The 115,343-nt window shown below is 50.5% G+C and carries 88 protein-coding genes and 1 pseudogene (1 of these 89 running past the window's edge); 62 read left to right on the forward strand and 27 right to left on the reverse strand.

What is annotated here, in order from left to right:
• Positions 1-9 precede the first annotated feature (9 nt).
• A complete protein-coding gene (tal, locus tag AC27IB_RS11435; protein WP_296045485.1) occupies positions 10-963 on the reverse strand; it encodes a transaldolase in 954 nt (317 codons plus the stop codon).
• A gap of 231 nt (positions 964-1,194) precedes the next feature.
• Here tal and AC27IB_RS11440 point away from each other — a divergent pair, with 231 nt between their 5' ends.
• The 9 genes from AC27IB_RS11440 to AC27IB_RS11480 all read left to right on the forward strand — a co-directional run bounded on the left by AC27IB_RS11440 (position 1,195) and on the right by AC27IB_RS11480 (position 13,021).
• Positions 1,195-2,853: a ribulokinase gene (locus AC27IB_RS11440; RefSeq protein WP_487120987.1), complete on the forward strand. Its 1,659-nt coding sequence runs from the start codon at positions 1,195-1,197 to the stop codon at positions 2,851-2,853.
• Positions 2,850-3,542, forward strand: coding sequence for an L-ribulose-5-phosphate 4-epimerase (locus tag AC27IB_RS11445; RefSeq protein ID WP_296045478.1), 693 nt, complete (start codon positions 2,850-2,852; stop codon positions 3,540-3,542). The genes AC27IB_RS11440 and AC27IB_RS11445 overlap by 4 nt, the downstream gene beginning before the upstream one ends.
• Before the next feature lie 38 nt (positions 3,543-3,580).
• Complete coding sequence (gene araA / locus AC27IB_RS11450) at positions 3,581-5,080, forward strand: L-arabinose isomerase (RefSeq protein ID WP_296045475.1); 1,500 nt, start codon at positions 3,581-3,583, stop codon at positions 5,078-5,080.
• Positions 5,081-5,210: 130 nt separating this feature from the next.
• Positions 5,211-5,795 carry an HAD family hydrolase gene (locus AC27IB_RS11455; RefSeq protein WP_487120990.1) on the forward strand — a complete coding sequence of 195 codons (585 nt, stop codon included), beginning with the start codon at positions 5,211-5,213 and terminating at the stop codon, positions 5,793-5,795.
• Positions 5,796-5,860: 65 nt separating this feature from the next.
• On the forward strand, positions 5,861-7,066 hold the full coding sequence (locus AC27IB_RS11460) for an aldose epimerase family protein (RefSeq protein WP_487120992.1): 1,206 nt from the start codon (positions 5,861-5,863) through the stop codon (positions 7,064-7,066).
• A 72-nt stretch (positions 7,067-7,138) separates the two neighbouring features.
• Complete coding sequence (locus AC27IB_RS11465) at positions 7,139-9,037, forward strand: family 43 glycosylhydrolase (RefSeq protein WP_296045468.1); 1,899 nt, start codon at positions 7,139-7,141, stop codon at positions 9,035-9,037.
• Positions 9,038-9,194: 157 nt separating this feature from the next.
• Positions 9,195-10,052: an alpha/beta hydrolase gene (locus AC27IB_RS11470; protein WP_296045466.1), complete on the forward strand. Its 858-nt coding sequence runs from the start codon at positions 9,195-9,197 to the stop codon at positions 10,050-10,052.
• 167 nt (positions 10,053-10,219) lie between these two features.
• The gene (locus tag AC27IB_RS11475; RefSeq protein ID WP_487120994.1) at positions 10,220-12,205 is read left to right on the forward strand and encodes a hypothetical protein; all 1,986 of its coding nucleotides are present in this window, start codon (positions 10,220-10,222) and stop codon (positions 12,203-12,205) included.
• A gap of 117 nt (positions 12,206-12,322) precedes the next feature.
• Complete coding sequence (locus AC27IB_RS11480; RefSeq protein WP_487120996.1) at positions 12,323-13,021, forward strand: tRNA-uridine aminocarboxypropyltransferase; 699 nt, start codon at positions 12,323-12,325, stop codon at positions 13,019-13,021.
• Positions 13,022-13,070: 49 nt separating this feature from the next.
• On the opposite strand, the gene AC27IB_RS11485 is transcribed toward AC27IB_RS11480, so the two are convergent.
• The 3 genes from AC27IB_RS11485 to AC27IB_RS11495 all read right to left on the reverse strand — a co-directional run bounded on the left by AC27IB_RS11485 (position 13,071) and on the right by AC27IB_RS11495 (position 19,030).
• Complete coding sequence (locus AC27IB_RS11485; protein WP_487120998.1) at positions 13,071-14,606, reverse strand: alpha-N-arabinofuranosidase; 1,536 nt, start codon at positions 14,604-14,606, stop codon at positions 13,071-13,073.
• A 12-nt stretch (positions 14,607-14,618) separates the two neighbouring features.
• On the reverse strand, positions 14,619-15,575 hold the full coding sequence (locus AC27IB_RS11490) for a glycoside hydrolase family 43 protein (protein ID WP_296045455.1): 957 nt from the start codon (positions 15,573-15,575) through the stop codon (positions 14,619-14,621).
• A gap of 86 nt (positions 15,576-15,661) precedes the next feature.
• A complete protein-coding gene (locus AC27IB_RS11495; protein WP_487121000.1) occupies positions 15,662-19,030 on the reverse strand; it encodes a LamG-like jellyroll fold domain-containing protein in 3,369 nt (1,122 codons plus the stop codon).
• Positions 19,031-19,402: 372 nt separating this feature from the next.
• Between AC27IB_RS11495 and AC27IB_RS11500 the strand changes: the two genes are divergently transcribed.
• From AC27IB_RS11500 to AC27IB_RS11520, 5 genes are all read left to right on the forward strand, one after another.
• Positions 19,403-22,204: a TonB-dependent receptor gene (locus tag AC27IB_RS11500; RefSeq protein WP_296045449.1), complete on the forward strand. Its 2,802-nt coding sequence runs from the start codon at positions 19,403-19,405 to the stop codon at positions 22,202-22,204.
• 268 nt (positions 22,205-22,472) lie between these two features.
• Entirely contained in the window at positions 22,473-23,894 is a 1,422-nt protein-coding gene (locus AC27IB_RS11505; protein ID WP_296045445.1) for an MFS transporter, read from the forward strand.
• 11 nt (positions 23,895-23,905) lie between these two features.
• Positions 23,906-24,052 (forward strand): hypothetical protein, encoded by a 147-nt coding sequence (locus AC27IB_RS11510; RefSeq protein ID WP_296045442.1) that lies wholly within the window; start codon positions 23,906-23,908, stop codon positions 24,050-24,052.
• Positions 24,033-26,495 carry a glycoside hydrolase family 127 protein gene (locus AC27IB_RS11515; protein WP_296045439.1) on the forward strand — a complete coding sequence of 821 codons (2,463 nt, stop codon included), beginning with the start codon at positions 24,033-24,035 and terminating at the stop codon, positions 26,493-26,495. The genes AC27IB_RS11510 and AC27IB_RS11515 overlap by 20 nt, the downstream gene beginning before the upstream one ends.
• Before the next feature lie 323 nt (positions 26,496-26,818).
• Complete coding sequence (locus AC27IB_RS11520; protein WP_296045438.1) at positions 26,819-27,241, forward strand: FKBP-type peptidyl-prolyl cis-trans isomerase; 423 nt, start codon at positions 26,819-26,821, stop codon at positions 27,239-27,241.
• Positions 27,242-27,285: 44 nt separating this feature from the next.
• On the opposite strand, the pseudogene AC27IB_RS11525 reads toward AC27IB_RS11520, so the two are convergent.
• Positions 27,286-28,316: pseudogene (locus AC27IB_RS11525) on the reverse strand (aldo/keto reductase).
• Positions 28,317-28,714: 398 nt separating this feature from the next.
• On the opposite strand from AC27IB_RS11525, the gene AC27IB_RS11530 reads away from it, so the two are divergent.
• The 3 genes from AC27IB_RS11530 to AC27IB_RS11540 all read left to right on the forward strand — a co-directional run bounded on the left by AC27IB_RS11530 (position 28,715) and on the right by AC27IB_RS11540 (position 39,462).
• Entirely contained in the window at positions 28,715-29,974 is a 1,260-nt protein-coding gene (locus AC27IB_RS11530) for a pectate lyase family protein (protein WP_487121003.1), read from the forward strand.
• A 244-nt stretch (positions 29,975-30,218) separates the two neighbouring features.
• Positions 30,219-33,185, forward strand: coding sequence for a TonB-dependent receptor (locus tag AC27IB_RS11535; protein ID WP_296048501.1), 2,967 nt, complete (start codon positions 30,219-30,221; stop codon positions 33,183-33,185).
• Between the two features lie 118 nt (positions 33,186-33,303).
• The gene (locus AC27IB_RS11540) at positions 33,304-39,462 is read left to right on the forward strand and encodes a pectinesterase family protein (RefSeq protein WP_487121006.1); all 6,159 of its coding nucleotides are present in this window, start codon (positions 33,304-33,306) and stop codon (positions 39,460-39,462) included.
• A gap of 521 nt (positions 39,463-39,983) precedes the next feature.
• Here AC27IB_RS11540 and AC27IB_RS11545 read toward each other — a convergent pair.
• The 5 genes from AC27IB_RS11545 to AC27IB_RS11565 all read right to left on the reverse strand — a co-directional run bounded on the left by AC27IB_RS11545 (position 39,984) and on the right by AC27IB_RS11565 (position 46,637).
• A complete protein-coding gene (locus AC27IB_RS11545; protein ID WP_296048496.1) occupies positions 39,984-41,108 on the reverse strand; it encodes a ThuA domain-containing protein in 1,125 nt (374 codons plus the stop codon).
• 6 nt (positions 41,109-41,114) lie between these two features.
• Positions 41,115-41,738 carry a gluconate 2-dehydrogenase subunit 3 family protein gene (locus AC27IB_RS11550; RefSeq protein WP_296048494.1) on the reverse strand — a complete coding sequence of 208 codons (624 nt, stop codon included), beginning with the start codon at positions 41,736-41,738 and terminating at the stop codon, positions 41,115-41,117.
• The gene (locus AC27IB_RS11555; protein WP_296048490.1) at positions 41,738-43,429 is read right to left on the reverse strand and encodes a GMC oxidoreductase; all 1,692 of its coding nucleotides are present in this window, start codon (positions 43,427-43,429) and stop codon (positions 41,738-41,740) included. The genes AC27IB_RS11550 and AC27IB_RS11555 overlap by 1 nt, the downstream gene beginning before the upstream one ends.
• A gap of 222 nt (positions 43,430-43,651) precedes the next feature.
• Entirely contained in the window at positions 43,652-45,490 is a 1,839-nt protein-coding gene (locus tag AC27IB_RS11560) for an SLC13 family permease (RefSeq protein WP_296048488.1), read from the reverse strand.
• Positions 45,491-45,665: 175 nt separating this feature from the next.
• Positions 45,666-46,637, reverse strand: coding sequence for an arabinan endo-1,5-alpha-L-arabinosidase (locus AC27IB_RS11565; RefSeq protein WP_296048503.1), 972 nt, complete (start codon positions 46,635-46,637; stop codon positions 45,666-45,668).
• Between the two features lie 219 nt (positions 46,638-46,856).
• On the opposite strand from AC27IB_RS11565, the gene AC27IB_RS11570 reads away from it, so the two are divergent.
• A complete protein-coding gene (locus AC27IB_RS11570; RefSeq protein ID WP_296048486.1) occupies positions 46,857-47,891 on the forward strand; it encodes a glycoside hydrolase family 43 protein in 1,035 nt (344 codons plus the stop codon).
• Here the strand turns inward: AC27IB_RS11570 and AC27IB_RS11575 are convergent.
• Positions 47,888-48,790, reverse strand: coding sequence for an AEC family transporter (locus AC27IB_RS11575; RefSeq protein WP_296048484.1), 903 nt, complete (start codon positions 48,788-48,790; stop codon positions 47,888-47,890). The genes AC27IB_RS11570 and AC27IB_RS11575 overlap by 4 nt on opposite strands.
• Positions 48,791-49,193: 403 nt before the next feature.
• On the opposite strand from AC27IB_RS11575, the gene AC27IB_RS11580 reads away from it, so the two are divergent.
• Positions 49,194-50,534 (forward strand): cytochrome-c peroxidase, encoded by a 1,341-nt coding sequence (locus AC27IB_RS11580; protein WP_487121010.1) that lies wholly within the window; start codon positions 49,194-49,196, stop codon positions 50,532-50,534.
• 23 nt (positions 50,535-50,557) lie between these two features.
• On the opposite strand, the gene AC27IB_RS11585 is transcribed toward AC27IB_RS11580, so the two are convergent.
• Together AC27IB_RS11585 and AC27IB_RS11590 are read right to left on the reverse strand one after the other, a co-directional pair.
• Positions 50,558-51,469: a sialate O-acetylesterase gene (locus AC27IB_RS11585; protein ID WP_487121012.1), complete on the reverse strand. Its 912-nt coding sequence runs from the start codon at positions 51,467-51,469 to the stop codon at positions 50,558-50,560.
• A gap of 78 nt (positions 51,470-51,547) precedes the next feature.
• A complete protein-coding gene (locus tag AC27IB_RS11590; protein ID WP_296048477.1) occupies positions 51,548-53,176 on the reverse strand; it encodes a sodium:solute symporter in 1,629 nt (542 codons plus the stop codon).
• Between the two features lie 272 nt (positions 53,177-53,448).
• On the opposite strand from AC27IB_RS11590, the gene AC27IB_RS11595 reads away from it, so the two are divergent.
• The 11 genes from AC27IB_RS11595 to AC27IB_RS11645 all read left to right on the forward strand — a co-directional run bounded on the left by AC27IB_RS11595 (position 53,449) and on the right by AC27IB_RS11645 (position 62,984).
• Complete coding sequence (locus AC27IB_RS11595) at positions 53,449-54,168, forward strand: FadR/GntR family transcriptional regulator (RefSeq protein ID WP_296048476.1); 720 nt, start codon at positions 53,449-53,451, stop codon at positions 54,166-54,168.
• A gap of 62 nt (positions 54,169-54,230) precedes the next feature.
• Complete coding sequence (locus tag AC27IB_RS11600; RefSeq protein WP_487121014.1) at positions 54,231-55,010, forward strand: SDR family NAD(P)-dependent oxidoreductase; 780 nt, start codon at positions 54,231-54,233, stop codon at positions 55,008-55,010.
• A 228-nt stretch (positions 55,011-55,238) separates the two neighbouring features.
• Positions 55,239-55,943 (forward strand): sulfite exporter TauE/SafE family protein, encoded by a 705-nt coding sequence (locus AC27IB_RS11605; protein WP_296048471.1) that lies wholly within the window; start codon positions 55,239-55,241, stop codon positions 55,941-55,943.
• 206 nt (positions 55,944-56,149) lie between these two features.
• Positions 56,150-56,362, forward strand: coding sequence for a hypothetical protein (locus tag AC27IB_RS11610; protein ID WP_279320742.1), 213 nt, complete (start codon positions 56,150-56,152; stop codon positions 56,360-56,362).
• A gap of 10 nt (positions 56,363-56,372) precedes the next feature.
• Positions 56,373-56,621 carry a Blp family class II bacteriocin gene (locus AC27IB_RS11615; protein ID WP_296048463.1) on the forward strand — a complete coding sequence of 83 codons (249 nt, stop codon included), beginning with the start codon at positions 56,373-56,375 and terminating at the stop codon, positions 56,619-56,621.
• A 68-nt stretch (positions 56,622-56,689) separates the two neighbouring features.
• Positions 56,690-57,094, forward strand: coding sequence for a hypothetical protein (locus AC27IB_RS11620; RefSeq protein WP_296048460.1), 405 nt, complete (start codon positions 56,690-56,692; stop codon positions 57,092-57,094).
• A gap of 60 nt (positions 57,095-57,154) precedes the next feature.
• Complete coding sequence (locus AC27IB_RS11625; RefSeq protein WP_487121017.1) at positions 57,155-58,039, forward strand: SMP-30/gluconolactonase/LRE family protein; 885 nt, start codon at positions 57,155-57,157, stop codon at positions 58,037-58,039.
• Between the two features lie 203 nt (positions 58,040-58,242).
• A complete protein-coding gene (locus tag AC27IB_RS11630) occupies positions 58,243-59,289 on the forward strand; it encodes a UDP-glucose--hexose-1-phosphate uridylyltransferase (RefSeq protein WP_487121019.1) in 1,047 nt (348 codons plus the stop codon).
• The gene (gene galK / locus AC27IB_RS11635; protein ID WP_296048453.1) at positions 59,286-60,434 is read left to right on the forward strand and encodes a galactokinase; all 1,149 of its coding nucleotides are present in this window, start codon (positions 59,286-59,288) and stop codon (positions 60,432-60,434) included. Before AC27IB_RS11630 ends, galK begins: the two co-directional genes overlap by 4 nt.
• Before the next feature lie 47 nt (positions 60,435-60,481).
• Positions 60,482-62,044, forward strand: coding sequence for a sodium/sugar symporter (locus tag AC27IB_RS11640; RefSeq protein WP_296048450.1), 1,563 nt, complete (start codon positions 60,482-60,484; stop codon positions 62,042-62,044).
• A gap of 367 nt (positions 62,045-62,411) precedes the next feature.
• Positions 62,412-62,984 carry a single-stranded DNA-binding protein gene (locus tag AC27IB_RS11645; protein ID WP_296046877.1) on the forward strand — a complete coding sequence of 191 codons (573 nt, stop codon included), beginning with the start codon at positions 62,412-62,414 and terminating at the stop codon, positions 62,982-62,984.
• Between the two features lie 332 nt (positions 62,985-63,316).
• Here AC27IB_RS11645 and AC27IB_RS11650 read toward each other — a convergent pair whose 3' ends face one another.
• Positions 63,317-64,198, reverse strand: a complete 882-nt coding sequence (locus tag AC27IB_RS11650; RefSeq protein WP_296046879.1) for a LysR family transcriptional regulator — start codon at positions 64,196-64,198, stop codon at positions 63,317-63,319.
• Here AC27IB_RS11650 and AC27IB_RS11655 point away from each other — a divergent pair.
• Together AC27IB_RS11655 and AC27IB_RS11660 are read left to right on the forward strand one after the other, a co-directional pair.
• Complete coding sequence (locus AC27IB_RS11655; protein WP_296046881.1) at positions 64,198-64,980, forward strand: carboxymuconolactone decarboxylase family protein; 783 nt, start codon at positions 64,198-64,200, stop codon at positions 64,978-64,980. The two genes, AC27IB_RS11650 and AC27IB_RS11655, sit on opposite strands and share 1 nt — an antisense overlap.
• A gap of 117 nt (positions 64,981-65,097) precedes the next feature.
• A complete protein-coding gene (locus AC27IB_RS11660; protein WP_296046883.1) occupies positions 65,098-65,463 on the forward strand; it encodes a zf-TFIIB domain-containing protein in 366 nt (121 codons plus the stop codon).
• A gap of 3 nt (positions 65,464-65,466) precedes the next feature.
• Here AC27IB_RS11660 and AC27IB_RS11665 read toward each other — a convergent pair whose 3' ends face one another.
• Together AC27IB_RS11665 and AC27IB_RS11670 are read right to left on the reverse strand one after the other, a co-directional pair.
• Positions 65,467-66,564, reverse strand: a complete 1,098-nt coding sequence (locus AC27IB_RS11665) for an acetate/propionate family kinase (protein WP_296046885.1) — start codon at positions 66,562-66,564, stop codon at positions 65,467-65,469.
• Positions 66,561-67,955 carry a bifunctional enoyl-CoA hydratase/phosphate acetyltransferase gene (locus tag AC27IB_RS11670; protein WP_296046887.1) on the reverse strand — a complete coding sequence of 465 codons (1,395 nt, stop codon included), beginning with the start codon at positions 67,953-67,955 and terminating at the stop codon, positions 66,561-66,563. The genes AC27IB_RS11665 and AC27IB_RS11670 overlap by 4 nt, the downstream gene beginning before the upstream one ends.
• 168 nt (positions 67,956-68,123) lie before the next feature.
• Here AC27IB_RS11670 and AC27IB_RS11675 point away from each other — a divergent pair, with 168 nt between their 5' ends.
• Positions 68,124-69,860 (forward strand): PHA/PHB synthase family protein, encoded by a 1,737-nt coding sequence (locus AC27IB_RS11675; RefSeq protein ID WP_487121023.1) that lies wholly within the window; start codon positions 68,124-68,126, stop codon positions 69,858-69,860.
• A gap of 10 nt (positions 69,861-69,870) precedes the next feature.
• Here AC27IB_RS11675 and AC27IB_RS11680 read toward each other — a convergent pair whose 3' ends face one another.
• Genes AC27IB_RS11680 through AC27IB_RS11690 form a run of 3 tightly spaced genes read right to left on the reverse strand, consistent with a single transcriptional unit; the run spans position 69,871 to position 72,751 of the window.
• A complete protein-coding gene (locus AC27IB_RS11680) occupies positions 69,871-70,383 on the reverse strand; it encodes an Lcl C-terminal domain-containing protein (protein ID WP_487121025.1) in 513 nt (170 codons plus the stop codon).
• A 2-nt stretch (positions 70,384-70,385) separates the two neighbouring features.
• Positions 70,386-72,101: an Lcl C-terminal domain-containing protein gene (locus tag AC27IB_RS11685; protein ID WP_487121027.1), complete on the reverse strand. Its 1,716-nt coding sequence runs from the start codon at positions 72,099-72,101 to the stop codon at positions 70,386-70,388.
• A gap of 59 nt (positions 72,102-72,160) precedes the next feature.
• Positions 72,161-72,751, reverse strand: a complete 591-nt coding sequence (locus tag AC27IB_RS11690; RefSeq protein WP_296046895.1) for a sugar O-acetyltransferase — start codon at positions 72,749-72,751, stop codon at positions 72,161-72,163.
• A 153-nt stretch (positions 72,752-72,904) separates the two neighbouring features.
• On the opposite strand from AC27IB_RS11690, the gene AC27IB_RS11695 reads away from it, so the two are divergent.
• From AC27IB_RS11695 to tldD, 25 genes are all read left to right on the forward strand, one after another.
• Positions 72,905-73,855: a type IV pilus biogenesis protein PilM gene (locus tag AC27IB_RS11695; RefSeq protein WP_487121029.1), complete on the forward strand. Its 951-nt coding sequence runs from the start codon at positions 72,905-72,907 to the stop codon at positions 73,853-73,855.
• Complete coding sequence (locus tag AC27IB_RS11700) at positions 73,852-74,463, forward strand: hypothetical protein (protein ID WP_296046899.1); 612 nt, start codon at positions 73,852-73,854, stop codon at positions 74,461-74,463. The genes AC27IB_RS11695 and AC27IB_RS11700 overlap by 4 nt, the downstream gene beginning before the upstream one ends.
• Entirely contained in the window at positions 74,460-75,107 is a 648-nt protein-coding gene (locus AC27IB_RS11705) for a hypothetical protein (RefSeq protein ID WP_296046901.1), read from the forward strand. The genes AC27IB_RS11700 and AC27IB_RS11705 overlap by 4 nt, the downstream gene beginning before the upstream one ends.
• A complete protein-coding gene (locus tag AC27IB_RS11710) occupies positions 75,097-75,453 on the forward strand; it encodes a hypothetical protein (RefSeq protein WP_296046903.1) in 357 nt (118 codons plus the stop codon). Before AC27IB_RS11705 ends, AC27IB_RS11710 begins: the two co-directional genes overlap by 11 nt.
• Positions 75,434-77,137: a pilus (MSHA type) biogenesis protein MshL gene (gene mshL / locus AC27IB_RS11715; RefSeq protein WP_296046905.1), complete on the forward strand. Its 1,704-nt coding sequence runs from the start codon at positions 75,434-75,436 to the stop codon at positions 77,135-77,137. The genes AC27IB_RS11710 and mshL overlap by 20 nt, the downstream gene beginning before the upstream one ends.
• 2 nt (positions 77,138-77,139) lie before the next feature.
• Complete coding sequence (locus tag AC27IB_RS11720) at positions 77,140-78,063, forward strand: ExeA family protein (RefSeq protein WP_296046906.1); 924 nt, start codon at positions 77,140-77,142, stop codon at positions 78,061-78,063.
• Positions 78,060-79,166, forward strand: coding sequence for a tetratricopeptide repeat protein (locus AC27IB_RS11725; RefSeq protein ID WP_487121032.1), 1,107 nt, complete (start codon positions 78,060-78,062; stop codon positions 79,164-79,166). The genes AC27IB_RS11720 and AC27IB_RS11725 overlap by 4 nt, the downstream gene beginning before the upstream one ends.
• The gene (locus AC27IB_RS11730) at positions 79,163-80,959 is read left to right on the forward strand and encodes a GspE/PulE family protein (protein ID WP_296046910.1); all 1,797 of its coding nucleotides are present in this window, start codon (positions 79,163-79,165) and stop codon (positions 80,957-80,959) included. Before AC27IB_RS11725 ends, AC27IB_RS11730 begins: the two co-directional genes overlap by 4 nt.
• Entirely contained in the window at positions 80,952-82,175 is a 1,224-nt protein-coding gene (locus AC27IB_RS11735; RefSeq protein WP_296046912.1) for a type II secretion system F family protein, read from the forward strand. Before AC27IB_RS11730 ends, AC27IB_RS11735 begins: the two co-directional genes overlap by 8 nt.
• Positions 82,176-82,177: 2 nt before the next feature.
• A complete protein-coding gene (locus AC27IB_RS11740; RefSeq protein WP_296046914.1) occupies positions 82,178-82,693 on the forward strand; it encodes a hypothetical protein in 516 nt (171 codons plus the stop codon).
• Between the two features lie 33 nt (positions 82,694-82,726).
• Positions 82,727-83,371: a pilus assembly FimT family protein gene (locus tag AC27IB_RS11745; protein WP_296046916.1), complete on the forward strand. Its 645-nt coding sequence runs from the start codon at positions 82,727-82,729 to the stop codon at positions 83,369-83,371.
• A 68-nt stretch (positions 83,372-83,439) separates the two neighbouring features.
• Positions 83,440-83,964 (forward strand): prepilin-type N-terminal cleavage/methylation domain-containing protein, encoded by a 525-nt coding sequence (locus AC27IB_RS11750; protein WP_487121035.1) that lies wholly within the window; start codon positions 83,440-83,442, stop codon positions 83,962-83,964.
• A gap of 20 nt (positions 83,965-83,984) precedes the next feature.
• The gene (locus AC27IB_RS11755) at positions 83,985-84,530 is read left to right on the forward strand and encodes a prepilin-type N-terminal cleavage/methylation domain-containing protein (protein ID WP_487121037.1); all 546 of its coding nucleotides are present in this window, start codon (positions 83,985-83,987) and stop codon (positions 84,528-84,530) included.
• Positions 84,520-85,086, forward strand: a complete 567-nt coding sequence (locus AC27IB_RS11760) for a type IV pilus modification PilV family protein (protein ID WP_487121039.1) — start codon at positions 84,520-84,522, stop codon at positions 85,084-85,086. Before AC27IB_RS11755 ends, AC27IB_RS11760 begins: the two co-directional genes overlap by 11 nt.
• Positions 85,083-85,943, forward strand: coding sequence for a PulJ/GspJ family protein (locus AC27IB_RS11765; protein WP_487121041.1), 861 nt, complete (start codon positions 85,083-85,085; stop codon positions 85,941-85,943). Before AC27IB_RS11760 ends, AC27IB_RS11765 begins: the two co-directional genes overlap by 4 nt.
• Positions 85,927-86,358 (forward strand): type II secretory pathway component, encoded by a 432-nt coding sequence (locus AC27IB_RS11770; RefSeq protein ID WP_487121043.1) that lies wholly within the window; start codon positions 85,927-85,929, stop codon positions 86,356-86,358. Before AC27IB_RS11765 ends, AC27IB_RS11770 begins: the two co-directional genes overlap by 17 nt.
• Before the next feature lie 13 nt (positions 86,359-86,371).
• The gene (locus tag AC27IB_RS11775; protein ID WP_487121045.1) at positions 86,372-91,435 is read left to right on the forward strand and encodes a DUF6701 domain-containing protein; all 5,064 of its coding nucleotides are present in this window, start codon (positions 86,372-86,374) and stop codon (positions 91,433-91,435) included.
• A gap of 271 nt (positions 91,436-91,706) precedes the next feature.
• Positions 91,707-92,750, forward strand: a complete 1,044-nt coding sequence (locus AC27IB_RS11780) for a rod shape-determining protein (RefSeq protein WP_073316955.1) — start codon at positions 91,707-91,709, stop codon at positions 92,748-92,750.
• Positions 92,751-92,788: 38 nt separating this feature from the next.
• Positions 92,789-93,652: a rod shape-determining protein MreC gene (gene mreC, locus AC27IB_RS11785; protein ID WP_296046931.1), complete on the forward strand. Its 864-nt coding sequence runs from the start codon at positions 92,789-92,791 to the stop codon at positions 93,650-93,652.
• Positions 93,645-94,124, forward strand: coding sequence for a rod shape-determining protein MreD (mreD, locus tag AC27IB_RS11790; RefSeq protein WP_377907574.1), 480 nt, complete (start codon positions 93,645-93,647; stop codon positions 94,122-94,124). Before mreC ends, mreD begins: the two co-directional genes overlap by 8 nt.
• On the forward strand, positions 94,121-94,705 hold the full coding sequence (locus AC27IB_RS11795; protein WP_487121048.1) for a Maf family protein: 585 nt from the start codon (positions 94,121-94,123) through the stop codon (positions 94,703-94,705). The genes mreD and AC27IB_RS11795 overlap by 4 nt, the downstream gene beginning before the upstream one ends.
• On the forward strand, positions 94,702-96,168 hold the full coding sequence (gene rng, locus AC27IB_RS11800; protein ID WP_487121050.1) for a ribonuclease G: 1,467 nt from the start codon (positions 94,702-94,704) through the stop codon (positions 96,166-96,168). The genes AC27IB_RS11795 and rng overlap by 4 nt, the downstream gene beginning before the upstream one ends.
• Positions 96,165-100,052: a YhdP family protein gene (locus tag AC27IB_RS11805; protein WP_487121052.1), complete on the forward strand. Its 3,888-nt coding sequence runs from the start codon at positions 96,165-96,167 to the stop codon at positions 100,050-100,052. The genes rng and AC27IB_RS11805 overlap by 4 nt, the downstream gene beginning before the upstream one ends.
• Positions 100,039-100,872: a carbon-nitrogen hydrolase family protein gene (locus AC27IB_RS11810; RefSeq protein WP_487121054.1), complete on the forward strand. Its 834-nt coding sequence runs from the start codon at positions 100,039-100,041 to the stop codon at positions 100,870-100,872. The genes AC27IB_RS11805 and AC27IB_RS11810 overlap by 14 nt, the downstream gene beginning before the upstream one ends.
• Complete coding sequence (tldD, locus tag AC27IB_RS11815; RefSeq protein WP_487121056.1) at positions 100,856-102,298, forward strand: metalloprotease TldD; 1,443 nt, start codon at positions 100,856-100,858, stop codon at positions 102,296-102,298. The genes AC27IB_RS11810 and tldD overlap by 17 nt, the downstream gene beginning before the upstream one ends.
• Here tldD and yjgA read toward each other — a convergent pair.
• Entirely contained in the window at positions 102,295-102,846 is a 552-nt protein-coding gene (yjgA, locus tag AC27IB_RS11820; protein ID WP_487121058.1) for a ribosome biogenesis factor YjgA, read from the reverse strand. The genes tldD and yjgA overlap by 4 nt on opposite strands.
• Before the next feature lie 70 nt (positions 102,847-102,916).
• On the opposite strand from yjgA, the gene pmbA reads away from it, so the two are divergent.
• The 3 genes from pmbA (at position 102,917) to AC27IB_RS11835 (ending at position 108,222) form a co-directional block, all read left to right on the forward strand.
• Entirely contained in the window at positions 102,917-104,248 is a 1,332-nt protein-coding gene (gene pmbA / locus AC27IB_RS11825) for a metalloprotease PmbA (RefSeq protein WP_487121060.1), read from the forward strand.
• 151 nt (positions 104,249-104,399) lie between these two features.
• The gene (locus tag AC27IB_RS11830; protein WP_487121062.1) at positions 104,400-105,335 is read left to right on the forward strand and encodes a choice-of-anchor A family protein; all 936 of its coding nucleotides are present in this window, start codon (positions 104,400-104,402) and stop codon (positions 105,333-105,335) included.
• 73 nt (positions 105,336-105,408) lie between these two features.
• Positions 105,409-108,222, forward strand: a complete 2,814-nt coding sequence (locus tag AC27IB_RS11835) for a tetratricopeptide repeat protein (RefSeq protein ID WP_487121064.1) — start codon at positions 105,409-105,411, stop codon at positions 108,220-108,222.
• A gap of 123 nt (positions 108,223-108,345) precedes the next feature.
• Here AC27IB_RS11835 and arcA read toward each other — a convergent pair whose 3' ends face one another.
• From arcA to trmB, 6 genes are all read right to left on the reverse strand, one after another.
• A complete protein-coding gene (arcA, locus tag AC27IB_RS11840; protein ID WP_487121066.1) occupies positions 108,346-109,053 on the reverse strand; it encodes a two-component system response regulator ArcA in 708 nt (235 codons plus the stop codon).
• A 153-nt stretch (positions 109,054-109,206) separates the two neighbouring features.
• A complete protein-coding gene (locus AC27IB_RS11845; protein WP_487121068.1) occupies positions 109,207-110,790 on the reverse strand; it encodes a sensor histidine kinase in 1,584 nt (527 codons plus the stop codon).
• Positions 110,791-110,995: 205 nt separating this feature from the next.
• The gene (locus AC27IB_RS11850) at positions 110,996-111,322 is read right to left on the reverse strand and encodes a hypothetical protein (protein ID WP_296053333.1); all 327 of its coding nucleotides are present in this window, start codon (positions 111,320-111,322) and stop codon (positions 110,996-110,998) included.
• Entirely contained in the window at positions 111,322-112,746 is a 1,425-nt protein-coding gene (gene glgA, locus AC27IB_RS11855; RefSeq protein ID WP_487121070.1) for a glycogen synthase GlgA, read from the reverse strand. Before glgA ends, AC27IB_RS11850 begins: the two co-directional genes overlap by 1 nt.
• 64 nt (positions 112,747-112,810) lie before the next feature.
• The gene (locus tag AC27IB_RS11860; RefSeq protein ID WP_487121072.1) at positions 112,811-113,899 is read right to left on the reverse strand and encodes a methyltransferase; all 1,089 of its coding nucleotides are present in this window, start codon (positions 113,897-113,899) and stop codon (positions 112,811-112,813) included.
• Positions 113,896-114,615 carry a tRNA (guanosine(46)-N7)-methyltransferase TrmB gene (trmB, locus tag AC27IB_RS11865; protein ID WP_296053440.1) on the reverse strand — a complete coding sequence of 240 codons (720 nt, stop codon included), beginning with the start codon at positions 114,613-114,615 and terminating at the stop codon, positions 113,896-113,898. Before trmB ends, AC27IB_RS11860 begins: the two co-directional genes overlap by 4 nt.
• Positions 114,616-114,760: 145 nt before the next feature.
• Between trmB and AC27IB_RS11870 the strand changes: the two genes are divergently transcribed.
• Positions 114,761-115,288, forward strand: coding sequence for an NUDIX hydrolase (locus AC27IB_RS11870; RefSeq protein WP_296053438.1), 528 nt, complete (start codon positions 114,761-114,763; stop codon positions 115,286-115,288).
• On the opposite strand, the gene AC27IB_RS11875 is transcribed toward AC27IB_RS11870, so the two are convergent.
• Positions 115,277-115,343, reverse strand: the final stretch of a protein-coding gene (locus AC27IB_RS11875; protein WP_296053435.1) for an alpha/beta fold hydrolase. The gene runs 617 nt beyond the window's last position; only the last 67 of its 684 coding nucleotides appear in the window; its start codon lies off the right edge, out of view; its stop codon occupies positions 115,277-115,279. The two genes, AC27IB_RS11870 and AC27IB_RS11875, sit on opposite strands and share 12 nt — an antisense overlap.

Raw genomic sequence — 115,343 nt, forward strand, 5'->3', positions numbered from 1 at the left:
GTGAACGGTTTATTTTGCCAGCTCGGTTAGCATGGTTTCCAGCGTTACCTGATCTTTAGCGAACTGACGAATACCCTGCGACAGTTTATCTGTAGCCATGGCTTCTTCGTTCATATCCCAGCGGAAGGTTTGCTCGGTTAAGGCCGCTGCGGCCGCCTTAGGTGCATCGACTGGCGCAAGCTTACGCGGCAGTGGAGCATCGTTATTGGCCAGCTCATCAAGCAGTCCCGGGCTGATAGTCAGGCGGTCACAGCCAGCCAGTTCCTGAATCTCACTGATGTTGCGGAAGCTCGCGCCCATCACAATAGTGTTATAACCGTGTTCTTTGAAGTAGTTATAGATACGGGTAACCGACTGCACGCCCGGATCGTTAGCGCCGTTAAAGTCAGCGTCTGGCTGGTCGGCTTTATACCAGTCAAGAATACGACCAACGAAAGGAGAGATAAGGAAAGCGCCAGCCTCGGCCGATGCCCGGGCCTGAGCAAAAGAAAACACCAGGGTCACGTTTGTTTTTATGCCCTGCTCTTCGAGAATGCGGGCCGCCTGAATGCCTTCCCAGGTAGCTGCGATTTTAATCAGCACCCGGCTGGTGTCGATACCCTGATCGCGGTACAAAGCCAATAAATGATTAGCTTTTTCAACCGTGGCTAAGGTGTCGAATGATAAGCGTGCATCGACCTCGGTAGACACATAACCTGGCACCTGCTCCATGAGTTTGGCACCAATTAATACCGCCAGTTTGTCTGCAGCAACGGTTGCAACATCATCGGTAGCACCCTGTCCTTTCGCCCAATTTACGGCTTCGATTGCCAGTGGACGGTACTTTTCAATTTGTACGGCTTTTAACAATAGCGACGGGTTAGTGGTCGCATCTTGTGGTTGATACAAAGCAATTGCTTCGAAGTCACCGGTATCGGCAACCACGGTTGTCATAGATTTGAGCTGTTCTAACTGGGTAGTCATAGTTCTTTCCACTCTCAATAAATTCAAAGGGTTACTAAGTTTTTCAGGCCTTGTCAGTGGCATTTAACAGCATTATGGAAACGCGTTTAACAACTTCTGTGCTGGCGATTTATTCACCGGCTATACTGTTAATATTAATTTTATATTACCTTTACATTTGCCTATTATTGATATTATCATACAATTAAAATTTATTGGCTAATTTTGTTAGCAGTGAGTGGAATAAAAAATATGTCTCGTTATACATTAGGGCTGGATTATGGTTCTGATTCAGTCAGAGCCCTTTTGGTAGATGTTACTACCGGCGAAGAGCTGGCCAGCCATATGGTGAATTATCCCCGCTGGGCGCAGGGCCGTTATTGCGAGCCGGCGAAAGACCAGTACCGCCAGCACCCTCAGGACTATGTGGATAGCCTGATCGAAGTGGTGAATGCGCTGTGGTCGAAAGTACCCGCTGGCACGGCAGATAAAGTTGTGGGGATGAGCTTTGATACAACCGGTTCTACCCCGGTAGCTATTAATGCCGAAGGTCTGCCTCTGGCATTAACTGAAGAATTCAGTGAAAACCCCAATGCGATGTTTGTGTTGTGGAAAGATCACACCTCGCTAAAAGAAGCAGGTGAAATTACCAAGGCTGCCAACAACAACGATGTGAATTACCTGTCTTATATGGGCGGTATTTACTCGTCGGAGTGGTACTGGGCTAAAGCCTTGCACATTTTCCGTCAGGATCCGGCAGTTAAAGCGGCTACCTACAGTTGGGTAGAGCACTGTGACTGGATGACGGCACTAATGTGTGGCACCACGCATCCTTCGCAGTTACAGATGGGCCGCTGTGCTACCGGGCATAAATTAATGTGGAACGAAGCGTGGAACGGCTTCCCGCCGAATGATTTCTTCGTCTCGGTAGATCCGCTGTTAGATGGCCTGGTAGATACCCTGAATCCCGCTACCCAAACCAGCGATCAGGTTGCCGGTGAATTAACCGCGGAATGGTCAGACAAACTGGGCTTACCGGCTGGCATTAAAGTGGGTTATGGCGCTTTCGATTGTCATATGGGGGCAGTTGCCGCTAACGTGCGTGAAGGTGTTCTGACCAAAGTAATGGGAACGTCTACCTGCGATATTACCGTGACCTCTTATGAAACCATTGGTGATACCTGTGTACGCGGTATTTGCGGACAGGTTGATGGTTCAGTTATTCCGGGTCTGGTTGGCCTGGAAGCTGGTCAGTCTGCATTTGGCGATCTGTATGCCTGGTTTAAAAACCTGGTGCTGTGGCCAACCAACAATTTACTACATGAGCTGGTGGAGTCGGGCGCCGATGAGCTGGTTGATAAAATTGAGTCACTTACCTTGCAGCGTTTGTCTGCGGCAGCAGCCAACCTGCCGGTAAGCGCGAAAGATATTACCGCGCTGGACTGGGTCAATGGCCGTCGCACACCGGACGCTGATCAAACCGTTTCCATGGCATTAACCGGTATTAAGATGGGCGCCGATGCGCCGCAGTTATTTAAAGCACTGGTTGAAGCCACTGCATTTGGCGCTCGGGCAATCACTGAGCGCTTCCGTGAGGAAGGTGTACCCATTAATTCAGTCGTGGTGATTGGCGGCATTTCAAAAAAATCCGATTACGTAATGCAAACCTGCGCTGATGTTTGGAATTGTCCGATTGATGTGCTGGAAAGTGAGCAGAGTTGTGCCCTGGGTGCCGCCATTATGGCTGCTGTAGCGGCTGGCGAATTCCCAACCGTCGCCGAAGCTCAGCAGGTAATGGCGTCACCTGTTTGCAAACAGTACTTACCGGATGCATCGAAAGTGGGTATTTACGATGAGTTATACCAAAACTATCAGGCCCTGGGCGATTACGTGAGCGGAGGTAAAGCATGAGCTACACCGAATTAAAACGAGAAGTGTTTGAAGCCAATATGGAGCTTCAGCGCCGTAACCTGGTGATTTACACCTTTGGTAACGTGTCGCAGGTTGATCGGGATAAGGGCGTGGTGGCTATAAAGCCTAGCGGCGTCTCTTACGATCAGATGAAGCCCGAAGACATTGTTATTGTGGATATGGAAAATAACATCGTGGAAGGCACCATGCGTCCTTCTTCTGATACCAAAACCCATACCCATCTTTACCGTGCATTTGACTCGATTGGCGGTGTAACACACACCCACTCAACGTATGCCACAGCGTGGGCGCAGGCGCGCCAGAGCATTCCTTGCCTGGGCACCACGCATGCCGATTACGTACACGGTGAAATTACCTGTACCCGCGACCTGACCGATGAACAGGTAAACGGTGACTACGAAGAAGAAACCGGGGTTCAGATTACTGATGCCTATGTGGATCGCGACCCGGCTGCAGCACCGATGGTAATCGTTGCCGGCCATGCGCCATTCACCTGGGGTAAGGATGCAGCACAATCGGTATATCACGCTGCGCTGCTCGAAGAGATTGCCAAAATGGCTTATCTCACAAGGACTTTAGACCCCAATGCCGCTGTGCTTAAGCAAGCCGTATTGGACAAACATTATTTACGCAAGCACGGTAAAAACGCCTACTACGGCCAAGAGTAACTCTACCTGCAAGCCCTTTATTAATAGAGGACAGAATTATGACTACAGTACAAAAAGAAGTTTGGTTTATCACCGGCTCTCAGCACCTTTACGGCCCTCGCGTACTTGAAGAAGTCGCAGGTAACAGTCAGGCACTGGCTGCCGGCCTGAACGAAAACAACCTGCCGGTTAAAGTGGTTTACAAAGACACCGTAAAATCTGCAGCTGAAATCCATCAGGTTTGCCAGGCGGCCAACAGCGATGCCAACTGTGTTGGTTTGATCCTGTGGATGCACACCTTCTCGCCAGCCAAAATGTGGATCGCCGGCCTGAACGAGCTGCAAAAGCCATGGTTACACCTGCATACTCAGTTTAATGCCGGTCTGCCGTGGAGCAGCATCGACATGAATTACATGAATACGCACCAAAGTGCTCACGGTGACCGTGAATTTGGTTTCATTGGCAGCCGCATGCGCAAAGAGCGTAAGGTTGTAGTGGGTCACTGGCAGAATCCAAAAACTGTGGCGCAAATCGACGGCTGGTGCCGTGCAGCATTAGGCTGGGCAGAGAGCAAGTCACTCAAAGTGGCACGTTTCGGTGACAACATGCGTAACGTAGCGGTAACCGAAGGCGACAAAGTTGCTGCGCAGATTACCTTTGGCTATGAAGTGCATGCTTATGGTTTGCAAGACTTAGCTGACGTAGTTAACAGCGTTAGCGACGGTGACGTAGCCGCTCAACTGGATGCTTACTATCAGGAATACGACGTTAGCAAAGAACTGCTGACCGATGATTATCAGCGCGATCGCCTGATGAAAGAAGCCCGCCTGGAACTGGGTATGGAGAAATTCTTCGTCGACGGTGGTTTCGGTGCATTCACCAACTGTTTCGAAAACCTGGCAGGGTTAACTGGTTTGCCTGGTCTGGCAACTCAGCGCTTAATGGCTAAAGGCTATGGTTACGGCGGTGAAGGTGACTGGAAAACAGCCGCTATGGTTCGCACTATGAAAGTGATGGCACAGGGCCTTGAGGGCGGCTGTTCCTTTATGGAAGATTACACCTATAACTTCACAGATTCAGTGGATCAGGTACTGGGTGCCCACATGCTGGAAATCTGTCCGTCTATTGCCGGCAAGAAGCCGCGTCTGGAGCTGCACCGCCACACCATTGGTGTGAAGTGTGATGTACCTCGTCTGCTGTTTGCTGCCAAAGCGGGTCCTTCCATTAACGTATCGCCAATTGATATGGGTAACCGCTTCCGTATTCTGGTTAACGAAGTTGAAACCGTGGACCAGCCAGAATCTGCACCACATCTGCCCGTTGCCTCTGCACTATGGGAACCTAAGCCAAATCTGGAAGTGGCTGCGGCCGCCTGGATCCACGCTGGTGGTGCTCACCATGCCGCATATAGTCAGGCACTGACATCAGAAGTGATTGAGGATTTTGCCGATATGGCCGGTGTTGAGACAGTGGTTATCGACAGCGATACCAACCTGCGTAACTTCAAGTCTGAATTACGCTACAACGCTGCCTATTACCAGCTGAAGCAAGGTCTCTAATCGACCTGTTGGCTCATCTGAAAGGTGAGCCAACGTCATTGTCATACCAGTCATAGTAATATAATCGCAGGTAGCTCGTGTTACATTGCGATTTTATTTTATGACTTGTACAGATTGATTAGGAGTATTCATGGTCGACTTAAGCGCTTATCAGGGGATCGTCTTTGATATGGACGGAACGCTGGTGGATTCAATGCCAGCGCACATGGAAGCATGGCGGGTTACGTGTGAACACTACGGTTATCCGTTTGACCTTGATTATATGAACTCGCTGGGCGGAGTACCCACACGGCAAACCGTTGTGGTGTTAAACGAAAAATTTGGCATGGCTAACGATCCCAGTGAAGTGGCGAAATTTAAGCGGGAAAGCTGGGAAGCCATGAACCTCGAACCGGTTGTTATAGCATCGACGATGGCGGTGTTTGATCATTACCGTCCGCACATGGCGATTGGTATTGGTACTGGTGCAGAGCGAACACATGCTGAACATTTACTCTCTGCACATGGCTTGCTCGAGCGAATTGATTCACTGGTTACCGCTACCGACGTTACCCATGGCAAGCCCCACCCCGAAACGTTTCTGACCGTCGCCAGACAAATGGGCATCGAACCCTCCAAATGCGTTGTGTTTGAAGATACTGAGATTGGTCGCCAGGCTGCTCAGGATGCGGGAATGGATTGTATTATGGTTAACGACGGCGAAATTCAGGTCTGATAAACTTGCATTTCCTATGCTAATTGTAATATAAAAGTATAAAAATTATTATAGGAATGTAAATCATGCCGTTGTTATCTTTTCCCGGGGCTCGCCCGGCGTTTTTCTCCCGCTCCGGCAAACAGGCCAAGTGGTTACTGGCCGGAGTATTAACACTGACATTTGGCTGTGCCAATCAGGTGATGGCCAATAAGCAAGGACAATCTATGACTACCACACCCAGCGCCACTATCAGCGCTTTTGGTTCGCTGAGCGATGCCACACCGGTTGAAAAAGTCACCTTAAAAAACAGCAATAATATTGAAGTTGAAGTGATCAGCTACGGCGGCATTATTACCCGTATTGTGACACCGGATGCCAAAGGCCAACCTGGTAACATCGTTTATGGAATGGAAACCATTGAAGAGTATGAAAAGGGGAATCCTTATTTCGGCGCTCTGATCGGTCGTTACGGCAATCGTATTAAAGACGGTAAGTTTACGTTAAACGGCACTGAGTATCAGCTCGCCACCAATGATGGTGATAATCACCTGCACGGTGGGGTACAGGGCTTCGATAAGAAAGTCTGGAAAATGGAACCTTTCGCGACGGCAAACAGTGCCGGGGTTACCCTGACGCTGGTTAGTCCGGATGGCGACCAGGGGTACCCGGGCGAACTGACTACCGAGGTCACTTACAGGCTGACCAACAACAATACGCTGGATATGCAGTTTATTGCGACTACCGATAAACCGACCGTAGTGAATCTGACCCAGCACTCGTATTTTAATCTGGCTGGCAAAGGCACTATTTTAGATCACGAGTTACAAATCAACGGTAAATATATCACGCCGGTGGACGGTGGCCTGATCCCCACGGGTGAATTAGCGCCTGTGGCCGGTACGCCTTTTGACTTCACTTCTGCCAAAGCCATTGGTCGCGACATCGAGGCTGACGATGAACAACTCGCGCTAGGTAAAGGTTATGACCACAACTACGTGTTAAAAGAACAGGTAGATAGTGAACTGATTGAAGCGGCTACCGTTTATGAGCCAACTTCAGGCCGTGTGCTGCGCGTGCTGACAGAAGAGCCAGCGGTGCAATTCTATTCAGGCAATTTCCTGGAAGGGGCGACCAAAGGGTTTGGGCAGCAGCATATTTTCCGTGGTGCGTTGTGTTTAGAACCGCAGCATTCTCCTGACTCACCTAATCAGGCTGACTTCCCCAGCACTACTTTGTTGCCCGGTGAAGTTTACTCAACCCGTATCGTATACGCCTTTGAAACAAAATAAGCCTTTGCTGAGTGCTTAATCGAAACACCCGCTTCGCTGCGGCTGTTCTGTAACCAGATAGAGAGAGAAATCATGATGACAAAGTCGCTGAAACGACTGGGTATTAGTCTGTTGGTAATGACTTCCCTTGCCGGGTGTAACAGCACTGACAATAAAGCCGTCAGTGAAACCAAAGCCAGTGTTGCGACTGAAGCATCGGGCATTTTTACCAATCCTTTGTTTCCTAATGGCGCGGATCCATGGCTGGAATACTGGGACGGTAACTATTACCTGACCACCACCACCTGGACGTCGCAATTAGTGATGCGTAAGTCACCGACACTGGCCGGTCTGGCTGATGCCACGCCCGTCAATGTCTGGTCGTCAACCGACCCGGAGCGGTGCTGTAATTTTTGGGCGTTCGAGTTTCACCGCCTGAAGGGGCCAAACGGCTATCGCTGGTACATGATGTACACCGCCGGGCAGGACGGTACGCTGGATTACCAGCACCTCAATGTGTTGGAAAGTGTTGGCGACGATCCCATGGGACCATACCAGTACAAAGGCGCATTAATGCCTGAAGTGTGGAACATTGATGGCAACTATCTGGAATACAACGGCAAGCTCTATGTGATTTATTCCCAATGGCGTGGCGACACACAGCTCAATATCATTGCGGAAATGGAAAACCCCTGGACGCTGAAAGATCAGGAGCACACGGTACTGACTACGCCGGAGCTGGATTGGGAAATCAGCGGTCGCAAGGTAACCGAAGGCGCAGAAATTCTGCAGCATAACGGTCGTACCTTCATGACTTATTCAGCCAGTTTCTGTAATACGCCGGATTATAAGCTCGGGTTATTGGAGTTAACCGGTAACGATCCAATGAATCCGGACCACTGGACCAAATCACCGGAGCCTGTTTTCAGTCGTACCGAAACGGTATTCGGCCCGGGTCATAATGGCTTCTTTACCTCACCGGATGGCAGTGAAGACTGGTTGGTGTATCACGGCAATGACTCTGTTGAGCATGGCTGTAGTGCTACCCGTTCACTGCGGGCGCAGAAATTTACCTGGTCTGAGAGTGGCGAGCCGCAATTTGGTGAACCAATAACACCGGGCGTGGAAGTAGCGCCACCATCCGGTGAAAACGGCCCGCTGGTGACTCGCGTGCAGGGACAGCGTTATCAACTGGTTAACGCAACCAGTGAGCTTTGTCTGGATATCTCGCCGGACCCTGAAGACAACCGTGCAGTACAGCGCCAGTGCGCAGGTACTAATGGCCAGTGGGTACTGGATTCAACCACCGATGGCTTTATCAGACTGGCGAACCGGGAAGACAGCAAGTTCCTTGAGGTCGCAGCCTGTGCCACGGCCGATAACGCCCGTGTGCAGTCAGCGGCATGGCGCAACAACTATTGCCAGCAGTGGAAAGTAGCCGCCGGGATTGACGGCAATGTCACCCTCACTAACCGTTATTCGGGCAAACCACTGGCAGTCGCTGGTTGTTCCGCCTCGGCTAACCAGGCGGTATTACAACACAATACCGACAGCGCCTGTAACCAGTGGCAACTACGCCCGGTGGGTGAAGTGGCCCTGATGAACCAGCAAAGTGGTAAGGCCCTGGCAGTCAACGGTGACAATAATATTGAACAGCAGGCTTTTGATTATCAGGCTGAGCAAAGCTGGTTATTTGTACCCACCGATACGGGCTATTTGTCGCTGAAACAACAAGCCGACAGCGAACTCTGCGTCGGTGTGGATGCAAACCAGGTAGTGCCTGGTGCCAATGTCAGTATGGTCAGTTGCGATGAGAAAACGGCGCAATGGCGTTTAACACCGAAAGACGGTGGCGGCATGATGTTGTTTAACCGCTATACGCGTTTGCCGCTGGGCTTAACCGATTGCGGCCTGGCTGAAGGCACTAATATTGCGCAGCAGCCTGATTTGGCAACACGCTGTCAGATTTTCCATCTGCGTGAGCCACAGTAAGTAATAACGATTATAGAAAAGCGTTGTACAAAGGGGGAGTACCGAGTAGGGCGGTGCTCTCCCTTCTTTCTTTGTAAGAGTAAATGTATGACCCTGCATGATTTTCTGCCGTTTTACTGATACGCTTAAAGAAGTTAAGGGTTATCCAGGGAAAGGCATGCGCCGTTTTATTAAAGCCTCCGTTATTACTGTCATCGCTGTCATCATTACCGGCTGTGTGATTAATGTCACGCCGGGCAATCTTATTTATCAGTCGGCCAAAACCGAAAAGCTCAACCTTACCCGTTTCAAGGAACAGGCTTTTAAGGATGATATGTCGGTTGCACTTAAAGCGGTAAGCCTGACCAGCGAGCAGGGACATACCCTGCGTGGTATTCAGGCACTTTATCATGGCGCCAAAAGTAATATTTTGTTGTTTGGTGGCAACGGCATGACGATAAATGAGTCGGCCAATATTGTGCATCGGTTCGGTGCGATACCGGCCAATGTTATTTGGTTTGATTACCCGGGGGCGGGGATCAGTGACAAACCCGTTAAACTCGACCCTGAAGCGATGATGACTGACGCGCTGGCCATTTATGATTTTGCTGCCGAGAAGCTACGCAATGATAAGCCTTTTATTGTTCATGGCATCGAATTAGGCAGTGCCGTGGCGGCCAACATTGCTTTGCAGCGTAACCCGGATGGGCTGGTACTTGAAAAGCCCATTGTTAACCTTTCACAACTTATCAACGATAACTCACCGGGATGGTCCGGCTGGTTTACGCGGATAAAACTATCGCCAAAACTGGCTGCCGTCGACAACGCTTATCAGGTAGGCAGTTACAGAGGCCCACTGTTAATCCTGGTAGGAGAGAAAGATTTAACCACGCCACCTAAATACAGCCAGGTACTGTATCGCGTTTCGCCCGCCGAGAATAAAAACCTCGTGGTGGTGGAAGGCGTTGGTCATGACAAGCTGATGAAGAGCCCCATCGCTGTGGATGCCTATAAAACTTTTGTGGCCGGACTGTAAGCACTTAGCTGGTTCAACTGCAGGTGTAAAAATCTGTCAGAGGAACACGGCACACGCCGAATAGTGGTCGCACCGCCCTACATTAGCTGATAATCTAACCGCCAGGTAAGCAATCGCCCCTTGTCGCTTAAGACAGGTGGATTTACGTTGGAATATGGAAATAACACATGGCATTTAACGGCAAAGTCGAAGTGACGCCATCACAATTTGTCGCAGGTAACGCAGAAACGCGTTCAGAGGAAGAAGCCAAAAAGCTGCAGAAGCAAAAGTGGTTAGTTTTAAGCGTCACTTTTGTGGTTGTTTTTGCCGCCGCTTTAGCCTGGATTTGGTCTCGCTCAGAGATTTATCAGAGTCAGGCTATCGTTCATTTTAGCTATGCCCAGCAACATAACACCGATCAAAGCACCGTCCCGGTTGAGCAAATCACGCTGAATAATCAGCGTCTCACCAGTAACCGCGTGTTTAACGGTCTGAGTGCAAGATTATTAGCCTACGATTCATTATCGCTTAGCCCGGAACAACTGGCCGCTATGTTAAGCACAGAGGCCAATACCAGCAGTCGTATCATCAGTTTGTTTGCTACCGGTGAAGACCAAACGGTATTAAAACCGGTACTCGAACAATGGCTAAGCCTTTATCTGCAGCAGCTTTCCGCAGAGACCATCGCGAATACTGAAGAAACCATCAGCGCAGAGCAGGAAAAGATGCTCGCGCTGGAAGACAAAATAACCGCCCAACGGGCAGTCGTGCAGGCCTTTGGTGAAGAAAATAATATTGTTTCACTGGAGCGTGACGAAAACCGCGTTCTGGCGAAAATTAAAAGTAAAGGGGCTGCACTGGATGAAGCGGAGTCCATGCAGGCCGAGGCTGAGGCCGAACTGGCTACGGTCCGTCAGAGTATTGCCAATGGTGAAATGGTTTTTCACCCTACCGATAAAGCACGCATGGATGGCCTTTATGCCGTTATCGCTGAAATCCAGTCGGAGCTGGCAGAGCTGGCGGAAAACTTCACGCCTACTTACATGGATATGGATCCGGACATCGTTGGGAAAAAGCGCAAGCTTGAGGAACTAAGGAACAACTACGATAAAACGGTGGCGGAAAGCCAGCAGCGCTACCTGGAAGAGCTCAAACGAACAGTGACTTCTTCCCAGCAGAAGCAACAGCAGTTGGAAAACGAACTTAAACAACTGTCGCTTGATGCCCAGGCTTTTAATCAGAAACTCGAGGAATACGCCCGTCTCGACGGTGCTCTGGAGCAGTTACAACTACAATCGCAGACGCTGCGGGATCAACTGGTACAAGCAGAGGTGCAAAAGCCTATGCAGCCCACCATTAATATTCTGGAGCAACCCTTTGAACCGGACTTCCCCATAGCGCCACATTACTGGCGGGACTCTGCCATAGCGCTGGCGGTAGCGATTATTCTTGGTTTGCTGGCATTGCAGCTGTTCAGCTCGATTCATCGCCAGCAAGCTCCTGCGCCGACCTTTACCAGTTATAATGTGGTGCCTAACCAGGGGCTGACACTGGAGCAGCAAATGGCCGCTCATCAGGCGCTTGAACAACAAAAGGTCTCTCAGCTGGGTCATCAGCAGGCACCCATGCAATTAGGCCATGAATCACCGGTAAGCAATGCCCGGCTGCTTAGCGAAAAAGATTGTCATGGGCTTTACCGGGCCGCTAACCGGGACGGTAAAGTCGTTATTGCCTTGTTGCTTAGCGGGGTGGCACCAGAGGAATTACCTGAAGTGCGTTACCAGGACGTGCTGGTAGAAAAGGGCGCACTTAAGGTCTACGGTGATTTTGCCCGGACCCTGGACCTGACCAATGAGTGCATAGGCTTATTGTGCGAGTCAGAAAGCGACCCTGAAGCAACGGTATTGAGTAGCCGTCTGGACGCCAGTCAGTTAGACCAGATGATCATTAACGTTGCACACGACGCCGGACTGCCATACCCGGATCAGTTCTCAGTGGCTGCGTTACGCCATACCTACCTGACATTTTTAGTCGCGCAGGGCGCGCGTCTCAATGACATTGAACAGACGGCAGGTTTTGTCTCGCCGGCAGAGCTCGGCTTGTACCGGCAGGTCAATCGCAATGGTAATGTGGTGGACATCGACAGCCTGGAAACCCGCTACCCGCTGGCCTAACCAGTAAACTATGCTTACTGCTGGCAGCCGCTGGTAAAATACCCACTAAGCATTGCTGGTAGTGTCGGGCAGGGCTCATATACAATGTAGTCCTGTTCGTTTTATTCCGGCAATGCTTTGCATAATTCTGTTTTAGCCCTGCGCCAGCGAGAGCTGGTTCATTCAACCCGCCCGTTTCTGGCCCGCGGTGGCAAGGTCGTACGCTGTGACGACTGTTTGCTTCCAACCGCCAATTGTATTTGTGAGTATGTGCCAGAGCCGCAGGCAAACAGTGCGTTTGTGTTTTTGATGTACAAAGGCGAATGTTACAAACCAACCAATACGGGGCGACTGATTGCCGATGTGGCAAAGGTGAACTACGCCTTTACCTGGCATCGCACCGAACCATCCGCTGAGATTTTGGCGTTGCTAAACAACCCGGTCTATCAGCCGTTTATTATTTTTCCTCACGAATACGCGGAGCCTGCACGGCGGGTCCACGCAGTGCCGGCTAATAATAAAGTACCTTTGTTTATAATGCTCGACGGCACCTGGCGCGAGGCGCGCAAAATGTTTCGCAAAAGTGAGTATTTGCAGCAGATTCCGGTACTGGGTATTCAGCCTCAAATGCAATCAGAGTATAAGTTGAGGGAAGCGGCTCATGCGCATCAGTTATGCACCGCAGAAGTTGGCGTGGAAGTATTAAAACTAGTTGGCGAAGAGCAGGCGGCTCAGACCCTGGCCCATTATTTTAATGTCTTCAGGCACTTTTATGTTAAAGGTAAACCGCACCTGACTGACCATCTGAGTGCCGGTGAGTTGGGCTTGAGCGAATAAAAAAAGCGCGACCAGTCACTGACCGCGCTTTTATCCGCAACGAACCTGCTTATTTCAGCTCTGCAACCAGAACCGACTTAGCTGGCAACACGAGTTCGTCAAGGTCACTGCTGAATGATGCGGGTTTCACTACTTCCTTGGCGGCAAACGTATTTTTAGCCGTTATCGCATCAGCCGTCAGAATTTGACCGACCAGTGAAGAAAAATCACCGTTGTTTAACGTCAGTGCCACCTCAGCTTCATTGGCTGGATCTAAATTAACCAGAGCAATATACACCTTGCCATCCTGGCCTTTCGCAATAGAGGCGGTGACGGCCGGTAACGATTGGTCGCCCTGTTCATACTCGCCACTGTTAATGGTGAATGGGATTGACGTGGCATCCTGAAACACCTTGTACATACCATAAACATGATAGGTCGGTGTTAGCAGCATATCTTCACCAGCGGTCAGAATCATGGCCTGCAGTACATTGACCATTTGCGCGATATTGGTCATGTGCACCCGATCGGCATAGTGATGAAACAGGTTAAAGTTTACCGCGGTTAATACCGCATCACGCAGGGTGTTTTGTTGATATAAAAAGCCGGGTTCTCGGTCTGGTTCGGGGTCATACCAGGTACCCCATTCGTCCACATAAAAGGCCAGTTTGCCGTCAGGGTCGTTGGCATCGAGTTTCGCGATATTATCGCTGAGGTATTTATCCATTCGATAAGTACGCTCCATGGTTTTAAACCAGTCCGTTTCGGTAAACTCAGTGGCATGCCCTTTATTCGACCAGTCGCTGTTAGGCAATGTGTAAAAGTGATAACTGATGCCGTCCATATTGCGTTCAATACTGGCGCTTAATACATCTGTCCACTTCGTATCTTCGGTATGCCCCCCGCTGGCCACCAGTTTAGGCTTTTTACCCGGTGGGGTTTTGATAAAGGTGGCGAACTGGTTATACAGGTCAACGTAATACTCCGGCGACATGTGGCCACCACAGCCCCAGCTTTCGTTTCCAATACCAAAATAGGCGATGTCCCAAGGTTCTTCGCGACCATTGGCCCGGCGTTGATTGGCCAGTGTGGAGTTTTTGTCTGAGGTCATGTATTCGACCCACTCAGCCATCTCACGCACGGTGCCACTACCCAGGTTGCCATTGATGTAAGCATCCGCTCCAAGCAGTTCAACAAAGTCGAAAAACTCATGGGTGCCCACGGCATTGTCTTCCTCTACCCCCCCCCAGTGAGTATTTACCTTTACCGGGCGTTCCGCCGGGTCGCCGATACCATCACGCCAGTGATATTCGTCGGCAAAACAACCGCCCGGCCAGCGCACCAGAGGAACCTGAATGTCGCGCAAGGCATTAAGAACGTCATTGCGGAAGCCTTTGGTATTGGGAATATCTGAGTCATGGCCGACCCAGATACCTTCGTAAATACCCCGTCCAAGATGCTCGGCAAACTGACCGTAGATATCCTTATTAATGGTGGCTCCTTCCTTACTGAGGTCGGCAGTGATACTTACATCATGTTGTTTGGAAACACAGCCAAACGACAGGCCAACCCCGAGCAGGGCACAGGCAACTAGTTTTAACTTCATCATTACTCCTTGTTATTTCTGCACGCCTTCAGTGGTCATAATGACGCGTTTCAGGGTGCCGTCTTGGTTGTAATATAAAGGCTCAACGGCCACCGAACGACGAAAACGACCGCCGCTTGCCTTGCCGTCTTTAGGCGGCAGTGCACCGGTGTGATAAATAAAATAGCTCTTGCCCTGGTACTCAATGATGGACTGATGATTGGTCTCAGAATTACCGGCTACTTCGTTAAGGATGCCCTTATATTCCCACGGGCCATGAATGCTTTTACTCATGGCATAGCAGATCTTCTCCGGGAACTCACAGGCATAGCTGAAGTAATAATTATCGCCCTTTTTGTGCACCCAGGACGCTTCGGTGTAATTGGGCACGTCGATGGTCTTTATCTCGCCATCAAGTTCCAGCATGTTGTCTTTGAGTTTGACGTACTTAGGCATCAGGTTGCCAAAGAACATGTAGGCATCGCCGTTTTCTTCAATAAAGATTGCCGGGTCGATATCGTCCCAGTCATTTGGCGTATGGGTTGTCATATCATCAGTAATGAGCGCTTTGCCGATAGCGTCTTTAAACGGTCCGGTAGGCGAGTCTGAGGTGGCCACACCGATAGCGAAACCGGGTTTGGTTTCATCGTGGCGGACAGTGGTGTAAAAATAAAACGTCCCGTCTTTTTCTACCATATGGGAGGCCCAGGCAAAGCCCGGTACTGCCCATTCAAAATCAACGCCTTTCATGATTGGCCCGTGGGCTTTCCAGTTCACCATGTCGGTGGAGCTATAGGCCAGCCAGTCATGCATTTCGAAAAATTTATCGTTATTAGGCGCTTCGTCATGGCCGGTGTACAGGTACACGGTGTCGTTATACACCATCGCAGCCGGATCGGCGGTAAATACATCAGTAACAATCGGGTTGTCAGCACTGGCCATAGAGGCAAACAAACAGGCGAAGGCGGTGCTTAGAAGTCGTTTTCTCATGATGATCCTTAAAGATTACGAGTGTCGAAGAAACGAAAAAACCGCTACCTGAGAACAGGTAGCGGTGTATAGCTTAAGTGCAAGCCTTACTCAGGACGTTGCGAGTTGTAGATTTGCGTAACATCAGTTGCCGTCAGGGCATCATCAAAGATGTACAGCTCATCGATTTGACCGTTGAAAGCTGCATCCCAGAAGTTTGCGCCAATCGTAAAGGACGTAACCGGAGCCGGTGTAAACACATCCGGGAAGTTCTGACCTGCAAAGCCTTCTTCACCATTGATGTAGATACTCATAGCACCCTGATTATTAACCATTACCATGTGGTACCAGGTGCCGGTTTCCAGGGCCTGGTCGGTAAAGGCGTCGTACCAGGCAGTACCAGACCATACCATGGCATTGGTAGAGGCATGGTGACCACCTGGGATCATGCTGATCCAGCTATCGCTATTGGCATAGCCAAATACCACTGGGGTATAGTTGGCGAGCGAAGCGGCGTTAAACCAAACCGAGATAGCGTAGGAGTTATCTTTAATCAGGTCAGCAGCCAGCTGCACGCCATAGCTACCATCCATATCCAGCGCTCTGCCTACAATTCCGTCAGTAAAGGCTGCTTCACCGCCTGCCTGTTCGATAGTGGCACCGGTTGGTGTACCGGAACTTTGCTGGCCGGTTGCATCAGACAGGTCATCGTTATCAAAACTATAGTGAACTACCGGATCCGGCAGACCCAGTGCACGTACATTGACTTCGAAAGTTTTGCTGACACTTTCGCCTTCTAAGGTGATGGTGGCGGTTAGCACCACCAGGGCATCGTCTTCACCATTAGCGGGACGGGTCACTTCACCTTTAGTGCTAATCACATCCGGGTTCGAAGAGCTCCAGCTTATGGCTGACGCGTATGGGCCTGAGGGGCGCATTGGCAGATCAGCAATAACCGCGGTAGTGTCGCCCAGATCGAGTAATTCAGCGGCCGATGCCAGCAGTTCAGCTGTCGACAGTGGCGTAACGTCGAGGTTTTTGATTTCACCTGCGGTTAATGCCGTGTCATACAGTTTCACTTCATCAATCATACCGTTGAAAGGTACATCAAATGGGTTTACGCCCAGGGTGAACACGCCTTCGTAATCGGTAAACATATCCGGCAGACCATTGGCCTCACCGGCCAGTTCGCCATCAATATAAATACGTACAAAGCCATTGCTAACGGAGAACGCTACGTGGGTCCAGGTATCCAGTTGCATAGGCACACCAGAGATACCGTCAAACCAGGGGTTACTGCCTTTCAGTACAGAGTTACTCCACAACATAATGTTGCTGTCCCAGCTTTGCGGTACCAGACTCATCCAGCCGTTTTCACCAACATCCCCAAAGAATGCCGGGGTGAACAAGTTCAGCGACTGTGCATTGAGCCACATCGATACCGTGTAGTTATAGGAGTTAATAAAGCTGTCTGGCAGACGCACCCCATTGCTGCCATCAAACATGGCAGCCTGACCCATCTGGCCTTCAACGAAGTTGACAGTACCTTCGGTATCGGGACGCATGCCGGTTGCAGTAGCTGCCGCATAGGTGCCAGTTTCGTCAGCCAGGTTGCCGTCGAATGAGTAGTGGGCAATACGGTTAAAGGGCACCTGAGCCGGGATCACAATGGTGTAAGTCTGAGTTTGCGACATACCGTTGAGGGTAGCGGTGGCGGTTAAGGTCACCTCGGTATCGCCAGAGCCAACATTAGGACGGGTTACCACGCCAGTGTAGCTGGCATTCGGCAGTTCAGGCTCACCTTTGACTTCAATATAATCCGGGTGACTGCTGGTCCAGGTGATGTCGGCACCTTTTGCACCAATTGCTGGCAGGGTTACGTCTACGGTGGTTTCTGCAGGGAATGAGATGGCAGCCAGTGCATTAGTCAATGCTGTGGCATCATCGTTTTCCAACAGTTTACTCCCCCAGATTGCCACACCTTCTTCATTTACTGCAGTAAAGGTTGGTACAAACTGGCCGTGGTTTTCGTTGTACTGCCATGAGGATACCCCTTTAAAGGTGCCTCGACCGTCGAGATACAAACGCACTGTGTTATCCGCTTCGTAGTACCATTTACCGGTTACGTCGCCGCTAACAATATTGTAGTCTTCCAGGGTAATGTAGGTAGAAACCTTTGCCTCACGGTCGATATCGGAGCCGTGGTTAATCAGTTTGAAGGTACCAAACAAATCGGTTTCATCAGCAATATTATCGCCTTGAACCGGCACATAACGGTGCGGTGCTACGACCAGCCAGCCATCTTCATTAACGAACATTTCATGAACGCGCACGTTATGAAATTCACCAGAACCCGGGAAGCGGGTATGGAAGATAACAAAGTATTTACCGGTTTCTTCATCATAATAGGCTGAGTTATGTCCTGGTGCCATGTAGCCGTTATCGCTACCGGCTTCACCCGGGTTCACATCAAACAGGAATCCGCCCATGACCTTATTGCCATACTGCTCTATGGAAGACCAGCCGCCCGATGCGCCAATCATGTCCTGACCCAGGCTGTCTACAAATGGGCCGTCAGGATTGCGTGAACGGGCAATACGCATATTGTAGCCATCAGCGTTGTTATACCCACCAAAAGAGGTGAACAGATAGTAGTAATCACTTTCAGGGCTGTAAATCATATATGGCCCTTCAATGGCGCTATAGAAGCCACCCATGAGTTTGGTGCCGTAGCCCTGGTCTGGCAGTGCCATACCGGTTTGTGGATCCATTTCCATGATCCAGATACCACCGGAATAAGACCCGTAAACCATCCATAAGCGGCCTTCTTTGTCGAAAAAGACATCCGGGTCGATGGCATTCGGATGCACATTACCGTCGTAGTCTTCGCCATTGATGCCTGGGTTTTCTGCACCCACATGACCAGTGGTCAGGATCAGACCTAAGTCTTCATAAGGACCGTCAATATTGTCTGATACGGCTACACCCAGATAGGAACGGGATACACAGTTACCGGTATCGGGCAGCGCACAGTGATTGTAATAAAAGTAGTAACGGCCGTCGCCTAGCTGGATAACGTCCGAAGCCCAGGAACCAATATTGCCGCCTACCCAGTCAATGCCCTCAGACACTTCAGATGGATAAGTATTAAATAGTGGCGTATTAGCCGCGGCATCTTCGTTATTGGCGGCACCGGGATTTAACTGAGTCCAGTTAACTAAATCGGTTGAGCTGGCATAGGCCATATGAGAACCGAAGATATAGAAAGTGCCGTCGTCCAGACGAATAACAGAAGGATCGTGAACGCCCACTTCACTAAACGTAACACCAGTTGGAAAAGTCGGATCTGTAACACTCACAGGGGGTTCATTTTGAGGGGCCTCAACAACACCTTCAACTTTTTGTTGTGTTCCGTCTCCGCATCCACCGAGTACGGCAGAAATACTCACGGCTAACAACACTTTGTTCCATCTCATGGTTAAACCTCATCAAAGTAATATTGTATGACTAATTTAATATATCAAACAGTGTATACTATGTAAATCTGTTGTTAATAGTTAAATTTCGTAAATCAATCTAATTGATCGTAATTAATTGATTATTATATGTAAATTTTTGACTATTCAGCACTTGACTGTTAATTAAACAGTCTTGTCAATCCGGTTTGTTAAGAAATGTTAATAGATTTAACAGACTTTGTTGACACCGATTAAATCATACAATAATATCTATCGTAATCTAATCGTCCTGTTACGAAAATTAATATTTTTTTACTTTGCAGTTAACACAACTTATACAAAGGTTACTGTCAGGAGCTTGCTCGGCTCCCAGTAATGGAGGTTTACCGTATGTTTAAAAGAAAGCAACTAGCAACAGCAGTCATATTTGCGTTGGGCAGCACTCTTCTCCACGCACAAGAAGCTGATAATGCACAGGAAGAAACACCAGAAGATGTAGAGGTTATTGAAGTCTCCGGTATCCGCGCTAGTTTGAATAAAGCCATCAACATTAAGCGCCAGAATTTACAAATAGTAGACGCGATTGTGGCTGAGGACATTGGTAAATTTCCTGATAATAACGTGGTTGAAGCGCTGCAAAGGGTAACCGGGGTTCAGGTTACCGACAGGGCGTCGGGTGAAGTAAATACGGTTACCATTCGAGGTCTCTCTGATGTAACGACAACGGTAAACGGAAGAAATATTTTTACCTCCACAGGACGCTCAATAGCGTTAGCTGATATTCCTGCCGCCTTGCTGCAAAGCGCCAGTGTTTACAAAACACGCTCTGCTTCCCAACTCGGTAGCGGCCTGGCCGGGCAAATTGATGTACAAACCCAACGACCTTTCGACTTCGACGGTTCCAAAGTGGTTTTAGCAGCAAGAGCCATTGAGCAGGAACAGGCAGACTATTACGATCCAAATGTCAGTTTATTGATGAGTGATCGTTGGGAAACGGATTTTGGTGAAGTAGGTGCACTGATCAACGTCGCCTACGCCCGCACGCGGTTCCGCGATCAAAGTATCACGGCGGGTGCCATGTTGCCGTACTTCACTAAAAACGCGCCTGAGCCTTATGACATGCTAACCCGCATTCCGTCGACATTCTGGACGCCAGGTATGGAAGAAGGCCTGCCTTTTGCGGCGGGCTCAACGCTGGATGTTAACGGTGTTGACTCGGAATACTACTTGTCGCGGGATGCAATCTTCGGCGTTGATTCCTATGGTGATCGCGAACGACCTGCGGTAAGTGTGTCATTCCAGTGGGCACCAAATGATTGGTCTGAGTATTTGTTCGAGGCCTTTTACAATGGGTTCAGAACCGATAATCAAACCACGATGTTCTTTAAAAACGTAGAGCACACGTATTTATTGGATCCCACTACACCGCTAAATTTGTATGAAGGGACCAATATTGTTAAGTCCGGCTCAGCATTGGATTCACAAAACATCGGTAATAATTTTACCAGTGGTGACTTTTTCACAGGTAAAACCGATGGCTTTTTATACGCCCTTGGCGGTAACTGGTATCTCAGTGACGACTTCCAGGTTAAGTCTGAAGTTATCTATCAGACCAGCGAATACACCAATATGTTCTTTGCTATGCGTGGCGTGCCGCAATACCTGACTGGCACACTGAACTTTGATTTTAACGCCGGTGGCGGTATTCCAGGATTAGAAATTGTCGATAATCCTGATACGGCCATTGATGAGTCAGACGTGACTAACCGCGCTCTGTGGCAGACTGATGGTCTGTTTGACAACTCATACCGTGGCGAAGGCGACGCCCTAACCTTTAAGGTAGATGCTGAGCAATTTGTCTCCTTTGGTCCCATCGAGAAGATCAAATATGGTCTGCGCTACGATAAGCGTACGGCTGAAGATTACGATTATTTAGGCCCCGGTGGTAATGAAGGTCTGTCATTGGCCGACTTACCAGACGGTTTCACCTATATTAACAGTGATTTCTTTGACGGCAGAGCCAATTTCCCGAACAGCTGGGCGGCGGTAGATGCTAAATATCTGATGGCTAACCGCCAGGACATTCGCGCTTTGCATGGTTATGACGATGTCACCGACCAAACGCCTACCATCAACTTCGATATTGAAGAGGTTTCAACAGAAGCCTACATCGAAGCCGACTTTATGACAGAGCTCGGTGGTAAAACACTGGATGGTCAGATAGGGGTACGGGTAGAGCGTGCCGAGCGTGATATGGCGTTCTTTGATGCAGAAGGCAACCTTACCGGCAGTGGTGAAGGTTCAAGTACTTCGGTACTCCCGAGCTTTGTTGTGCGCTATCATCTTGCCGACGACCTGTTAGCGCGTTTCGCTTATACAGAAACCGTCAGACGCCCGGATTTTGCAGCACTTAACCCTACCATTAATTATGGATCTAACCTGACTGGCCTGGAATTAAAAACATCAACACAGGGTAACCCCGACCTGGGGCCGGTAGAGTCTGTCAACCTGGATCTGTCTCTGGAATGGTATTTCTCACCACAAAGCTCTGTTTATGCAGCCTGGTTCCAGCGTGACATCGAAGGGTTTGTATTTGACTCTAAGAGAAAAGTAACACTGCAGGGGCCTGAAGATGAACAGCCTACCGAATACGTACTGACTCAGCCCGGTAATGCTTCTGATGGTTCTTTATCCGGCCTTGAGTTAGGGCTGGTATATTTCCCGGATAATCTGCCTGAAGCTCTGGATGGCTTAGGTGTTCAGGCGAGTTACACAATGCTTGATTCGGAGCAGGATATCCCGGAATTTGAGGTTGATGAAAACGGCGAAATCTACATTTCCCGGATACTGTCCCGCAGCATGTTTGCAGTGTCGGATAAATCCTACAGCGTAGTGGCTATTTACGAGAAAGATGATTTCGACATGCGCTTATCTTATGTATGGCGTGAAGATTTTCTGAATAACTACGAAGCGGCGATTTTTGCTAATCCATTAGGCGTTTACCGTCGTCCGGAACAGAGCTTAAACTTCCAGATGAGTTATGATGTCAGTGAAAATCTGATGCTGACCTTCGACGCTACCAATCTGACGGATGAAATTTACCAAAGCTATTATCAGTATCCAACAACCAATAACTTTGGCAGCGCTATTATCAGCCGAACTTTCGCGGTGGGAATGCGTTACAGCATGTAACAACTTGCATACCTGACGTTATGAAAGCCCGATATATTATCGGGCTTTTTTGTTAATAGTATGTACATGATTAATGTTAATAGTTTCAGTCGCTAACAAATTCCATAACCGGAATATCATAATACGGCTTGTTTAAATTGTATGATGATAGTATATTTGCTATTAACATTTGGTTTGCAAATGCCGCAAATCGAGGGCTAAATTAACGGCCCTTTATCTATTTCAAACAGCCTGAATCGGTAAGGCTGCAAGTCGGAAGCGTAGTGGTATGGTTTCACAAAAGTTAACCCGGTTAGAGAAGATAGGCTTCGGCGCCGGTGATATGGCGGTAAACGTCGTAATTTCTTCGATGATGTTGATCATCACATTTTTCTACACTGACGTGTTTGGCTTAAAACCCTCAGATATGGCATTGATGTTTCTGCTGGTGCGTATTCTGGATGCGGTAAGTGACCCCCTGATGGGCATGGTTACCGACCGTTACACCAGTCGCTGGGGGCGCTATCGTCCGTATTTCCTGTTTTTATCGGTGCCCTTTGGTATTTCGGTCTTTCTGACGTTCAGTACCCCGGATGTGGATTATAACGCCAAGCTGGTGTGGGCTTATTCCACCTATATCTTCGTGACTTTGATGTTTACTGCGGTGACCATTCCGTATATCTCGTTGATTGGTGTTATGACATCCGATCCGAAAGAAAAACTATCGGCTAATGGCTATCGTTTGTTCTTCGCCAAGGTTGCGGCTTTTATGGTTACCATCATTGTGCCTTGGATGGCCGGCGCTGATTACTGGGAAGGGAATCTGGCCGCAGGCTATCAAACGGCAATGGGCCTGATGGCCGGCCTGGCCGTTGTAATGTTCCTGTTTTGCTTCTTTGCCACAACCGAACGTCTGGAACATGAGGTAGAAGAGAAGCCCTTCAGAGAACAACTGTCGCTATTATTAAAGAACGATCAGTGGTTAATTTTGTGCGGTGTGTGCGTGTTAGGAACTACCGGGTACGTAGTGCGTGGTTCGGTAGCACTGTATTATGCTAAATACTACCTTGGTGGTGATGCCGGCTTACAGTCTATGTTTCTGTCTACTGGCGTGGGCGCCGCTATTCTGGCCATGGTTGCCTCAACCTGGATCACCAAACGCTACTGTAAAGTTAAGCTATTCCGTTTCAGCCAGATGGCGGTCGGCGTACTGAGCCTGCTGATGTACTTTTTGGTGGGGCCCAATGATGTGGCGCTGGCCTTCATTCTGTTTTTCCTGATCAGCTTCGTGGTCGATTTGCACGCACCAATTTTCTGGTCAGCCATTGCTGAGGTCGTGGATTACGGCGAAAGCAAAACCGGTAAACGAGTGGCCGGCCTGGCATTCGGCGGCATTTCATTTTGCCAGAAAGCGGGTATGGGTGTTGCCGGCGCGCTGGTGGGCTGGTTACTGGCTTATTTCGAATATGAAGCGTCTGCCCAGCAAAGTGAATTTACGCTAATGGGGATTGTGCTGATGCTGACCATTATTCCCGGCGTTTTCCATTACCTGGTGGGCTGGTTAATGAATCGCTATAAAATCACCGATGACGAATATAAATCACTGTCGGCAGTGGTTCAGGCAAATCGCAAAGCGGCGATAGTCAGTGGTGACGTACAACTGGACGGTACCAGTCAACCCAAGGCCGATATGGCGCCTGGTGTGAAGTAACGTCGCAGGACATGCAACGGTTACCCAAACGCTTACAGAAGCGACGCCGGGTCTGGCTGGTGCTCAACCAGCCACCGGCGACCGCCGCTTCTTCGGTCAGGCGAACGGGATTAAACAATACAAAAATGGCGAAGCGCTATGAAGATAAATACAGTTAAACACTGGGGTCTGGCGCTGTGCGTCAGTGCCGCACTGGCAGGCCTTAACGGCTGCAGTCAACCTGCTAATCAGCAAACTCCTGAATCGACAACTCTCACCGACAGCGTGGCTGAACAGCACCCCATGTCGGCGGCAGACGCGAGCCTGTTTGATTTACAGCAGGTCAGGATAACCGATGGCCCGTTTGCCCATGCGATGCACACCAACGTAAATTACCTGCTGGCCATGGAGCCTGACAGGTTGCTCGCACCTTATTTACGTGAAGGTGGTCTGGAGCCGAAAACCGATTCTTATGGCAACTGGGAGAATTCAGGGCTCGACGGGCACATTGGCGGACATTACGTGTCGGCACTCAGTCTGGCCTATGCTGCCACCGGCGATCAGGCGTTATTAAGTCGCCTCGAGTACATGCTTGACGAGCTAAAGCGAGCTCAGGATGCAGGCAATGGCTATTTAGGCGGTATCCCGAACAGTGCGGCCATGTGGGCAGAAATCAAAGCCGGTACGATAAAAGCCGGCACCTTTAGTCTGAATGACCGCTGGGTCCCGTTGTACAACATTGATAAAATCTTCCATGGTTTACGGGATGCTTACGAGATTGCTCATCAGGAACAGGCGAAAACCATGCTGCTGGCCCTGGGCGAATGGATGCTGGATATCACCGAAGGGTTAACCGACGAGCAAATTCAGCAAATGCTGATTTCGGAACATGGCGGTTTAAATGAAGTATTTGCTGACATGGCAGCCATCAGCGGTGATGAGCGATACCTGACGTTGGCGCGCAAGTTTACCCATCAAACCATTTTGCAACCGCTGACTGAGTCCCAGGACAAACTCACCGGTTTACATGCTAATACGCAGATTCCCAAAATTATTGGTGCCTTACGAGTAGCAGAGCTGGATGACGATCAGGTCTGGGCCGATGCCGCGAAGTTTTTCTGGAATACGGTGAGTCAGCATCGCAGTGTCAGCATTGGTGGCAACAGCGTGCGCGAGCACTTTCATGATGACGACAATTTCACTGCCATGGTAGAGGACGCTCAGGGGCCGGAAACCTGCAATACCTATAACATGATGAAGCTCAGTAAAATGCTGTTTCTGAGAACCGGCGAACAACGCTATCTTGAGTTTTATGAGCGCGCTACCTACAACCATATTTTGTCCAGCCAACACCCTGAGCACGGCGGTCTGGTGTACTTTACTTCCATGCGTCCGGGTCATTATCGGATGTACTCATCGGTGCATGATTCCATGTGGTGTTGTGTGGGATCAGGTATTGAGAACCATAGTAAGTACGGTGAGTTAGTGTTTACTCACAAAAACGATGCAGTGTGGATTAACCTGTTTATGCCGGCTACCCTCAACTGGCAGGATAAGGGCGTTATTATTCAGCAGCACACCCGGTTCCCGGATGCTGACAGCGTGACGATTGAAGTCAATCCTGGAGACCAGGCGACAACCTTTGCTCTTAATATTCGTCAACCAGAATGGGCCACTGATAACCTGACTGTAGCTGTTAACGGAGATCCGGTAGATGCGCCGTTAAGTAACGCTTACCACCAGATAACCCGTGAATGGCAGGCGGGTGATAAAGTCTCGTTTTCGGTAAATCCGGATCTGCACGTCGAACAGTTACCAGACGGTCAGGATTACTATTCTGTGATGTATGGCCCGGTAGTGATGGCGACACCAGTAACCGCTTTTGCCAACGAGCAGCTTGATTTCGTGGCTGATGACAGCCGCATGGGTCACGTGGCCGCGGGACCTGTGTGTCCGCCCGAAGCTTTACCTATGATGCTTGGGGAACCACAGGCATTCCTGTCAGGCTTGCAGCGTGAAGACAGTAAGGACCTCGCGTTTAAAGCTACGGAGCACGTGGGCATTGCCGATCCCGTTGATGCCGCAGCGCCAACCTCTCTGATCCCGTTTTTCCGTCTGCATGATTCCCGTTATCAGGTATACTGGCCTCAGATGAACGAATCTGGTTTTAATGACTTCGTTGCTGAAGCGAAGTCCAGAGCGACTCTGGCTGCAGAGCTGCAGGCCAAAACAGTAGATCAAATCACCCCGGGTGAGCAGCAACCGGAAGTTGAGCATGATTTTAAGAGTGAAAGCTCAGAATCAGGTGTTTATAAGGGGCGGCACTGGCGCCATGCCAGCGGCTACTTCCAGTATCGCTTAGCTAATCCCGGATTACGGGCTGAAACATTACAAATCAGTTATTCAAAAGACGATACCGACCGTCAGTTCCGAATTCTGATTAACGGTGAAACGCTGGCTCAGGTAGCACTACCGGTCGGAACGCCGGAAAGTGACTTCTATCATGTCGACTATCCGTTAACTGAAGCGATGAAAGCGGCAGAGTCATTGGTGATCCGCTTTGAAGCAGTGCCGGACTCAATGGCCGGCGGCGTTTACGGTATTCTTTTACTCGCCGAGTAAGCGAGGTGGTTAGATAATAATACCAATCCGCATAGAAGTTTGCCCACTCAGCAAGACTGTCAGGCTTTCTGGCTAGGCTTGGTTGCACAGGTTTGGTGGTTCCAAATCAAGCAAGCGTAACAACGGCAGAAAGCCTGACAGCATTGCCCAAAGGGAGTGGCCAAAACGACTTACATCTGTGTTGCGCCCTCTGGACATAGAATAACTATGCCGCAGAGAACGCGTCGTGATCTAAGTCGTTTTGCCTCACTCTGAGAGGGTAAACTTCTATGCGGATTGGTATAACAAAGCCGGTCATCCAGACCGGCTTTTCAGGTTTTATTATGGCAAAAAGAAAACAATCGAAAGGGTCCCGTGGCAGCAATAAAAACCTCACTGAGGAAGTGCTGACTAAATTTCAGCAGCGACAGGATGTCACCGTGCTTCCTTCGGGTTTACTGTATCGCATTATTGAAGACGCTGATGGTGCCCAGCCAACGATGCAGGACCGGGTTAAGGTTCATCAACGGATCAAGCTTGGCGATGGCAGTGTTATTGATGATACCTACAAAAAAGGACTGCCCGAAGAGTATGCGGTCAGCGAAGCCATCGAAGGTTTGCAGGAAGGCTTTCAGCTAATGAATGTAGGTGCTCGTTTTGAGTTTGTCATTCCACCTGAGCTGGCGTGGGGAAAACGCGGCAACAGTGGCGCAATAGGGCCTAACGCGGTCATGATTGTGGATGCGAGAATCGTTGGTATCGAGTAGCCAGTCCGGCCCCGAAGCCGGCTGGCATATCATTACGCTAGCGGTTACACCGGCGCGTCGCTGGCTATCAGGTTTTCAGCTTTCATTTCTGCCCAGAAATCAGCGGGGATTGGGACATTCATTGATGCAACATTCTCTGCCGGCTGATGGGGTTTGCGGACCCCCGGGATAACACTGCTAACAATGTCTGGCGCCGCACAAAACTGTAATGCTGCGGTGTGTAAATCCAGCCCATAGCGCTGCGCAATTTCGTTCATCTTACTTCGTTTCTGCTTAAAGCCTTCAGGAATGGTACTACCATAATTGTAGCGTTCGGCACCGGCCAGAAAACCGTTATTCAGGGGGGAGCCAACCACAATCGTGGCGCCAATATCGGCACAGCTGGGAAACAGCTTTTGCAGCGATTCGCGGTGGTCCATCAGTGTGTATTGACACGCTGCAAGATGGACGTTGGGGTCGGCATGTTCATTGGCTGCCAGAATTGGCGGCAACGTATTTACTCCCATGCCCCAGCCTTTTATTAAGCCTTCATCGCGCATCTTCGACAACTCGGGCATAGCGCCTTCGATGGCCTGCTTCAGCAGTGTATCGTAACGCCCGTTTATATCACCGTTATCCGGCGACAGGTCGTGGATAAAGACCAGGTCGATAGAGCTCACGCCCATGCTGTCTCTGGCGCCTCGGGAGCTGCTTTGAGTATTCTGCCAACTTTTGTGGAAAGTATATATTCATCGCGGGGTTTGCGATGCAATGCCATGCCAAAACGTCGTTCACTGAGGCCCAGACCATACCAGGGCGAGGTATCGAAAAAGCGTGTGCCGGCATTCCAGGCATTTTCGGTGCTGGTTAATGCATCCGCATCGGATACCGGAATACCCACCGAGCCGCCAATAGGCGCGCCGCCCAGGCCAAAGCGAAAAGCAGGCTGCCAACGCCCAGCGGCATTTGTGGCAGATTGCGGAAGCAGTGGTGGCAGGTTTAAAGAGGATGTCCGGGTACTTGCCAATGCAGAGCCTGCGGCAAGAGAAGCAGCGCCCGCTGCCGCCGCATTGAGAAAAGACCTGCGGCTAATCATGATGAATTCCTTATCGGTTAAACGAATGCATACGCAGGTGCTGCTGAATTGTTCAGTTAAAATGGTTATAACAAGGAACCTAACACTCTGATCTATGTTACGTAAAATAAAGAACGCGCGCGAGTGACTGACAATAGCGACGCCTGGGAGTTAGCTTTTAGAGCGGATAACGCGCTACTTTGCACATTGATATAAATAACAAGTTGGTAAAGCAGAATAAAACTGAGAAATGTCAGCAAGTGTCGATATGACATATTGGTTAACTACTTGTTAATTTTTATGGGGTAGTGTATTTTTAAAAATGCTACCGGTGGCATAAAGGTGGTCAACGTACTGAAAAACGCAGGCGCGCCCTGTGACAGTGGATTTTTACGCGAAAATGGGCAGGAGAAAGCAGAATGAAGGTTGTCATCGGGATACTCTCTATCATTATGCTGCTGGGCCAGATTGACGCCTGCCGGGCGCAAACTAATGTGGCCTTCGATGGCGCGCTGGGATTTGGCCAGTTCACCCAGGGCGGCAAGGGGGGAGAGCGCTATATTGTGACCTCGCTGGCAGATGATCCTGATTCACCCCAACCAGGCACTTTACGCCATGCGTTCAAGCAGAAGGGGCCGCGCATTGTAGAGTTTGCGGTGTCCGGCGTTATTCACCTTAACGCGGAACTGGAGATTAAACACGATAATATTACGGTGCTTGGCCAGACATCACCGGTTGGCATTGTGATCACTGGTGCTCAGACATCCATTAAAGCCAATCAGGTTATTCTGCGTTACCTGCGCTTTAGACCCGGGCACTGGCAGGGCGAGGGGGATGCCCTCACTGCCCGCAATCAACAGTATATTATTATCGACCATTGCTCACTAAGCTGGGCCAACGATGAAGTTGCTTCTTTCTATAATAATCAACACTTTACTCTACAGCATTCGATCATTGCTGAGAGCCTCAGAAATGCGGGTCATCATAAAGGCAGCCACGGTTATGGGGGAATTTGGGGCGGCGCCGGAGCCAGCTTTCTGCGCAATGTGGTGGCTCATCATGACAGTCGTAATCCGCGGGTTAACGGCTACCGTCTGAAGCCCCGGTACCCTCAGGAGGAGGCGTTAACCGACATCCGCAATAATGTGTTTTTTAACTGGGGCGATAACAGCGGTTACGGGGCCGAAGGAACACGATTTAACCTGGTGAACAACTACTATAAACCTGGCCCCGCCAGCGAGGATATCCGCTTTTTTGAGTTGTGGTCAAAAACCGGTTTACCTGCATCCCAGGCGTTTGTCAGTGGTAATGTGATGGTCGGCCATGACGATCTGGGAGCTGACAACCGACTCGGTTTAAAGGTAAAAAACCAAAAGAAATTAAAGGCTTCAGATATTACCGCGAGAGTAAATCAGACCCTGAACAGCCGGCCTTTTCCTATTGAGCCTTCGCAAACCCTGTCGGCCGAAGAGGCCTATGAACGCTTGGTGATTAGTGGCGATGTTGGGGCAAACAAAAACGCATCTGGTCAGTTTCGTGATTCGGTGGATACGCGTTTGCTTAATGAAGTTCGCACCGGAAAACCGACTTCCGGGACCGGCCTTATCGACACAGAACTGACCGTTCTGGCGCCCGGTGGCTGGGAAGCTTACCAGCGAGAATTCGTAACCAGTCACTAAGTTATCTGCCTCTGCTAGCTCTGCGAGGCGATGATATTCAATGCCTTGCAGAAATCTTCCCCGCTCTTCTAAGCACATAATTAATTTTAACAAACTGTTAATAAAATGTTGATCGTATGTTTTTTTGGCGTTATATTGCCACCGGTGGCACTGGTTTGGTGTGTTATGCCTGTTTTACGTGTCATTGACAAAAATTATATCGCACTCGTTTACACGACTTACCCATCGTGTCTGGAGAATGAACATGAGAACATTTCGATTAAACGCGGTAATGGCCTGTCTGGCGCTTAGTTTGCCCGTTTATGCTCAGCAAGCAGAACAACAAAATAAAGCCGCTGATCCACAGCCAGCTGCCACCGAAACTGAACAGTCAGCCAGCACTGAAGAGCAGGATCTTGAAATTATTCAGGTGAAGGGCGTCAAAACGGCCGACCTGAAAGCCCGTGATTTGGAGCGCATGAAAGACGGTTTCAGTTCAGTCATATCCACCGACGAACTGGGCAACTTTGTTGATCAGAATGTGGCTGAATCATTGCGCCGTTTACCCGGTGTCACCTTGCAACGCAGTGAAGGCGAAGGGAAGTTTGTCGCCGTTCGCGGTCTTGGCCCCAGCTTCGTCACGGTTAATATGAACGGCTCCGAAATGGCTGGCGCCGGTGAAGACCGTGCTGTTGGCCTTGATGCCATACCCGCAGACTTACTGGGAACCATTGAGGTTTTAAAATCTCTGACTCCGGATCAAAACCTGAATTCCATTGGCGGTACGGTAAACGTTAAAGCAATATCGGCCTTTGACCGTGGTAAAGAAACCCTCAATCTGAAAGTGCAGGATGCTTACAACGAGCTACGTGAATCACATTCACCGCGATTTAGTTTAAACGGCACCGAGTTGCTATTCGATAATCAGATAGGTATTGGTTATGCCTTGTCTTATGAAGACCGTGAAACGCTGGTGGATGAAACCCGTCATCACAGTTCCAATGAGATGAAGTTCTACCAGGCTGACTTTGGTGTGAGTGATGAAGACATTGATGCCGGTAACCTTGGACCTGAGATCCTCGGGCCAGCCCAACTGGAATATCGACGCGAAATTGCCGACCGCACGCGCACAGCGGGTGCGATGAACATCGAATATCAGCCATCCGAGGCTGCTTATTACTACGTCAAAGGCACGTATACCAAGTACGAAGATGGCGACTTTGCGCTGCGCGAATTCTATGATTTTCAGGACGCCGGCTCATTTGGCAACGAAGAAATTTTGTTCGTAAATGGCGATACCAAAGAGTTTGTTTTGTCTGATATCGATGTTTTCCATCAGCACTTTATTCAGGAAAGTACCAACGAAACCACTACCTTCAGCTTAGGTGGGCGAAATACGTTTAACGACACCTGGATCCTTGATTACGAGTATGCCAAGTCGAAATCTGAAGAAGACTCTCGCGGTGACCGTCGCGTACAGTTCCGAGAGCGCGACCTCATCGTTTATGGGCAGGGTGGGCGCCGTAATATCAACGCCCGGGTGATGAGCCCCGCCGATGCCGCTGCTTTTGCCGGACTAGCTTATACCGACGGTATGTTTGGTAATGCGGCGCGAGGCGATGCCAGTGATTTAGCTAACTGGGAATTCGACAACCTGTTTCTGGAAGGCGGATTACGCACCGATGACCTGGAAAGCTGGCAGGTGAACCTGCGTAAAGATGTGTACAACGAATACATAAACTACGTGAAAGTGGGTGGATTGTTTACCACTCGTTATTACGCCCGGGATAAGAACCGTTGGAGTTTTGACCCTTCACCGCAAGATTGTAATGGCGATCAGGCCTGTATCGATGCCGTTAACTCCAGTCTCGCTGATTACCCGAGTGCCGTCCCTGCGGGCAGTGACTTCCAGTATCCCTTTGAAAGTGCTGCCATCGTCGATGCCATAGTGGATGTAACGCGCCAGACCGTGGAGTCAGCCACCAACGGCGAAGAGTCAATTGAAAGCACCAAAGGTGACTACGCTATCGATGAAGACACCAAAGCCCTTTATGCGATGACCGAGTTCCCACTGGGCATGGATGCCACCATCATTACCGGCGTACGCTGGGTTGAGACCGAATTTGCTTCGACCGGGTTTATGTCACTGGAAAATGATGACTTTGAATTTAATGGTGCTGGCAACGGTGAGTTGGACATTGCGATCCCGCTTCCGGAAGCGTCGATTAAATACTCAGAGTTTTTCCCCAGCGTTCATTTGCGTTATGAACCCACTGAAAACATTCTGGTGCGCGGTGCGATCTGGAGCAGCTTTACCCGGCCTTCATTCAGTCAGGCCCGGGCGTATGCGACCTTCGACAGTGATATTGAACTGTGTCCGCCGGGCACGGACGACTGTGATGATTCGCAGGGGGGGGCCAGCATCCGCCAGTTACAGGATTATATTCTGGCCTCAGATAACACCCTTGATGTGGGTAACCCTAATCTGACCGCCATGACATCGATTAACTATGACGCCTCGTTAAGCTGGTATGCGAGCGAAGATTTGTTCATGGAAATTGGTCTGTTCTACAAGGATATCGAAAATTTCATTATTGAAGTGAACGGTATAGGGATGTCTATCGCTGACCTGCCGGTGCGATTGCCGGTTAACCAGGTTACCGAGTTTGTTATCCCACAAGACCTGTTTATGGATGAAATTAATATCACCTTAAACGGTGATAAGGCCAAAGTCTACGGGGTGGAGCTTAGCTATAACCAGTACTTTAAAAACGGTCTCTTTATCCAGTCCAATGCCACATTCCTTAACAGTGATGCACGACTTGACGATACGGTTCGTCAGGGCAGCATGCCGCTGCCTGATCAGGCCGATCAAACCTTCAACCTGACTGTGGGCTGGGAAAACGAAGTCTTCTCGGCGCGGTTAATTACCAACTATCGGTCAGAGATTCTGGAGCAAATTGGCTCTTGCCCGGCGTCAGCTCAGCTCGACGATGTGAAGGGCTGTAAAATCTGGGGTGACCAGTATCAGGCGGGCTACACCAGCGTTGATGCCAAATTTAAGTATGACCTGACAGAAAACGTTCAGCTCTACTTTGATGCGCTGAACCTGACCTCACAGGAAGACTTACGCTTCTTTAAAGGTAATGAGTACAGCGGTGGCAATATCCTGTATCAGAAAGAAGTGTACGGCCAGACCTACCAGTTAGGGGCCACGATCAAGTTCTATTAAACAAGAATGAGGCCAGGCCTCTGCACAGTTAATTGAAACGGGAACGTGGTATCAGGGGCGGACACCCAGCAGTTGCCGCCCGGCCGCACTCCCGCATTATCATCCTGGGAGGGTGAATATGAAAAAGCTCAATCGCATTGCTGCTCTGGTGAGCAGCGCCGTTTTGGTAACCGGTTGCGGATTTGAACAAACCATCAACGTGAAAGAAGAACCGGCGCCTGCGCTGACCGGCCAGTTTATTGATGCTCCGGTAGGGGGCTTAAGTTACAGTTCTGAGTCTTTTCCTGACGGAACCACCAATGAAAACGGTGAGTTTTCCTATTTTCGGGGAGATCAGATAACGTTTTCAATCGGCGAATTTACCTTTCCGGTTGTGCCTGCGTCCAGTTTGTTAACCCCACTGGCATTGTTCCAAACCGATAACCCGTTTAATCCGGCAGTGGTAAATACCTTGCGGTTACTGCAGGCGCTGGATACCGATGCTGACCCTTCTAATGGCATCAGCATTTCACCTAATGCAGCGGGAGCTGCTCAGATGTTGCTTGAAGAAGGCGAGACGGTAGCCTCTTTCTTTGGCCAGGACAGCGACGCTTTTGCCGCCGATGTTGAGCCGTGGCTGGCGACCGCCGGAGGCAGTACCACGCTAGCCGATTACGATGATGCCGTAGCGCACTTTGTGAATTACCTTGAAACTGAATACGGCACCTTACTCACCAATGCCATCAACGTTGAGTTGATAACCGGCACACTCTACAACACTTATATTCAGGGCAGTACAGCGGTTAAGTCTGCTGTGACCTTTACGCCGGATGATACCGGCGGTTTAACCGGTTCGTTCAGCTATACCGAAGGTGAGGTGACCACCAGCGGCACTTATGGCTTTGCCTTTGGCCGTCGGGCGCTGGTGCTGACCACCGACACCAGCACTCACTACCTGATTTCGCGTTCGTATAATACGGTCAATCAGGTATACAGCCTGTGTTGGTTTGATGATCCGGTTGAGGCCGTAGCCAGTTTAGTGCGCGCCTGTGATGCCGGGGAGGATCCGCAGGATAACCTGCTGGTACTGACCGAAGAACAGGCCGACCTGGAGCTGATTGCATTGGAAGAACAGGCCTCTAATGTCGAGCCTGCGCTGGCAGAAAGCTTTGATACCGACATCACGACCTTTTTCTCATCTGGTTACAAACGGCTAACCGACGACCCTGACAGCGGTGCGATGTATTTTAAAACCGGCGGTAGTCCGGTCATTGACCCGGACCTCGGACAACTCAATCTATCCGGCGCACGATTCAGCATAGGTAACACGACCCCTGGTGTTGAAACAACCGCGTCTGACACGGTGGGAACCGGTATTTTTAATATCAGTGAAGGGTTTACCATTAGTTTTGATGTGATCTCACACACCGGTGCCGGCAACCTGAATATCTACGTCGACAACAATACGACCAGTCAGGGTAACTCCGTCCATGGTGGTGCCAGTAAATTTATTGGCATGAGTATTAACGAAGAGAACTTCCCTGTAGGTCAGCGCTTTACTTATACTTATGAGCCTGGAACCGATGTTACCGGCTTACCGATAGACGACCCGGATGCGCGCATTTTAGATGCGGCAATTACCAACTCCTTCTTCCAGTTACGCACCGACAGCTCGGGAAATATCACCATTGATAACCTGACTATCGAAACTGTGGCAGACGCGGTGGATGCGCCTGAAGTGCCCGAAGAGCCGGAGGAACCGGAAGTACCAGAGCAACCTGATATCCCGCAGGTGGATTTACCGCTCAGCTATAATTACGTTGGCGTTACCGAGGATATCTTCTCTGATTCTTTTGCCAGCCTGTTAAACAGCAATGGCGAAACCCTGCCGCTTTATCACCGTACCGGCGGAACCGTGATGGTGGTCAGCGATGGCCTGCAAATTGATTCCGGTCGCTTCACTATTGGTAACTCCACACCGCAAACCGAAACCAGCGCTGAGGATACCATTTTTACCGGCACACTCGATTTAAGCCGGCCGTATAAAGTGGTGATGGATATTGTTTCGGTAAGCGATACCGAGGGTAACAACAAGTTCCAGATTTATGTGGATAACAACACCAGTAGCAGCAGTAAATCGGTGCATGGTGGCGATTCACGTTTTTATAGTGAGCTGATCAACACCCTGGAGCCCGGCACCACACTGGAAGTTGAAGGTTTGGTGGCCTCCGAAAATTCCTTCCTGCAACTTCGTACGGAAAGCGGTGGTACGGTGGTGATTAACAATCTGCGCATTGAATACATTGAAGATGCCAGCCTGTTCTCCTGTGAAGATGAACCAAGTCTGTATTTCTGCGATGACTTTAGCAGCGGTAACACGGATAACTGGAACCTGCTGGCACAGCCGGACAACACTGAAGGTGCTATTGGCAGCTTTGATATTTATACCAGTGATTCCGGTAACGATATGTTGCGTTATACCGCAGGCGGCGCCGGTGGAGAAATTATTCAGCTCACCGAAGATGCCATGGCGCAAATTCCACAGACAGCAGACTACTTTGTAGAAGCCCGTATCCGTCCGCGCCAGAACAGCACAACGGCAAACAAACAGCTGTACTTCACGGCCCGATATGACAGTGCCGGTAACTGGTACGGCGGTGGTTTGAATTTACAGAACTCTTCAAGTAGTACCCGGGTGGAAATTGCCATTAGCACCGACGGTTCGATTAGTCGTCCGGTCCAGGCCAGTACCCCCTTGTTACTGGGTGAAAAAGATGGCACCGATGGCGTCTGGTATCGCGTACGCTTTGAGCTGATCGGTGATGCCCTGAGCGTGTACTTAGACGGCGAAGAGATGGGCTCGATTAACGATGCCACCTTTACTGCTAAAGGGCTAATTGGCATGTTCACCAATAATCGTTCGTTTGAAATGGACGACTTTAAAGTGGGCGATCCCAGCGTGAAGCCAGTACAACTGACGCTGGATTATAAAGACACTGAGTGGAATGCAACCACCACCACCGATCCGTTAATTGTATATGTCACGGCGGTGCAAAATGATGGCCTCACCGATGATACCTTCACTGCCACTTCGTCAGATGAAAGCGTAGTCAGCGTGGCAATTGATGGTCCTAACGTTACACTTACCCCGGCAGCCGCGGGAAGTGCCACTATTACGTTTACCTCCGGCTCCGATCCCACCCTGGTGCGCAGCGTTGAAGTGTTGGTGACCGAAGGCTTTGTTATGCCCACCAGCGATTATGGAGATCTGACAGGTAAAACCTTACCGGCAACGGCCGCGACCAACGCCTATGTGGATGGACGCCTGTCGATTACATTCGATAGTCCGCCGGTGCTGGCAGATGTTGGTGAAGTACGCATTTATGACGCCGCAGACGACACGGTTGTTGATGTCATCACCCTGGGCGGCGATATAGATGCACTGGGTTTTGCCGGACAGGATCGTCTGCGCCGGGTTAACTACCGTCCGTTCAACGTTGAGGGTAATACCCTGACCATTGTTCCGCATACCAATGCACTGACATACGACAAAACCTATTACGTCGCCATTGGCGAGGGCGTGGTAACCTCAACACAGTTGAATGGCATCGACTTTACCGGCATGGGTAAAACCGCCGACTGGTCTTTTTCCACTCAGGAAATTGGTCCTTCAGGCAGCGACGTTACCGTTGATGATGACGGCGCCGCTGACTTCAGAACAGTACAGGGCGCGCTTAACTATGTTATGGAAAATGTTGCCAAGGATACCGCGGCAACCATTACCGTTAAGACGGGTATGTACAATGAGTTGTTGTATGTGCGCAACAAGAACAACCTGACTATTGAGGGCGAGGATCGCGACAATACCGTTATTTACTACGATAACTATGAATCGTTTAACGGCGGAACCGGCGGTAGTGAAGCGCCGGGTACCGGTACACCAAATGGTGGTCGCAGCGTCTTGCTGGTGGAGAGTGCCGATAATCTGGTGCTGAACAACTTTACCCTGAAGAACAGCCATACACGTAACAATGTGGACTCTAACCAGGCGGAAACCATTTATTTCAACAGTAGTCACCGCCTGATCGCCAATAATATGAACTTTATTAGCGAGCAGGATACGCTGCTACTAAAAGGCTACAGCTGGTTCTACAACACGCTGGTGGCCGGTAACGTTGACTTTATCTGGGGATACGTCACTGCGGCGCTGTTTGAAGAAAGTGAAATTCGTACGGTGGGCGACTCAAAATACGGTGCTGATGCAACCGCTCCGGGTGGCTATGTATTACAAGCTCGGGTACAAAATGCTGACGACCCCGGTTTTGTCTTCCTAAACAGTGACTTTACCCATGGCCCCGGACCTTTAGGTACTACCGTTGAAGCCGGTTCGACCTATATTGCCCGGAGCGGCGGGAACAGTAGTTATTTCGATAACATTACGCTGATCAATAATACCTTTGCTGAGCATATTGCCACAGTAGGCTGGGCCTACAACGGCATTAACGGACAGCCGCAGCCCAATCCGGACCCGGCCACCTCAGCCGCAGGCTGGCGTGAGTTTGGCAGCCTGGATAGCCAGGGTAATGCGATTGATTTAGCTACGCGGGTTGGCGGTTATATTTTGTCTGACTCAGAAGCCGCTGATTTCAGCAGTCGCGCTGCCGTCTTCGCCGATTACAACGATGGCGCGGGTTGGGAACCACAACCGCTGGATGCGCCGGTTATTATCGAAGAAGTCACCGATAAAGGCTTTGCCGGCTATAACTTCGATATTACCGGCGGGGCCGGAGGTACGGTTGTGACTGTGGATACGGGAGCTAAACTCACCGCCGCGCTCGAAGAGGCCAGCACGGCGAATACACCGGTGACTATCTATGTAGATGGCGTGATAACCGACGCGAACAACGATGGTAGTGGTCGTTCCATTGAGATTAAGGATATGGATAACGTTTCGATTATCGGAGTGGCCGACCGTGGCGAGTTCGATGGTATTGGTATTTCCATTCGCCGCGCTAACAATATCATCATTCAGAACCTTAAGATCCACCATGTATTAACCGGTGGAAAGGATGCGATTTCCATTGAAGGCGATGACGACGGTTCAACCACCAGTAATATCTGGATCGATCATAACGAACTGTACAGTTCGCTGGATGCGGATAAAGACTTCTATGATGGTCTGATTGATTCGAAGTCAGGCGCTAAGAACATCACGATTTCGTATAATTACCTGCACGATCACTGGAAAGCCTCGTTACACGGGCACACCGATGATGAAGTTAGTACCAATGACAGAGAGCGGTTGATTACTTTCCATCACAACCGATTTGAGAACATCGAGTCACGGTTACCCTTGTTCCGCTTTGGTTATGGTCATCTGTACAACAACTACTACAACAATATTACGTCTACCGGGATGAATTCCCGTATGGGAGCTGAGCTGCAGATTGAGAACAATGTGTTTGAAAACACACAGAACCCAATCGTGTCGTTTTACTCCGACGAAATTGGCTACTGGAATACCGCGGGTAACCTGTTTGGAACCGGTGTGAATTGGACTACACCGTCAGGCAATGATGTGGTGGCCGGACCGGATGCTACGCCAACCAGCAGCTATGAAGTGCCTTATGCTTACACCCTCGATGCAACCAGTGTGGTTAAAAGTAAGGTGATCAACCATGCCGGGGTAGGCAAACTGGACCAGAGCGACCTGGATATTCCGGCGGTTGACGATGGCAACGACGGTGGTTCGGGGGGCGGTAGCAGCACTGGTACAGACGTTAGCCTGCCTTACAGTGAAGACTTCAGTGCCGCCGATGAGGATACTTTCTTCAGCGCTGCCTATAAGTCGCTGCCAGCCAACAGTTCGATGCCACTGCATAACATAACCGGTGGCGGCAGTGGTATTGTGGTAGCGAATGGCGAGATTACCCTGACCAGTGCGCGCTTTACGATTGGCGATACTCAGCCCGGTACCGATACGGCCGATAGCGACACGACCGGCCGTGGCGTGTTTGACCTGAGCCGCCCTTATAAGGTGCTGGTGGACATTGTTAGCGTGAGCGATCCGGATGGGGATAATAACTTCCAGATTTACGTGGATAACAACACCAGTAGCAGCAGTAAGTCATGGCTGGGAGGTAGCTCCAAGTTCTATGCCACGCTGATTAACGAGCTGACCATTGGGACACTTGAAGTGGAAGGCCCGTTGGCCAGCGAGAATTCGTTTATTCAACTGCGTACAGAAAGTGGCGGTACCGTCACCCTGGATAACTTCAGAATCGAATATACCGATTAAATCCCTGGCGGGGGGATCCGCCGTCGTGTAAAAATCCGTAGTGCTGACATCAGACTGCGGATTTTTTATATGGGTAGCCTGAAGGGTAAAAAAAAGCTGGGTTAATACCGTTTATCAGCGCTATTTATAGGCGCGATGGAAACCCAGGTAAAGCATTTAAATATCAATAACTTAAGCTCAATCCCAAGTCGGCGTAGTAAGTTTAGTATTCCTGCTGATATTCAAAATAGTATACGATTTTAAATTTGTACTGGCAATTATTACAGTATTGTCATATAGTTAATAGGGCAACATAAAACGGAGGATGGCAAATGAAAGCTTTTAAACGATTCTTCAAGCGCGCACATCCATATACTGTTGCTTGGTATTTAGGCAGGAAAAATACTCAGAAAATCTTCGATTGTAAGATCAAGAAAAAGTCGGAACTACTCGACGAACAGCATGGATAATGCTTGAAGGCATAAAGGCTCCCGGAAAGGAGCCTTTTTTGCGTATAGCGACAGGCTATTCAGCACTGCTGGTTATTTAGTACACACCTTGGCACCGTGGCCGGATGTCCACTTCAGCGCATCTTTGATCAGGGTGATATTTTCAGGCACATCATACATTTCTTCGCGATGTCCAATCGCGGTATACATTGCACGGCCTTGCTCCACACAATGTTTCCATGCAATGGGATGCACGCCGCCCATAGCCAGCTCTGCCGGCTGATAGCTATCTTCATCAATAGTGATAACGTACTCTACACCGTCCAGATCGGGTTCTGCAGCAAAGGAATACCACTCATCCTTTATTGACCAGGTGTGCGGCAGGGATTCTGCGATATGCGCTGAATTCTCGTGGGTAGTCAGTTCAGCTTGCTGGAACTGAGGGTCCATCGGATGGCCGATGAACTGCACGCCTAACAACGCATCGCGATACCAGTCCCAGAAATAGATGGAGTCGCCGCCTGAGGCATGAACGCCGAGGAAGCCGCCACCATTATTCATGTACTCTTCGAATGCCGCACGCTGTGAAAGGGTAAGCGTGTCACCACTCACGTTGTTCCACACTACCACATCAAACTGAGACAGGTTGTTAGCGTTGAACGCACCACCATTGGCTGTCACGGTCACGCCATACCCCATCTCTTTGGACATGCGGGTAAGGGCCTCGGTGGCAGCGGTTACAGAACGGCCGTGGTCATAACCATTGATTTTCTGGTAGACGAGCACCTGCACCGGGGCATCATCAACAGCGAAGTACTGAGGTTCAGCATCGAAGCGGGCGCAGCGTGCCTGTTTCACCGCATCGGTGACCGGCAGGGCACTGAGTTCCGCATCGAGCTCAGCCAGGCGTGGTTTGGCCGGGTCGGCTCTGGCAATCAGCTGTTCCAATGTCAGAATGGTGGCAAAGGAAGGCATTTTTTCGCTGAGCAACCAGGCTGGCAGGGTCTCAAACAGGCCCGGGTAATATTTTTCGGCAATGGCCCGTGCCTCGGGACGAGTCATTACGTCGTAGGCCGGTAATTGCACGCTGAAAGGGGTGTCACGGAGTACACAGTCCGCAATAGCGGTATCTGCATGGGCGACGTTAGCGCTGAGTAACCCCGCGCTGAGCAGCAGTGCCTGGCTCAGCGGGTTTTTAATTAGTTTGTTAAAGTTCATAGTTGTTTACCAGGGCCAGACCGTTGTCCAGGCTTTATCACCTTCATTATACGGAATATCGTAATAGCCACCCGGTACATCGGAATGACGCAGAACCTGTGTGCCGCCGACTTTCGACGAGAAGAAACCAAAAATGATCAGTTGCTTCATTAGTGTGAAGTAATGAGGCTGGCCACTGAAGCCCTCGCCGTCCCATTGGGTGTCTTCGCCTTTATTAAAGGCCATGGCTTCTACATCAATGGCGGTGGTCAGATCGGTTTTTTGCACGGTGGTCAGTGTGGCAAAGGGTTTGCCATAAAGCGTTTTGCTGCGGGATTCAATGTCTGCAAAGCCTGCTTCAAAGAGCTTTTGTTGTTGCTCGTCATAACACTCGCGCACCATGCCGATGAAAAAAGGTGGTACGCCGGCATCTTTGGCTCCGGGCGTGTCGGTACGCGGAATAACGACTTCGCAGAGCTCAGTGATAAGCGCTACCGTGGCCTCATCGAAGCCGGCCTTGCTAACCGGCAGCAGGTCGGGTTGTTCTTCCCATACTGCCAGCGCCGGCGCATTGATAAGACCGGCACCGGTAGAGGCGGCGATCAGTTTTAACAGCGTGCGACGGTCCATAGTAGTTGATGAATTTGCCATTACAGGTTCCCCCGTTTTAATTCTTCGACAGCAAAGTCTGCTGCCCGGGCGGTTAAAGCCATATAGGTCAGAGACGGGTTTACGCAGGATGAGGAGGTCATGCAGGCACCATCGGTGACGAAAACGTTTGGCGCATCCCACACCTGGTTGTGCTTATTGAGCACGGAGGTTTTTGGATCCCGCCCCATACGTGCGGTGCCCATTTCATGGATCCCTTTACCCATATGGTAGGTGCTTTCCCAGGCCTGCGCATTTTTAAGGCCAATGCTGTCAAACATTTCAACAATGTCTTCTTTCATGGCTTTACGCATCTTGATTTCGTTATCGCGAATTTTGGCGTCCATTTCGAGCACCGGAAGACCCCAGGCATCGGTTACTGTTTTACTCAGGCTGACCTTATTACGGTGATCCGGCAGAATCTCGCCGAATCCAACCGTGCGCATGGTCCACTTGCCCGGTTCACTGAGTGTCTCTTTTAAACTGGCACCGATGCCCAGACCATCAGCGTCACGGCTGAAGCTTTGACGTTCAGCGTTACCCTGGAAGCCAAAGCCACGCAGGAAGTCCCGCTTGTCACTGCCCCAGTTAGCGAAACGAGGAATGTAAATACCGGTAGGACGGCGACCATAAACATATTTGTCGAGGTGCCCCGGCACATCAGCGGTGCCACCCAGCATGTAGTGGTGATCCATCACGTTGTGGCCAAGCTCACCAGAGCTGGAACCCAAACCGTTGTCCCACACATCGCGGGCTGAGTTCATCAGTACCCAGGCAGAGTTCAGAGTCGATGCATTCAGGAAAACTATCTTGCTTTTATAAACAATGGTTTGTTTGGTTTCGGCATCAATAATTTCTACACCGGTTACGCGCTTTTTGTCTTTGTCGTAGATGAGCTCTTTCACTATCGACATCGGGCGTAGCGTTAGATTACCGGTTTTCAGCGCTGCGGGCAGTGTGGCTGACTGGGTGCTGAAATAGCCCCCCCACGGGCAGCCTGTCCAGCACTTGTCACGATTCTGGCATTTACCGCGGCCCTGCTCAGGGCGGTGTTCGGTAATGTGCGCGGTGCGGCCCATGATCATATGACGCTGACCTTTATATTGCTTTTTCAGCCGCGTGGCCAGGTCCTTTTCTACCGCGTTCATCGCAAACGCAGGCAGAAAATCACCGTCGGGTAACACATCCAGACCGTCTTTATTGCCAGAGATACCGGCAAACTTTTCTACGTAGCTGTACCAGGGCGCAATATCGTCGTAACGGATCGGCCAGTCTATCGCGACGCCTTCTTTGCCGTTGGCTTCAAAGTCTTCCGGGTTTAATCGGTAAGACTGACGTCCCCATAACAACGAGCGGCCACCAACCTGATAGGCGCGGAACCATTGGAAGGGCTCTTTTTCGACGTAGGGCGAAGTTTTATGATCTGCCCAGGCGCCCATAGTGACTTCGTTGAACGGATAGCCCTTACCGCGAGCCATGACCGGTTGAGAAGCCAGAGCTTCTTCACTCGGACGGCCATGATGAGGGTAATCCCATAAGTTTTTATGGGTATTGGTGTAGTCCTTTACGTGCTCAACGTTTTCGCCACGTTCCAGCATTAATACCTTCAGGCCTTTTTCAGTGAGCTCTTTGGCGGCCCAGCCGCCGCTTATGCCAGAGCCAACGACGATGGCATCATAAGTGTTATTAACCATTACTACCTCATTGCTAATGACAGCGAAAAGCGCGCCGCCAATTGTTAGGGTGCTTAACTAATTGACTAAAGATACTCCTGCTGTGGGCGAATTTGAAGCAAAAAAAGTCGGAAATTAACATTTTTTTTTCTTTTGATGCAGTGAAGAACAGGCAGAATAAGGTCTGCAAGACTGCGCAGACCATATGCCTCTATTCGTTAACATTCAGTGTTAATGAAAAAGTTACCATGGAAAAAAGTAGGGGATCATGAAATAGCAGCACGCAAACACCCAAATAAGCATCGGGCTACCGAGCTTAATGAAATCCATAAAGCGGTATTTTCCTGGCTCAACAATAAGCGTAATGATGGGGGAGGCAATAGGCGTCATAAAGGCTGCTGAAGCAGCAAATAACACGGTCATCGCCAGCGGATAAGGGGAAACGCCGAGCTGGTGGGCCACGCTAATGGCGATGGGAGCCATGAGGACCGCCGATGCGGTATTGGATAAAATATTAGTGAGCAAGGCAGTAATGCCAAACAGCAGGACCAGCAGGGTTTGCGGGGATGCGTCACCCGCCGAGCCAATCATGCCGCCAACAATGATATCGGTGCCGCCGGTTTTTTGCAGAGCATCCGCCAGAGGCAGCATGCCGGCCAGCAGTACCAGGCTTTGCCAGTGAATGGCCCGGTAAGCATCGGCGGCGGTAAGGCAACGAGTGATTACCGCCGCGATAACGGAAATAAGTACCGCCGCGACCAATGGCATCCAGTTGAATACCGAACTGAGTACCATAAACGTAGTGATAGCAAGCGCTACCGGCATGCGTCGGAAGGCCGGTACCACATCGGCAGCTTCAGCCGGTGTTTCCAGTACCACGAAGTCGTGGTTTTGTTGTTGTAACTGCAATATTTTGGCCCACGGACCGGTTACCAACAGGCAATCTGACGCTTGCAGGTTTTGGTTCTGATAGTCATCCAGTGACTGGCGGTTACGCCTTACACCAAATACATCCAGGCCGTAATGATCGCGAAATTTGGCTTCACGCACGGATTTACCAATTAACTTTGATTCCGGGTGTATCAGCACGCTCTCTGCGCCAAATTCCCAACTGCGGTACTGGGTTTCCAGTTGTGAGGGGTGAAATGGCATCAGGCTGACTTCCTGTTCAACCCGTTCGAGCTGCTCCGGCGGAATCGCAACATGCAGCACATCCCCGGTATGCAGCACAATATCGGGTGATACACCGGCCTTTAATTCCCGCCAGCCCCGTACGCGCTGTGACAGGTCGAGAATGCGTAAGCCGTAGTGGTTGTACAAACCACTTTGTGCGATGGTTTTGCCATGCAGGAGAGAGGCTTCGTCGATACGTAAATACACCAGTTCCCGGTTAACCCGGTAATCGTCCCATAAGGCTTTAATGGAACGCTGTGCAGAGTGATGCTCGGCTTTACCATTGTTGGGCAGCCATTTACGGCCCACAAACAGCATGTAAAGTATCAGGCCGCCAAGCACCACCAGGCCGGGAGCAGTGAAAGTAAAAAAGCGTAGTGGCTCATAACCCTGAGCTGCCAGCTCGCCGCTGATGACCAGGTTTGGCGGCGTCGCGATGAGAGTGAGCATGCCGCTGACCAGTGCCGCATAAGACATGGGCAGCAAAAGCTGGCTGGCACAGTTACCGGTTTGCTTGGCAATCCGCATAACAATAGGAATGAAAATCGCGACCACGGCTGTGGAGCTCATGACGGCACTCAGAATGGCACTGGCAAGCATTAACATGACCAGCAGTTTATTAGTAGAGCTGTGACTGTGACGGCCTATCCAGTCGCCAACAAAGCGGGCGACTCCGGTACGGTCGAGCATTTCGCCAACAATCAGTAACGCGCCAATAAGTACGACTACCGGGTTTCCGAAACCTGCCAGTGACTCGCTAACCGACAATACACCACCTAACATCAGTGCCAGTACCACGGTAATGGCAATCATATCGTAGCGTACACGATTGCTGGCCATTAACAGCGCGGCCAGACCTATAACAAGAAATACATAATGAGCATGCCAGGCATGCGGAATAGAAAGCATGGGAACTCCCGCGACACAAACCCTGTGAAACCGAGAACAGAGAAGAAAATTTGTACAGTCAGAATACTGAAATAACGTATGGAAAAACAGTGGGCTGGATCAATAGAGTGGGAAAAACTCCCGTGCGCGTGGGTCTGTCATGTCCATCGACAACGCACGGGAAGCTGAAGAAACGTTATTTTTTCAGAAGTTCAGTGGTGCGCTTGTTGAGGTCAGCCGGGTCAACCACAGGCCAGTTGTCGTCCCAACTGATGGGTAATATGCGTAATTTTTGTAACCCGTTGTCGGCGGTTTCATAGGCATGTAACACCAGATAATCTTTACCATCAAAGGTGTAAGCTGCATTGTGGCCGAGCGCTACCCAGTCTTCATTGCCTTCTATTACCATGGTGCCGCCGCCTTCCATAAGCGATTTGCCATCACGATCCAGATAGGGGCCGGTCACTGATTTACTGCGTCCAACGCGCACGTTGTAGGTGCTGTCCATGCCGCGACAGCATTTATCAAACGAAACAAACAAATAATAGTAGCCGTTTTGTTTAAAGATATAGGGCGCCTCAATAGCGCCTTCTCCGGGATCTGCACTGTCTTCAGTACTGGCCCCCGGGCGGCTGGCTATGGAATACCACTCCTGCGGCTCTGCCAGGCGTACTAAGTCATCATCGAGCTTAACCAGTTTCAGACCATCCCAGAATGAGCCAAAGCTCATCCAGGCATTGCCGTCGTCGTCTTCAACAATTGCCGGGTCGATAGCATTCCAGTGATCGCGATGCGGCACCGATTCCACCACAATGCCGTAGTCTATCCATTTATAGTCGGGTGACTGAGGGTCAAGACTTTCATTAACCGTCACCCCTATGGCGGAGGTGTTTTTGCCAAACGCAGAAACCGAATAATACAAGTAGAACTTGCCGTTCTTCTGGTAGATATCCGGTGCCCAAAGATGGCCGTCGAAACTCGGCGATATGCGCTTGGCCCAGCTTGGTTCGTCGGGGAAAACGCGTCCGGTAAGGGTCCAGTTTTCCATGTCTGTGGATTCGTAATAGGTGATCCCCGGGCCAGTGCTAAAGACATAATAAGTGTCGCCAGCTTTGGTCATGACCGGATCGTGTACCTCAACCTGTTTAGCCTGGGCACCACAGCCCATTAAAAAGGCTCCGCTGAGTAAGCTGGTGAAGACTAAACGCAGTGTGATTGCGCCGGATTTCCATTGACGGGTTTGAATCATTTTTACCTCTGTAAGCACCTGCAAAAGAACTTGCTTAGTGTAGCAATAATCATGTTAAATATGTAATACAATATTAATAATTGATTAGCAACTGCGCAACCGCAATTGCCCATTCATTTTTAAAAACAAGGACTCGCTATGATGTATAAATTAAAAACGGTGCTGCGCAGCGGCCGGCGAATTAGCAGTGCACTCATTGCGTTATTTACGCTTACAACGGCTCTGGCAGCGCCACTGGAACCGATTGATAATCCTATTGTTGTGCAACGGGCTGACCCGTGGATTGTACAGCACGAAGACCGATGTTATACGTTTATCGGCACATCGCCGAAGTTCGATGAAATTGAACTTCGTTCGGCCTGCCGGCTCAATGATTTGAAAATTGCCGAGCCTAAGGTTATCTGGCGCAAGAACGACAAAGGGCCGATGAGTATTAATATCTGGGCGCCGGAACTGCATGAGGTTGACGGTGACTGGTACATCTATTTCGCTGCCGGCGACGTAGACCAGCCCTGGAGTATCCGGATGTATGCGCTGAAAAATACCGCCGCGAACCCTATGGACGGAGAATGGATTGAAGCCGGTCGCATTCAGACGCCGGTTGATTCTTTCTCGCTGGATGCCACAACCTTTCAACATGGCGGCAAACGTTATCTGGTGTGGGCACAGCAGGATGCCAGCCGTAGTTACAACTCGGCGTTATGGATAGCCGAGATGGACTCGCCTACCTCGATCAACTTCGATACCGTGACTTTGCTCAGCGAACCTACGCTGGACTGGGAAGTTGCCGGTTATAAAGTTAACGAAGGTGCCGCCGTACTTGTTCGCCATGGCAGGGTACTGATTACTTATTCGGCCAGTGCCACCGATCACCGCTATGCGATGGGGTTGCTGTGGGCCGATGAAAACGCCGATTTACTGGATCCGGCCAGTTGGCAGAAAAAAGCCGAGCCGGTATTCGCGACCAACGCGGCGGCCGGACGTTATGGCCCTGGCCATAACAGCTTTGTTAAAGCCGAGGATGGTCACACCGACCTGATGATTTACCATAGTCGTGATTATGAAATCTTACGAGGCACACCACTGACAGACCCCAATCGCCATGCCAGGGCCCGGGTCATATACTGGGACGCGGAAGGATTCCCGGTCTTTTTTGCAGACCAGACCGACTAGTCGAGGACAAAAAATAAGGTCACCGGTACGACGACCAGACTGGCGATATTGCCAAGGAGTACGATAGACGCCACCGTGTGTGGCGCCTGTTTGTAGCGCTCTGCCAGCATGAAATTGAGCACGGCCGGTGGCAATACTGAAAACAGCACAAAATACGCCGTATGGTCGCTGGATAACCCTGCCAGCAAGGCGAACGGGTAAGCCACCATAAAACCGGTTAATGGCCCGAATAATCCCCAAAATAAGCCGGAGCGCCAGTCCGCAAAGTCCACATCTGTCATACGAACACCCAACGCAAACAGCATCAGTGGAATGGATATCTGACCGAGCATATCAATAGGCGTGCTGGCCCATACCGGCAGTGTCCAGCCCGACAGGCTCCACACCAATCCGGCGGCGGTTGCCATGACCATGGGGTTAGTGGCCAGGGTTTTCAGCTGTGCCTTGTCGTGCAGGATATACACGCCGAGGGAAAAATGCAGCAGGGTACTGACCAGGAACATCGCAATGGCGGCACTTAAACCGGCCTCACCAAAGGCCAGTAAAGCCAGTGGCAATCCCAGGTTACCGCAATTGTTAAACATGGTCGGCGGAGCATAGGTTTTGGCTGAGACTCCCAGCCACTTGCAAACTGGCAGGGCCAGCAGGCCTGAGCCGACGACCATCAGGAATGTACCCAGCATCAGGTCGAGGTAGCTGAACAGATCAAAGGATTTGGAGGCCATAACAGAGAAAATCAGCGCGGGCACAAAGATGTCGATATTGATGCGGTTGGCTACGCCCATATCAGAGTCGGTTTTGCGGGCATACAAAAACCCCACCAGCACCATAATAAATAACGGAAATACCGTGGAAAAAATCCGTTCAATAATAGGCAATAACGTGTAGCTGTCTGACATGACAATCCTGTCTCTGAGGCAGTGCGGATAACCGCAAGGCAAAGAATAAGCGAGAATTCAGAGTAACGTGGATGGCAAAACGATACCAACAGATTGCGACAGAAGATGAAGGGGGCTCGGTAGTTGCCTGCGAGATTACGCCATTACTGGGCAAAGTGCTGACAATTTCATCCAGACCGTTAACCACAAATGAAGTTTCATTGCACCAAAAAGGTCCAAAGGTTCAGAGGAACGGGCAATTATTGTCGCTTTCTTTTACAGCTACACATGACCTGAAATTTAACTCTATGAATTATCTTATATAAAAAATTGGCCTTTTATTTGCTGTTTAATTTTTGTACACCTGGAGTCTTCTTCTATTTTCGGCTGACTGATATAAAGCCGCCCTTAAAAGGAATTAATGATGAAATTCAAATCTCCGCTAATTGGTCTGAGTACGCTGCTGTTTGGTGTTGTACATACTGGCCAGGCTGATGAGTTGCCTTCACCCGTCGTCGACACTGATTACCACTACAATGGCGCGCCCAGCGAAGAACTGGTTGAGCTGGGTCGTCTGTTATTTTTCGATAAAATCATGAGTGGCAATAAGAATATTTCCTGTGCAACCTGCCACAGTCCGCTGACATTCAGTGGTGACGGTTTGTCATTAGGTGTCGGAGAGGGGGGGAGTGGATTAGGCCGTTATCGCAACACCGGTGAGGGAGATGATGCGGTTGAAGGACGTATCGGCCGGCATGCACCGCATCTTTATAACCTCGGCGCTAAAGAGTTTACTCATATGAATTGGAATGGTATTCACTTTGAAGCGAATGGGCAGGTTAATACTGCAGCCAATCGTGATACGCCCCCAGACTTGGATAACGTGCTGGCTGGCCAGGCACTGTTTCCCATTCTTAATCAAAACGAAATGCTTGGCGATCCGATTGAAAATGAAATCGTCGCCCGTTTGATTCTCTCCCGCAATAATAGCTTCCCGCCGCTGTGGAATGCTTATATGGAGCGGCTGCGGGTCAATCCGGATTATGTGAGTTTATTTGATGCGGCCTTCAGTGATGTCAATAGCCCGGCAGATATTCAGATTCAGCACTATGCGAATGCGGTGGCCGCCTTTCAAACCGTCGCATTCCGGAGTGATAACAGCCCCTTCGATGCATACCTTCGTGGCAACTCTGAGGCACTAACGGCGCAGCAGTTGCGTGGTATGGATTTATTTTACGGCGCAGCGAATTGCAGCAGTTGTCATAGCGGTAAATTCCAGACCGACCATCAGTTTTACGGCATCGCTATTCCACAGGTAGGGCCGGGGGGCGAGGGCAGAACGCCTCATCAGGACCGGGGCAGGGCAGAAGCAACTCGTAATGATGAAGACTGGGGCAAATTCAGAACACCCTCCTTACGAAACGTGGCGTTAACGGCGCCATATGGTCATACCGGCGCTTATGCCACGCTGCGCGGCATTGTAATGCATCACCTTGATCCTCTCACCGCCCTGGAAAATTATGATCCCAGTCAGTTAGTCAAACCATCGCGGGATGATTTGGATGCCGATGATCTGATTGGCTATGACGACCTCAGTCTGCGTCAAATAGTGATAGATGCCAACGACCTGCAGCCGGTATCGCTTAGCGAGGCAGAAGTGAATGATTTACTGGCATTCCTGGAGTCATTAACCGATTTTAACGTCATGGAGCAGCTGGAGTGGATCCCGCAAAGCGTGCCCAGTGGTTTACCGGTAAAAGACTAGGTCAGGTTGACTGTATCTCTGGCCTATTGTGGCGAGCGTGTTGCACACTGACTTTCCAGTTGGGTAATACGCTCAGCAAAGGCATTGCCCAATGTGAGGTAATCCTCAGAGGTATAGTGCCAGCCATCGTTAAGGTGGGTGAAGTGTTCGGTGATGGTGACCAAAGCGGCGCAGCTGTCCTGTTCAACAAAGTTCAGTTGCGCTTGTTGCACCACGCTGCCCCAGTTCATTCTGAGGCCGTCTTCAGGGTCCATTCCTGAATCGGTAATTTTGCCTAATACAACAGGCAAATCGGGCTTGCGAAGGGCGGCCCTGAACAGTGCTACTATGTTTTTCAGGTTGTCTGAATAGCGTTTGGCGGTGATTTCACTGTCGTATGCATCCGACTCCCCCTGCATCCAGATAATGCCCGCTGGCTCAAGGGTGTCTGGCTCACCATCGCCGTCAATATCTCGTGCGGCAAAAGCTTCCCGGAGTGTGGTTAAAAAGTGGTCGTACTGGTTAATGCCATTGCCACGGCGATAGTCCGGATACCAGTTATTGCCCACTCCATAGCCCAGCGCTGAGCCGCCCAGCGCATATTTAATCAGGGCAACATTGTGCTGCGGGTGAAGTGTAGCAATGCGATGGCCAAAACTGAGTTCCGGACCAAAATAATCAGAGCGCTGGTTAGCCTGGGGGGTAGCCGAAAACTGACGACCAAACCCCGGTTGCAGAACCTCCCACAGGCCAACACCACCATGAGGTTTAAAGTCGGCCACCGGGTTCCCCTGGAAAATCGGCACTGTAGTTAATGGCGTGCGGTACTGTGCGGGTAAATCACTGTTTTCACCGAAGCCTTCCATGTTGGACTGGCCACCGAGGTAATACACTTTATACGTTGTTGCCATTACCGGAGAGGTTATCAATAACATTACCATGAGTAGTCTTCGCATAACGTCTCCTTGGTGGTGATTAATCACCCGGGCAGGGGGCTTAAAGCAAAGCCGGTGACGAAGCACCGGCCTGACTGTTTACCAGAAGCGGATATAAATAAAGGCAGTGATACCCAGAATACCCACCGTATGAATGTAATCCCATTTATCGAGGCCCTCGACAACCTCTTTCATGGTGCCCTTGCCCAGAGTTCGGAAGGTAAGGCCCTGCAGCTTCTCTTCACTGGCCGCTTTGGTGAACATACTCACCACAATCATAATGATGGTGACCAGTACGAACAGCAAAATACAGTAGTACAGCCAGTTCATCTCCACAATCCAGGCAAAGCTGGTGTTTGCCAGGCTGTCCTTAAACGGCAGCATGACCAGTCTGATCATACCCAGTACAAAACCCGAAACCAGACCTGCATAGCCGGCCGCCGGTGTAATTCGACGACTTACCAGACCGAGCAGGAATACCGCAGCAATACCCGGAGCAATAAGCGACTGTACGCTTTGCAGATACTCATACAAGACATCGGCAATTAAGCTCATTACCGGGATCCAGAGTATGCCCAGGATCACAATGACGATAGTGGCGAGACGGCCCACTTTTAGCAGATGCTTCTCGCTGGACTCCGGTTTGAATTTCTTATAAAAATCGATGGTAAACAGCGTAGCGGAAGAGTTGAACAGCGATGCCAGTGAACTCATCAGCGCAGCAACCAGACCACCGATAACAATCCCTTTTACCCCGGAAGGTAATAGTTCGGCTACCAGCGTTGGGAACGCCTGGTCAGCACTGGCGTAGTTGATAATGCCCTTCTCTTTGAGAGCAACCGCAATCATGCCCGGGAACAGGAAAATGAATACTGGCAGTAATTTCAGGTAACCGGCAAACATGGTACCACGACGGGCTTCTTTGATGCCCTTGGCTGATAATACGCGTTGTACAATATATTGGTCGGTACACCAGTACCAAAAGCCGATAATAAAAGAGCCGAAAATGATGCCTGGCCAGGGGAAGTCCACATCGCTGGCTGCGCGAATGAGGTGCAGGTTAGCGTCGTTAATGCGCTCAACTTCCGACCAGCCGCCGACCTGGTCAAGGCCTATCACCAGAATGAACACTGAACCGATTATCAGTACCGGGGTTTGCAATACTGAAGTCCACATAATCGCCTTCATACCACCGAGTACTGTGTAGATACCGGTAATGATGACCAGACCTAAAGCGGAAATCCAAAAGAAGTCGATACCCCAGATGCTGTCGATGCCGAGGATGGTTTTAAAGGCAATCCCCCCGGCATAAACGGTCACCGCAACTTTGGTCAGTACATAACTGACGAGTGAAATTACGGATAGAAAGGTACGCGAGGCTGAATTGTACCGGCGTTCGAGGAACTCCGGCATGGTGTACACTTTACTGCTCCAGTAAAAGGGAACGAAAACCCAACCAAGGAGCAGGATGATCCACGACTGAAGTTCCCAGTGAGCCAGTGCCATACCCGACTGAGCCCCTGAGCCTGATAGGCCAACGAGGTGCTCTGAGCCAATGTTCGAGGCAAAGATAGAGGCACCGATTACCAGCCAGCTGGCGTTACGACCGGCAAGAAAATAATCGGCCGTATCTTCTTCTTTTTGTCGCATGGACATTCCGACCACGCCCAGTAACAAAATAAAAAATCCAGCCAGAACCAGCCAGTCGAGTGTACTTAATTCAACCATGTAAAAATCCTGATACCATGATGTCAGCTCAAAATAATTAAAAAATATTATATTACAATATGGGTAATGAAAAGCTTTTTGTTAAAACAGCGTTAAATTCCATAATGGGGTTAATAGATTGTTTTTAGTGCTGGATCAATTTTAAACGCTTGCACGTTGGGGGCTTACAACTCTATGATGTGATCAAATGTATTAACAATAAAGCCAACAGGTACCGCCGATAAATATGATATTATCCGTGGTTATGGCCGTAAGCAGAAAGATTATAATCCATGGCGCGAATTGAGAATTTAAATCTGTCGCAACGCGTTACCAATGAACTGGGTAAAGCGATTATTGCAGGAGTCTATGGCGAAGGCTCTGGTCTTCCAACTGAAGCTCAGCTTTGTACCGAGTATGGCATCAGTCGTACCGCAGTACGTGAAGCGGTGAAAATGCTGGCAGCGAAGGGGTTAATATCCTCCCGGCCACGGCAGGGGATCCGGGTTGAACCGCCCGAAAACTGGAATTTATACGATACCAGTGTACTGGGGTGGATGTTTGAAAGCAGCCCGTCCTTGCTGGTATTGAAAGAGTTTTTGCAGATGCGCCTGGCCATTGAGCCGCAAGCGGCAGCGCTGGCCGCTAAACATGGTTCACCAGAAGCCATTGCGCAAATTGAGCTGGCTTTAAATGCCATGGATAACGCTGCACAAACCGACGGCTCTATCCATCAGCCCGATTTAGAGTTTCATACGGCCATTTTACTTGCCAGTGGCAATCGCTTTTTCTACCAGCTAAGGGATTTCATCAGCACCGCTTTAAATGTAAGCTTCCAGTATACGACTAACGCCAAGGACAGCCTGCAAACCATCGCCGACGAACATCGCAAGATTTATCAGGCGATCAAAAATGGTGAAGCAGAGCGAGCCAAAAACATGATGGCGTATCTGATCGATGAAGCAATGGCTTACATTGAGCTGAAGATTGCTGAATCTGAACTGTCAGCGTAACAAATTATTATTTAATAACGAAAGTTGGTGTGTACTGAGCCATCATCTATGGTGATTTTTTTATGACCCAGTCGTCTGATACTTCAGCCTGTTATCCAAGCCTGATGAACCGCAGCGTATTTATTACCGGCGGTGGTACGGGTATTGGTGAGGTGATGGTGGAGCGATTTTGTGCACAGGGAGCCCGGGTGTGTTTTGTTGATGTCAATGTCGGGAAAAGTCAGGCATTGGTGGAACGAATGGCCGAAGCCGGCAACGGCCAGGCAACATTTATAGAATGTGACCTGCGCGATCTGCAAGCCCTGAAGAGCGCTATAGCAAAGGCCGGACAACTCCACGGCGATATCAGTGTGTTAATTAACAACGCCGCCGATGATACCCGTCACGAATTTGAAGAAGTGGATGAGGCGTATTGGGATGATCGTATTAACGTGAACCTGCGTCCGAGCTTTTTTGCTGCCCAGGCGGTCATCGAACAAATGCGACGCTGCGGTGGTGGCAGCATTGTTAATATGGGCTCCGTAAGCTGGCGCCAAAAACAAACCTGTATGCCGGTTTATACTACCGCGAAAGCTGCTATTGATGGTCTTACCCGAACACTGGCTGCAAAGCTTGGCCCGGAACATATCCGGGTTAACACGCTTGTGCCGGGCTGGGTGATGACCGAAAGGCAAATGACGCGCTGGGCTGGTCCTGAAATTGTTCAGGAAGTGCAACAGGCTCAGTGTATTCATGAAACTCTGCTACCTATAGACATTGCTAATGCAGCCTTATTCCTCGCTGCGGACGACAGCAAGATGATGACCGCCCAAACGCTGATTATCGACGCGGGTTGGGTGTAAAGTCATTCTTAAGCTTGCCGGCTGTCAGCCGGCATGCCTATTTCTCTGAATATTTCTTTTGACCTAAGCGGCCCGGGCTGGCGCTTTACGGTGCTGCGAAATCACTATGACTAATTGTTATGTTGCAAAAATGTGTACATTCTGGCACTGTGCACAAATCATATGTAATATAATATGTAAATTGTATGTTACGCATAACAGTTAAGTTTTAGTTGAAGGATTGTTTGTTTGACCGACTATATCCTGGTGTATCTGGTCCTAATCATCGGTTCATGCTTGCAGAGTGTCATAGGCTTTGGGCTGGGTCTGTTGGGTGCGCCGCTTATCTTTTTGATCATGCCCGAACTGGTTCCTGGCCCCATGATCCTCAATGCTTTACTGTTAACGACCCTGTTGGCGGTTAAACACCAATACGATATCGACTTAAAACAGACCGGATTTTCTATTCTTGGCGGCACGGCGGGTGTGCTGGTGGCAGGTAGTGTGCTGCTTTATATTGATGCCCATCAGTACCAGATGTTACTTGGCGTCTGCATCATTGCTGCAGTGATATTGTCGCTGGTGGGTGTTACACCGCGTATCAGTGTTATCTCCAATTTAATTGCGGCCATGATCTCGGGCTTTATGGGAACGACCACATCGGCCGGTGGTGCCCCCATGGGCTTGCTTTATCAGGCGGAAGACAAAGATAAGATTAAAGCCAACCTGAGTGTCTTTTTTGTTTATATCAACATGTTTGGCATTGCCGTTTTGTGGTTTACCGGTGCGGCGGGGCATGACGATCTTGAGCTCTTCTTAAAATGTATTCCGGCTATTCTGATTGGCTGGTTCGCATCGTTTTTCATTAACCGGCGTATCAACGAAATACTGGTTAGAAAACTGATCCTGGTGGTGGCAGCGTTTGCCGGTACCGTGCTGATTGTTGCCAGTTAAGCTGTATTTCCTCTCTCCCTAAGCTTTCATAAACTATCCCATACCTGTCCGTTTGGACCGCTGATTTCATGTTCCTTTACATTTAAATTTAGCTTTCTTCTGCAAAGGTTATTGCGGAAGGGGGTCTCGGCAAACCTGTATATACCCGAGATAAAATTGTTTTCAGATAATCAGCTGAAAATTAAACCCATGTGAAGGAACAATCTATGTATGAATTAAATAGCAAGCATATCGAGCTGGTTAGCGGTGGCGGTGACGTTATCGATGCCGCAGAAGGCGCTACAACTGGTGCAGGTGCAGGCGCTACCGTGGTCGGTATTGCCGTTGCAGTAGGAGCTACTGTTACCGCTCCGGTTGTGATTGGTGTGGTAGCTGCCGGAGCTTTGATAGGAGCAGCTTATGAATATTTCTCAGACTAAGGAGAGCAATATGAGATGTTTGGAGTCAGACGAGTGTATGGTGGTTACAGGCGGGTCGGTAAGCGGTACTGAAGCTCTCGAAGCTGCGGGCTCAGGTGCGCTTTCCGGAGCCGCTACGGGAGCTACTGTAGGTGCTGCCATGGGGGGCATTATTGGTGCTGCCGCAGGTGCAGTGGCTGGCAGTATCGTAGGCGCAGTGGTGTCCGGTGTTGATAGCATAGTTGATCAAATCCAGGACGATGGTGGCAGTGTCTTCTAACGCTTGAGCGGTTCGTTAAGAACCGCTTTTTCCTCTATGAATCGTAAACTATTATTCGGAGAAAACACATGGAACGTATCTATATTTACTCAAGCCTGCTACTGATGACTGTGGCGGTTTATCACGGCTTTAGCGAAGGATACATCTGGTTACCCGTTATCCTGACGCCCATTGCGCTTGTCGTTGCGGCAAAGCTTTATGCTCACACACAGGGCAAACAACTAAGCCATTGGCAAAAAGAACTACCGGTACTGAAAGTCATGGCTTACGTACTAAGAGACAAGCGACTGTGCCAGCAACAAAATAGTCAGTCATTATTTGCTGTACTGTTTTTCGGTAGCTTTTTCCTTTGTGCTGATATCTCAATGGTTTTATTCTTAAGTGACATTCACTATTCGATTCTGTTTGCAGGTTGTGTAAGCTTTGCCTTTCTCTATTCAGCTTTGATGGTGAATTATCAGCCGGCCAGCTGACTAAAGGAGTCAGTTATGGATGGGGTCACCCGCAGGACTATTTAACAGCGAAAAGATGTAATGCCGGTCAAAATTTTAAATGTAAGTCGTCACAGGTGCAGCCTCGGCGAGGGCATCTATTACAGTGCCCGGTACAACTGCGTTTTCTGGGTTGATATTAAGCAGCAGGTGTTATACCGAATGGATTATACCACTAAGGCTGTGACGGCTACTCCAATGCCAGAACAAATTGGATGGCTAAAAGAAACCCGTTCCGGCCGTTTTATTGTTGGATTACAGTCGGGCATATACTGGCTAAACGACGATCTGAGCTGTGGCGAGTGCTTTTTGCAGCTGAGCGAAGAACCGTCAGGCAATCGCTTGAATGATGCAAAAACCGACCAGGCTGGCCGGCTGTATTTTGGCACCATGGATGATAGTGAAGCGGCAACTAGCGGTAGTCTTTATCAACTGACCAGTCTCAACGAAAATCGCAACTTACATAAAGTAGACAGTGGCTATGTCGTCTCTAATGGCCCTGCCATTAATCTTGCCGGAGACCGGCTTTATTCGGTGAGTTCTGCCACCCGAACCATCTACACCTTTTCCGTTGATAGCAATGGACAGCTAGCCGATAAACGCCAACACATTGTTTTACCCGCGCACCACGGTTATCCGGACGGCATCACGGTGGATAGCCAGGACAACCTTTGGGTGGCCTGCTGGCAAGGCCATGGGCTGTGTTGCTTTGATCCGGCAGGAAAGCTCATCGAGCGAATTGTATTGCCAGCACCACAAATTACTAATGTCACTTTCGGCGGGCCTGCTTACTCAACACTGTTTGTTACCTCAGCCTGCACCGGCATGGATGATGATGCGTTAAATCATTATCCGTTGGCTGGTAGCGTGTTTGAAATCGACGTGGGTGTAACAGGTGTGGCTGAACCCAGGGTTAATGATAACTAACTCCAGATTTATCAACCTCTTGTATACTGGCCTAAGGTAAACGTATACCCTGCCTGATGGCTCCAGTCAGTTTATATTGGCAAACCTTGTCTACGTTAAATAGCTGATCGGAGCAGACATGTTTACTCAGAGTTATTTACATCTATGTAAAAAAATATGAGAATAGGGAAAACGTTTACCCTTAAGTTAAGCAGGAATTAACCATGTCTGTTCCTTTTGAGCCGTCAGATCATCCGCATCGACGTTACAATCCGTTACTGCAAGAATGGGTACTGGTATCGCCACACCGGGCTAAGCGCCCCTGGCAGGGCCAGCAGGATGAGCCAGACCAATCGGTCTTACCTGCCTATGATGAGAGTTGTTATTTGTGCCCGGGAAATACCCGGATCAACGGAGAAGTCAATCCGGCTTATGAAGGGACTTTTGTGTTTACCAACGACTTCGCCGCGCTGCAACCGGACACGCCCGATAGTGCCAGTAGCGACCCGCTGTTTCGCTATGAGTCTGAACAGGGCTGTAGCCGGGTGATTTGCTTTTCGCCGGATCACAGCAAAACACTGCCATTACTTACGGATGAAGAAAGAGTTGGCGTAGTGCAATGCTGGATGGCTCAAACCGCAGAACTTGGCGTTGACTACCCGTGGGTACAGGTGTTCGAGAATAAAGGTGCGATGATGGGCTGTTCCAATCCGCACCCCCATGGTCAGGTTTGGGCGCAGCGCCATTTACCTACCCAGGCCGAAAAGAAACAGGCGAGTTTTGCCGAATATTATCAGCAACATAAAAGTTCCTTATTACTGGACTATGCAAACCGTGAAGTGGCATTAAACGAGCGGGTTGTGTGTATTAATGACGATTGGCTGGTAGTAGTGCCCTATTGGGCGGCGTGGCCGTTCGAAACGCTGTTACTGCCACGTTTTAGTGTGTCTTCGCTGGCTGCGCTGAGTGATTCACAGGCCGAGAACCTGGCCGTTATTGTGGGTGAGATCACCAGCAAGTATGACAATTTATTTAACACGTCTTTTCCTTATTCTATGGGGTGGCACAGCCAGCCTTGCGATGGTGAGGAACACCCGGAGTGGGGATTACACGCTCATTTCTTTCCACCTTTGCTGCGCTCTGCCAGTGTCAGAAAATTTATGGTGGGTTATGAAATGATGGCCGAGGCCCAGCGCGATCTGACCCCGGAACAAGCTGCCCAGCGCTTGCAGGCACTATCAACAACGCATTATAAAAAGGCCGGCCAATGACACTTGCTGATGTTTCTTCTCTTTTTACCACTTATTTCAATGCTGCGGCCGAGGTTACCAGCCATGCCCCTGGCCGGGTCAATCTGATTGGTGAACACACCGATTACAACGAGGGATTCGTGTTTCCGGCGGCAATTAATTTTGGTACCGCTATCGCTGCGGCCAGACGGGATGACGGTATTATCAGGGTGGTGGCCGTTGATTACGATAATGCGTGTGCCGAATTTTCCCTCGACAACATTGAGCATCAGCCACAACCGGGCTGGCTTAACTATGTGAAGGGCGTTTGTCAGGTGGTTCGTGCCAGGTATCCGCAGCTAGGCGGGGCTAACCTGGTGGTCACCGGTAATGTACCACAAGGGGCCGGCCTGAGTTCTTCGGCTTCTTTTGAAGTAGCAATCATCAGTACGTTAACTCAGCTTTATGACCTGAATATTGAGGGGATTGAGGCGGCGCTGCTTGGCCAGCAGGCCGAGAATGAGTTTGTTGGCTGTTCCTGCGGCATTATGGATCAACTGATTTCTGCGTTAGGTAAACCCGGTAAGGCCATGTTGCTGGATTGCCGCGATTTGTCTCAGCGCTTTATCGCCCTGCCCGAAGACTTCGCGATTATGATTGTGAATTCAAACGTTAAGCGTGGCCTGGTCGACAGTGAATACAATCTGCGCCGTCAGCAGTGCGAGTCGGCAGCCAGTAAACTTGGGGTAGCCAGTTTGCGGGACGCAGACATTGCTTTGCTGGCATCGCACAAAGCAACCTTAACTCCAGACGAATACAAACGGGCGCGCCACATTATTACTGAAAATGAGCGAACGACCACCATGTTCGATGCCCTTTCAAACGGTGATATTGGCAAAGTAAGCCAACTGATGGCTGAGTCTCATGATTCCATGCGTGATGACTTTGAGATTACAGTGCCAGCCATTGATACTTTAGTAGAAATTATCCAGCAGACGATAGGTGAATCAGGCGGTGCCAGGATGACCGGAGGCGGTTTTGGCGGTTGTGTAGTTGCTTTATTACCAAAAAATTTGCTTTTAGGGGTGACTAAACAGGTGGAAGACAAGTATTATGCGAAAACTGGGCTGAAACAAACTATTTACATTTGCACCGCTGAACAAGGTGCTTTTGACAAAAATTGTTAATTCGTTGCTCATTTACGTATTAAAATTACAAATCTGTAGGTCGCAACATGAAAATTGAAACACTCGACATAACGTTATTCGTTATCTATGTCATTGCCTTAATAGGTATTGCATGGTGGGTTTCCCGGGAAGAGAAGGGACACGAGAAAGACACCAATGATTACTTTCTGGCCGGCTCCAGTCTGCCTTGGTGGGCCATTGGCGCTTCACTGATTGCAGCCAATATTTCGGCAGAGCAAATCATCGGCATGTCCGGTTCTGGCTATATGGTCGGGTTAGCGATCGCGTCCTATGAGTGGATGGCTGCTATTACCCTGATTATTGTAGGTAAATACTTCCTGCCAATCTTCCTTAAACACAAAATCTACACCATGCCGCAATTCCTTGAGCAACGCTATGACCACCGTGTACGCATGGTAATGGCCGTGTTCTGGTTGGGTGTTTATGTGTTTGTTAACCTCACTGCGGTGCTGTGGCTGGGCGCGTTGGCGATCAATACTATTGCTGGTGTCGACCTGATTTACGGTATGATTTTCCTCGGCTTATTCTCTCTGGCCTACTCTTTGTACGGTGGGCTTAAAGCGGTAGCCATGACCGACATCATTCAGGTAGTGCTATTGGTTCTGGGGGGCTTGTTCCTGTCATACACGGCTTTGAACATTATCGGCGACGGTGCTGGTGTGTGGGCAGGTTTCAATACCGTTACTGAGCAACTGCCTGGCAAGTTCGATATGATCCTCAGTGAAGACAATCCACACTACATGGATCTGCCGGGCCTCTCGGTTCTGATTGGTGGTATGTGGATCATGAACCTGTCTTACTGGGGCTTCAACCAGTACATTATTCAGCGTACGCTGGCTGCGAAGAGTGTTAATGAAGCGCAGAAAGGGATTGTATTTGCTGCCTTCCTGAAAGTACTGATGCCGTTGATTGTGGTACTACCGGGTATCGCCGCGGTGCTGCTGGTACCTGATCTGGAAAAAGCCGACCAGGCCTATCCATCGCTGATGACGCTGATGCCGGTTGGCCTCAAAGGCATTATCTTCGCCGCACTGGTTGCTGCCATTGTGTCGTCGCTGGCGTCCATGACAAACAGTGTTTCGACCATTTTTACCATGGATATCTACAAAGATCGCAACCCGAATAAGAGCCAGCATCACTACGTGAAAGTCGGTCGTATTGTGAGTTTAGTGGCACTGATTATTGCCATGCTAGTGGCTAAGCCTCTGCTGGGTCAGTTTGATCAGGCGTTCCAGTATATTCAGGAATTTACCGGCTTCTTTACACCGGGTATTGTCGCCTTGTTTGCACTGGGTATGTTCTGGAAAAAGACAACGGCTAACGGTGGTCTGGTTGCCGCGGTGGGTTCCGCAGTATTCAGTCTGGCATTTAAATTACTGCTGCCTGAGCTGCCATTTATGGACCGTGTGGGCATTGTATTTTTACTGTGTGTTGGTCTGGCAGTCGCAATCAGCCTGTATGAAGGCAAAGGCGACCATGACCACGCTGTTCAGCTTAACGATATTAACTTTAAAACGTCTTCGGTGTTCAATGTGGCCTCTGTCGCATTAACCATCGTGGTGGCGGCGTTTTATATCACCTGGTGGTAGTCTCTACCGCTTGCTGATAGCGTTTCTAAAAGCCTCAATTTGATTGAGGCTTTTTTTTATCTGTTTTATGCCTGTCTGTAGTGAGGGGGATGACGGGCATAAGCTATTTACTCGTGCAGGTACCGGGCCTGACCAGGCCAGCGTAAAAGAACCGGTTTCCGGGACAGGTGAAAAGCCCGCCATTTTCAAGTAGTCTTTTTGCTAAAACAAGGAGTTAGTATGCCGTTATCGGGTATTTTTATTTAACCTGAAAAAGGCGCTGAGCGAGCGCAAAAAATGCGTTATACTGGCAAGCTTTACACATGACGACGAAGCGCTGCATGCGCTTATATTATTATAAAAGCGTAAACAGATTTTAGGAGACATCATGGCAACTCGAGGCGTTAACAAAGTCATTCTGGTCGGTAATTTAGGTAACGACCCGGAAGTACGTTACATGCCCAACGGCAACGCCGTTGCCAATCTAAGCCTGGCGACCAGTGAAAGCTGGAAAGATCAGCAAGGGCAGGTGCAGGAACGTACAGAGTGGCACCGTTTAACCATGTATCGCCGGTTAGCTGAAATTGCTGGTGAATACCTGAAAAAAGGGTCGCAAATTTACGTAGAAGGTAAACTGCAAACCCGTAAATGGCAGGACCAACAGGGTCAGGACCGTTATACTACCGAAATTATCGTTGATCAGATGCAAATGCTGGGCGGACGTGAAGGTGGTCAGGGTGGCCAGGGCGGTGGTTACCAGCAACGACCACAAGGTGGTCAGCAAGGCGGTGGCCATGGTGGCGGCAACCAGAATTACGGTGGCGGTAACCAGGGTGGTGGCAATCAGGGCGGCGGTTATCAACAGCCAGCTCAACAGCAGCGCCCACAAGGTGGCCAGAATCAACCAAAACCGCCAATGGCTGAACCCGATTTCGACTTTGATGACGATATCCCGTTCTAAATGGCAGTCTGAATAATTTAGAAACCTCGCGAAAGCGGGGTTTTTTTATGGAGATAAAAAAATGGGAAGCATAAAGCTTCCCCAAAAAACTCCGTATGCCTAAGAGGCAGCATACAGGGGCACATGTAGTGAAATGAAGTGAGTGGGCAGTTGCTGACCGGGTGCCATACCAACTGCCCTGGGCTGGGCTACGAAATACATTCTGCCTCGCCCGGAAAACCTGTCTACAGTGCAATATTTGTCTTATTTATATCACTAATACTGAGACGAATGGCAGCAGCAAATTGACAATGCGCTAATGAGTGAGGTTCATTAATCGATAACCGGCAAAGTCACTCCCGGTAGCGCAGCCTGTCAATCACGGCGCTAAAGGCCGGAGAGTGGTTATTACGGTTCGGGTAGTAAAGATGATAGCCGGGAAACGGCTGACACCAGTCTTCCATTACCCGAATTAACTTGCCTTGTGTGAGCGCGGAAGCGAACATATCTTCGGGTAAGAAGGCCAGGCCGAAGCCTTCCAGCGCCGCTTTGCAAATGAGCGCCGGATGATTAAAGATAACCTGCCCTTTGGATTTTACATTCACCTGACGCTTACCATTATCGAGCTCCCACTCGTATACCCGTCCGGCCGAAATCAGACGCAGGCTGATACATTTGTGTTCGGTGAGTTCTTCGGGGGAGGTGGGCGTTCCGTGTTGTGCCAGATAGCCGGGCGTTGCAACCATGGCCATCCGCATTGGCGGGCCAACCCGTACAGCAATCATGTCTTTTTCGACCGCTTCACCCAAGCGGACGCCCGCATCAAAACGGCTCGACACTATGTTGGTAAAACCGTTATCAACATTAATTTCCAGCTGAATATCCGGGTATTCTTCCAGTAATGGCGATAATTTGGGCCACACCAGGTTGAAAGCAGCATGATCGCTACAACTAATGCGCACCAGGCCAGCCGCCTTACTGGTGAGTTCAGAAAGCATTTCCAGTTCGGTATCTATATCCTCAAAGCGCGGAGCAATTCGTTGTAGAATGCGCTCACCGGCCTCTGTGGTTGACACGTTTCTGGTGGTGCGGGTCAGTAACCGGATGCCCAGACGTTCTTCGAGCGCACGCATGGAATGACTCACATGGCGATTCAACAGAAAGTTGAGGGCAAAAACGTGGTATGGGAAGAAAAAGTCAGCGACGAACAGTACGGTCAGTAAGGAGACTTTCAATGCGAACCCGATTTGGTAAATTTTATGCGGCAGCTACTACAGGCGCCGCACTATCGATTGCAGCGTTTGGTAGTCATGCAGGAGAAGCGTCAATGAACAGTAAGTATGTCGAGCGTGTAGCACCGCTGGTTGCTACCAATCAGAATCAATGGATGGAAAACGATTTGTGGCAACGCGAAGCGCTTTCTTCGCGGGATCGAAGTATTGTTACTCTGGCTGCACTGATTGCCCGCGGCCAGCTCGACGCGATGCCTGAAATCGTGGAAAAGGCGCTGGCCAGCGACGTTACGCCCGAAGAAATTGCCGAAATCATAAACCACCTGGCTTTCTATACCGGCTTTGCCAATGCCCGGGCTGCGATTGCTGCGATTGGTCCGGTTTACGAGGCCCACAACATTCAGGCTAAACAGCTGCCGTCGGACAAGCTGGAGTTGCTGTCTTATGACAAGGAAGCCGAACAACAGCGCCGGACTTTTGTGGATAAGACCTACGGCGAAGTCAGTCCGGGCACGGTTGCTTACACCACCGACGCTTTATTTATGGATCTTTGGCTGCGCCCGGGATTAGCGCCACGTGACAGAAGTCTCGCCACGGTCAGTGCACTGGTGGCTACCGGTCAGGTTGAACAGGTTAATTTCCACCTTAATAAGGCGATGGATAACGGACTGACTGAACCTGAAGCCGGTGAGGTGATCACTCAGATTGCGTTTTACTCTGGCTGGCCAAAAGCGTTTTCGGCGCTGCCGGTGTTTAAAGAGATCTTTGCCAAACGCAAAGAGTAGTCGCTTTAAACGATGTACCATAAGCCCGCCTGATGCGGGCTTTTTTGTTATGCATGACAGCGCGGCCTAAAATACATATAGTAAAATTCTGTTTGTGTTTGCTGTACAGGAAAGCGTATGGATTGTCCAAAGTGTCATGGTAATTTTGAGCATCTCAGTACACCGGCCGGTGTCATTGAACGCTGTTGTACCTGTCATGGTTTATGGTTTGACGTGATGGAACACCAGGAACTTAAGGATTTCGCCAAAGCGGTTGATACCGGTGACCGGGAAATGGGCGCTTTATACAGCGAAATAAGTGATATTTACTGCCCGGTGTGCCCTAACATTAAAATGCTCGAAATGACCGACAGCGGGCAACGTCACATTCATTTTGAAAGCTGCCCCCAATGCCATGGCCGTTTCTACGATGCCGGGGAGTACGTCGACTATGCCACGGTCTCACTCAGTGATTTTCTCAAGCGTTTCGGCTTACTAAAATAACCGCTAATGGCCGAGTAAAGCCTTCATGTGATGAGCGATAATCCACTCCTCATCCGTAGGGATCACCCTGACTTTCACACGTGATCCCGGCTTACTGATAAGGGATTCTCCGGCCTGGTTAGCCGTTTCATCAATACTGATGCCAAGCCAGCTCAGCGCTTCGCTTACACGCTGGCGAATCAAGGGCTGGTTTTCCCCCACGCCAGCCGTAAAGACCAGCGTATCCAGACCGTGTAATTCAGCGCAGAGGGAGCCCACTGCCCGCACTATATAATGGCAATAAAGAGCAATAGCCTCTGCAGCGGCAGGGGTTGTCATTTGGTCTACCAGCTGGCGCATGTCGTCGCTGATCCCCGAAGCGCCCAGCAACCCGGACTGTTTATACAGCATGGAGGTAACCTCTGCTGCACTCATGTTTAACTGCGTTTGACAGTGCAACACCAAACCGGGGTCTATAGTGCCACACCGTGTGGCCATCATCAGGCCATCGAGCGCGGTAAAGCCCATCGTCGAGCTTATGCTGCAGCCATCACGCATAGCGCAACCACTGGCACCGCTGCCAAGATGCAGTACGATTGCCCGACCGCCGCAGTGCTGCGCCTGTTGTGCCAGCTGACGGCTGATATATTCATAAGACAGACCGTGAAAGCCATAACGGCGAATGCCCTGTTGTTGCAGGCTGGCCGGAATGGCATAGCGGGTATGTAAGGCCGGCTGAGTCTGATGAAAAGCGGTGTCGAAACAGGCCACCTGAGTCAGCTTTGGGTGGAGCTCACGTAATACCTTTACGGCATGCAGATTGTGAGGCTGATGCAGGGGGGCGAGGTCGCACAGCTTGTCGAGTGATGCCAGGGCGGCGTCATCGATTAACAGCGGTTTGGTATGCTTGGTGCCGCCGTGGACAACCCGGTGGCCCACGGCAGTCACATAGCCGCCGTGGTGCAGCACTTCCTCAAGGGTTTCTGCGTAGTTGTCGGCGGTGAGCTCAAACACGCCCCGTTCTGCAACCTTGAGGTCCACAGCGTCAAACACCGCGTATTTTAAAGTGGAAGAGCCACTGTTTAATACCAGGTAGTGGGGCACATCAGCGGACGTACTCATAACGGCGCATCTCCCCGTTTGCGCTGATAAACCAGCGCCATGGCGCAGGATACCTTGCGGGTTAACGGGCCGCCGGCCCGACTGGTCAGAATAATCGGCGCGCGGGCGCCCAGAACAATGCCAGCACCTTCTATCCCGGACAGATAACGCATTTGTTTAAACAGCATGTTGCCCGACTCCAGATCCGGTGCAACCAGAATATCAGCATCACCGGCGACCTGCGATAAAATGCCCTTGGCTTGGGCCGCTTCGGCGGAAATGGCGTTATCCATCGCCAGAGGCCCGTCGAGTAGTCCGCCAACAATTTGACCCCGCTCAGCCATTTTGCACAGCGCGGTTGCATCAAGTGTCGAGGGAATTTTCTCTTCGACAGTCTCAACCGCCGACAGGATAGCGACCTTAGGTGTTTTGTTGGTCAGGGCGTACACCAGTTCTATGGCGTTTTGAATGATATCTTTCTTGGTGGCCAGGTTAGGGCGGATATTAATCGCTGCATCGGTCAGAAACAGCGATTTATGATAGCTGGGCGCATCGAGCGCAAAGATATGGCTCATAACCCGACCGGTTCTGAGCCCGTAATCCTTGTTGAGTACTTCGTGCATCATTTCATCGGTGTGCAGGTGGCCCTTCATCAGGGCTTCAGCCTTGCCGCTGCTAACCAGTTTAACTGCTGCTTCCGCGGCGGCGTGACTATGGGGCGTGTCGACCAGTTCAAAGCCGGAGATATCAAGTTTATTGTCCTGCGCTACCTGTTCGATACGCGCCTTCGGGCCCACCAGTATGGGGGTAATCAGATTGTCTGCTGCGGCTTCCAGGGCACCGGCCAGTGAATTCAGGTCAACCGGGTGAATCACACAGGTCTTAAGCGGCGACATGCCTTTTGCCATGTCCATAAATTGCTGATAGCGGTCACTGCTTTGCTCTTTAAGCTCCACTGCCGGCAATACCGCTCTGGGCCGGTCTATTTGTTCGGTAGGGGCTTTCACCAGGGCCTGGCCGTCGATAACCACCTCACCTTCCTGGTTAGTGCAGGCACAATCTAGCAGAATTTGATGATGCTCGCGTTTTTCTACCACCGTGACCGTAACGGTTAGATTATCGCCCAGCGACACCGGACGGCGGAACGTGAAATCCTGCTTCAGGTAAATCGTGCCCGGACCGGGTAACTGGGTACCCAGCACGGTTGAAATCAAAGCGCCTCCCCACATCCCATGAGCGATAATATGATGAAACTGAGAACTGTTGGCATATTCTTCATCAACGTGGGCGGGGTTCACGTCGCCTGACATGATTGCAAACAGCTGTATATCTTTACGGGTCAGCGTACGGGAAAGCGAGGCTTTATCGCCCACCGCAATGCTGTCGTAGGGTTTATTACGTATCATTTCCATATTGATTCTCCGGCCAGAGGCGCCACATGTTGAAAGCTGTAACTCGCTTTGTAATATTACATGGTTACACTACAAGTAGATGAATAAATGTGCATTGATACCCATCAAGATCAAGCTTTTTAAGTGCCGGCACTGGTATGCTGAACAAAACCGTCAGGGAGACTTGTTATGATAAATCATGAAAGTAATGTTATTGAATACACATACACCGATCAGCACGCGGTCCCCGATGATGTTAGCGAGCCACTAAAGCCCGATTACGCTATTAACCAGGTACTGGCCCAATTTACCGGCGGTATTGACCCGGTAGCATATTCACTGGCTTTTACAGACTGGTTCATTCACTTATTGTTATCTCTTGGCAAGCAACAGGCGCTGTTGGATTTAACGCTCACCAATGCCAGCACGCTGAATAAGAATCTTGAAGAGGCCGCTTCCGATAACCGTTTGTCCGGGCCTGAGTGGCAACCCTGGCCATATGCCCTGTACCGACAAAACTACCTCGCCATGCGTCAATGGTGGCAACTGGCTACCCGCGACGTACAGGGCGTTGAAAAACACCATACTGACATGGTCAATTTTTCTGTGCGGCAGTGGCTGGAGGCGTTATCGCCGGCAAACTATCTGCTGACTAACCCGAAAGTGATCCACAAAACGCTGGAGTCTGCCGGGGCAAACCTGGTGAAAGGGGCCGATAATTTTATTGAAGATCTGCACGAACAGTATTTTAAGGAGTCTGACGGGCACCACCAGGAAACCTACCGGGTGGGTGAGAATATTGCCGTCACACCCGGTCAGGTAGTTTTTAAGAATAGCCTGCTGGAGCTTATTCAATACAGCCCGGCAACAGACAGCGTCTGCGCCGAACCGGTACTGATAGTGCCGGCCTGGATAATGAAGTATTACATTCTTGATTTATCTGAACATAACTCGCTGGTTCGCTATCTGGTGAACCAGGGGCATACGGTGTTTATGATTTCCTGGAAAAACCCGCAACATGAGGATCATAACGTTAGTCTGATAGATTACCTGAAGCATGGCCTGGGGGAAGCTATCGATACGGTGCAGCAACGAGTGCCCGGCGAGCAAATCAACGGTGTGGGTTATTGTTTGGGAGGGACTTTGCTGACTATGGCGGCAGCCTGGCTGGCACGGGAGAAACGTAATCCTTTTTGTGCATTAACGCTACTGGCTGCGCAAACCGACTTCAGCGATGCCGGCGACCTCAGGCTATTTATTGATGAAAGCCAGCTATCTATGCTTGAGGCCGTGATGGCCAAAAATGGCTTTTTACCCAAAGAAAGCATGGCCGGTACTTTTACTATGCTGCGGGCAAACTATTTGCTTTGGGCCCGCTGGGTAAAAGAGTATCTGATGGGGGAACGCCAGCATCCCAACGACCTGCTGACCTGGAACAAAGACGCGACCCGCATGCCTGCGCGCATGCACGCCGAATATTTACGCCAGTGTTATCTGCATAACTCGCTGGCGAGTGGGCAGTTTATGGTCGACGACAGACCGATTGCGCTGGCCGATATTCAGGTACCGCTGTTTGTGGTGGGCACTGCCAAAGATCATGTCGCGCCATGGCAGTCGGTGTATAAAATCAACCTGCTGATTGATAAAGATATTACTTTTTTACTGACTAATGGTGGCCACAATGCCGGTATTATCAGTGAACCAGGTCACCCGCACCGGGTTTATCAAATGTCTACCCGCAAGGAAGATGGTAGCTATCTGCCACCTCAGGCCTGGCTTGACGATGTGCCATTACAGGAAGGTTCATGGTGGCCAGAGTGGCAACAATGGCTGGCTGCACAGTCCAGCCGTCAGGTCGACGCCAGATCCGTGGAAGCGGTAAAACCGCTGCCTGAAGCTCCCGGTGATTACGTCCGTGCTTTATAGTCTGGCACACTTAATCCGGCAGATTGGTGCGCACCAGACGAAGGTAAACTGCCCGTTGCTTTTCTTTAATGGAATAGCTGGCATTGAAGAAAGCAACGGTCCAGACCCGTTCCGCATCATTCAGGCTGGGTGTTGATGTCCAAAAACTATCCTGTGGTGTCGCCGGGAAAAATGTGCTGTTAACGGAAGGCCTGACACAGTTGCGTTCGGTCAGGGAGGCCAGCTCTTTGACATTTGGCATGCGCCAGCCCTCCAGTAACTCGGCGTCGTAGTCGCGGGCATAAAGCAACGCCTGTTGCCAGGTAAGCTGTTCAGCATCGCCGGTGCAGGTGTCATTGCTCCAGGTTTGTCCTACTGCGCAACGTTGCCAGATTAACCCGGTGGGTATGTGCAGTATCGTATCGGCGGTTACCACGCTGAAAACGTTATCCGGTGTTGTCTCTACCGCATTGGTAAGGCATTCCCGGGCACTGACCTGGGCCATGGCCATGAGGCTAAAGCATACTGTGATTAAGCGTTTCATTATTATCGTCCCGCTCTGACCAGTCGGATACTGACCGCATCTGACTTATTGAGAAAATTATCCACACCACTGATAAAGTCGATTGCCCAGGCGTTCTGCGCGGCATCATTGCTAACGCCATCAGCGCTTGGCTGGGCGGTCCAGTACCAGAGCGTAGCGGCGCTGTCGGCGCCGGTGTTGGGGAAATACCGGGTATCAATGCGCGGCAGGGCCGTGCGGCCAAAATGGACCAGCGACATTAATTCCTGATGATTCGGCAGGCGCCAGTCATAAAAACCACATAATCCGGCACTGTTAACCGCCTCAATGTAAGCGCTGGTATTACAATTCGCCAGGGTACAACTGGTACTGGTTCCATTGAGGTTTCCGGCGGCACCGCCGTTATTTTCTTCGGCATACCAGCTAAAACGGTGATCCAGATCGCGCAGACCACCATCTGTGGTTTTGACTTCCCACACCAGGCCGGTCACGTTATCCCGCACGCAGCTGAACTGTGATGCATCCACATCTTCTTCGTCACCATTGGCATTGAGCTTGGTAAAGTCGAAACCATTTTCGCCGCGGCCGGCCTTTTCAAGCACGTTATTGTCGGCCAGGGCATCCGCTCCGCGCTGACCGTCCTGACCGGGAAATGCATTTTGCTGCGTGGCAGACAAAGTGGTATTGGTGGCTTGCTGAGTCATGCCGGTATCGTTAAGGACCCGAACCGGGAAGGGGCGAACCAGCACCCGCAGGTGATCGGTCACTTCATTGCCAAAGGTGTCTTCACCGGTAAGGTAAAAATCCAGTGTTGTTGGGCTGTTTACCAGTGGCGCAACTGCGTAGGTGTCGGCGTTGTTCGGATTAACGATCTGCGGCGCTGCGTCACCGCTGTAAGTCCACAGAGTGGCAATGGGTAAGGCCGTCGGTACTGTGCTGGTGGCAGTGCCTGCAAGCACGATTCGTTCACCGCCAAACAACGCCTGGTCAATACCGGCGTTGACTTCCGGTGGTGTGTCAGCGGCTGATAATACGGTGATGGAGTGGCTCGTGGTATCCTCAGCCCCCTCATCATCCACTACCGTCAGGGAAAACGTTAATGTTTGCTGTGCGTCTGAGACTGGCGTATCGATCACCAGGGTTGACTGGTCGGTTTCAATCCCGGTTAGCACGTCTTCCCCAGCGGTTTGTAGCCAGGTCCAGGCACTAATTTCCTCACTGCTTGTGCTATCGCTATCGGTACTGTTACGACCATCAAAAGTCAGTGACACGCCGGCAGGATAGGTGCCAACCGGCAGATCAGCCCAGCTGTCAACGGTAACAATCGCTGTGGGAGGCAGGTTTTCCGGTTTGACAGTTAAGGTGAAGCTGTCATTCGCTGCCTGGCCCGCAGTGTCGGTAGCGCTAACTGTTACCACATATTGTGTATCGGCGGTCACTGCCGGGGTGGTAAGACTGGCTGTAGCGAGACTGGTATCATCATGAGTGATGGTCAGTTCTGGCGTTGACGACCAGCTGTAAACGACTGCGCCGGTAGGGAAAGATACCTGGGCTGATAAGCTGACATCGGTCTGTTCTGCCACGGAACGGTCACGTCCTGCATTTACGGCAAAACTCTCGTCTGTATCATCCTTACTCAGCCCACCCCCGCATGCACTCAGCAACAGGACTGTCGCCAGCAGGGCGACCTCTGTCAGTAAACGACGGATACGGCAGGGAAGCAGACTATTTCCTTTCATCAGACGATATCACTCTTTATGGCACAACACTGTTGGGGTTATCGGCCGCCCCCCTCCAATTATTGAATATTTTGTGTGATTTTACGCTGTACAACAGCGGGAACACCGAAGGCTACGGCATTGGCGGGAATACTGCTGGTTACCACGCTGTTGGCACCAATGACCGCGTTGTCACCAATAGTGACTCCCGCACACACAATACTGTTAGCGCCAATCCATACACGGTGGCCAATCACAACAGGCAGGCCGGATTCCTCAGCCGGATAGTTTTCCGGGGCCAGACAGGTTCTGCCCACAGCGCTTGAGATAATACAGTTTGGGCCGATAAGTACCTGATTGCCTATTTTTATCTGACAAACATCGAGCAAAGTGGCGTTATGGTTAATAAAACTGCCTTTGCCAAGGGTGCAATGCAGGCCGTATTCGATACGAAAGGTTGACTCAACCTGCACGGAGGCCGGGCAATTGAGTTGTGCTGTCAGCATGGTTTGCCTTTGCTGAGTATCGGCAAGCTGATTGAACTGCTGGCACCATTGCCGGGCCATCAGCCTCGCCTGTGTAAACGGCGCAGCAGCCGGAGGGTAGCGTGCACCGCTGAGCATATTGCTCAGAGTATTGCCGGGTGCGCTATTATCTGCTTTATGGGTCAAAAATACGCCTTGATGTCAGAGAGTTAAGTTGGAATTATAGGGGGTAGCGGTCATTTGGTACATTGTTCTACAAAAGTGTGGTACCCGACACTGGTACTTTGAGCTAAACTCTGTTGTAATTTAGCTAATAATTATACGAAGTTATAAAAATATATGCGCATTGGTTGGCGTTCTTTCCTTAAACAAAAATTCCAAAAAAAATCTGGTTATCACGCAATCGGTATTGCAGTGTCACTGGATTCGGTAACCTTTTGCGCGCTCAAAAAGCAAAACGGCGAAATTACCCTGGCATTTGAGGAAACGGTCAGCTTTTCTCATTGGGGTGTCCACCTCTCCAAATGGGTCGATAAACACGGCCTGACCGGCACGCCGGCTTATGTTGCGTTTTCGATTCACTGGTATCAGATTTTACAGATTGACCGGCCTTCGGTTGAGGCTGATGAAATAACGGCTGCGTTATCCTGGTCGGTAAAAGAATTAACCGGCAGCGATAAAGACATGGCTATCGATTACACTGATTTACCGGTCCCGTTGGCGGGCAATGCCAGAATCAATCTGTTCGCTTTACCCAAGGAAGATGTAGAAACCGTCAGCGAGGCAGTGTTTAACGCCGGTCTGATTTTACAATCCATCACGGTTGAAGAACTTGCCAGCTGCGAACTGGTGCCGGTACAACCCGAACCGATTCTGACGGTGGTGCAGGAAGCTGGCGAAGAAATTTGCCTGAATATTATTAAAGACGGCCAGCTATATTTTAGTCGTCGTCTCAAAGGCTTTGAAAATCTTGGCAGTTTCTCCGAGGACGAGCTTAAAATGGGGATCGGCGAGTCGTTAAGCGTGCAGATTCAGCGCTCAATGGATTTCTATGAAAGTCAGTTGCGTCAGGCGCCGGTCCGGCAAATTATGATGCGACTCGATACGCCTCACCGTGATGCGCTGGCCAGCCAGATAGAGCAGGTCGTCAGTGCCAGTGTCAGCGACCTCATCCCCGCTGTGACGCCGGCCGAGCCGGGAATGTCGGTTACACGGGTTAATTACACCAGTTTAGGCGCTGCAATGGGGACTTCCTCTGAGCCGTCGACAAAAACTGAGGCGGCGGCATGAAGAACAGAATTAACTTCTACTCAGGCGAGTTCGCGCCGCGCCTCGACTTGCTCTCGTTAACCAGCGTGTTGCTGGCATGGGGGGCAACCCTTACAGTGTTGTTATTAGTGTGGGCAGGCGTGGCCTGGTATGGCGCAACCAAGCGAACTGAACTGGCGGCCATACAGGATCAGCAGCAGCAATTGTCGGTTAACGTTAATAATTTAAAAACTACGCTGGAGCAGCGGAAGCCCGATGCAGGTCTGACCCGCACGCTGGAACAGCGTCAGCAGGAACTGGCAAATCGTGAATTACTGGTTCGAGAATTAAGCCAAAGAGAACAGATAAAACAGCAGGGCTTTGCCGGCATGCTGGACAGCCTGGCTCAGAAAGACAGTCAGGATATCTGGCTTGATACCATTGAAGTCAGCGAGCATATGATGCTGTTACAAGGTCAGCTTAGCACTCCCCAGGCGATGCCTAAATGGCTCCAGCGTCTGGGGCAAACCACCTCGTTTTCTGGCCGCACTTTCGACTCTACCCGTTTGTACCGGGAAGATGAACAATTGCGCTTTGAATTAAATATGGCGCGGGTGCCCGAAACTATGCAGCAAGGTGGTCAGCGGTGACTTTTGACCAGTACGAAGAAAAATTTGCGGCGCTGAGTCAGCGCGAAAAAGTCTTAATATTTGCCTCGGGAATGGTGGTGATTCTGGCTGTTCTGATTTTCTTACTGATAGAGCCAGACATCAAGGACAACGGCAAAACCAACAGCAGTATAGAGATTGCCAACAACGAAGTAACTACCCTAAAAGAACTCAGTGTAGTTTACGAACAAGCCCTCGCCGAGGATCCGAACGCCAGCCTGAAGCAGCAAATAGCTCAGGTAGACAAGCGCATGGTGCGTTTGCAGGAAAGCTTTGCCGCGCAACTGGCTGATTTGATTCTGCCTCGCCAGATGCCAGCGCTCATCGAACAGGTGTTTTCAAAGGCGGATGGATTAAAGCTAATCGAAATGGCATCTATCAGTCCGGAAAATATCTTTGCTGATAATCCGGCCATGCAAGACGTGCCTCTGTATCAACATGGTGTCACCCTGACCTTTGAGGGGCGCTATTTTGCGGTACGGGATTTCCTGGCCCGCCTGGAGCAGCTGTCGAATAAACTTTACTGGCGGTCTATGGCTTATCAGGTAACCGAATACCCCACCGCTGAGGTCACCCTGGAGGTTTATACTCTGAGTACTGAGAAGGCGTTTATAGGTGTTGAATAAAATCTACCAATTACTGCTGATCTCCATGCTGATGGGCGTAGCCAATGCACAGGTACTTGAGGATCCCACGCGCCCGGCGCGAACAGTAACCCGGTCCAGCGCGGCTGTCGCGGCGGCTGCCGTAGACCTGCAACTTGAGGCGGTGTTACAACTTGGCGCCAGCCGGACTGCGGTAATTAATGGCAAGGCAGTAAAAGCCGGTCAGACTATACAGGGTGCAGTGGTAAAACAAATCAATCCACGCAGTGTGGTCATAGCGCATGACGACAACGGGGTTTGGAAAACAATGACTTTATGGGTCAGCCAACGGGGCAACGTGAAAACCAATGCAGCAGAGAATTATTAAAATGGGTAGCATGAATAAACGTTTGATATACATCGCTCTGGCTATGGCACTGGCGGGCTGTCAGTCGTCACCTGAAAAATCCGTGGTGGAACAATCGCTGAAGCAGCAACTGGCTGAGCAAATTGCCCACGAACAAGCCGCCCAAAAAAATAAAAAAGCTGCCCCTGACTCCCTACAGGACGTGCCGGACAGCGTGAGCAATTTATTGGGTGATGTGGAAGCAAGCGGCGAACGTCCGTCATTATTCGGCCCCGAAAAGTACGATATTGAAGCCGATGGTGTCAGCGTGAAAGCGTTTTTTACCGGGCTGGTGGCCGATACCCCGTACAGTGTGGCAATTCATCCGGACGTTAGTGGCGAGATTTCTCTGAGTTTAAAACAGGTCTCCATGGAACAGGTGATGGAACTGTTGGGCGATCTGTATGGGTTTGACATCAGCCGTAAAAGTAACGTATTTCGCGTATTGCCAGCAGGCATGCGAACTGAAACACTGTCGGTCAATTACCTGTTAATGAAGCGGGACGGCTCCACTCAAACCAGTATCATCTCAGGCGGTGTGTCCCAGGCAGATAATAACGGCAGCGGTAATTCCAATAGTAACTTCAATAACTTCAGTGGCAACTCTGCCAATAGTAACAATCTGGGTAACCAGTTTGGTAACAACGTTAACGGCACGTCTATTTCGACCCGCACTGAAACCGATTTCTGGACCGATCTTAAAGCGTCCCTGGAGTCGATGATTGGCACTGAAGGCGGCCGTGCAGTATTTGTTACGCCCCAGGCCGGTTTGGTCACCATTCGCGCAATGCCCGATGAAATCCGCGACATTAAGCGTTTCCTGAAAACTTCAGAAGCCAGCCTGCAACGTCAGGTGATACTCGAAGCCCGAATTCTCGAAGTGGCGCTGGACGATGGCTATCAACAGGGGATCAATTGGTCTGAAGTTGTGGCGAATGTCGGCAGTACCGGTTTTACGTTCAGCAATACCGCCGCCAGTATAGGCAACGAAATTTCAGCCTCGCTGGGCGCTGTAACCAGCTTATCGTTTCTGAATCAGGATTTTTCCGGGGTGATTTCCTTACTCTCTACCCAGGGTAACGTACAGGTACTTTCCAGCCCCAGAGTAACGGCTATTAATAACCAGAAAGCGGTAATAAAAGTGGGCGACGACGAGTACTTCGTTACCGATGTTTCCAGTCAGAATACCATTACCTCTACCACCACGTCGGTGGTGCCGAATATTGAACTCACACCGTTTTTCTCCGGTATAGCGTTGGATGTAACACCACAAATCGACGAAAACGGGTCGGTGCTGTTGCACGTTCACCCGTCGGTTATTGAAACCCAGGAACAGGAAAAAGTGGTTAGCCTGAATCAGGAGCAAATTGTTTTGCCACTGGCGCAGAGCACTATCCGCGAGTCGGATACCATTATCAAAGCCGCGTCGGGAGAAATTGTTGTGATTGGCGGTCTGATGCAAACCAGCCTTACCGACTCGGAATCGAAAACCCCTTTACTGGGCGACATTCCGCTGCTTGGCGAGCTGTTTACCAATAAGAGCCAGCGTGAAACCAAGAAAGAGTTAATTATTCTGTTGAAGCCCACGGTGATCGGTTCCGGTACCTGGGCAGAGCAAATTGAATTAAGCCGTGAAAAAATGGCCGACTGGTTGTACGTAGAATAATCATGTACTTGTATCACTTTGGTATCCGAGAACTGCCATTTACGCTAACCCCGAATACCAGCTATTTCTTCGGTTTGCCCAGTCATAATGAGGCTATGCAGGTGCTGCTTACGGCACTGAAAACCGGCGAGGGCTTTATTAAGGTAACCGGCGAAGTCGGCACCGGTAAAACGCTGATATGTCGCAAGTTGCTCAATGAGTTACCGGACTATTTTGTTGCAGCCTATGTGCCAAACCCTATGTTGTCGCCCACGGAATTGCGCCGTGCAGTAGCCAATGAACTCGGTGTCGAACTCGGCATTGACTGCGACCAGCAGGAGTTTACGCAAAAGATTCAGGAACGATTGATTGCTATTCATCAGCAACAAAAAAGTGCGGTGCTGATTATTGATGAAGCGCAGGCGTTGCCCACTGAGAGCATTGAAGCACTGCGGTTAATGACCAACCTTGAAACGGAGTCGCGTAAATTACTCCAGGTGGTGTTATTTGGTCAGCCTGAACTGGATGAAAAGCTGGCGCTACCGGAGCTACGGCAGTTACGGCAGCGGATCACCTTTAGTTATGGTCTGACACTGATGGACCCGGACCAGGTGTATCAGTATGTCAGGCACCGGGTCAATGTGGCGGGTTACCATGGCACGGATTTGTTCAACCGACCATGCTGTGAGTTACTTTACCGGGCCAGTTCCGGTACCCCCAGAGTGGTGAATGTACTGGCTCATAAAGCGCTGATGCTGGCTTATGGGGAAGGGAAATCCGCGGTTGAACCTGAGCATATTGCCGCCGCTTCAGCAGATACCGAAGCGGCTCGAACGGTTAGCAGTAAGTGGTGGCAGAGCCCACAGAATAAAGGGCTGTTGTTGGTAGCCGCGGTGATAGTGATTGCGATGATTGCAGGAATTTGGAAAATGAGGGCGGCACTGTGAGTGTAGTCAATAAGATGCTGAAAGACTTAGAAGACCGGGATGCCAGTCAGGCTACGCCGGCTAACTATCAGCCGCCTGCGAAGAAGTCGACGTCCATGTTACGCATTAGCCTTATTTTATTGGTAGGCACAGTGGCCGTCAGCGCTGTGTATTTCTGGCCGCCGGCAACACAAAACGCCGTGCCGCAGAGTCCATCGGTAGGGCCGATTAATCAAGTTGTTCCGGAAGCCGTAGCGGCGCAGGCGGTGGTACCTGAAGAGCCCGCATCAGAAGCGCCGGTGCAGGCTAACACCGCGCCAGCGAATAAGCCTCTGAATCCCGCGGGCTCGATGGACGTCTCTGAAGAGCCCGTTGTACAGGCAGTTGCTGAGGCAACGGTAATGGCTAAGCCTCAGCCCAACGAACTACAAGGGGGGGGCGACAATGGCGCAATAGATAGTCTGAGCAACAGTACGGAGTCCTCCCTAACAGCGCCTGCCAGGCGCGAAAAATTGCCTGCTGAGCCGATAATAAAACCCAGCTCAGCGAATCCCGAAGAGGCCCTTAAAGCGCAGATTCGCCAGGCGTTGGCGCAAAACGATACTCCCAGGGCGGTCCAGCTGTTACGTACGCTTATTCGTCAGCAGCCAGATAACATCGCCGCCCGTAAACGTCTGGCCGCCCTGTACTTCAGTGCCGGGCGAACAACTGACGCTCAGCAGTTATTGCAAAAAACCGTTGCTGATATGCCAACCGACAGCAGCGTACGTTTAATGTACGCCCGCTTGCTGGTGCAGCAAAATGAAACCAAACTGGCTTATTACACCCTGCAGGATGTGAGCGACTATGCGCAGCCTTCCATTGAGCTGTTAGGGTACCGGGCATCCCTGGCACAAAAATTATCCCTGCTGGACGATGCCCTGCAAGATTACGCTCAACTGGTTCAGCTCGATAGTCAGACGGCCAAATGGTGGCTTGGACAAGCCGTGGTAGCCGATAAGCAAGGCTATACTGCGCTGGCGCTTAACAGTTATCGCGAGGCGCTGTCATTGCGACAGCTTGAAGACGGCATTGAGCAATTCATTCGCCAGCGTTTAACTAATCTGACAGGAGTTTCATCATGAGTGGGGTGAAGGTCAGACTGGGTGACCTGCTGGTACAGCAGGGCCTGATAGATGAGCCGCAATTAATGTCGGCGCTGGCCGAACAGCGTCAGACCGGGCGCAAACTTGGCGCCACCCTAATTGCCATGGAGCTGGTGACTGAAAAACAATTGCTGGAACTGCTCTCTACTCACTTGAATGTGCCGCTGATCGACATTGACCATTTCAATGTAAACCCTGCCGCCGTAAAACTGCTGCCTGAAGTCCAGGCCCGGCGTTACCGGGCTTTAGTGCTGGAAGACCGGGGCGATAAGTTGCTGGTGGGAATGAGCGATCCTGCCGATTTGACGGCCGTGGATAACCTCAGTGAAATTCTGCCCAAGCCTGTTGAAGTGGCGGTGGTCAGTGAGCAACAGTTGTTTGGTGCCTACGACAGCTTTTACCGGCGAACTGACGAAATTGCCTCCTTTGCACAGCAGCTGGCCAACGAGTACCGCGATGAGCAGGAATTTGAGCTCACCGCCGGACTTGATGATGAACAGGATACGGCAGTTGCCCGCTTGCTGCAGTCTATCTTTGAAGACGCGGTACAGGCCAAGGCATCGGATATTCATATTGAGCCGGACGAACAACAGTTACGGATCCGGCAGCGGGTAGACGGCGTATTACAGGAAACCGTGATCCCGGAAAACAATATTGCGGCGGCACTGGTACTGCGCCTCAAGCTGATGGCTGGTCTGGATATTTCAGAGAAACGATTGCCACAGGACGGCCGGACCCAGGTCAGGGTAAAAGGCCACCGGGTGGATGTGCGGTTATCGACTATGCCGGTGCAAACTGGCGAAGCCGTGGTAATGCGCTTGCTCGATCAGTCTGCCGGGGTGTTAACCCTGGATGAAACCGGCATGCCCAAACCGTTGCTCGACCGTTTACGTATTTTGCTGAAACGGCCCCACGGGATGATTCTGGTTACCGGCCCAACCGGCTCGGGTAAAACCACCACACTGTATGGTGCCCTGAGCGAATTAAACCAGCCGCAACGTAAAATCATTACCGTTGAAGACCCGGTGGAATACCGTTTGCCAAGAATTAATCAGGTGCAGGTTAACAGCCGCATCGGACTCAATTTTTCCAGCGTACTGCGCACCACACTACGTCAGGACCCCGACATTATCATGGTCGGTGAGATGCGGGACCAGGAAACCGTGGAAATTGGATTGCGCGGTGCATTAACCGGTCACCTGGTGTTATCTACGCTGCACACTAACGATGCGGTTTCAAGCGCGATACGACTGCTCGATATGGGCGCGGCCGGTTACCTGGTGGCCAGCTCATTACGGGGCATTATTGCCCAGCGTCTGGTGCGACGAATTTGCGATAATTGTGAGGTGGAGCATAAACCTTCTCATGACGAACTGTTCTGGCTCGGTCATATTGATAGTAACCTCGACGCGGTAACTTTTAAGCGTGGTAAAGGCTGTCAGAAATGCAACCATACCGGTTACCGTGGCCGGATGGGTGTGTTTGAATTGCTGGAACTGACCGACCCCATGATGAATGCGCTGAAAGCCGCTGATACCGTGGCGTTTGGCGAGCATGCTTTACGCAGTCCGGGCTATAAACCGCTTTCTCATGTTGCCCTTACCTACGCCAAGATGGGGCAGACCACCGTGGAAGAAGTGCTGAAGCTGGTGGAAATGGTGGCGGAATTGCCGGGTGGCAGGGAGCAGGATGAGCAACACGAAACCACCGATAATGGCAATAATAACCGTGGTAGCGCAGGCCTGAGTCTGGAGGATTTACCGGATGCCTAGGTTCAGCTATACCGGCCGTGAGCCTAATGGTGAAATGAAAAGTGGCATGCTCGATGCGCTCGATGCTAATGCGGCCGCTAAGATGCTGCTGGCACGCAGTATCACGCCTATTTCGATTGATGCGGTGGCAGGTGGCTCAGCCCAGAGTGAGGTAAAAGTTAATTTCCTCACGCCCAAGGTAAGCCTCGATGAGTTAGTGATCCTGTCCCGTCAGATGTATTCCCTGACCCATGCTGGCATCCCCATTTTACGCGCAGTAAGCAGCCTGGCCGAATCGTCATCGTCGTTGCGCCTTAAAATAGCCCTGACCGATATCATCAGCCTGCTGGAAAGAGGGCGTACACTGTCTTCAGCCATGCACCAGCACAGCGAAATCTTCGACCGGTTATACGTTAGCGTGGTGCACGTGGGTGAGAATACCGGTCGTTTGGATGAGGCATTTTTGCAGTTAGCCGGTTACCTTGAACGTGAGCAGGAAACCCGCCGCCAGATTAAAGCGGCAACCCGCTATCCCATTTTTGTGGTGTTCGCCCTGGTGGCTGCACTCGTCATTATGAATATTTTTGTTATCCCGAAGTTTGCCGATATGTTTAATAAGTTCGGTGCGGAGTTACCGGTAATGACCCGGTTCCTGCTGGGGATGTCGGACTTTTTTATAAATCAGTGGTACATATTAATTGGTGCCTTAATTGCTATAGTTCTTGGTGTACGTAACTACTTACAAACGCCGGATGGAAACCTGACCTGGAGCCGTAAAAAACTGAAATTACCGATTATCGGTAAAGTGGTTGAACGCTCATTACTGGCGCGTTTTTGTCGTAGTTTTTCGATGATGCTGCAGGCCGGCCTGCCGCTTACCACCGCGCTGAACCTGGTGGCTGAGGCCGTCGGCAATCGGTTTATGGAAACCAAAATAATCGACATGCGCCAGAGTATCGAGAGGGGGGAAAACCTGTCCAGGGTTACTCAGGCAAGCGGCCTGTTCACGCCCATGGTGTTACAAATGGTCAATGTGGGTGAAGAAACCGGCCGGGTAGATGAGTTGCTGGCCGAAGTGGCCGATTTCTACGAGCGTGAAGTCGATTATGACCTGAACAGTCTGACGGCCAAAATAGAACCGGTGTTGATTGGCATCGTTGCGGGTATGGTTCTGGTTCTGGCGTTGGGTATCTTTACCCCGATGTGGGACATGATGAGCGCGATTAAGGGGCAGTAGGGGTGAAGTCTAAAGAGGTTGCCGAACATAACCTTAACCGGGTACTGGTGAATCTGGCGGTGATCATCGTTTTCACTATTTTGATGGCGACGGCGATTGTTTATGTGTACGACAGTGAACCGGATGTGGAAGCGGAAATTATGCAAGGCTATGCTCGTCAGTTCGCCACCAGCGCCACCAATGCCCACTGGCAGTGGCAGGCAGAAGGTCGGCCGGAAATGATTATGCTGGTGCACTACGACAATGAAGGTAAGGAAGTCGGACGCCGGCCGGTAAGAATGGCTCATTTTGGCTGGCCCAAAGTTGAGCCAAGTTCAGAGAGTTGTTTGCAGCTCTGGGAGCAGTTATTGAATACTTCGACCCGGGTTGAAGGATTTCGTGTGCTGGGCGATTACTACGCCAGTGACAATGAAGGGGAGCAAACGCCGAATGCACGGTGTCGCTACCGGGTGAGTACCGGGCCCTATTTCGACTACAGTATTTATACCGGTATTGTTCAACAATCAGGGAATGACTAGTTCGTGACTAAATTGGGAGTTCAGGAGTTATCTATGACAAATTGTAAACGACGCAGTGCAGGCTTACGAGCTGCTGGTGCAAACGGTTTTACCCTCATTGAGCTCACTATAGTAGTGGTCTTGCTGGGGTTACTGGCGGCAGTGGCGATTCCGCGCTTCCTGGATGTGACTGAACAGGCTGAAGATGCCACTATCGAAGCTGTCTCCGGTGGCTTTGCAACCGGGGTTGGCCTGGTAAGGGCCGAATGGGAACTGGAAGCCCGCCCGCGTGATAATCAGGGCGCGAATCTGTCGTTTGTTACTATCGACGGTATTATTGTGGGTGTAGACCGAAATACCGGCTATCCCACCGGGCAGGTAAATAACGATAACAGCACCGAAGACGATGCCATGTCGGCGCTGGATTGTGAGAGTATTTTTAATCTGATCATGCAGAGTGCGCCCACCATTACGTCTAACTGGGCAAACCGGCCATTTGACAGTTTCCGTTATTTTACTAACTTCAGTAATGGAACAGGCTCGGGCGGCAATGACCTGTGCTTTTATTATTTAAGTAAATCCGTACGGAATTTACAGAATGCACCAACCGATGACACTGTTGGGGATGGATTTATATACGATCCCAGAATTGGTCAGGTGGTAGTCTTTAGTAACAATACTAACAATTCGTCTAATTAGTACAGTATTCGCTGTACTCAGTTGAAAAATAGTGAATAATAGAAAAACTTGTTTTGAGGGGAATTAACATGCAACAGCGTGGTTTTACATTAATTGAACTGATCATCGTGATCGTGATTTTAGGCATTCTGGCCGTAACCGCCGCACCGCGTTTTATTGACTTCCAGGGCGATGCACGTACATCAACCCTCGAAGGCGTGAAAGCTGCGTTACAAGGCGGTTCACAGCTTGTCTATGCCAAATCGGCTATTGCAGGTCAGCAAAAGACTGAATACGATGCTAGCGCTTCACCTGCGACTACGCCATCCGTATCAATTAACGGTCAAAGTGTAACTACTACCTTTGGTTACCCGGATGCCGACACAATGACAGTAGCATCGTTGACGGCATGGGCAGAGCTAAATATCGCTACCACAGGAACCTCAACTGATTGGCTTTTAACCGCCGACTCACCGGCTGCAGGCTCAGTTGCGATTACTCCAAGCGGCACCGCCTATTCAGCTACAGCTGCTCAACAGTGTCAGGTAATTTACACTGAACCCAGTACTGAGGGAGCTGCTCCTACAGTAATTGTTCAAAGTGAAGGTTGCTAAAGCTTTTACAGACTGCACCTATGCAACGAGAAAAGCTAAAGAGAAATGGCTTCAGTCTTGTTGAGTTAATCACAGTCATTACCTTAATCGGCGTGCTGGCCGTTGTGGCTGGCACCCGACTTCAAAGCCGTCAGGGCTACGTCGAATACGCCTATCAGGACCGCCTCGTGTCCGCCCTTCGTAATATGCAAATCAGAGCCATGCAGGATACCCGCAGTGGTTTTTGTTTCCGATTGAATTTTCAGTACGGTGCCAGCAGCGCCTACGGCCCCCCTGCACTTAACTATGCGCCAGGTAATGGCAGCGCTACCTGTGGTACTGGAATTGCCAGCGATGCGCCGGCGTTTTTAGCCACTGTGGGCACCGAGCTTACCGATGAAGGACTGAGCTTATCCAGTGTCGATGGCGCGCTGATAAACTTCAGTTATATTGGTTTTGATGCCCTGGGCAGGCCGCTGAACAATGCTGCCAACTGTGGAACGGGCTCGCCATGCAGGGTGACTATCACCGGTGAGTCCAGTGTGGATGTCTGTATCGAAAGCGAGGGCTACATCCATGCCTGCTAGCGCCGCAAAAGGGTTCACCCTGATTGAGCTGATTATCGGCATTACCGTCTTTTCTATCATTATGATGGTGATCATAGGGTTGATTGGCCCGCAGTCGCGCCTTAGTGTGGAGCCCATCTGGCAGGTACGGGCCAGCGAGTTAGCGCAGTCGCTGATGAGCGAAATTAATGCCCGGGCGTTTGATGATAGCCTAGCCAACAGTAATAGTGGTAAGCGATGCAATGAATCAGCTTCCTGCACGCCATCGGGCAGCCTCGGGCCGGATCCTGGTGAAGATAGGGTACGCTTTGATGACATCGATGATTATCATGGCTTAAATGAGTCCGGCGCGACCATTTTATCGGCGCAGGGATTACCCGTGCTCTACAATGGCGAAAGTCTGTATACCGGTTTTTCTGTAGCCGTTCAGGTTTACTATGATGATAACGAAGACGGCGTTAATGACGACGTCGGTGGTAGCGGCACGGTTATCGGCAATGTAAAGCGGATTGTCATTACCGTTACTACGCCTGGCGGTGAAGCTATCACCTTCAGCAGTTACCGGTGGAACGTATGAGCAGCACAATGCAGCGCAACCGCGGGTTCACTCTCATTGAACTGGTTACCGTTATAGTTATACTCGGTGTGGCCAGTGCTGGTATTGCCAGTTTTGTGCGCGGCTCCATGCAAACCTATATTGATGTTAGCACCCGTGAGCAACTGCTCTCTGAAAGTCGTTTTGCTATCGAGCGGCTAAAGCGAGAGTTGCGCAATGCCGTGCCAAACAGTGTGCGAATTACTGGCAATAGCAATTATCATTGCATGGAGTTTGTGCCGATTAACTGGGCAACGGTTTATATCGATTTACCGAAACGTAATGATCCCTCCTATGAAATTGATGTTGTCGCTTTGCATGATATTAACAACGTACCCTATATTCTGCCTTCGGGGAATAATTACGCCGTAGTTTACCCAACGCGCAGTGAGGATGTTTATGATCCGGACAACGGTCATCGCGTTACTGTCAGTGGCTGCAGCGACGATGGTGACGGCGACTGTACCACCCTTGATGACAGCGATAACATTGTACAACTTGAAGTAACCGGATTACTGGCGCAGGAATCACCTGCGTCCCGGGTTTATCTGATCGACCGGGCCGTGAGTTACTGTGTGTATCAGAATCGCCTGATCCGCTATGAAAATGATTTACTGGTGAATCAGTTAGGGGCTTTCCCCGGTTTGCCGGTTATCGCCGAGCATGTGGCCAATGTATTGTCGGCTGATCCGGTGAATAATCCGCAGGAAGACGACCCGTTCCGGATTATTTCTACCAGTCTGCAGAGTAATTCGATAGCCGAAATTCGCCTGCGCTTTATCGACAATAATGAACAGATTGCTTACCAGCAGGAGATCCACATTGATAATATTCCCTGACAAACGCCAGCGCGGGAGTATGTTGGTGATGACGTTGTTCATAATAATCATACTCGCCTTTCTGGGCATCACTATGGTTAATCTGCTATCGTCAACTAATCAATCGGTCGTCTATGAAGTGTTAGGGGCGCGGGCAAAAATGGCGGCGCAAAGTGGAGTGCAACGCTTGTTGAGCACTACCTTTCCGTTAAACAGCCCGGTGGCAACCTGCAGTGCAACGATAACCAGCAGTGCCGCTTTCAGCACGGGCTCCGGATTGGAAAACTGCAGTTATCAGGCAACCTGCACAACCACTCAGGTGGTGAAACAAAATGTCGATTATAATTATTATCGCTTTGAGAGCACCGGCATTTGCCGGGCAAACGATATTTGGGCCAGCCGCACTTTCGAGCTTGATGCGTTCGAAGAGCGTTAGTTAAGGGTAAGCAGTGACTGTATTACGGTGTTGTATTTTACTGTTATGGCTACCTGCCATGTTGGCAGCGGCAGCTACCTGCTCCAGTGTTTTTCCTGATCCGGCCGGCTCCTATTCCTCTTCCGGGTATATTCAGTTTCAACCACAAACATCGCTGGTCGGCAGTGACGGGCAAATCAGTTTTGCCAGCATGGTCGATAACAGCGGTGGCAGCAGCTGTGATACGGTGGCTTGTCAGCTAACAGGAAGCAACGCTGCCGGGATGGCCATATCGGCTTATCAGTATTCGCCATCGGGTACCGACCGTTATATCCAGGATAATACTTCAGCGACCCTGAGTGCCGGTGATTACCGTAATGTGACGCTGGGTAACGGCTCTAATCTTACTGCTGTATCCAGCAATAATACGTTTAAGATCAAATCACTATCAGTCAATTTTAATGCTGTGTTAACGCTGCAAAGCGGAGTGTACTGGATAGAAACGCTTAACCTTGGTCAGAATGCTCAGCTTCAGGTGGCCAGCGGCGCTAAGGTGGTTATTTACACCCGGGACTTTTCAACGAATATCAGCAATCAGGTTAATACCAATGGTAACGCGGATCAGTTACTGATGTATTCCGAAGGTAATATTACTTTTGGTCAGTACTCGCAGGTCAAAGGGTATTTTTATGCCGCTACCAGTGCCAGTTATAACACTGATGTTCAGCATACTGGCGCGGTCAATGCGCTGATTGTGATTATGCAGGATCGCGCAAAAATTACCTACGATCAGAGTGGGGTGTCGACCTTTGCCGCCGACAACCTGTGTACTCAGGCTGCTTTTCTGCCCACGGCTACCGCCCGTTGGACCATGAATGCCTGTGCCTTAACCGGCGCCAGTGGCGAAGTGGTGGATGCCATTGCCGGTGTTAACGGGCAATCTTTTGAGGACCCGAGTATTGATAGCAATGGCAAGCTCTGTCAGGCGGCTTATTTCAGAGGGGATGGCGATCACATCCGTTTACCCCACAACAGTCGCTACCAGGTCAGTGCCGGCACGGTGTCGTTTTGGATGAAAACCGATAATCTGGCATTCTTTAATAACAGTCAGGCGGGAGGCATGGCGCTGCTGTCGAAGGATAGCCTGAACAATTACAGCGGTCAGTTCAGCATCTGGGTAACCTCGGCCGGGGCGATAAAAGTCAGTCAGGAGTCTGGCTCCACTACCTATCAGATCAACTCTACGCTGGTTATTACCGAAGGGCAGTGGCACCATGTGGTTTACAGCGTGGGTGCGGCCGGCATGCAGGTTTATGTGGATAAGGTGCTGGTAGGCTCGAATAGCAGTTATACCTCAGGCTGGCAGAATAACAATCGCACCACGGTAATTGCGGCCAATGCCAATCGGCATGACGTGAATAATTCTGCCTACAGCGATATTGGTGATTATTATCAGGGTCGCATGGATGACGTGCGCCTGTACAACTCGCAGCTTTCGGAAGAGCAAGTGGCGCTCTTATTTGCTGAATCAGAAGCTAACTGCACCAGTTGTAGTTCAAACGCCACGCTGCTTTCTCACTGGAATATGGATGTGTGCAGCCTGAACGGGTCGTCAGGCGAGGTAGTTGATGTAGTAGGCGGCATTAATGGTAAGGCCGTCGATGGCGCCCAGGCCGAAAATTACGGGCGTTTTTGTCAGGCGGTCGGTTTCGATGGCTATAACGACCATATTAATATCCCTCATCATAGCAGCTACGAATTAAGCAGTGGTTCTATTTCCCTCTGGTTTAAAGTGGCCAACCTGGACCATAACCGGGATAGTAACGGCGAGTCTTATCAGGCCTTGTTTTCCAAGGATTCTGCCGGCCTTGATTATGGCGGGCAACTGACGATATATGTGAATCAGGAGGGCCGGTTCCTGTTTAAACATGAAACCCAGTCCACCACCTATAATGTGTTTTCGTTGCCGGAAGTCGAAGAGCGTGAGCGCTGGTATCACCTGGTTTACACCTGGAGTTCAGCGGGGCTCAAGGCTTACCTGGATGGCGTCTATCTTGGTGCTTATGCGGTGAATGGCCTGACGTTAGACAATAACCGCGAACCTATCATCCTTGGTGCCAGCGCCTCCAGTTCCAGCAATAATACCTCTCCCAGCAATGAGCTAACTTTTCATATGCTGGGCGACATTGATGATGTGCGAATTTACAACGGCGAGCTTTCTACCTCTGACGTGCAAGGGTTGTATACCGCCTCAGACTACACCTGTACTAACTGCACCGGTGCAGTGGCAAAGTTACATTATCAGTTTGAGGAAGCCTCGTGGGATGGTGCTGGGTCGGTCATTGATTCCTCCGCTGAAGGGAACAATGGTACGCCGATAGGTCTGGTAACGCCCGAGTTACCGGCTAATGACATTTCATGCCGGGCTTTGGATGTGCCTTACAATAACAGTTATAACCAGCTGGACGAAGTGAATTCAAATCTTGACCTGAACACTATCGGTCCGCGGGGCACGGTCTCGTTCTGGTATCGCAGCAACAGTGCCTGGATAGGCGGTGGTCAGCGCATGCTGTTTGATGCAAGTCGCGGCGGAGCCAATAATGCTAGCGTCGACAAATACTTTTTTATGTCGTTAACCAATAACGGTGAGCTGGCTTTTGGCATGGAAGATAATAACGATGGTGACATGCAGGTTAAGTCGCAATCGCTGGGTTATTCCGCTAACGAATGGGTACATATAGCGTTAAGCTGGGACGTCGCCTCTGAAGACGTTAATTTGTACGTCAATGGCAGTCGCGTTTACATGTACGGCAACTGGGCATTCAGTAGCTCTGAACTGGGCAATCTCTCGTCGGTTAAAATCGGCGATAGCTCAGCCAATTATTTTGTTTATGAAATGACGGCCAACTCGGCCAATGGTCAGATTGATGATTTCAGACTGTACGATTACGAACAGTCCAGAGAAGCCATCCGGGCAGATTTAAACAGCACGGTAGACTGCGTAAGCGTGCATCATTATGAAATCACTCACCCTGATCAAACTCTTACCTGCAGTGCGGCCACAGTTACCATTAAGGCCTGCGCCAATGTCAGTTGTTCGGAGTTAGTGACCGAGCCGGTAAGTGTGAATTTACCCAATGGTGACTGGTCGGTGTCGATGCCGGTGACTTTTTCCGGCTCAATGACAACCACTTTAGAACAGTCTGTGGCGGGCACGTTCCCGCTTTCAGTGACCGCGGCAAATACCGACTCCGCCCCGCAATCTCCAGCCGAGTGTACAACGGATTGTAATATTGATTTTGTGAACGCAGGGTTTGAGTTTTACGACACCGCAGCGCCGTACTCTTCGGTACTGCCGGATATTATTGCCGAGTCAGATCTGGGCCGCATTGGGCTGAGAGCCGTGCGCGATAATGCCGGGGTATGTCAGGCGCTACTAACCGGTAATCAGTCTGTATCTCTCAGTTATGATTGCATCGACGGTAACACCGGTTATTCACCGGATCAGTGCTCAGTGCCGTTAGCCGGCGTGCCGGTTAGTGGTTCAGGAATCGGACAGAACACGGCCAGCATCACCTTGAATTTTGATGCCAATGGTGAAACCAGTCTGAGTGGTTTCAGTTACGCGGATGCCGGTCGGGTTGCGCTGGCAGCCAGCACCACTGTCAGCGGAGTTACCATTGATTCTGGTGATGCCCTGTTTGACAGTATCCCGGCCAGTATTACCCTGGGGGCAACCGCGGCCTATCCACAAACAGCGGGCGCGGAGTTTACCCTTAGCATGTCAGCCAGAGGGGCCAGCAACGGTGTGCTGCCGGGCTATGAACCTGGTGCTATGCAAATGAGCCTGCTCAGAGTCGCCCCTACTTCGGTAAGTGCCGCTGAAGCACAATTGTTTGTTGCTGCCTCGCAATCGGTTACCAGTGCGTCAGGTCAGGCCTGGTCTGATGTCACTATTGACCCATTTAGTGGTGGTAACTGGGGCTTTACCCAGGCTTACATCAGTGAGGTGGGTTATTTTACCTGGGACGTGCAGGATGCGGACTACCTGGGCAATGTTATCAGTGCTAATCAGGTGGGACCGGGGCGCATTATCCCCGCCTATTTTGATGTGAGTGCATCCACGACTCCGCAATTTGACAACCAGTGCAACAGTCAGTTTACCTATATTGGCCAGCCTTTTGACTTCGTGACCGGCAGTGAACCTGAATTATCGGTAACGGCTTACAATGCCAAGGGCCAGGTGACCCGTAATTATTCAGCCAGCCTGTGGCAGCTTTCGCCGGGCAGCAGTGGACTCAATGCCATTAGCTTTACCGATAATTCTGCCTATACCGGCACACTGAATATCCTCAATGCAGGGGATACGCCGGTGATCAGTGACAGTGCCGATTACGACGGAGAAGGTAAAATTACCCTGCTCAATACTCAGGTCAGTTATAGCAAAATTGCCACCCCAACGCCGGGGGCGGGTAATGGTTCGCCATTTACTGCCGATGCAACGATGACCTTTGCTGCGGCTTTCTTTACTGATACTGATGGGGTGTGCTACCAAACGGCTTATCCTGGCAGCTGTGAAGCATTCAGCTTTGGCTCAATTCAGGGCACCGACCTTCGCTATGGTCGGCTGCGAATAGAGAACACCTTTGGACCGGAAACCGAAACCCTCACAGCCCCGCTGGTGACCGAGTATTACGATAGTGGTAACTGGATGATGAATGTGCAGGACAGCTGTACGTCGCTAAGTTTCTCGCAAAGCAGCGGTCAGGTGTCGCTGGCCAGCGCCTCACAGGGGAGCGATGAGCAGGATATTACCGGCTACTTACCGGCTATCAGCAGTAGTGGCGTGGTCTCCGCTGGTAAGAGCCCCGATTCAATGATTAATCTGGGCCCGGCTATGCACAATGGCGCCGCTGTACGTGGTGCAGTGAAATTAACACTGGAGCCCGCAGCAACGGGCGCAAACTGGGCGCAGTATCTCAATATTGACTGGGACGGCGACGGTGATATTGATGCCGATGATAAACCTTCCGGTGAAGCCTTTTTTGGCATTTACCGGGGCAATGACCGCACCATACACATTCGTGAAGGCTATTAGCGCAAGCCTGCTGAAGCAACCGGGTATAGGCATGAATACCTGGTGACTGGTTAAAGCGTGTATAATAGTTGAACACTCGGCAAGTCCGATGGTCGAACCGACAGGCAAATCAGGGCAATGGCTGGTTTTTTTCGGTTTAGTCAGGGAGTTTACTTGCTCAAAATAGCCCCCATTGTTAAAGTGTGCGGATAGTTGTTAAATCACGTCCAGCCGCCTTATTCCCGCACTTCACGGCGCAGTGACAGGTGCTTATTACAGGAAATACCACTTCATGTTTAAAAAACTTCGAGGCATGTTCTCTAACGATCTGTCCATCGACCTCGGAACAGCCAATACATTGATCTACGTAAAAGATCAGGGCATCGTGCTGAATGAACCCTCCGTTGTTGCTATTCGCCAGGAACGTGCCGCCGGTCCTAAAAGCGTTGCCGCTGTGGGGGCCGAGGCTAAGCGTATGCTGGGCAGAACGCCGGGTAACATTCGCGCCATCCGGCCGATGAAAGACGGTGTTATCGCCGATTTCTACGTCACCGAGAAAATGCTTCAGCACTTTATTAAGCAAGTGCACGACAATAACTTTCTGCGTCCCAGTCCTCGGGTGTTGGTTTGCGTTCCCTGTGGTTCAACCCAGGTAGAGCGTCGCGCTATTAAAGAGTCAGCTCTGGGCGCTGGTGCCCGTGAAGTGTATCTGATTGATGAACCGATGGCGGCGGCAATTGGTGCTGGTTTGCCTGTGTCTGAAGCGACCGGCTCAATGGTAGTTGATATCGGTGGTGGTACTACCGAAGTGGCGATTATTTCACTTAACGGTGTGGTGTACTCCTCGTCAGTCCGTATTGGTGGTGACAAGTTCGATGAAGCCATCATTAACTACATCCGCCGTAACTTCGGCTCACTGATTGGTGAAGCCACAGCAGAGCGTATCAAACACGAAATCGGTGCCGCTTATCCGGGTGAAGAAGTGCGCGAAATCGAAGTTCGTGGACGTAACCTGGCAGAAGGGGTACCACGCGGCTTCATTTTAAATTCTAATGAAATCCTCGAAGCACTGCAGGAGCCGCTAACCGGTATCGTTTCGGCGGTAATGGTAGCGCTGGAGCAGTCTCCACCTGAATTAGCCTCGGATATTTCAGAACGGGGTATGGTGCTCACCGGTGGTGGTGCATTACTGAAAGATCTCGACCGGCTGCTTATGGAAGAAACCGGAATTCCCGTGGTTATTGCCGACGATCCGCTCACCTGTGTGGCACGTGGAGGGGGCAAAGCCTTCGACATGATAGACATGCACGGTGGGGATTTGTTTAGCTACGAGTAAATAGGCAAGGCAACCTTCTAAGGTTGCCTTCTTGCATTATGGATACAATATTTACCCGCGGCCCCTCGCTCAATATTCGGCTGGCATTAGCCCTGGCAATGTCGGTTATGCTGATCGTGCTCGATTTTAAACTCGACGCGTTCTCAACTACGCGGGTACTGCTTAACTCTCTGGTCAGCCCGGTTCAGTATCTGGCCAATTTGCCCGGACAGCTGCTTAATGCCAGCGCCCAGCGCCTGACCTCACAACAGGCGCTCATCGAAGAAAACGAGCAACTGACTAACCGATTGCTATTACAAAACGAAAAGCTTCAGCGTTTTGAAGCGCTTGAGCAGGAAAATACAGAACTGCGGCGTTTACTGGATGCACCGGTGCGTCAGAACATGCGCAAAATGGTGGCAGAATTAATGGCGGTGGATAACACGCCATACAGCCAGCAAATTGTGATCAACAAAGGCGCAATAGACGGTGTATACCTGGGCCAGTCGATTCTGGACGAACGAGGCATTGTGGGGCAGGTGATGGAAGTCGGCACCACCAATAGCCGGGTATTGTTGATCAGTGACGTAACCCACTCCATACCGGTGCGGTCTATCCGCAATAACAGCCGGTTTATTGCCTCAGGTAGCGGCGCCATCGATGAATTGTATCTTACTCACGTAGCACACAGTGCCGATATCCGGGAAGGCGATGTCCTGGTGTCATCCGGACTGGGCGATGTGTTTCCTGAAGGGTATCCGGTAGCAGAGGTTATTCAGGTAGTACGCGATGAATCGCGCCCCTTTGCCCAGGTCACCATTGCCCCTTCGGCCAGATTAAATCGTCTCAAATACCTGTTATTGTTATGGCCACAAACATCCCCTCAACCTGACGAGCAGGAAGAGGAGGTGGCAGATGATTAAGGTACGTCATTACACCATCGCTATTACGCTGCTGATTGCCATGGTGTTCCAAATCATCCCGGTGCCGGTGCAGGTGGATTTATACCGTCCCGACTGGGTACTGATTGTGCTCTCATACTGGGTAATGGCATTACCGCACCGCGCTAATGTGGGGGTCGCTTTTACCAGTGGCCTGGCACTCGACATTCTGCTTGGTACTGCGATGGGCGTGCACAGCTTTGCGCTGAGCATCTCTATTTATGTCCTTGCGGCGAATTACCAGCGTTTGCGTAACTATTCAGTGTGGCAACAGGCCGTTATTATTGGTGTGGTGTCTGCGTTATACCATTCGTTATTATTCTGGTTGTTACGCCTGCTTACCGATGTCACCTTTCGTTTTGAAGAACTCTGGCCGGTGCTGACCTCAATGGCATTGTGGCCCTGGATTTTCTGGTTGTTACGCAAAGTCAGACGTCAGCTGAGGATCACATGAGTCAGTTGCGTTCTCTGGTACTGGCTTCCGCTTCACCGCGGCGCGCCGAACTATTAACCCAGATTGGGGTCGAATTTATTGTCAGGCCTGCGGATCTGGACGAAACCGCGCTGGCCGATGAGCAGCCCGAGGCACTGGTAACACGCCTGGCTGCAGACAAAGCGAAAGCGGCCGCAGTGAGCCATACTGATAGTGAAGGCAGTGTGCTGCTGGCATCTGACACAGTGGTGGTACTGGATAATAAAGCCTTGGGTAAACCTGCTGATTTTGCTGATGCCGCTGCCATGTTAGGCGCGTTAAGCGACCGCACGCATCAGGTGATGACCGCAGTAAGCCTGCTCGATGGGGTCAGACAAAAAACCATTTGCGTGACAACCCAGGTGCATTTTGCCCGGTTATCCAACGAACAAATAGCCCGCTACTGGGCAACCGGAGAGCCTGCCGATAAAGCCGGTGCCTATGGTATTCAGGGCATTGCCGGCCAGTTCGTAAAATCGATTGAAGGCAGTTACAGCGCCGTTGTGGGATTACCGCTGTATGAAACCGTACAACTACTGCAAGAGTTTGGAGTGATTGAATGAGTGCAGAACTACTGATTAACGTTACACCGTCGGAGTCGCGTGTTGCGCTGATTGAAAATGGTATTCTGCAGGAAGTCCATGTGGAAAGGCACACTAAGCGTGGCCTGGTGGGCAACATCTACCGTGGTAAAGTCAGCCGCGTATTGCCGGGGATGCAGGCAGCATTTGTCGACATCGGCCTGGATAAAGCGGCATTTTTGCATGCCTCAGATATTGTTATTCATAACGAAGTGGTGGGGGAAGTTTCTACCAGTCATATTGAAAAACATGACATCCGCGACCTGGTTCGCGATGGTCAGGACATAGTGGTGCAGGTGGTGAAAGATCCCATTGGCACCAAAGGCGCCCGACTGACAACGGATATCACCATCCCGTCTCGTTACCTGGTGTTTATGCCCAGCGTTACCCATGTGGGCGTATCTCAGCGCATCGAAGATGAAACCGAGCGTGAGCGGCTTAAAGAGCTGGTGGCGGAGTTTTGTGACGAGGAAGGTGGCTTTATACTGCGCACCGCTGCGGAAGGGGTTAGTCAGCCGGAATTGAAGGCTGATGCCGCTTTTTTGCGCCGGCTATGGAGTAAAATTCAACAGCGCATGAAAAAGCGCCGCTCCCATGTGCTGTACGAAGATTTACCGCTGGCCCGTCGGGTATTGCGGGATTTTGTGGGGACCGAATTGGACCGCATCAGAATTGACTCGAACCTGTCGCACCATGAGTTGGGTCAGTTTACCAAAGAATATGTACCGGAGATGCACTCCAAACTGGAGTACTACCCGGGTGATCGGCCGATTTTCGACCTCTATGATGTTGAAAATGAAATGCAGCGTGCGCTCGAACGCCGTGTGGATCTTAAATCCGGTGGCTACCTGATCATCGATCAGACTGAAGCCATGACCACTATCGATATTAATACCGGCGCTTTCGTGGGGCATCGTAATCTCGAAGAAACCATTTTTAATACTAATATTGAAGCCACACTCGCTATTGCCCGTCAGCTACGATTGCGTAATCTTGGCGGCATGATCCTGATTGATTTTATCGACATGACTAATGCCGACCATAAACGGCGGGTCCTGAACAGCCTTGAGGCTGCCACCAGTAAAGACCGTGCTAAGATCAATATTCATGGTTTTACCTCCCTGGGTCTGGTGGAAATGACCCGCAAACGCACCCGAGAAAGTCTGGAACACATACTGTGTGGTGACTGTCCGGTTTGCAAAGGGCGTGGCAGTGTCAAAACTATAGAAACTATCTGCTTTGAAATTATGCGGGAAATCGTTCGGGTTAACCGTGCTTACGATGCCGATATGTTTGTGGTTTACGCGTCTCCCACCGTTGCGGACTATTTATTGGGAGAAGAATCCCATATGTTAGCCGAACTGGAAGTATTCGTTTCGAAACAAATAAAAGTACAAACAGAAACCTTATACAACCAGGATAAGTACGATGTGGTAATGATGTGAACCGACCCCTTTCCGTTGCCGCTTACATTGTTAAAAAACTCTGGTTATTTTGCGCCATTGTACTGGTGCTGTTTGCTGTATTGCTTAGCGCACTTCGCTATACCCTGCCTTATCTGGATGAAGAAAAACAACTCATTGAAGACTACCTGAGTGCGCAATACGGCATTCAGCTTACCATCGACAGCTTGTCGGCCGCCTGGCAGGGTACCGGTCCCAGCATTGTGCTTAACGGCGTGCAATTCCAACAAAACGACTTGTCGCCGGTGGAGATCAAGCTCGAACAGGTCTATGTGGAAGTGGACTTCTGGCAGTCATTGCAACAACGGGAGCTATCCTCCAAGCGCTTTGACCTGGTAGGCCTGCATGCCCGGGTCGATACCCAGCGCATGGAAAAGGGCAACGAGGGTGACTTTCCTATCGTTGAAGCCTTACGCAGTCTGTTTCTCGATCAATTGCAGAGTTTCTCGTTATTGCATGGTGAGGTAACTCTGGTAACACCAACCGAAGAAGAAGTGGTTGAATTATCACAGCTATACTGGGTAAACCGTGATAACCGCCACCAGGGGCGCGGCGCGATTCGGGTGCAGGATATTGCGAATAACTCGGCGTCTTTCGTACTCGATTTGTATGGTGGTAAGTCGGATTTGTCCGGTACCTTGTATGTGAAGGGCGAGTCGCTGGATATCTCCCCCTGGATCAGTGCATTACTGCCAACCCGCTCGCCGGTAGAGCGCAGTCGCGGTAACTTTGAGTTCTGGGCCAGCCTCCAGGACAATAATATTGATGCCGTGCAGGTAGAGTTTGACGACAGTGATATTGCCTGGCGTCTGGCGGGCGACAACAACATTTTGCAATCACAAATCCTCGGCGGCAGTATTCAGGCTCTGCCGTCAACTGACGGCTGGTCGGTCAGGGTTGATCAGTTAATTCTGCAAGCCGATAGCAATACCCTGGTGACCGATCTGGTCGGGCGCATCAATGATGATGGGGATTTGACCATCAATACGGTTAAACCCATCTCTCTGGCGCCCATTATGGCACTGGCACCGTTGTTTACTGAAGGCAACAGCGGGCAATTGGTCAAACGCCTGAACCCTACGGCCGAATTGGCAACCTTACAGTTGCAATGGCAACAAAAGGCCTTGTCGGTAGCGGCGAAAATTTTTGATATGCACTGGAACCAGAGTGGCAAGGTGCCGGGCTTAAGTGCCATTGATGGCGAGTTCTTCTGGCATCACGACCAGGGTGTACTGGAATTGGAAGCTACCGACTCTGAACTAACCATTAATAACCTGCTGCCACAAAACCTAACCCTCGATAAGGTGCGCGGGCGCGCCTATGTGTATCCGGAAGCAGAAGGGGAGTGGGTGTTGAGCCTGCAGGACATGCAGGTAGAAAGCGAGTTGTTGAGCTTCTCGCAAGATATTAAATATCAATTTAGCAGTGGTGTGTTAAGCGCTGCTATGACAATTGACCGAATGGCACTGACCGACGTGCCGGGGTTCTTCCCCGCCGCTTACATGGGGGAGGGAACGGTTAGTTACCTGCAGCGCGCCTTTAGTGACGGCGGACTGGTGCAAAATGCCAACGTTTTGTGGTTTGGTAACCCGGCAGAATTTCCCTTTGCTGATGGACAGGGCGTATTTCAGGCCCGGGTCGATGTGACGGACGCCGGATTTACGTTCGCGCCCGACTGGCCTGCGCTGGCCAATCTCAATATGCGCCTGATGTTTGAAAATGAAGCCTTAACCATGACCAGCCCGGCAAGCCAGTTAATGGACATTGAATTAACGGATTTGTACGCCCGTATCCCTCGTTTAAGCGGATCTTCGGTACTGACTATCGACGCCAAAGTGCAGGGCTCTGGTGAGCAGGTTGCAACGCTGATGCGAAACTCAGGATTACGTGATTCGCTGGGTAAAATCCTCTCCGAGGATGTGGTCGTGGCCGGACCGGTGGCCAGCGAGGTGAAACTTGAAATCCCGCTGACTGGCAAAAATGTGAAAGCCAGCGGTATTGCCCGTCTCGACGGCAACTCTGTGAACGTGAGCAGCCTGGGGTTGGTGTTTGGTCAGGCCACTGGCGAGGTGAGCTTTTCCAATGCCAATATTACTATTAATGAACTGACCGCCAGTTTGTTTGGCCAGCCCGTGGCAGTGGAACTGGCCGGAAATCAACTGAGTGATGAGTACTTACTGGATATTGAGCTGAGCGGGAACTGGGCTGCACAGCCGTTAATCGAAACGGTCAATCCGGCCTTTGCCGACTACCTGAATGGCGATGCGCAGTGGCGAACTGATGTATCGGTATCGCTGGGTAAGGATGGCTTTCAGTATAATGCTAGTATGACCAGCGAGTTGGCTGGCGTTGAATCGCGTTTACCGGCGCCGTTTTACAAAGAAGCGATGACGGTGAAAGAGCTTATGGTGTTGGTGGATGGCGATCAGGATGCGTCAGACATTACCCTGAGCGTTGGCAATGATATTAATTTCTCCGGCGTGTTGCCCCATGATACCAAACAGTTTGCCGGCGCCCACCTGGCCCTGGGCAATAGTGATATTGTTGGGCTTGGCACAGGGTTTAGTATTTCTGCCGCCATGCCACAGGTAGATGTTGCCCAATGGTACCATGTTATAGATCTGCTGATTGGCGGGCTGTCATCTGAATCAACGCAAGCCAACAAGGCAGCGCAGAAGCCGGGATACTTCTCGGTGCCACAACGCATATTTGTGGAAGCTGAAAACCTGATTGTGGCTGGGCAGACCCTCACTGATGTCACTATATCGGCACGTCAGCAAAGTAATAACTGGTCGCTTAATGTATTGTCTTCCCAGGCCAAAGCCGAGGTGAAGCTGTTCGACGCCTGGCTGGAACAGGGCATAGAGGTTGATGCCGACTTTATTCGCTTGGCCGAATGGCAAACCGAAGAACAAGAGCAGCAACAGGTTGAATATGACTACCAGCCGAATGCGCTGCCGCCTATTCGTTTTCATTGCGACGCCTGTAATTTACTCGACAGAGACTTTGGTACTGTCGATTTGGAAGTCACCCGTACCGAAAATGGTATGCTGATTAAACGCTTTGATGCGACCAACGATTTCGGTGAGCTTCGAGCAACAGGCCGGTGGTTAACCGCCGGTGATAATACTTCGGTGACCCACTTTGAAGGCGATGTGAAAAGCCATAATATTGGTGGGATGTTGTCGGAACTTGGGGTTAACTCCGGTATAAAAGACTCAAAAGCGCAAATTGATTTTATTCTCAACTGGGATAATTCACCGTTTAACTTTGCCATGGATTCACTCAATGGTAGTGTGAAAACCGAACTTACCGACGGTTATCTCACTCAGGTAAGTGACAAAGGATCACGTATCTTTACCTTGTTCAGCCTTAACTCACTGGTAAGAAAGCTGAGTCTCGATTTTCGCGATGTATTTGCCCAGGGCTTCTTCTACGACGATATTAAGGGTAGTCTGGATATTATTGACGGGGTCGCCAATACCACCGATACGGTGATCGATGGCGGAGCCGGCGAAATAGAAATCAAGGGTTACACCGACCTGGCCAATAAGACCCTCAACTACAATGTGAGCTTTGCCCCAAATGTCACCGGTAATCTGCCCTTTCTGGTTTACTTTATGGTGAATCCGCCTACGGCGCTGGCAGCACTGGCGCTCGATCAGGTGTTGACCTCGGCCAAAGTGATCTCTAATGTGAATTATCATATTACCGGCACCATCGATAACCCGGAACTCGAAGAAGTCGGGCGCAACAGTACCGATATTGAATTGCCGGCTCAACGTCAGCCAGCGCAATCGGAAACCATCGAGAACGAGCCGGTAGAACCCGCAGAATCAAAGGAGCCTACCGATGCAGACAGTTAACCTTGCCGCCCTGCAGATGACATCCGGTCCCGATGTGGATGCAAATCTGGATTTTGTTGAAAAGCAACTGTCAGAAGCGGCATTACCTGCCCATACTGTGGTGGTACTCCCGGAGTGTTTTGCGTGCTTTGGTACCCGGGACGGCTTTTTATTAAGTATCGCCGAAACGCCCGGAAATGGCCCGATACAATCACGATTGGCGCAGATAGCAGTGCGTTTTTCATGCTACCTGATAGCCGGGACCATTCCTGCTGCCTGCGCTGATCCGCAGAAATTTACCGCATCCTGTTTTGTCTACGGGCCCGAGGGGAATGCGTTAGACTGCTATCAGAAGATACACTTGTTTGATGCGGCAGTTGCCGACAATACCAAAGCTTATAAAGAGTCTAAATATACCCAGCCCGGTGAGCGCGTAGTGGTTATTGATACGCCGCAGGGGCGGATTGGCGTAGCAGTATGTTATGATGTGCGATTCCCGGGCCTTTTTGAAGCCATGGGCGATATTGATGTGCTGGTATTACCCGCCGCATTTACCCAGGTAACCGGCGCCGCTCACTGGCATACACTACTGCGTGCCAGGGCGATAGAAAAACAATGTTTCGTGGTGGCTGCAAACCAGACCGGTACCCATGAAAATGGCCGTGAAACCTACGGACACAGCGTGATATATTCCCCCTGGGGAGACATGCTGGCAGAGCAGGAAACTGCAACCTGCATTGTTCAGCATGCCGTGTCTCTGACAGACATCAATAAATACCGACAAGCCATGCCATTGGCTCAACATAATCGTTTCAGGAGTCACTTTGATAAATCAAGTTGAAACTCATTTGCTGGCTGATTCAGGGTTAACCCGACAATCGCTGGATACCTCACTTGCTTCGATTCATTCCCATCAAACCGATTACGCCGACTTGTATTTTCAATCCAGCCAGCATGAAAGCTGGGTGATGGAAGACGGTATTATTAAAGAAGGCAGTTTTAACCTGGAACGCGGCGTTGGCGTACGCGCAGTAAGCGGCGAGAAAACCGGTTTTGCTTATTCTGATGAAATCAGTGTGGAAGCCATTAGCAAGGCCTGTACCGCGGCCCGCAGCATTGCGCCTGCCGGTGGGCAGGTCAAGGTGGGTACCTTAAGTGATGTTACCCCGGCTCCGCGATACTCAGCCGATAATCCTATTCTGGCCATGGCCGAAGCGGAAAAAATTGCCTTGCTGAAAGCCGTCGACGGTTATATTCGCAAACAGGACAGCAGCATTAATCAGGTGGTGGTATCACTGAGCGGTGTTTACGAAGAAGTACTGGTAGCAGGTAGTGATGGGACCCTGGCAACCGATATTCGTCCGCTGGTGCGGTTAAACTGTTCGGTACTGATGGAAAACGGTGATCGTCGCGAGCGTGGTAGTGCCGGCGCGGGAGGAAGACATACTTATGCCTTTTTCACCCGGCAGGAAGATGGTCGCCCTTTTTACGAGCAGATAGCTGACGATGCGCTGCATATGGCCAGAATTAACATGCAGGCGATAGCATCGCCAGCGGGTTTAATGCCAGTGGTGCTGGGTAGCGGCTGGCCCGGTGTATTGCTGCACGAGGCAGTTGGACATGGCCTTGAAGGTGACTTTAACCGTAAAGGGGCCTCTACGTTTGCCGGCCGTATGGGCCAGCAGGTGGCCTCTAAAGGCGTGACTGTGGTAGATGACGGTACGCTGGATAATCGCCGCGGATCGTTGACTGTGGATGATGAAGGAACACCGACTGCGCACAATGTGCTGATTGAAGACGGGGTTCTGACTGGCTACATGCAGGATAAAATGAATGCACGTCTGATGGGCGTGAAGCCTACCGGCAACGGCCGCCGTGAATCCTATGCACATTTGCCGATGCCACGCATGACCAATACTTACATGCTTGGCGGTCAGTATACGCCGGAAGAAATCATCAGCTCGATTGATAAAGGTATTTATGCACCAAACTTTGCCGGTGGCCAGGTGGACATTACTTCCGGAAAATTCGTGTTTTCCAGTGCTGAGGCCTATCTAATTGAAAACGGCAAAATTACCGCACCGGTAAAAGGTGCTACCCTGATTGGCAATGGTCCTGAAGTCATGCAAAAGATTTCCATGATTGGCAACGATGTAGCGCTGGATCGCGGTGTAGGTGTGTGCGGCAAGGACGGTCAGAGTGTGCCGGTTGGTGTGGGTCAGCCCACCCTGAAAATCGATGAGCTGACTGTTGGCGGGACCAGCTAATCCTGGTCCAGCATATGTTCTTTAAGATATTGAAATAACTCGCGATACGCTTTGGGTGGCGCATTTTTGCTGCGTTCCTTAGCAATCGTTCGATGAAATTGCCGAAGCTTTTGACGTTCCAGCGTCGGGTGTTCATCGAGGACGGCCTGAATGGCGTCATCGCCTTGGTCGGCAATGGCATCGCGGGTTTTTTCTAATTGATGGAAGCGTGCATTTTGCGCCTGATGCTGATGTTGCAACTTGGCCAGGGCTTCCTCAATAGGTGTTAAATCGCGACTGCGCATTAACTTACCAATAAACTGTAACTGGCGGCGAAAGCCATCTTTTTTACGGTTTATTTTGCGGGCCAGTGTGACGGCATCGGCCAGTTCATCATCCATTGGGATGGTTTTTATATGCGCGTCAGACAAATTTACGAGTTGTTCGCCGACTTGCTGGCGTAAGGCAGACAGGCGTTTAAGCTCAGATTTACTAACGAATTCATCGTGCTCGGGATAGCTGTCGTCGTTATCCCAATTCGCGTCATCATGCTGACTTGGGTCGTTCATTGGACTCTCGTTTAAAACTGATAATGTTGAATTGTAGCCATGAACAACGGACATTTATAGCGAAACTTCTATGCAGATCGAACAACAACTAGCAGAAATTCAATCGAAAGTGGCTGACACGCTTACTTTAGCGCTTAAAAAGGGCGCTACTCAGGCCGAAGCCAGCATGTCGAAGGTTGAGGGAATTGCGGTTTCCTCTCGCTTACGGGAAGTGGAAAATATCGAGTTTACCAACGATGGTGGTCTGGGGATCAGCGTTTATGTGGGTAAGCACAAGGGCAGCGCATCCACCGCCGATTTGGGTATGGAGGCGTTAGCCCTGGCAGTAGAAAAAGCCGTGGATATTGCCCGCTATACCAGTGAAGATCCTTGCACCGGACTGGCAGATGCAGAGCTGATGGCAACCGAATTCCCCGATTTGGATTTATATCATCCGGTACCACTGGATCCCCAGGACGCGATTAAGCGCGCGGTGGCGGCCGAATCGGCTGCCCTGGATTATGACCCCAGGATCACCAATTCCGACGGCGCCAGCTATAACGCGAATATAGGAATGCGGGTTTACGGCAACACGCACGGTATTAATGCTGGTTACGCCAGCAGTCGGTACAGCCTGAGTTGTATGGTGATTGCCAGCCAGGATGATGACATGCAGCGTGATTATGCCTACACCGTTAGCCGTGATGCCAGCAAGCTGGATTCGCCGGAAGCTGTAGGGCTGGAAGCGGCAGAATGCACTGTGGCTCGCTTAGGCGCGCAAAAAATTAAAACCGCAACAGTGCCGGTGCTGATCGATAAGCAACTGGCCTCCAGTTTGTTTGGCCACTATGTTGGTGCCATCAGCGGCGGTTCACTGTATCGCCGTTCGTCATTCCTGCTCGACAAACTCGGTAGTCAGGTATTTCCTGAATGGTTGAATATTGTTGAGCGTCCTCACTTAAAAGGCGCACTGGCCAGCAGTAACTTCGATCACGAAGGGGTAGCGACCCAAGACATGAATATCGTTGATAGCGGTAAATTGTCTACCTACCTCTATACCAGTTACTCTGCACGTAAACTCAACACGGTGACTAATGGCCATGCCGGTGGCATTCATAACTGGATTGTCAGTGATACCGGTCAGTCAGATGCAGAACTGCTAAGAACCATGGGTACGGGGCTTTATGTAACTGAAATGATGGGCCAGGGCGTGAACATTGTAACCGGTGATTACTCCCGCGGCGCGGCAGGTTACTGGGTCGAAAACGGGGTAATTCAGTACCCGGTGCATGAAGTAACCATAGCCGGCACTTTGCAGGAAATGTTTGCCAATATTGTTGCTATCGGTGCCGAACGTGACGTCAGAGGCAGTGTAAATACCGGCGCAGTGTTATTGGAAAAAATGAAAATTGCCGGGGCATAAACGCCCTGGTGATTGTCGGCATCTTTTACACTTTGGAATAACTGGTCTGGTCTCTTTGTGGTAATGTAATACAAAACAAGGCATTACCTTTATGGTTTGTATTTTGCATTACCCGGTCTACTCCCGCTTTTAGTGAAAAAAATTAAATAAAATGAAAATGTTAAGTCGTCTTGGTGGTCTCATTTTATGTGCTTTTACGGCAACCAGCTTTGCATCGGCTGATAACGTTGGCACGTACAACTTAATTCTCAAAAATGATCTGAGCACGTCCAGTGATATTGAAGGCCGGATCATGATTGGTGGCGATATTAATGGCGCGTCTACAGATGTTGGCAGTCGTATCCCGGCCGATCCGGTGGTTGATGCGGTCACTGTGGTGGGGGATATCAACGCGCCGAGCCTTAAATCTCATAATGGTAATGTGGTTTATGGCGGTAACGCTACCCCCGGCAATATCGACATTCAGAATCATGCGGCGGCGCTTATCAAAGAAGATCAGTTATTACTGCAAACCCGGTTTGACGAAATCTACCAAAGCGTGATTGATGACAGTGATTATTACCAGACACTGACGGCAAACGGCACCTTTAATACTTCCGATATGAACAAAAAACTGTTCGAGTCGTCCAGCACCGATGACCTGTTGGTGTTTAATATCAACGGTAATGATTTGCAGAGTGGTGGATTAGAGTTTGGATTCACCCCCAGCGTACCGATGATCATTAACGTATCCGGCGCCGGCACGCTGAATATCAACGCTAAAGCTCAGGGTAATTTTGACAAGAACTCAGTGTCCCCACTGGTGCTGTGGAATTTCTATGATTATAGCGGCCTCAACTTTAATGGCGATGGCTGGAATGGTTCAGTACTGGCGCCCTATGCGGATATCACCAGTTATACCGGCAGCCTGGATGGAGGCATTGCTGCGCTTTCTTACACCGGTGGTGTGGAAGTGCACAACAAGCTATTCACCTTTGAGCCACCCCAGGACGAACAAACCCCGGTATCAGCGCCCTCTGTTGCAGCATTATTGTTTGGTGGAGTGCTGTTAGTTATGCGCAGACACCGTAAGCAAGCGGCTGCCTGATATCTTAAAGCTCATCCGACAGGTACGGGTGAGCTGTTACTGGTACCATTCAAACCATACCGGTAAACAGCCTGTGAGTCGTATTAACGTGACCGGACGTTTCTTAGTAATCATTATTTGTTGGTTGGGTTTCAGTGGGCTGGCGCAAAGTCAGCAGGCCGAAACCGATGTGATTGACTGTGAGAAAGCTGAATTTGCCTATCTTGATGGCAATGCTGAGGAAGCATTGATTTATCTTAAACGATGCCGGCAACAACTCCCCGATTATCTTCCTGCGCTCACATTGCTGGGTAAAATACAGACTGAATATGGCCGCTATGCGCTGGCAGCAGATACCTTTCAGCAAGCCCTTGAGCAAGGGGCGGATGCTGAGTTATTTGCCCGGGAGTGGGCGCGCTCACTGATTGGCACTAGACAGTTTAACACGCTGGCCCGTTTTACTGGTTTTCAGGGGTTTACGCCGGTTATGCGCGCAGACTGGCTGAAACAGCGTGCCTTGGCATGCCGGGAACTAAACGAAGAAAGCTGCGCCAGAGAGAGTTATTCAGCCCTGAAGATGCTGGGTGAAGAACTGGATGCGGCGCTGGGTTTTGCCGGACTGGCTATCGAGCACAAAGCCTGGCAAGAGGCTCGCGAACAACTGGATTTGGCCACCGCTATAGATCGCAATGATGTGCGCGTACTGCTTACCTCCGGACGTTTGGCACTTTATCAGCAGCAATATGACGAGGCGCTTGAATTGGTGGATAAAGCGTCTGTCCTGGCGCCAAGGGATCCATTGGTATTGCGCACACTGGTAGACATTTATCTGGCGGCTAATCAACGCCAGGAAGCTGCCAATACGTTGGATCTTATTCTTAGCTTGTCGCCGGAAGATCCCTTCGCCATGTTGGTGCACAATAGCCTGGAGCCGAATGACAAGTACTCTGCAATACTGGCGACTTATAAGGCACGTATCGAGCAACTCAATAAAACGGCCAAAACCAACGACCACACCCTCTACTATCTGGAAGGGTTAATTGCTTATCAGTCGGGTAGTTATGAGCAGGCACTTAAGGCCTTCACTTTTCTGGTGAAAGAAAAGGCATTCTTCCCCCAGACATTAACCTTACTGGCTAAAACCCATGTGGCCTTAAAGCAGCCCGGCCAGGCGATAAGCCTGCTGGAGCCGCAGCAGGAGACGCTACTGGCCGAAGCGCCAGACTCGATGGCATTACTGATTGAACTGTTTATTGAAGACGGCAAAGTGTTTAAAGCGCTTCCGAGTTGGCGCAGTTTTGCTGAGCGCTACCCACAGCGTCTGGAAACCGGCTTGCTGGAAGTCAAAATACTGTTTGGCCGGGGCATGCATGAACGGGCGATGCAAAGACTAGAGCAATTACGGCAGACTTTTCCTGAGTCAGAGTCGGTGGCCAGGGTATCAGCCGTGGCGCTGAGTTTTGCCGGCGATTACCCTCAGGCACTGAATATTGTAGAGCGCCAATTGCAGACTTCTGCACAGGCACAGCTTTGGTATAACTTTAAAGGTACCCTCCATCTGATGTTAAATGATGCCGCTAACGCCAGGGTGTCATTTGAGAATGCCTTGCGCCTCGACAACAAAATGGTGCCGGCGCAGGCCAACCTGGCCTGGCTGGACTTTTATCAGGGGCAACAAGACACCGCGCTGGCACGAGTGGAGCAACTGGCTGCGCAATATCCTGCCCAGCTGCCATTGCAACAGATGTACGCCGGTATGTTGCTCTCGTCAGGTCAGGCAGAGCTGGCTAAAAAGCGCTATGAGATGATCTACCAGCAGGACAGTGCCGAGCGTACGGTTATTGAAAGTCTGATTGCTATCTATCAACAAGAAGGCAACACTGCAGGGTCAATTAGTATGCTGACCCGCCTGATTGAACTGGAGCACGATACGGTCAGAAACCTGCTGCGACGAGCACAGCTTTATGTGTCGCAGGACCAGTTAAACCGGGCTGATTTGGACCTTTATAAAGCACTGCCACTTAGTAACGGCAATGCTACCTTATTGCTGGGTATTGCCAATATAAGTATTCAGTCGGGCAATCATCGATTAGCGGTAAAATCGCTGCAGCAGGCCGGGCAAATTAATCCGGCGGACCCTCTACCGCCGATAAAACTCGCCGAATTATACCTGAACCAAAATCAGACTCAGGAAGCCGGGCAGGTTCTGAAAGCAGCCGCTGGTTTCACTGAGGTGGCCGAACTCTGGTTGTTAAAAGGGCGCCTGGCAGAACAGCAGGGAGAGGGTCTTAAAGCCAGTGAGCATTACCACCATGCGCTGAGGTTAAACCCGGCGTTTGAACTGGCATACGGAAAGCTCTATGGCTTAACGCGGTTTGGTATTGGCAGGGCCGAGTTTGAGAAAGCGCTTAAAAAACGCGTTGCAGAGGCGCCAGAGGAGGTTTTTAGTCGCAGCTTACTGGGCCAGTACTATTACTACGAACAGCGCTTTAAAGAAGCGGTACCCCACTATGAACGGTTATATCTGACTGCTGCTGATGAGACTACAAAAGCCGGCTATGCACGCCGTCTGGGGCAGTTGTACTTCCATTTTGCACCGCAACAGGCGATTGAGTATGTGGCAAAGGCTGAGGCTATCAATCCCGATGATCCTTTCATACTGGCGCTAAAGGGCTGGGGAGAGGTGCAAATGAATCGTAAAGAAAGCGGTCTTAAATTACTTCGCGAGGCATACACCCGTAACGGTCAGGATGCAGACACTCAGTATTTTCTGGCGTATACGCTCAGTTCGCTGGGGTTGCATGAAGAAGCCCGCAAATTTCTGACCCCGTTATTAACTAACCGGTCATCCTCATACTCGCAGGAAATTCAGCAGTTACAGCAGCAGCTCATGAGGGAACCTCAGTAGTTCACACCAATCAGTGGGCATAAACTCAGTGAGTAGCTTGTAGTAAATAGCAGACACAAAAACAACAGCAGCAAGCAAAGCTTGTGCTGTTGTTCCAATACGTAAATGAGCGTTTGGGGTGTTTTAGCTGTCTACTGAACCACAAAAGCGATAGCCTTCACCGTGAATGGTGACGATCAGCTCTTCTTCGTTTGGCTCAGATTCAAAATGCTTACGTATACGGCGAATGGTTACATCCACAGTACGGTCATTCGGACGCAATTCACGGCCTGTCATTTCCATGATCAACTGTTCGCGGGTAAGGATCTTACCTGGATTGCTTAAGAACAGGTGCAGAGCACGGAACTCACTGCGCGGCAGACGGAACTCGCTGCCACTTGGGGCAATCAGAGAGCGGCTATCGCCGTCCAGAGTCCAGCCGTTGAAGCTTACGCGGCTAGGCAAATCGTCGTCTTCGGTGCTGCTGGTGGTGCGGCTTAGCAGGTTACGGGCACGGATAGTCAGCTCACGTGGATTGAATGGCTTGGTGAGATAATCGTCAGCACCAATTTCAAGACCCAGGATACGATCCACGTCGTTGTCACGGCCGGTTAAGAATATCAGGCCGATATTCTTACGGTCGCGCACTTCGCGTGCCAGAATCAATCCATTTTTACCAGGCAGGTTAATGTCCATGATAACCAGATTGATTGTGTGATTTTCAAAAAAATCATGCATTTGTTCGCCGTTTTCGGCTTCGAAAACGTTATACCCTTCGGCTTCAAACAAACTTTTCAATGTGGTTCGGGTGACCACTTCATCTTCTACTATTAATATGTTGGGCGTCTGCATGTTCACACTCTATTTACAAAAATTAGTACTCTGTACAAAGTTTATCAGATTTTATTGTTATCGATCTTTTTATCTTGCAATTTAATTGCCACATTCGTAAAACTACGCGCATGAGCAAGTTAAGTCCAAGAAAAAATATGTTAAATAACGGTTTTATGGTTTTTTTAAGGTTACCGGGATCGTCAGCGTAAACTCCACGCCGCAACCTTCTTCGCTTTCTAACTTTATATTGCCATTAAGCGCCTGAGTTACCAAGTTAAATACCAAATGCATACCTAAACCGGAGCCCCCCTGACCACGTTTTGTTGTAACAAAGGGATCAAAAATGCGCTTCTTGATGCTAGAAGGTATACCGCTGCCATTATCCTTGTAAATTATTTTCAGTTTTTGGTCATCCGTCAACCTAGCTATGACGTCAATTTTGCCGTTTTCAACCGTTTCAAAGGCGTGGATCAGTGAATTCATGATTAAATTGATCAAAATCTGATTTAATGGCCCGGCTTTGCACATAACATTGAGGGTTTCAGAACAATCAATACTGATGGTGTGACGCACCTTTTTCAGGCGTGGTCGCATCGACATCAGGGTCTCTTCTATCAATTGCTTCACATTGACTTCCCGGGCTTCCTCACTGGACTGATCTACCGCTACCTGTTTAAAGCTCGAAATGAGCTGGGCTGCCCGGTCGAGGTTACGGTAGATAATGTTCAGGTTTTCCCGGCTCTCATTAATGAAGCGGTCCATGGCACTGGCTTTGAGCGTTTTATCTTTGAATTGCTGGTCGATAACGGCCAGGCGATCGAGCATCATAGTGGAGGCAGTTATGCCAAGGCCAATCGGCGTATTCACTTCATGCGCAACGCCCGCCACCATATCACCAAGAGAGGCCATCTTTTCGTTTTCAACCATTTGGCGCTGAAACTGATGCAGTTTTTCCAATGTTTGAATCAGTTCTGTATTGGCACTCTTAAGGGCAACGGTGCGCTGATTAACTTCTTCCTCAAGTCGGCTGTTGAGGGCTTGCAGCTCGCGCTCGGCCTGTTGCTGTTTGCTAATGTATTCTTCTACTCTCGACAGCAGAATATTAATGGAATCCAGCATATGGTCATATTCACGCACATTACTCACCGAAAATCGCAGTGAGTAGTCGCGGCTGCGAGCGACCTTCTGCAGCATCAGGTTGGTATCCTGAATGGGGGTTGCCAGCATCTGGCCATATTTGAGCGCAACCAGAAACGCGGCAATGATAATCAGCACTATTGTGGCCACTTGCACCATTCGGGTGCTTCCGATGTAGCTGAAGAACGACTCCGTAGACATCCGCACATACACATAGCCGAGTGTTTGCTGTTCAATATTCACCGGTCGAATGATTTCAATGACCTGATTATCTTCATCCAGCCGGGCGGTGAAATAGCGCGCCATGTCATTTATCCGGCTTTCTGCCGCCGTGCTGGTTGATTTGGTATACAGCGCTAGCATTTCAGGCACTTGCCCATTTCCCTGGGCACTGTATAGGTGAGCATTTAAGACATCCGGAAAACTATCGAGACCGTGGAGCATGTTGGCCAACTGATCGCTACGGGTCATTTTTTCATCTAAATCAGTTGGGGTAACGGCCATGATGGGCTGAGCGTTGCTGGCCACCATATCGGCCAGTGAACGAACGTTTTGCAACAGCTGTTCTTTTACTTCGGCATGTTGGAGGTAGTTTGTGACTAATGTGGATAGCAACATAGCACTGCCCGACACGACGATAACAAGCCATATCATGATACTTTTGATCGAAAGTCTGGCGGCCGACAGCGACATGAGAAGGTTAAACTAGCCCACAAGGATTGATTGTTTAATAGTGGCTCATAAAGGTGAAAAAATAAAGTATTGCAGAGGCTTAAAGGCGTGGTTTAGCTCATAAAGGCCCACTTTCAGGCGCCAGCGTCGGTTATTTACTTTCAGTCCACTCTGGCGCCGGGATCCTGAGTAACTGGTATAGGGCTAGCGGTGGTAAGGCGTATTCCCGGGCAATCTCGGTAAATGCGCTTTGTTGCCTGGCAACCGGCAGGTCGGTAAGATCTGATAAACAGAGGCAAACCATACCGCCTTCGTTGATCGCCAGAGAAGGCACTGCCACGCGGGCAACCCGATATAACGTGTGTGGGCAGTATGCCTGTCTTTGTGGTGCCTGAATACACTCTTCGGGTACCTCGGCCCACCCCGGTGCACTGAACGTTAAACCTAACGTTAACAGCAGTGTTACTCTGAGTATCATTAACCCATGCTCTGATACAGCGTCAGATACTGTTCAGCGGCGGCTTGCCAGGTGAAACGGGTTTGCATGCCTCGTTGTTGCATTTCCCGGAACGTCACAGGGCATTCATAATATGCTAACAGGGCCCGCCGTATGCAGCTAAGCAGGGCATCCCCGCTGGGTTGTTCGAAAACGAAGCCGGTGGCCGCATCGGGCGCATACTCAGGGTCGATCACGGTATCTTTCAGGCCGCCTACTGCGCGGACTATGGGTACCGTGCCATAGGCCAGACTGTACATCTGGTTGAGCCCGCAAGGTTCAAACTGAGAGGGCATTAAAAAGAAGTCAGCGCCGGCTTCAATCAGGTGCGCATGCTCTGTACTAAAGCCGTTAATAAAGGAAAACTGCTGGGGGTGTTGCTCGGCAAACTCACCGAGATCCTGACACACCCTTGGGTCGCCCGTGCCGATAATCACCAGTTGCAATTTGTGACGAATGAGGCGATCGAGAATGGGGATAAGATACCCAAATCCCTTTTGCTCAGTAAGACGACACACCATGCCGAATACCGGTACATTCGATTCTGTCGGTAAGCCTGATTTGCGCTGTAAGGCCTCTTTGCATTCAGCCTTACCGCTTATTTCCCCGGCGTTAAAATGGGCCGGAATATACGGATCGGTCATCGGATCCCACTGGCTGTAGTCACAGCCGTTCAGAATGCCGGATAAATCGTTGCTGCGCTGCATGAGCCGGTCGTGTAAGCCATGACTACCCAGGTCGGTGAGCAATTCAGTGGCATAGTTGGGGCTCACCGTGGTAATTTTGTCGGCGCATTCAATGGCCGATTGTAAAAAGTTGATATAGCCACCATGCACCTGCTCGAAGATGGCCGGGTGATGGCGCAGGAAGGGGATCTCTTCTATGCGATGAACGCCCTGGAATGCCGCATTATGGATGGTAAAAACCGAGCGTGTCTGATTGAAATAACCGCTACGATCGCTACGCATTAAAAAGGGTAGCATAGCCGTATGCCAGTCATGACAATGAATAACATCGGGCTGCATGCCAAGCGTTTGGATAGCGCTAAGCACGGCACCACTAAAAAAGCTGAAGCGCTCGCCATTATCGTTGTAGGCTTCATATGCACTGTTATACAGACCTTCCCGGTCGAAGTATTCGGGATAGTCAATAAAGTAAACCTCAATGCCGTTCCAGTGAAGCTGGCGAACGGCATAGTGGTAAACTTTACTTTCTGCAAACAGGGTCTGGCTGCTGCAGGCTTCCGAGAGTGAAAACTGTTCCGCAATGGCCCGGTAATAGGGCATAAATACACTTACGGTATGTTCCGGCGATTTCAGTGCCAGGGGCAAGGCTTTACCAACATCGGCAAGCCCACCGGTTTTTACCAGCTCTTCAACTTCAGAAATCGCAAAAACAATGTTCACACTACTCTCCAGCGTTTAATTTGATGCTAAGCACAAATTATCACACAAGACAGGGATTTAAACGTTAACTTTGTGCAAAATACACAGAAAATCGATTGTCCTGGGTAAGTACTGATGGACTGGAGAATTGTTCAGACAGTAATTCTGCATAGGGTAAAAAGCGATTAGCCACAAGATAGAGTTTACCCTTCGGGTGCAGGTGTTGTCGGGTTGCCTGAATAAATTCCCGGCTAATGCGATAATCTGTTTTTACGCCGGTGTGAAACGGCGGATTAGTGACTACGGTGTGGTATTTAGTGCTGACTCCCTGCAGGGTATCGGTGGCAATAAGCACTCCCTGCTGGTGGTTTTCATGCAAAGTATGCGCACTGCTCCACAGCGCCAGAGCGCTGACATCCAGTAGCTCCACACTGGCCTTGCTGCCACCGCTGAGCAGATAACTGGCGATGACGCCAGCCCCACAGGCGAAGTCCAGCAACTTACCGGATAATGAAAGGGGAAGTTTATCCAGCAGCATGGCCGTGCCGGCATCCAGTTCGCGATGACTGAATACGCCGGGTAAGGAACAAACGGTCCATTCGATGCCGTTGCGGCGGTAAGTGTCGCGACTCAGGTAATCGCTGAGGTTAAACTGAGCCGGCTCCTGATTTAAATGACAGGTTAGCCAACTGCAGTGGCGGGCAGAGTCGACTTTGTCGATATCACCAAAAGCCTGGATAGCTTTGCCTGCGCTTTTAATTCCGCCGCGATTTTCGCCAATCACATGCACCCGGTTGCCATTGCCAGCCAGGTTGGCCGCCATAGCCATTAGCATGGCCAGATGGGCTTTGGCTTTTGGCATGAAAATCAATACATCGGTGATACCGTCGATATCACCACACGTTGGCGCGAAGATATGTGAGTGATTGCCTGAGGTCGCGTTGAGTGCAAAGTTAGCCTTATTCTCAACCATATCGCGACTGTCGAAATGCGCCGCCTCCAGGCGTCGCGCGCACTGATTAAACACATCATAGTACTGGTGTAAAACGGTCAGTGTCAGATGGCTTAATGCACTGAATAAGTTGGCATCGTCGGGGTTAATGACTAACCAGTTGCCTTGTTCAAACTGGTCTTCGTTACGCAGTATCAGCTGGCTTTGGGGAGACAAACTCATGCGGTGCGCTCGTAAATCAAATCCCATACACCGTGGCCGAGTTTCTGGCCGCGCACTTCAAACTTAGTGGTAGGGCGGTAGTCGGGACGTGGTACGTAATTACCCTCAGGTGCGGTATTGGTATAGCCGTCGGCTCCATTCATGACTTCTGCCATGTGCTCGGCATAAGGTTCCCAGTCTGTGGCCATATGAAAAGTACCGCCAATCGCCAGTTTGGTGCGAACTAATTCAGCAAATTCCGCTTGCACGATACGGCGCTTGTGATGGCGCTTTTTGTGCCATGGATCCGGGAAAAACAACTGCAAACGATGCAGACTGGCATCCGGCAGCATATTTTTCAGCACTTCTACGGCATCGTGCTCCATCACCCGCAGGTTTTCAACGCCCAGTTCGCCAGCATCCGCCAGACAAGCGCCAACGCCCGGGCGATGAACTTCAATTCCGATGAAGTTGAGTTCCGGCGCTTCATGGGCCATGGTGACCAGTGATTTCCCCATCCCAAAACCAATTTCAACAACAACCGGGGCTTCACGGCCAAACACAGCAGCAAAATCAAGCGGGGCATTTTGGTACTCAATGCCCTTGGTTGGCCAGAATTCTTCCAGCGCGCGGCCCTGGGCTTTTGTTAAACGCCCTTCGCGCTTCACAAAACTCTTAACTTTACTGATATAGACGCCGGCCGCTTCGGCTTCGGCCTGAGAATTAAATTTTGCCATGATAGTCTGTCACCTGTTAATTGCCGCGGCATTATCCACGACGCGTACAAAATTGCAACGGTCTGGCGTTCAGCCTTAAATGGTTGCGCAATTGCATGCTGCGATGGCCGCAGCTTGTATGATAGCTTAAACCGAAGCTAAGCAAATGGAATATAACAGAATGCCAGCCAACTATTGCCCCAAATGCGGTCAGCGTACATTCGTCAGTCAGGACAATAACTGTTACCAGTGCAGTCAGTGCCAGTTTGAAGTGTTTCGTAATGTGGCTGCCGCGGTAGGCGTGATTCTGGTGTATCAGCAACACGTGTTGCTGGTAAAACGCAGTAAAGCCCCGGCCGCCGGCGAGTGGGATTTACCCGGCGGGTTTGTAAACCCTGATGAGTCGGCTGAGCAGGCGCTGCGTAGGGAATGCCGCGAAGAGATTGGCATTGAACCTGATGAGCCATTGCAATATCTGGGCGCCTGGCCAAATCAATACCCGTATAAAACACTGGTATACCCGACCATGGATATCTTTTTCGCTGCCGAGCTACATAACAAGCCTGCCTGCGAAGTGGATAACAGTGAGGTGAGTGGCTTTAGCTGGCGGCCCTTATCTGACTGTGCGGAGCTTGAACTGGCATTTCCCTCCGCACAGCTGGCTCTCAAGCGTTACCTTAGCTTAAGCCAATAGCTCGTTTAGCAGCGCTGCCACACTCGCCGGTTGTTCTAACATCATCATATGACCG

The organism is Alteromonas sp. 4NH20-0104 (assembly GCF_057547795.1).

Bases quoted from the DNA above. Each gene is read 5' to 3' on its own strand.
- AC27IB_RS11755 (WP_487121037.1), top strand. From the start codon at position 83,985: ATGCAACGAGAAAAGCTAAAGAGAAATGGCTTCAGTCTTGTTGAGTTA.
- AC27IB_RS11750 (WP_487121035.1), top strand. From the start codon at position 83,440: ATGCAACAGCGTGGTTTTACATTAATTGAACTGATCATCGTGATCGTG.
- AC27IB_RS11830 (WP_487121062.1), top strand. From the start codon at position 104,400: ATGAAAATGTTAAGTCGTCTTGGTGGTCTCATTTTATGTGCTTTTACG.
- AC27IB_RS11465 (WP_296045468.1), top strand. From the start codon at position 7,139: ATGATGACAAAGTCGCTGAAACGACTGGGTATTAGTCTGTTGGTAATG.
- AC27IB_RS11570 (WP_296048486.1), top strand. From the start codon at position 46,857: ATGATGTATAAATTAAAAACGGTGCTGCGCAGCGGCCGGCGAATTAGC.
- rng (WP_487121050.1), top strand. From the start codon at position 94,702: ATGAGTGCAGAACTACTGATTAACGTTACACCGTCGGAGTCGCGTGTT.
- AC27IB_RS11540 (WP_487121006.1), top strand. From the start codon at position 33,304: ATGAAAAAGCTCAATCGCATTGCTGCTCTGGTGAGCAGCGCCGTTTTG.
- AC27IB_RS11645 (WP_296046877.1), top strand. From the start codon at position 62,412: ATGGCAACTCGAGGCGTTAACAAAGTCATTCTGGTCGGTAATTTAGGT.
- AC27IB_RS11810 (WP_487121054.1), top strand. From the start codon at position 100,039: ATGCAGACAGTTAACCTTGCCGCCCTGCAGATGACATCCGGTCCCGAT.
- AC27IB_RS11640 (WP_296048450.1), top strand. From the start codon at position 60,482: ATGAAAATTGAAACACTCGACATAACGTTATTCGTTATCTATGTCATT.
- AC27IB_RS11660 (WP_296046883.1), top strand. From the start codon at position 65,098: ATGGATTGTCCAAAGTGTCATGGTAATTTTGAGCATCTCAGTACACCG.
- AC27IB_RS11580 (WP_487121010.1), top strand. From the start codon at position 49,194: ATGAAATTCAAATCTCCGCTAATTGGTCTGAGTACGCTGCTGTTTGGT.
- AC27IB_RS11735 (WP_296046912.1), top strand. From the start codon at position 80,952: ATGCCTAGGTTCAGCTATACCGGCCGTGAGCCTAATGGTGAAATGAAA.
- AC27IB_RS11625 (WP_487121017.1), top strand. From the start codon at position 57,155: ATGCCGGTCAAAATTTTAAATGTAAGTCGTCACAGGTGCAGCCTCGGC.
- tal (WP_296045485.1), bottom strand. From the start codon at position 963: ATGACTACCCAGTTAGAACAGCTCAAATCTATGACAACCGTGGTTGCC.
- AC27IB_RS11595 (WP_296048476.1), top strand. From the start codon at position 53,449: ATGGCGCGAATTGAGAATTTAAATCTGTCGCAACGCGTTACCAATGAA.
- AC27IB_RS11685 (WP_487121027.1), bottom strand. From the start codon at position 72,101: ATGAAAGGAAATAGTCTGCTTCCCTGCCGTATCCGTCGTTTACTGACA.
- AC27IB_RS11745 (WP_296046916.1), top strand. From the start codon at position 82,727: ATGACAAATTGTAAACGACGCAGTGCAGGCTTACGAGCTGCTGGTGCA.
- AC27IB_RS11600 (WP_487121014.1), top strand. From the start codon at position 54,231: ATGACCCAGTCGTCTGATACTTCAGCCTGTTATCCAAGCCTGATGAAC.
- AC27IB_RS11445 (WP_296045478.1), top strand. From the start codon at position 2,850: ATGAGCTACACCGAATTAAAACGAGAAGTGTTTGAAGCCAATATGGAG.
- AC27IB_RS11590 (WP_296048477.1), bottom strand. From the start codon at position 53,176: ATGGTTGAATTAAGTACACTCGACTGGCTGGTTCTGGCTGGATTTTTT.
- AC27IB_RS11870 (WP_296053438.1), top strand. From the start codon at position 114,761: ATGGAATATAACAGAATGCCAGCCAACTATTGCCCCAAATGCGGTCAG.
- AC27IB_RS11565 (WP_296048503.1), bottom strand. From the start codon at position 46,637: ATGGGCTGTGGTGCCCAGGCTAAACAGGTTGAGGTACACGATCCGGTC.
- AC27IB_RS11535 (WP_296048501.1), top strand. From the start codon at position 30,219: ATGAGAACATTTCGATTAAACGCGGTAATGGCCTGTCTGGCGCTTAGT.
- araA (WP_296045475.1), top strand. From the start codon at position 3,581: ATGACTACAGTACAAAAAGAAGTTTGGTTTATCACCGGCTCTCAGCAC.
- AC27IB_RS11455 (WP_487120990.1), top strand. From the start codon at position 5,211: ATGGTCGACTTAAGCGCTTATCAGGGGATCGTCTTTGATATGGACGGA.
- AC27IB_RS11515 (WP_296045439.1), top strand. From the start codon at position 24,033: ATGAAGATAAATACAGTTAAACACTGGGGTCTGGCGCTGTGCGTCAGT.
- AC27IB_RS11720 (WP_296046906.1), top strand. From the start codon at position 77,140: ATGTACTTGTATCACTTTGGTATCCGAGAACTGCCATTTACGCTAACC.
- AC27IB_RS11700 (WP_296046899.1), top strand. From the start codon at position 73,852: ATGAAGAACAGAATTAACTTCTACTCAGGCGAGTTCGCGCCGCGCCTC.
- AC27IB_RS11780 (WP_073316955.1), top strand. From the start codon at position 91,707: ATGTTTAAAAAACTTCGAGGCATGTTCTCTAACGATCTGTCCATCGAC.
- AC27IB_RS11665 (WP_296046885.1), bottom strand. From the start codon at position 66,564: ATGAGTACGTCCGCTGATGTGCCCCACTACCTGGTATTAAACAGTGGC.
- AC27IB_RS11845 (WP_487121068.1), bottom strand. From the start codon at position 110,790: ATGTTGCTATCCACATTAGTCACAAACTACCTCCAACATGCCGAAGTA.
- mreD (WP_377907574.1), top strand. From the start codon at position 93,645: ATGATTAAGGTACGTCATTACACCATCGCTATTACGCTGCTGATTGCC.
- AC27IB_RS11550 (WP_296048494.1), bottom strand. From the start codon at position 41,738: ATGGCAAATTCATCAACTACTATGGACCGTCGCACGCTGTTAAAACTG.
- AC27IB_RS11485 (WP_487120998.1), bottom strand. From the start codon at position 14,606: ATGAAGTTAAAACTAGTTGCCTGTGCCCTGCTCGGGGTTGGCCTGTCG.
- AC27IB_RS11680 (WP_487121025.1), bottom strand. From the start codon at position 70,383: ATGAAACGCTTAATCACAGTATGCTTTAGCCTCATGGCCATGGCCCAG.
- AC27IB_RS11460 (WP_487120992.1), top strand. From the start codon at position 5,861: ATGCCGTTGTTATCTTTTCCCGGGGCTCGCCCGGCGTTTTTCTCCCGC.
- trmB (WP_296053440.1), bottom strand. From the start codon at position 114,615: ATGGCAAAATTTAATTCTCAGGCCGAAGCCGAAGCGGCCGGCGTCTAT.
- AC27IB_RS11695 (WP_487121029.1), top strand. From the start codon at position 72,905: ATGCGCATTGGTTGGCGTTCTTTCCTTAAACAAAAATTCCAAAAAAAA.
- AC27IB_RS11610 (WP_279320742.1), top strand. From the start codon at position 56,150: ATGTATGAATTAAATAGCAAGCATATCGAGCTGGTTAGCGGTGGCGGT.
- AC27IB_RS11670 (WP_296046887.1), bottom strand. From the start codon at position 67,955: ATGGAAATGATACGTAATAAACCCTACGACAGCATTGCGGTGGGCGAT.
- AC27IB_RS11765 (WP_487121041.1), top strand. From the start codon at position 85,083: ATGAGCAGCACAATGCAGCGCAACCGCGGGTTCACTCTCATTGAACTG.
- AC27IB_RS11505 (WP_296045445.1), top strand. From the start codon at position 22,473: ATGGTTTCACAAAAGTTAACCCGGTTAGAGAAGATAGGCTTCGGCGCC.
- AC27IB_RS11560 (WP_296048488.1), bottom strand. From the start codon at position 45,490: ATGCTTTCTATTCCGCATGCCTGGCATGCTCATTATGTATTTCTTGTT.
- mreC (WP_296046931.1), top strand. From the start codon at position 92,789: ATGGATACAATATTTACCCGCGGCCCCTCGCTCAATATTCGGCTGGCA.
- mshL (WP_296046905.1), top strand. From the start codon at position 75,434: ATGCAGCAGAGAATTATTAAAATGGGTAGCATGAATAAACGTTTGATA.
- AC27IB_RS11470 (WP_296045466.1), top strand. From the start codon at position 9,195: ATGCGCCGTTTTATTAAAGCCTCCGTTATTACTGTCATCGCTGTCATC.
- AC27IB_RS11440 (WP_487120987.1), top strand. From the start codon at position 1,195: ATGTCTCGTTATACATTAGGGCTGGATTATGGTTCTGATTCAGTCAGA.
- AC27IB_RS11475 (WP_487120994.1), top strand. From the start codon at position 10,220: ATGGCATTTAACGGCAAAGTCGAAGTGACGCCATCACAATTTGTCGCA.
- AC27IB_RS11510 (WP_296045442.1), top strand. From the start codon at position 23,906: ATGCAACGGTTACCCAAACGCTTACAGAAGCGACGCCGGGTCTGGCTG.
- AC27IB_RS11545 (WP_296048496.1), bottom strand. From the start codon at position 41,108: ATGAACTTTAACAAACTAATTAAAAACCCGCTGAGCCAGGCACTGCTG.
- AC27IB_RS11575 (WP_296048484.1), bottom strand. From the start codon at position 48,790: ATGTCAGACAGCTACACGTTATTGCCTATTATTGAACGGATTTTTTCC.
- pmbA (WP_487121060.1), top strand. From the start codon at position 102,917: ATGCAGATCGAACAACAACTAGCAGAAATTCAATCGAAAGTGGCTGAC.
- galK (WP_296048453.1), top strand. From the start codon at position 59,286: ATGACACTTGCTGATGTTTCTTCTCTTTTTACCACTTATTTCAATGCT.
- AC27IB_RS11620 (WP_296048460.1), top strand. From the start codon at position 56,690: ATGGAACGTATCTATATTTACTCAAGCCTGCTACTGATGACTGTGGCG.
- AC27IB_RS11490 (WP_296045455.1), bottom strand. From the start codon at position 15,575: ATGAGAAAACGACTTCTAAGCACCGCCTTCGCCTGTTTGTTTGCCTCT.
- AC27IB_RS11760 (WP_487121039.1), top strand. From the start codon at position 84,520: ATGCCTGCTAGCGCCGCAAAAGGGTTCACCCTGATTGAGCTGATTATC.
- AC27IB_RS11860 (WP_487121072.1), bottom strand. From the start codon at position 113,899: ATGAGTTTGTCTCCCCAAAGCCAGCTGATACTGCGTAACGAAGACCAG.
- AC27IB_RS11730 (WP_296046910.1), top strand. From the start codon at position 79,163: ATGAGTGGGGTGAAGGTCAGACTGGGTGACCTGCTGGTACAGCAGGGC.
- AC27IB_RS11500 (WP_296045449.1), top strand. From the start codon at position 19,403: ATGTTTAAAAGAAAGCAACTAGCAACAGCAGTCATATTTGCGTTGGGC.
- AC27IB_RS11850 (WP_296053333.1), bottom strand. From the start codon at position 111,322: ATGATACTCAGAGTAACACTGCTGTTAACGTTAGGTTTAACGTTCAGT.
- AC27IB_RS11630 (WP_487121019.1), top strand. From the start codon at position 58,243: ATGTCTGTTCCTTTTGAGCCGTCAGATCATCCGCATCGACGTTACAAT.
- AC27IB_RS11530 (WP_487121003.1), top strand. From the start codon at position 28,715: ATGAAGGTTGTCATCGGGATACTCTCTATCATTATGCTGCTGGGCCAG.
- AC27IB_RS11655 (WP_296046881.1), top strand. From the start codon at position 64,198: ATGCGAACCCGATTTGGTAAATTTTATGCGGCAGCTACTACAGGCGCC.
- AC27IB_RS11585 (WP_487121012.1), bottom strand. From the start codon at position 51,469: ATGCGAAGACTACTCATGGTAATGTTATTGATAACCTCTCCGGTAATG.
- AC27IB_RS11495 (WP_487121000.1), bottom strand. From the start codon at position 19,030: ATGAGATGGAACAAAGTGTTGTTAGCCGTGAGTATTTCTGCCGTACTC.
- arcA (WP_487121066.1), bottom strand. From the start codon at position 109,053: ATGCAGACGCCCAACATATTAATAGTAGAAGATGAAGTGGTCACCCGA.
- AC27IB_RS11795 (WP_487121048.1), top strand. From the start codon at position 94,121: ATGAGTCAGTTGCGTTCTCTGGTACTGGCTTCCGCTTCACCGCGGCGC.
- AC27IB_RS11615 (WP_296048463.1), top strand. From the start codon at position 56,373: ATGAGATGTTTGGAGTCAGACGAGTGTATGGTGGTTACAGGCGGGTCG.
- AC27IB_RS11675 (WP_487121023.1), top strand. From the start codon at position 68,124: ATGATAAATCATGAAAGTAATGTTATTGAATACACATACACCGATCAG.
- yjgA (WP_487121058.1), bottom strand. From the start codon at position 102,846: ATGAACGACCCAAGTCAGCATGATGACGCGAATTGGGATAACGACGAC.
- AC27IB_RS11520 (WP_296045438.1), top strand. From the start codon at position 26,819: ATGGCAAAAAGAAAACAATCGAAAGGGTCCCGTGGCAGCAATAAAAAC.
- AC27IB_RS11555 (WP_296048490.1), bottom strand. From the start codon at position 43,429: ATGGTTAATAACACTTATGATGCCATCGTCGTTGGCTCTGGCATAAGC.